Annotated in this window: 106 protein-coding genes, 1 tRNA gene, 1 rRNA gene, 2 pseudogenes and 2 riboswitches (2 of these 112 running past the window's edge); of the genes and pseudogenes, 39 read left to right on the top strand and 71 right to left on the bottom strand. The window is 44.2% G+C overall.

What is annotated here, in order from left to right; translation table 11 throughout:
* Positions 1-628: ribosomal RNA gene (locus MKY10_RS16445) — 16S ribosomal RNA — on the bottom strand (it extends 922 nt beyond the left edge of the window).
* A gap of 399 nt (positions 629-1,027) precedes the next feature.
* A riboswitch (TPP riboswitch) is annotated at positions 1,028-1,129 on the top strand.
* A gap of 99 nt (positions 1,130-1,228) precedes the next feature.
* Between MKY10_RS16445 and thiT the strand changes: the two genes are divergently transcribed.
* Complete coding sequence (gene thiT, locus MKY10_RS16450) at positions 1,229-1,807, top strand: energy-coupled thiamine transporter ThiT (RefSeq protein WP_003228966.1); 579 nt, start codon at positions 1,229-1,231, stop codon at positions 1,805-1,807.
* A 41-nt stretch (positions 1,808-1,848) separates the two neighbouring features.
* Here thiT and MKY10_RS16455 read toward each other — a convergent pair whose 3' ends face one another.
* The 3 genes from MKY10_RS16455 to MKY10_RS16465 are packed head-to-tail and all read right to left on the bottom strand — an operon-like array spanning position 1,849 to position 4,462.
* Positions 1,849-2,370 carry a GNAT family N-acetyltransferase gene (locus tag MKY10_RS16455; RefSeq protein WP_003228963.1) on the bottom strand — a complete coding sequence of 174 codons (522 nt, stop codon included), beginning with the start codon at positions 2,368-2,370 and terminating at the stop codon, positions 1,849-1,851.
* A gap of 17 nt (positions 2,371-2,387) precedes the next feature.
* Positions 2,388-3,917: a flotillin lipid rafts scaffold protein FloT gene (gene floT, locus MKY10_RS16460; protein ID WP_014480656.1), complete on the bottom strand. Its 1,530-nt coding sequence runs from the start codon at positions 3,915-3,917 to the stop codon at positions 2,388-2,390.
* Positions 3,918-3,937: 20 nt separating this feature from the next.
* Complete coding sequence (locus tag MKY10_RS16465) at positions 3,938-4,462, bottom strand: NfeD family protein (RefSeq protein WP_015251368.1); 525 nt, start codon at positions 4,460-4,462, stop codon at positions 3,938-3,940.
* Positions 4,463-4,629: 167 nt separating this feature from the next.
* Between MKY10_RS16465 and MKY10_RS16470 the strand changes: the two genes are divergently transcribed.
* A complete protein-coding gene (locus tag MKY10_RS16470; protein ID WP_003242867.1) occupies positions 4,630-5,118 on the top strand; it encodes a DinB family protein in 489 nt (162 codons plus the stop codon).
* Between the two features lie 5 nt (positions 5,119-5,123).
* On the opposite strand, the gene MKY10_RS16475 is transcribed toward MKY10_RS16470, so the two are convergent.
* The 3 genes from MKY10_RS16475 to betB all read right to left on the bottom strand — a co-directional run bounded on the left by MKY10_RS16475 (position 5,124) and on the right by betB (position 8,487).
* Complete coding sequence (locus MKY10_RS16475; RefSeq protein WP_015251367.1) at positions 5,124-5,702, bottom strand: MOSC domain-containing protein; 579 nt, start codon at positions 5,700-5,702, stop codon at positions 5,124-5,126.
* 87 nt (positions 5,703-5,789) lie between these two features.
* Positions 5,790-6,998, bottom strand: a complete 1,209-nt coding sequence (gene gbsB / locus MKY10_RS16480) for a choline dehydrogenase (RefSeq protein WP_003243227.1) — start codon at positions 6,996-6,998, stop codon at positions 5,790-5,792.
* Between the two features lie 16 nt (positions 6,999-7,014).
* On the bottom strand, positions 7,015-8,487 hold the full coding sequence (gene betB / locus MKY10_RS16485) for a betaine-aldehyde dehydrogenase (RefSeq protein ID WP_003243430.1): 1,473 nt from the start codon (positions 8,485-8,487) through the stop codon (positions 7,015-7,017).
* 198 nt (positions 8,488-8,685) lie between these two features.
* Between betB and gbsR the strand changes: the two genes are divergently transcribed.
* From gbsR to ktrB, 4 genes are all read left to right on the top strand, one after another.
* Positions 8,686-9,228, top strand: coding sequence for a transcriptional regulator GbsR (gene gbsR / locus MKY10_RS16490; RefSeq protein WP_015251366.1), 543 nt, complete (start codon positions 8,686-8,688; stop codon positions 9,226-9,228).
* Positions 9,229-9,424: 196 nt separating this feature from the next.
* Positions 9,425-9,970, top strand: a complete 546-nt coding sequence (gene bslA / locus MKY10_RS16495; protein ID WP_015251365.1) for a biofilm surface layer hydrophobin BslA — start codon at positions 9,425-9,427, stop codon at positions 9,968-9,970.
* Positions 9,971-10,114: 144 nt separating this feature from the next.
* Positions 10,115-10,263, top strand: a riboswitch (cyclic di-AMP (ydaO/yuaA leader).
* Positions 10,264-10,335: 72 nt separating this feature from the next.
* Entirely contained in the window at positions 10,336-11,004 is a 669-nt protein-coding gene (ktrA, locus tag MKY10_RS16500; protein WP_003228942.1) for a potassium uptake protein KtrA, read from the top strand.
* Positions 11,005-11,010: 6 nt separating this feature from the next.
* Positions 11,011-12,348: a Ktr system potassium transporter KtrB gene (gene ktrB, locus MKY10_RS16505; RefSeq protein WP_003228940.1), complete on the top strand. Its 1,338-nt coding sequence runs from the start codon at positions 11,011-11,013 to the stop codon at positions 12,346-12,348.
* Positions 12,349-12,383: 35 nt separating this feature from the next.
* Here the strand turns inward: ktrB and MKY10_RS16510 are convergent, their stop codons facing one another.
* From MKY10_RS16510 to MKY10_RS16520, 3 genes are all read right to left on the bottom strand, one after another.
* Entirely contained in the window at positions 12,384-12,647 is a 264-nt protein-coding gene (locus tag MKY10_RS16510) for a YiaA/YiaB family protein (RefSeq protein ID WP_003222348.1), read from the bottom strand.
* 108 nt (positions 12,648-12,755) lie between these two features.
* Complete coding sequence (lytG, locus tag MKY10_RS16515; RefSeq protein ID WP_003228938.1) at positions 12,756-13,604, bottom strand: exo-glucosaminidase LytG; 849 nt, start codon at positions 13,602-13,604, stop codon at positions 12,756-12,758.
* A 160-nt stretch (positions 13,605-13,764) separates the two neighbouring features.
* The gene (locus MKY10_RS16520) at positions 13,765-15,300 is read right to left on the bottom strand and encodes an MFS transporter (RefSeq protein ID WP_015251364.1); all 1,536 of its coding nucleotides are present in this window, start codon (positions 15,298-15,300) and stop codon (positions 13,765-13,767) included.
* A 518-nt stretch (positions 15,301-15,818) separates the two neighbouring features.
* On the opposite strand from MKY10_RS16520, the gene cdoA reads away from it, so the two are divergent.
* Positions 15,819-16,304, top strand: a complete 486-nt coding sequence (gene cdoA / locus MKY10_RS16525; RefSeq protein WP_015251362.1) for a cysteine dioxygenase — start codon at positions 15,819-15,821, stop codon at positions 16,302-16,304.
* A gap of 105 nt (positions 16,305-16,409) precedes the next feature.
* Here cdoA and MKY10_RS16530 read toward each other — a convergent pair.
* From MKY10_RS16530 to MKY10_RS16540, 3 genes are all read right to left on the bottom strand, one after another.
* Positions 16,410-16,482, bottom strand: a tRNA-Ala gene (locus MKY10_RS16530).
* Positions 16,483-16,588: 106 nt separating this feature from the next.
* Positions 16,589-17,419 (bottom strand): undecaprenyl-diphosphate phosphatase, encoded by an 831-nt coding sequence (locus tag MKY10_RS16535; protein ID WP_014477785.1) that lies wholly within the window; start codon positions 17,417-17,419, stop codon positions 16,589-16,591.
* Positions 17,420-17,511: 92 nt separating this feature from the next.
* Complete coding sequence (locus tag MKY10_RS16540) at positions 17,512-18,678, bottom strand: AI-2E family transporter (RefSeq protein ID WP_014480665.1); 1,167 nt, start codon at positions 18,676-18,678, stop codon at positions 17,512-17,514.
* A gap of 181 nt (positions 18,679-18,859) precedes the next feature.
* Between MKY10_RS16540 and iolU the strand changes: the two genes are divergently transcribed.
* Positions 18,860-19,846 carry a scyllo-inositol 2-dehydrogenase gene (gene iolU, locus MKY10_RS16545; protein WP_003228926.1) on the top strand — a complete coding sequence of 329 codons (987 nt, stop codon included), beginning with the start codon at positions 18,860-18,862 and terminating at the stop codon, positions 19,844-19,846.
* Between the two features lie 40 nt (positions 19,847-19,886).
* Here the strand turns inward: iolU and rhaA are convergent, their stop codons facing one another.
* The 9 genes and pseudogenes from rhaA to mcpB form a co-directional block, all read right to left on the bottom strand.
* Positions 19,887-21,161 (bottom strand): L-rhamnose isomerase, encoded by a 1,275-nt coding sequence (gene rhaA, locus MKY10_RS16550; RefSeq protein WP_015251361.1) that lies wholly within the window; start codon positions 21,159-21,161, stop codon positions 19,887-19,889.
* Positions 21,162-21,186: 25 nt separating this feature from the next.
* Complete coding sequence (gene rhaM, locus MKY10_RS16555; protein ID WP_014480666.1) at positions 21,187-21,501, bottom strand: L-rhamnose mutarotase; 315 nt, start codon at positions 21,499-21,501, stop codon at positions 21,187-21,189.
* Between the two features lie 17 nt (positions 21,502-21,518).
* Positions 21,519-22,976, bottom strand: coding sequence for a rhamnulokinase (rhaB, locus tag MKY10_RS16560; RefSeq protein ID WP_015251360.1), 1,458 nt, complete (start codon positions 22,974-22,976; stop codon positions 21,519-21,521).
* 4 nt (positions 22,977-22,980) lie between these two features.
* A complete protein-coding gene (gene rhaR, locus MKY10_RS16565; protein ID WP_015251359.1) occupies positions 22,981-23,757 on the bottom strand; it encodes a rhamnose catabolism operon transcriptional regulator RhaR in 777 nt (258 codons plus the stop codon).
* Positions 23,758-23,814: 57 nt separating this feature from the next.
* A complete protein-coding gene (locus tag MKY10_RS16570) occupies positions 23,815-25,884 on the bottom strand; it encodes a bifunctional rhamnulose-1-phosphate aldolase/short-chain dehydrogenase (protein ID WP_015251358.1) in 2,070 nt (689 codons plus the stop codon).
* 135 nt (positions 25,885-26,019) lie between these two features.
* Positions 26,020-28,008 (bottom strand): methyl-accepting chemotaxis protein TlpB, encoded by a 1,989-nt coding sequence (gene tlpB, locus MKY10_RS16575; RefSeq protein ID WP_015251357.1) that lies wholly within the window; start codon positions 28,006-28,008, stop codon positions 26,020-26,022.
* Between the two features lie 113 nt (positions 28,009-28,121).
* Positions 28,122-30,108, bottom strand: a pseudogene (gene mcpA, locus MKY10_RS16580) (methyl-accepting chemotaxis protein).
* 125 nt (positions 30,109-30,233) lie between these two features.
* Positions 30,234-32,222, bottom strand: a complete 1,989-nt coding sequence (gene tlpA / locus MKY10_RS16585; RefSeq protein ID WP_015251355.1) for a methyl-accepting chemotaxis protein TlpA — start codon at positions 32,220-32,222, stop codon at positions 30,234-30,236.
* 176 nt (positions 32,223-32,398) lie between these two features.
* Positions 32,399-34,387: a methyl-accepting chemotaxis protein McpB gene (mcpB, locus tag MKY10_RS16590; protein WP_015251354.1), complete on the bottom strand. Its 1,989-nt coding sequence runs from the start codon at positions 34,385-34,387 to the stop codon at positions 32,399-32,401.
* 158 nt (positions 34,388-34,545) lie between these two features.
* Here mcpB and MKY10_RS16595 point away from each other — a divergent pair, with 158 nt between their 5' ends.
* Entirely contained in the window at positions 34,546-35,283 is a 738-nt protein-coding gene (locus MKY10_RS16595; RefSeq protein ID WP_003228904.1) for a protein-glutamine gamma-glutamyltransferase, read from the top strand.
* A 13-nt stretch (positions 35,284-35,296) separates the two neighbouring features.
* Here MKY10_RS16595 and MKY10_RS16600 read toward each other — a convergent pair whose 3' ends face one another.
* The 7 genes from MKY10_RS16600 to MKY10_RS16630 all read right to left on the bottom strand — a co-directional run bounded on the left by MKY10_RS16600 (position 35,297) and on the right by MKY10_RS16630 (position 40,433).
* Positions 35,297-35,551 (bottom strand): hypothetical protein, encoded by a 255-nt coding sequence (locus MKY10_RS16600; protein ID WP_015714605.1) that lies wholly within the window; start codon positions 35,549-35,551, stop codon positions 35,297-35,299.
* Positions 35,552-35,808: 257 nt separating this feature from the next.
* Positions 35,809-36,207, bottom strand: coding sequence for a secondary thiamine-phosphate synthase enzyme YjbQ (locus MKY10_RS16605; RefSeq protein WP_044052472.1), 399 nt, complete (start codon positions 36,205-36,207; stop codon positions 35,809-35,811).
* Complete coding sequence (locus MKY10_RS16610) at positions 36,167-36,301, bottom strand: hypothetical protein (RefSeq protein WP_003243642.1); 135 nt, start codon at positions 36,299-36,301, stop codon at positions 36,167-36,169. Before MKY10_RS16610 ends, MKY10_RS16605 begins: the two co-directional genes overlap by 41 nt.
* A gap of 25 nt (positions 36,302-36,326) precedes the next feature.
* Positions 36,327-37,991: an alpha-glucosidase gene (locus tag MKY10_RS16615; RefSeq protein ID WP_015251351.1), complete on the bottom strand. Its 1,665-nt coding sequence runs from the start codon at positions 37,989-37,991 to the stop codon at positions 36,327-36,329.
* Between the two features lie 126 nt (positions 37,992-38,117).
* Positions 38,118-39,407 carry a hemolysin family protein gene (locus tag MKY10_RS16620; protein ID WP_014665156.1) on the bottom strand — a complete coding sequence of 430 codons (1,290 nt, stop codon included), beginning with the start codon at positions 39,405-39,407 and terminating at the stop codon, positions 38,118-38,120.
* A 43-nt stretch (positions 39,408-39,450) separates the two neighbouring features.
* Positions 39,451-40,128 (bottom strand): zinc metallopeptidase, encoded by a 678-nt coding sequence (locus tag MKY10_RS16625; RefSeq protein WP_003228889.1) that lies wholly within the window; start codon positions 40,126-40,128, stop codon positions 39,451-39,453.
* A 41-nt stretch (positions 40,129-40,169) separates the two neighbouring features.
* Positions 40,170-40,433, bottom strand: a complete 264-nt coding sequence (locus tag MKY10_RS16630) for a membrane protein (protein ID WP_015483620.1) — start codon at positions 40,431-40,433, stop codon at positions 40,170-40,172.
* Positions 40,434-40,479: 46 nt separating this feature from the next.
* Between MKY10_RS16630 and mstX the strand changes: the two genes are divergently transcribed.
* Together mstX and kbfO are read left to right on the top strand one after the other, a co-directional pair.
* Positions 40,480-40,812 (top strand): biofilm formation protein MstX, encoded by a 333-nt coding sequence (gene mstX, locus MKY10_RS16635; RefSeq protein ID WP_021480479.1) that lies wholly within the window; start codon positions 40,480-40,482, stop codon positions 40,810-40,812.
* Complete coding sequence (gene kbfO, locus MKY10_RS16640) at positions 40,809-41,795, top strand: potassium channel protein KbfO (protein ID WP_044052672.1); 987 nt, start codon at positions 40,809-40,811, stop codon at positions 41,793-41,795. The genes mstX and kbfO overlap by 4 nt, the downstream gene beginning before the upstream one ends.
* Here kbfO and MKY10_RS16645 read toward each other — a convergent pair.
* The 5 genes from MKY10_RS16645 to MKY10_RS16665 form a co-directional block, all read right to left on the bottom strand.
* On the bottom strand, positions 41,792-42,196 hold the full coding sequence (locus tag MKY10_RS16645) for a YugN-like family protein (protein WP_003228878.1): 405 nt from the start codon (positions 42,194-42,196) through the stop codon (positions 41,792-41,794). The two genes, kbfO and MKY10_RS16645, sit on opposite strands and share 4 nt — an antisense overlap.
* Before the next feature lie 59 nt (positions 42,197-42,255).
* Positions 42,256-42,627 carry a hypothetical protein gene (locus MKY10_RS16650; RefSeq protein WP_015251349.1) on the bottom strand — a complete coding sequence of 124 codons (372 nt, stop codon included), beginning with the start codon at positions 42,625-42,627 and terminating at the stop codon, positions 42,256-42,258.
* A gap of 59 nt (positions 42,628-42,686) precedes the next feature.
* Positions 42,687-44,039, bottom strand: coding sequence for a glucose-6-phosphate isomerase (locus tag MKY10_RS16655; protein ID WP_003243401.1), 1,353 nt, complete (start codon positions 44,037-44,039; stop codon positions 42,687-42,689).
* A gap of 111 nt (positions 44,040-44,150) precedes the next feature.
* Positions 44,151-45,323 (bottom strand): iron-containing alcohol dehydrogenase, encoded by a 1,173-nt coding sequence (locus MKY10_RS16660; RefSeq protein WP_044052471.1) that lies wholly within the window; start codon positions 45,321-45,323, stop codon positions 44,151-44,153.
* A gap of 101 nt (positions 45,324-45,424) precedes the next feature.
* Positions 45,425-46,588, bottom strand: a complete 1,164-nt coding sequence (locus MKY10_RS16665) for an iron-containing alcohol dehydrogenase (protein WP_003228869.1) — start codon at positions 46,586-46,588, stop codon at positions 45,425-45,427.
* A gap of 229 nt (positions 46,589-46,817) precedes the next feature.
* On the opposite strand from MKY10_RS16665, the gene MKY10_RS16670 reads away from it, so the two are divergent.
* The gene (locus MKY10_RS16670; protein WP_003220771.1) at positions 46,818-47,054 is read left to right on the top strand and encodes a DUF378 domain-containing protein; all 237 of its coding nucleotides are present in this window, start codon (positions 46,818-46,820) and stop codon (positions 47,052-47,054) included.
* A gap of 78 nt (positions 47,055-47,132) precedes the next feature.
* Here the strand turns inward: MKY10_RS16670 and yugI are convergent, their stop codons facing one another.
* The 3 genes from yugI to MKY10_RS16685 all read right to left on the bottom strand — a co-directional run bounded on the left by yugI (position 47,133) and on the right by MKY10_RS16685 (position 49,387).
* Positions 47,133-47,525 (bottom strand): S1 domain-containing post-transcriptional regulator GSP13, encoded by a 393-nt coding sequence (gene yugI / locus MKY10_RS16675; RefSeq protein WP_003228864.1) that lies wholly within the window; start codon positions 47,523-47,525, stop codon positions 47,133-47,135.
* A gap of 200 nt (positions 47,526-47,725) precedes the next feature.
* Positions 47,726-48,886 (bottom strand): aminotransferase, encoded by a 1,161-nt coding sequence (locus MKY10_RS16680; protein ID WP_015251346.1) that lies wholly within the window; start codon positions 48,884-48,886, stop codon positions 47,726-47,728.
* Positions 48,887-49,387 carry an Lrp/AsnC family transcriptional regulator gene (locus tag MKY10_RS16685; RefSeq protein WP_009968070.1) on the bottom strand — a complete coding sequence of 167 codons (501 nt, stop codon included), beginning with the start codon at positions 49,385-49,387 and terminating at the stop codon, positions 48,887-48,889. It abuts the gene before it with no gap.
* 147 nt (positions 49,388-49,534) lie between these two features.
* On the opposite strand from MKY10_RS16685, the gene MKY10_RS16690 reads away from it, so the two are divergent.
* Complete coding sequence (locus tag MKY10_RS16690) at positions 49,535-50,356, top strand: alpha/beta hydrolase (protein ID WP_014480683.1); 822 nt, start codon at positions 49,535-49,537, stop codon at positions 50,354-50,356.
* 25 nt (positions 50,357-50,381) lie between these two features.
* Here the strand turns inward: MKY10_RS16690 and MKY10_RS16695 are convergent, their stop codons facing one another.
* On the bottom strand, positions 50,382-50,642 hold the full coding sequence (locus MKY10_RS16695) for a YugE family protein (RefSeq protein WP_032722422.1): 261 nt from the start codon (positions 50,640-50,642) through the stop codon (positions 50,382-50,384).
* An 86-nt stretch (positions 50,643-50,728) separates the two neighbouring features.
* Between MKY10_RS16695 and patB the strand changes: the two genes are divergently transcribed.
* The 3 genes from patB (at position 50,729) to kapB (ending at position 53,737) form a co-directional block, all read left to right on the top strand.
* Entirely contained in the window at positions 50,729-51,892 is a 1,164-nt protein-coding gene (gene patB / locus MKY10_RS16700; protein ID WP_029725858.1) for a cystathionine beta-lyase PatB, read from the top strand.
* 126 nt (positions 51,893-52,018) lie between these two features.
* On the top strand, positions 52,019-53,305 hold the full coding sequence (gene kinB, locus MKY10_RS16705; protein WP_003228853.1) for a sporulation sensor histidine kinase KinB: 1,287 nt from the start codon (positions 52,019-52,021) through the stop codon (positions 53,303-53,305).
* A 45-nt stretch (positions 53,306-53,350) separates the two neighbouring features.
* Positions 53,351-53,737, top strand: coding sequence for a kinase-associated lipoprotein KapB (gene kapB / locus MKY10_RS16710; RefSeq protein WP_048654907.1), 387 nt, complete (start codon positions 53,351-53,353; stop codon positions 53,735-53,737).
* A 26-nt stretch (positions 53,738-53,763) separates the two neighbouring features.
* On the opposite strand, the gene kapD is transcribed toward kapB, so the two are convergent.
* Positions 53,764-54,381, bottom strand: coding sequence for a 3'-5' exonuclease KapD (gene kapD / locus MKY10_RS16715; protein WP_003228846.1), 618 nt, complete (start codon positions 54,379-54,381; stop codon positions 53,764-53,766).
* Positions 54,382-54,456: 75 nt separating this feature from the next.
* Positions 54,457-54,660 carry a hypothetical protein gene (locus tag MKY10_RS16720; RefSeq protein WP_003243502.1) on the bottom strand — a complete coding sequence of 68 codons (204 nt, stop codon included), beginning with the start codon at positions 54,658-54,660 and terminating at the stop codon, positions 54,457-54,459.
* On the opposite strand from MKY10_RS16720, the gene MKY10_RS16725 reads away from it, so the two are divergent.
* The 3 genes from MKY10_RS16725 (at position 54,593) to MKY10_RS16735 (ending at position 58,172) form a co-directional block, all read left to right on the top strand.
* Complete coding sequence (locus MKY10_RS16725) at positions 54,593-55,771, top strand: multidrug efflux MFS transporter (RefSeq protein WP_015251341.1); 1,179 nt, start codon at positions 54,593-54,595, stop codon at positions 55,769-55,771. The two genes, MKY10_RS16720 and MKY10_RS16725, sit on opposite strands and share 68 nt — an antisense overlap.
* 92 nt (positions 55,772-55,863) lie before the next feature.
* Positions 55,864-57,738, top strand: coding sequence for a transglycosylase domain-containing protein (locus tag MKY10_RS16730; RefSeq protein WP_080481001.1), 1,875 nt, complete (start codon positions 55,864-55,866; stop codon positions 57,736-57,738).
* A gap of 20 nt (positions 57,739-57,758) precedes the next feature.
* Complete coding sequence (locus MKY10_RS16735; RefSeq protein ID WP_015384506.1) at positions 57,759-58,172, top strand: thiol-disulfide oxidoreductase DCC family protein; 414 nt, start codon at positions 57,759-57,761, stop codon at positions 58,170-58,172.
* Positions 58,173-58,373: 201 nt separating this feature from the next.
* On the opposite strand, the gene MKY10_RS16740 is transcribed toward MKY10_RS16735, so the two are convergent.
* Positions 58,374-58,931, bottom strand: coding sequence for a YufK family protein (locus MKY10_RS16740; protein WP_003228837.1), 558 nt, complete (start codon positions 58,929-58,931; stop codon positions 58,374-58,376).
* A 177-nt stretch (positions 58,932-59,108) separates the two neighbouring features.
* Between MKY10_RS16740 and maeL the strand changes: the two genes are divergently transcribed.
* The 7 genes from maeL to maeN all read left to right on the top strand — a co-directional run bounded on the left by maeL (position 59,109) and on the right by maeN (position 68,069).
* Positions 59,109-60,710, top strand: coding sequence for a two-component system sensor histidine kinase MaeL (gene maeL / locus MKY10_RS16745; protein WP_339225956.1), 1,602 nt, complete (start codon positions 59,109-59,111; stop codon positions 60,708-60,710).
* A complete protein-coding gene (maeM, locus tag MKY10_RS16750) occupies positions 60,703-61,410 on the top strand; it encodes a two-component system response regulator MaeM (protein ID WP_014477821.1) in 708 nt (235 codons plus the stop codon). The genes maeL and maeM overlap by 8 nt, the downstream gene beginning before the upstream one ends.
* A gap of 472 nt (positions 61,411-61,882) precedes the next feature.
* Complete coding sequence (gene nupN / locus MKY10_RS16755; protein WP_069704007.1) at positions 61,883-62,962, top strand: guanosine ABC transporter substrate-binding protein NupN; 1,080 nt, start codon at positions 61,883-61,885, stop codon at positions 62,960-62,962.
* Positions 62,963-63,037: 75 nt separating this feature from the next.
* A complete protein-coding gene (nupO, locus tag MKY10_RS16760) occupies positions 63,038-64,570 on the top strand; it encodes a guanosine ABC transporter ATP-binding protein NupO (RefSeq protein WP_014480695.1) in 1,533 nt (510 codons plus the stop codon).
* Positions 64,563-65,609 (top strand): guanosine ABC transporter permease NupP, encoded by a 1,047-nt coding sequence (gene nupP / locus MKY10_RS16765; protein ID WP_014480696.1) that lies wholly within the window; start codon positions 64,563-64,565, stop codon positions 65,607-65,609. The genes nupO and nupP overlap by 8 nt, the downstream gene beginning before the upstream one ends.
* Entirely contained in the window at positions 65,610-66,569 is a 960-nt protein-coding gene (nupQ, locus tag MKY10_RS16770; protein WP_014480697.1) for a guanosine ABC transporter permease NupQ, read from the top strand.
* 153 nt (positions 66,570-66,722) lie between these two features.
* A complete protein-coding gene (gene maeN, locus MKY10_RS16775) occupies positions 66,723-68,069 on the top strand; it encodes a sodium/malate symporter MaeN (RefSeq protein ID WP_003244241.1) in 1,347 nt (448 codons plus the stop codon).
* A 35-nt stretch (positions 68,070-68,104) separates the two neighbouring features.
* Here the strand turns inward: maeN and MKY10_RS16780 are convergent, their stop codons facing one another.
* A complete protein-coding gene (locus MKY10_RS16780) occupies positions 68,105-68,320 on the bottom strand; it encodes a hypothetical protein (protein ID WP_015251336.1) in 216 nt (71 codons plus the stop codon).
* Between the two features lie 230 nt (positions 68,321-68,550).
* Between MKY10_RS16780 and MKY10_RS16785 the strand changes: the two genes are divergently transcribed.
* From MKY10_RS16785 to mnhG, 7 genes are read left to right on the top strand one after another with little or no spacing between them, the layout of a single operon-like run.
* Complete coding sequence (locus MKY10_RS16785; RefSeq protein WP_046381298.1) at positions 68,551-70,956, top strand: Na+/H+ antiporter subunit A; 2,406 nt, start codon at positions 68,551-68,553, stop codon at positions 70,954-70,956.
* Positions 70,949-71,380 (top strand): Na(+)/H(+) antiporter subunit B, encoded by a 432-nt coding sequence (locus tag MKY10_RS16790; RefSeq protein ID WP_038429537.1) that lies wholly within the window; start codon positions 70,949-70,951, stop codon positions 71,378-71,380. The genes MKY10_RS16785 and MKY10_RS16790 overlap by 8 nt, the downstream gene beginning before the upstream one ends.
* Positions 71,380-71,721 carry a Na(+)/H(+) antiporter subunit C gene (locus MKY10_RS16795; protein WP_003220730.1) on the top strand — a complete coding sequence of 114 codons (342 nt, stop codon included), beginning with the start codon at positions 71,380-71,382 and terminating at the stop codon, positions 71,719-71,721. Before MKY10_RS16790 ends, MKY10_RS16795 begins: the two co-directional genes overlap by 1 nt.
* The gene (locus MKY10_RS16800) at positions 71,714-73,195 is read left to right on the top strand and encodes a Na+/H+ antiporter subunit D (protein ID WP_046381299.1); all 1,482 of its coding nucleotides are present in this window, start codon (positions 71,714-71,716) and stop codon (positions 73,193-73,195) included. Before MKY10_RS16795 ends, MKY10_RS16800 begins: the two co-directional genes overlap by 8 nt.
* Before the next feature lie 5 nt (positions 73,196-73,200).
* On the top strand, positions 73,201-73,677 hold the full coding sequence (locus tag MKY10_RS16805; RefSeq protein WP_003228815.1) for a Na+/H+ antiporter subunit E: 477 nt from the start codon (positions 73,201-73,203) through the stop codon (positions 73,675-73,677).
* Positions 73,677-73,961, top strand: a complete 285-nt coding sequence (locus tag MKY10_RS16810) for a Na(+)/H(+) antiporter subunit F1 (protein WP_003228814.1) — start codon at positions 73,677-73,679, stop codon at positions 73,959-73,961. The genes MKY10_RS16805 and MKY10_RS16810 overlap by 1 nt, the downstream gene beginning before the upstream one ends.
* Complete coding sequence (mnhG, locus tag MKY10_RS16815) at positions 73,945-74,319, top strand: monovalent cation/H(+) antiporter subunit G (RefSeq protein ID WP_003244302.1); 375 nt, start codon at positions 73,945-73,947, stop codon at positions 74,317-74,319. The genes MKY10_RS16810 and mnhG overlap by 17 nt, the downstream gene beginning before the upstream one ends.
* Positions 74,320-74,359: 40 nt before the next feature.
* On the opposite strand, the gene MKY10_RS16820 is transcribed toward mnhG, so the two are convergent.
* The 6 genes from MKY10_RS16820 to degQ form a co-directional block, all read right to left on the bottom strand.
* The gene (locus MKY10_RS16820; protein ID WP_014477831.1) at positions 74,360-74,740 is read right to left on the bottom strand and encodes a hotdog fold thioesterase; all 381 of its coding nucleotides are present in this window, start codon (positions 74,738-74,740) and stop codon (positions 74,360-74,362) included.
* Between the two features lie 18 nt (positions 74,741-74,758).
* Positions 74,759-75,403 (bottom strand): two-component system response regulator ComA, encoded by a 645-nt coding sequence (gene comA / locus MKY10_RS16825; protein WP_003220716.1) that lies wholly within the window; start codon positions 75,401-75,403, stop codon positions 74,759-74,761.
* Between the two features lie 80 nt (positions 75,404-75,483).
* The gene (locus MKY10_RS16830) at positions 75,484-77,796 is read right to left on the bottom strand and encodes a sensor histidine kinase (RefSeq protein WP_041332996.1); all 2,313 of its coding nucleotides are present in this window, start codon (positions 77,794-77,796) and stop codon (positions 75,484-75,486) included.
* A 15-nt stretch (positions 77,797-77,811) separates the two neighbouring features.
* Positions 77,812-78,033, bottom strand: coding sequence for a competence pheromone ComX (gene comX, locus MKY10_RS16835; RefSeq protein WP_014480704.1), 222 nt, complete (start codon positions 78,031-78,033; stop codon positions 77,812-77,814).
* 1 nt (position 78,034) lies between these two features.
* Positions 78,035-78,898 (bottom strand): polyprenyl synthetase family protein, encoded by an 864-nt coding sequence (locus MKY10_RS16840; RefSeq protein WP_014480705.1) that lies wholly within the window; start codon positions 78,896-78,898, stop codon positions 78,035-78,037.
* Between the two features lie 184 nt (positions 78,899-79,082).
* The gene (gene degQ, locus MKY10_RS16845; protein WP_003220708.1) at positions 79,083-79,223 is read right to left on the bottom strand and encodes a degradation enzyme regulation protein DegQ; all 141 of its coding nucleotides are present in this window, start codon (positions 79,221-79,223) and stop codon (positions 79,083-79,085) included.
* Between the two features lie 221 nt (positions 79,224-79,444).
* Here degQ and MKY10_RS16850 point away from each other — a divergent pair, with 221 nt between their 5' ends.
* Both MKY10_RS16850 and MKY10_RS16855 read left to right on the top strand, forming a co-directional pair.
* Positions 79,445-79,570, top strand: coding sequence for a hypothetical protein (locus tag MKY10_RS16850; protein WP_003228793.1), 126 nt, complete (start codon positions 79,445-79,447; stop codon positions 79,568-79,570).
* Positions 79,571-79,684: 114 nt separating this feature from the next.
* Entirely contained in the window at positions 79,685-80,053 is a 369-nt protein-coding gene (locus MKY10_RS16855; RefSeq protein WP_046381300.1) for a hypothetical protein, read from the top strand.
* On the opposite strand, the gene pdeH is transcribed toward MKY10_RS16855, so the two are convergent.
* The 7 genes from pdeH to MKY10_RS16890 all read right to left on the bottom strand — a co-directional run bounded on the left by pdeH (position 80,029) and on the right by MKY10_RS16890 (position 85,712).
* Complete coding sequence (gene pdeH / locus MKY10_RS16860) at positions 80,029-81,258, bottom strand: cyclic di-GMP phosphodiesterase (RefSeq protein ID WP_046381301.1); 1,230 nt, start codon at positions 81,256-81,258, stop codon at positions 80,029-80,031. The genes MKY10_RS16855 and pdeH overlap by 25 nt on opposite strands.
* Before the next feature lie 136 nt (positions 81,259-81,394).
* Entirely contained in the window at positions 81,395-82,867 is a 1,473-nt protein-coding gene (locus tag MKY10_RS16865; protein WP_003228788.1) for a nicotinate phosphoribosyltransferase, read from the bottom strand.
* Positions 82,868-82,882: 15 nt separating this feature from the next.
* Positions 82,883-83,434, bottom strand: coding sequence for an isochorismatase family cysteine hydrolase (locus MKY10_RS16870; protein ID WP_014477836.1), 552 nt, complete (start codon positions 83,432-83,434; stop codon positions 82,883-82,885).
* Between the two features lie 96 nt (positions 83,435-83,530).
* Entirely contained in the window at positions 83,531-83,929 is a 399-nt protein-coding gene (locus MKY10_RS16875) for a YueI family protein (protein WP_015251331.1), read from the bottom strand.
* Between the two features lie 71 nt (positions 83,930-84,000).
* Positions 84,001-84,249, bottom strand: coding sequence for a YueH family protein (locus tag MKY10_RS16880; protein ID WP_021480501.1), 249 nt, complete (start codon positions 84,247-84,249; stop codon positions 84,001-84,003).
* A gap of 72 nt (positions 84,250-84,321) precedes the next feature.
* On the bottom strand, positions 84,322-84,543 hold the full coding sequence (locus tag MKY10_RS16885; protein ID WP_003242933.1) for a spore germination protein: 222 nt from the start codon (positions 84,541-84,543) through the stop codon (positions 84,322-84,324).
* Between the two features lie 59 nt (positions 84,544-84,602).
* On the bottom strand, positions 84,603-85,712 hold the full coding sequence (locus MKY10_RS16890) for an AI-2E family transporter (protein WP_003243652.1): 1,110 nt from the start codon (positions 85,710-85,712) through the stop codon (positions 84,603-84,605).
* Between the two features lie 114 nt (positions 85,713-85,826).
* Here MKY10_RS16890 and MKY10_RS16895 point away from each other — a divergent pair, with 114 nt between their 5' ends.
* On the top strand, positions 85,827-86,216 hold the full coding sequence (locus MKY10_RS16895) for a DUF2283 domain-containing protein (RefSeq protein WP_230488100.1): 390 nt from the start codon (positions 85,827-85,829) through the stop codon (positions 86,214-86,216).
* Positions 86,217-86,256: 40 nt separating this feature from the next.
* Here the strand turns inward: MKY10_RS16895 and MKY10_RS16900 are convergent, their stop codons facing one another.
* From MKY10_RS16900 to MKY10_RS16940, 9 genes and pseudogenes are all read right to left on the bottom strand, one after another.
* Complete coding sequence (locus MKY10_RS16900) at positions 86,257-86,493, bottom strand: YuzF family protein (protein ID WP_003220677.1); 237 nt, start codon at positions 86,491-86,493, stop codon at positions 86,257-86,259.
* 176 nt (positions 86,494-86,669) lie between these two features.
* On the bottom strand, positions 86,670-87,200 hold the full coding sequence (locus MKY10_RS16905) for an HD domain-containing protein (RefSeq protein WP_230488099.1): 531 nt from the start codon (positions 87,198-87,200) through the stop codon (positions 86,670-86,672).
* Positions 87,201-87,397: 197 nt separating this feature from the next.
* Positions 87,398-88,129, bottom strand: a complete 732-nt coding sequence (locus MKY10_RS16910) for a (S)-benzoin forming benzil reductase (RefSeq protein ID WP_003244421.1) — start codon at positions 88,127-88,129, stop codon at positions 87,398-87,400.
* A 62-nt stretch (positions 88,130-88,191) separates the two neighbouring features.
* Positions 88,192-88,647: a type VII secretion protein EssA gene (essA, locus tag MKY10_RS16915; protein ID WP_015251327.1), complete on the bottom strand. Its 456-nt coding sequence runs from the start codon at positions 88,645-88,647 to the stop codon at positions 88,192-88,194.
* A gap of 31 nt (positions 88,648-88,678) precedes the next feature.
* Positions 88,679-91,903 (bottom strand): annotated as a pseudogene (gene esaA, locus MKY10_RS16920) (type VII secretion protein EsaA).
* Entirely contained in the window at positions 91,900-96,387 is a 4,488-nt protein-coding gene (gene essC / locus MKY10_RS16925; RefSeq protein WP_153952150.1) for a type VII secretion protein EssC, read from the bottom strand. Before essC ends, esaA begins: the two are co-directional and overlap by 4 nt.
* A 60-nt stretch (positions 96,388-96,447) precedes the next feature.
* Positions 96,448-97,806, bottom strand: coding sequence for a type VII secretion protein EssB (gene essB / locus MKY10_RS16930; RefSeq protein ID WP_015251323.1), 1,359 nt, complete (start codon positions 97,804-97,806; stop codon positions 96,448-96,450).
* Between the two features lie 14 nt (positions 97,807-97,820).
* Positions 97,821-98,060, bottom strand: a complete 240-nt coding sequence (gene yukD / locus MKY10_RS16935; RefSeq protein ID WP_003228763.1) for an ESX secretion system protein YukD — start codon at positions 98,058-98,060, stop codon at positions 97,821-97,823.
* A gap of 69 nt (positions 98,061-98,129) precedes the next feature.
* Positions 98,130-98,423 (bottom strand): WXG100 family type VII secretion target, encoded by a 294-nt coding sequence (locus MKY10_RS16940; protein WP_003220661.1) that lies wholly within the window; start codon positions 98,421-98,423, stop codon positions 98,130-98,132.
* 521 nt (positions 98,424-98,944) lie between these two features.
* On the opposite strand from MKY10_RS16940, the gene adeR reads away from it, so the two are divergent.
* The 3 genes from adeR (at position 98,945) to MKY10_RS16955 (ending at position 102,240) form a co-directional block, all read left to right on the top strand.
* On the top strand, positions 98,945-100,213 hold the full coding sequence (adeR, locus tag MKY10_RS16945) for a sporulation transcriptional activator AdeR (protein WP_010886604.1): 1,269 nt from the start codon (positions 98,945-98,947) through the stop codon (positions 100,211-100,213).
* Positions 100,214-100,314: 101 nt separating this feature from the next.
* Positions 100,315-101,451, top strand: a complete 1,137-nt coding sequence (gene ald / locus MKY10_RS16950; protein ID WP_014480718.1) for an alanine dehydrogenase — start codon at positions 100,315-100,317, stop codon at positions 101,449-101,451.
* Positions 101,452-101,562: 111 nt separating this feature from the next.
* Positions 101,563-102,240 carry a YukJ family protein gene (locus MKY10_RS16955; protein ID WP_014480719.1) on the top strand — a complete coding sequence of 226 codons (678 nt, stop codon included), beginning with the start codon at positions 101,563-101,565 and terminating at the stop codon, positions 102,238-102,240.
* Between the two features lie 43 nt (positions 102,241-102,283).
* Here the strand turns inward: MKY10_RS16955 and MKY10_RS16960 are convergent, their stop codons facing one another.
* From MKY10_RS16960 to besA, 7 genes are all read right to left on the bottom strand, one after another.
* A complete protein-coding gene (locus MKY10_RS16960; protein WP_014480720.1) occupies positions 102,284-102,493 on the bottom strand; it encodes an MbtH family protein in 210 nt (69 codons plus the stop codon).
* Positions 102,494-102,508: 15 nt separating this feature from the next.
* Positions 102,509-109,645, bottom strand: a complete 7,137-nt coding sequence (gene dhbF / locus MKY10_RS16965) for a non-ribosomal peptide synthetase DhbF (protein WP_015251319.1) — start codon at positions 109,643-109,645, stop codon at positions 102,509-102,511.
* A gap of 19 nt (positions 109,646-109,664) precedes the next feature.
* On the bottom strand, positions 109,665-110,603 hold the full coding sequence (locus MKY10_RS16970; protein ID WP_003228749.1) for an isochorismatase: 939 nt from the start codon (positions 110,601-110,603) through the stop codon (positions 109,665-109,667).
* A gap of 27 nt (positions 110,604-110,630) precedes the next feature.
* A complete protein-coding gene (locus tag MKY10_RS16975; RefSeq protein ID WP_044052466.1) occupies positions 110,631-112,250 on the bottom strand; it encodes a (2,3-dihydroxybenzoyl)adenylate synthase in 1,620 nt (539 codons plus the stop codon).
* A 28-nt stretch (positions 112,251-112,278) separates the two neighbouring features.
* Positions 112,279-113,475 carry an isochorismate synthase DhbC gene (gene dhbC, locus MKY10_RS16980; protein ID WP_015251317.1) on the bottom strand — a complete coding sequence of 399 codons (1,197 nt, stop codon included), beginning with the start codon at positions 113,473-113,475 and terminating at the stop codon, positions 112,279-112,281.
* A gap of 25 nt (positions 113,476-113,500) precedes the next feature.
* Entirely contained in the window at positions 113,501-114,286 is a 786-nt protein-coding gene (locus MKY10_RS16985; RefSeq protein WP_014480725.1) for a 2,3-dihydro-2,3-dihydroxybenzoate dehydrogenase, read from the bottom strand.
* A 192-nt stretch (positions 114,287-114,478) separates the two neighbouring features.
* Positions 114,479-115,343, bottom strand: partial view of a ferri-bacillibactin esterase BesA gene (gene besA, locus MKY10_RS16990; protein ID WP_032722448.1) — the 3' portion only. Its footprint extends 5 nt past the window's final position; only the last 865 of its 870 coding nucleotides appear in the window; its start codon lies off the right edge, out of view — the gene reads right to left on this strand; it ends in the stop codon at positions 114,479-114,481.

Consider the following 115,343-nt stretch of genomic DNA (forward strand, 5'->3'; position numbering starts at 1 on the left):
TGAGCCGGGGGCTTTCACATCAGACTTAAGAAACCGCCTGCGAGCCCTTTACGCCCAATAATTCCGGACAACGCTTGCCACCTACGTATTACCGCGGCTGCTGGCACGTAGTTAGCCGTGGCTTTCTGGTTAGGTACCGTCAAGGTACCGCCCTATTCGAACGGTACTTGTTCTTCCCTAACAACAGAGCTTTACGATCCGAAAACCTTCATCACTCACGCGGCGTTGCTCCGTCAGACTTTCGTCCATTGCGGAAGATTCCCTACTGCTGCCTCCCGTAGGAGTCTGGGCCGTGTCTCAGTCCCAGTGTGGCCGATCACCCTCTCAGGTCGGCTACGCATCGTTGCCTTGGTGAGCCATTACCTCACCAACTAGCTAATGCGCCGCGGGTCCATCTGTAAGTGGTAGCCGAAGCCACCTTTTATGTTTGAACCATGCGGTTCAAACAACCATCCGGTATTAGCCCCGGTTTCCCGGAGTTATCCCAGTCTTACAGGCAGGTTACCCACGTGTTACTCACCCGTCCGCCGCTAACATCAGGGAGCAAGCTCCCATCTGTCCGCTCGACTTGCATGTATTAGGCACGCCGCCAGCGTTCGTCCTGAGCCAGGATCAAACTCTCCGATAAAGTAGTTTGACTGACTACGCACATCGCTGTGCGATTTATAAAAATGAATTAACAGGTACGTTTTGTCTTGTTTAGTTTTCAAAGATCATTACTGCCGCTTAACGAAGCAGCTTTATTAATATAACATTTAGCTTCTTTTAAGTCAACAACTTTTTTCAAGTTGTTTTGAAGCATCTAGTTTGTGTCCGCTGTGCATCAGCGACGTTTAATAATATAACACCTGTATTTATTTATTGCAATAGTTTTTTTGAAAAAATCTATAAAACAAATAAACTATAATCCTCGCCATGATTTCTAAAGCGTGTGTATCATATAACTTTCTTAAAAGAACATATACATCAGTCATGTGATCTTGTTGTTTTTTTCGTTTTCTTGTATAGTAGAAACGAACTAAATACTGATGACCACAAGGGGAGCATTAAAGCTGAGAGTGAGCGGTATCGTTCTGACCCTTTGAACCTGTTAGTTAACGCTGGCGTAGGGATGTGGCAAAGTCAAATGAATTGCAGATCGTAAAGCAGTGCGTGGAACTTTTCTCATCCTTCCGCGTGCTGCTTTTTTGTTGTCCTTTTGGTTGTCTGTCAATGGAAGGAGATAGATATGAATCAATCTAAGCAACTGGTTCGCCTTATTGAAATTGCCATTATGACAGCGGCAGCCGTTATTTTAGACATTGTCTCAGGAATGTTTCTTAGCATGCCTCAAGGAGGCTCGGTCTCCATCATGATGATTCCGATCTTTTTAATTTCGTTTCGCTGGGGTGTCAAAGCAGGTCTTACTACAGGTTTGTTGACAGGTCTAGTACAAATAGCAATCGGAAACTTGTTTGCTCAACATCCTGTACAGCTATTGTTAGATTACATTGTCGCTTTCGCAGCAATCGGCATAAGCGGCTGTTTCGCTTCTTCTGTCCGTAAAGCCGCTGTATCAAAAACAAAAGGGAAATTGATTGTTTCAGTGGTCAGCGCAGTTTTTATCGGCAGTTTGCTGCGCTATGCCGCGCATGTCATTTCAGGAGCTGTGTTTTTCGGCAGCTTTGCTCCAAAAGGAACACCGGTATGGATTTATTCTTTAACTTATAATGCGACTTACATGGTTCCTTCATTCATTATTTGTGCAATTGTCCTATGTTTATTATTTATGACAGCACCCCGTCTGCTTAAAAGTGACAAAGCGTAAAAGTAACAATCCCCCAGCGAATTCCGCTGGGGGATTGTTCGTTATCTGTTAAGAAGTGTTTTTAAAGCTGAAAGATCCGGCCAGCCAAGACCTACTTCTTTCAGCCTTACTCCGGCAATTTCAAAGTTGTCCTCCGCTACTCTTTCAGGTGAATAGGCCTGATAAAATATAATCGAGGGATTCTGCTCAATAACCCAAACAAACATACTTGAAAAACCATGTTGAAGCAAAAACTCCGCTCCTTTTGCTAAGAGCGCCCTGCCTGCACCTTGCCGCTGGCGCTCTTCCAGAAGATAAATAGCGTATAACTCGCCGTCATAGCCTTCTTGTTCAGAGCGAATAGGTCCAAATGAAGCAAAGCCGAATACTGAACCCTTTTCGTCCTGAGCAACAAATACTCCTTTTAACGAGCGACTTTTCCATTTGTCTTCAAATTCCTTATAGTTCAGGCTGTTTAAATAATCAATCGGGATAATTTCGTGGTATGTTGTCCTCCAGCTGTCTACATGCACTTTTGCAATGTCCTTTATATCCTCTAACTTCGCTTCACGTACAGTTACCATACGGTTCTGCCCTTTCCTTACTCTGATTTTTGGACCGTTTTGGCTTCTTTGATTTCATTTGTTAATTCATTAATGCTTTGTTTTACGTTTCCTTTTCCTGAAAAGTTCTCAAGCATTTCTTTTACATCAATTCCTGAGGATGCTTTTAAACTTTCTTGCAGACTTGACATTAAGTTCGTCGCATAGCTGGTTACTTTGTTTGCTCCGCTTGATTCACCGCTTCCTCCTGTATCGACAACGGTGATTTTATCAATATTTGAAAGAGGTGCCGCTGCTTGTTTCGCGTATTCCGGAAGCATTTTGACAATCATATCGAAAATCGCCGCCTGCCCGTACTGTTCAAAGGCGGCCGCAATTTTCTCTTTTGCTTCCGCTTCTGCAAGACCTTTCAGGCGGATAACCTCTGCTTCTGTCTCTCCTTTCGCTTTTTCCGCTTCTGCTTTTGCTAGCCCGTCAATTCTTACTTTTTCCGCCTCAGCCTTTGCCATTGCTTCTATACTGTACTTCTTGGCATCGGCTTCCGCGAGCTGTTTGGCTTTCTCAGCTGCTGCGGACTGCTCAACAGAATAACGGTCTGCATCGGCTTTTTTCTTTACCTCTGAGTCGTATTGACGTTCACGGCGAAGAATTTCTTTTTCTTCTAGTTCTATTTGTTTTTGGCGTTCGATAATTTTAACCTGCATTTCCTGCTCTGTGACTTGCTGGCGCGCTCTGGCAGTCTCTAAATCATATGCTTGGTCGGCATTCGCTTTTGCCGTATCTTGTTCTCTGCGGAATTCAGCCATTTTGAGCTGATTGAGTTTTTCAGCTTCAGCGATTTCCGTCGCCCGTTCAAGTTCTGATTTTTTTGCGTCTTTATCGGCTTCTGCCCGCTTAATTCGGGTTTCTTTATCAGCCTCTGCTGTTGCGATATCAGCATCGCGTTTTACTTGGGCAATTCTCGGTTTCCCTAATGATTCAAGATAACCGTTTTTATCACGCACATCTTTAATGGTAAAGGAAACAATCACAAGCCCCATTTTCGCGAGGTCCTGTGAAGCGACACGCTGCACCTCTTGAGAAAATTTCTCCCTGTTTTTATAGATTTCTTCAACTGTCATTGAGCCGAGAATGGAACGAAGGTGGCCTTCTAAAACCTCCCGCGCTTCCTGCTCACGGTCGTCTTTTGATTTCCCTAAAAATTGTTCGGCCGCTGTAGCGATTTCTCCTATAGAACCGCCGATTTTAATAATCGCAGTTCCATCGGCCATTACTGGCACTCCTTGTTCTGTATAGACTTCAGGTGTCGAAACATCGAGTTTGCTTGATAATAAGCTTAGCGGCTCTGCCTGCTGGAAGACGGGAAGGACAAAGGTTCCTCCGCCGCGGACGATTTTAATACGGTTGCCGCCTTCATCGACATGAACATTTTTATTACCCAGATAGCTCCCTGTTACAATTAACGCTTCATCAGGCCCTGCTGTACGATACTTCGTAATAAACACAGCTATTAGTGCAATTAATAAAAAGAATACAACTCCAATGATCATTATAATCGGCATTGTCATATCAAATTCCTCCTTGTATGTTAAATGGGTTCATGCGGAGTAACAGAAAGAACTCCGTTGTTAATATCTACGACTAACACCGTTGTCCCGTAACTGATCTGCTGATTATCAAAACTGACCGCTGACTTTGAAATGGTCCCGCCTATCCCTTCTATGACCACTTCACCAAACCCGTCAACCGGAACAGCTGTAATCACTTTACCGAGTCTTCCTCTGAGATCATCTTCTCTATATGCCAATGATTCTTCTGCAGATGATAATGGTACCAGTACAAAGATGTGAAGCAATACCACCAGCATGATCGAAAGGATGCAAGATAAAAGCGCAATCAGCAAGCTTGACAGAGGCAATACGAGTTCACCTATATATCCGCCCGCTGAAAAACATGTGAAAAATGAGAGCACTAATGTCGGATTAAGAAACGGAATGCCTTCTGGCAGCCCTGCAAATACATCTCCGAAAAACAGAAATAACAGCGTAAGGCTGCCCGCAATAATAAGCGTATAAAGATAAATTGTTTGTATAGGTACTCCAAATAACTCCAATTTCCTCATCCTTTCTTCATCAATGCATTGATGAACGGCTGCCGTTACCATTTATACGAGACACCCCAGGAAAAGTTTCAAAATTTTAAGACAAGTAACCCATTTGAAGTGCTTTATAAATGATAATTGCCTATATATATGGTAATGTCATTTTAGGAGGAGATATGATGAGTATCTTTAATGAAGCCAGATTAGAAACGTGGAACGAATTGAAAGGACTTTCTGACGAAAAGCTGAATCAAAAGCCTTCTGCTGAAGAATGGAGCATACGGGAAGTTCTTGACCATTTGAAAAAAATCGATATGACCGCACAAAAAATGTTGAAGGAACGTGTAAAGGACGCTCCGATTAAAGAAATTGAAGAAAAACCGCTTGAGGTAGCACAGGACAGAAATAATAAACGGAAAGCCCCGAGTCATCTTGAGCCTGCGCATGATTTTATTTCAGGCAGCCAAATGAAACGTGAGCTTGATGTGGTAAGAGAGCAGCTGACTGCTGCGATTGCCTCTCTGAAAGAAGAAGATTTTGAAAGAGTGCTTCCGCATCCTGTGTTTCAAGAGCTGACTGTCAGACAGTGGATCGATTTTATCGGCCATCATGAAAAACGGCACCTCAGCCAAATGAAAGAAATTAAAGAAAAGATAGAAAGGGCCTGATTTAATCAGACCCTTTCTGCTTTTCGTTTGACTTTTCGCTGATAGGAATGAACTTCTATTTCATCACCTGTGTAAACAGCACCAGGTCTCTCCACAATACAGACAATCCCTCTAATGCCCAGTGCGTGGCGGACGAAAGCCGACGCCAGCTTCGGTTGGTCCGGATAATAAGACTGAATGACTTCTCCCGGCTGGATACAAGGATCATTTTCGCCCTCACACAGCAGAGCCGCTCCGCTCGGAAAAATAATCCGGCTTCCTTCTTTTAATGAAGTAAGATCTGGCATACCGCTGACTGCCACATTCGCCCCGAGCCATTCCGGCAAAATTCTCGGCACTCCCATTTTTAAAGCGATTTCGTTGCATTCCTCTATTGAAACAATTGAAATTTGTCTGCGGTTGAAAATTTCAGTCCCTCTTGAAAACATTGGTTCTCTGGCTCCCGCTTTTTTGGTCAGGCCAAAATGCAAGTCGCCGGGGATGCCGCCATAATCAAAATCAAGCTTGTCCATTTGCTTTGTTACGAAGCTTTCTGTATCTGCGATATATAAGCCTTCCGCTTTTGCAGTCATCCGCTTCCACATCAGCTGGCACCTTCTTTCTTATCTAAAATTTCCACCTATGCTTCATTATCCCAAAAAATCCCGCTCTGTAAAGGAGCGGGATTTTGATTATACCGTTTTAGGCGTAAGGTTAAAGCAGCGCTTGTAGATCCAGTTGTATGCTTTTTCATTTAAATCTCTAGGGTTTCCGAAGGTTTGCGGATCTTTCATTGCTTCTTTAGACAAGCGTTCGATCATATCAGGTGATACTCCCTGCTCTTCTAAAGTCGGCACTTCTAAATCTTCGACCAGATCATACATCCAATTGACAGATGCTTTCGCAGCTTCTTCTGTTGTCATCTTGCTTGTATCAATACCGAACGCTTTCGCAATACGCGCAAACTTCTCAGGATAGCCCTTCCAGTTGTATTCCATGACAGGGCCCATCATCGCCGCTACACATTGGCCGTGAGCGACTGGGATAATACCGCCAAGCGTTTGGCTCATCGCATGAGCCGCGCCCGCTGATTCACTTCCGTAAGAAAGGCCGGCAAGCATCGCAGCCTGCGCCATTCCGTACCTTGCTTCCAGATCCTCTCCGTCAGCAAATGCCCTCTTAATGTAATGAGCGGCATACTCAATCGCCATTAAGGCAACCGCATCCGTGATTGGCTGTGCAAATTTCATTGTATAGCACTCAATGGCATGGGCGAGCGCATCAATTCCCGTCATAGCTGTTACATGCGGAGGCATTGAAACATGAAGCTCAGGATCAATGATGGTCAAGTGCGCTGCAATCAGCGGACCGCCCGTGTTGAATTTGAATTCTCTTTCTTCATCTGTGATAACCGCCCATTGGGTTACTTCTGATCCTGTTCCAGCTGTAGTGGGAATTGTCGTCAGCGGAGGAATGCGGTTTTCCAGCGGTTTTTTCCCATCTGCCGCTTCATAATCAAGCACGCTTCCTTCGTGAGTCGCTTCTACTCCGATTGCTTTTGCTGTATCCATGGAGCTTCCGCCTCCGACTGCCACCAAACCATTACAGTTCTCTTTTTTGTAAAGCTCAGATCCTTCATTCACCAGACGGACAGGCGGGTTTGGCTCAACTTTATTAAAGAGCACCACTTCAATGCCTGCTTCTTTAAGTGATTCGATTACAGGATCAGCAACACCGGCTTTATAAATCCCTGGGTCTGTGACAAGGAGCGCTTTTGAAACGCCCAGTGCAGCTACTTCCTCACCCGTATGCTTGATGGCTCCGATTCCATGCTTAATCACAGTCGGAATTTCAAATGTGTGGAATTTCTGCATGCTTTCTACCTTCATATTTAATGTCATCATCAATCTCCCCCTCTTATGAATTAAACCAGTTAACCGCTGCCGGTTTTGTATTGCGGTATACATGTTTGACTTCTGTGTATTCTTCAAGGCCTATTTTTCCAAGCTCGCGTCCGAACCCGGATTGCTTATATCCGCCCCATGGCGCTTGTGCAAAGTACGGATGAAAATCGTTGATCCAAACGGTTCCCATTCTCAAGCGGGCTGCTACCCGTTCGCACTTTTCAATGTCTTTTGACCATACCGCTCCAGCCAAGCCATAGATGGTATCATTCGCAAGCTCGATTACCTCTTCTTCAGAGCTGAAGGTTTCGACTGTCAATACAGGACCGAAAACCTCTTCCTGAACGATTCTCATGTCAGAATTACAGTTTGAGAAAATAGTAGGTTCATAGAAAAAGCCGTTTTGAAGCTCAGGATCTTCCGGGCGTTTGCCTCCTGTCTCCAGCTTCGCGCCTTCCTCTATTCCGATCTCTACATATTTTTCTACCTTTGCCCTGTGCTCCGCCGAAATAAGCGGACCGCTTTCTGTCTCAGCATGAAAACCGTTTCCGAGTTTTATGCGTTTTGCCCGTTTGACCAGCTCCGCCAAAAATTGATCATGAATGGCATCCTCAACAAGCAAGCGGGAACCTGCAGAGCATACTTGGCCGGCGTGGAAAAATACAGCGTTTAAGGCCTGATCAACCGCAACTTCTAAATCCGCGTCCTTGAAAACAATATTTGGGTTTTTCCCGCCAAGTTCAAGGGCGATTTTTTTGACGTTTCCGCTTGCCGCCCGCATGATTTTTTTGCCTGTTTCAATTCCGCCCGTAAATGAAATCAAATCGACGTCTTTGTTTACGGCAAGCTCGTCGCCCACTGTGGCTCCCGGTCCAAGAACAAGATTTGCGACACCTTTTGGAACACCGGCTTCTTCCATCAGCTTAAAGACTTTGATTGTCGTCAGCGGCGTAATCTCACTCGGCTTCATGACGATTGTGTTTCCTGCGGCCAGTGCAGGGGCGATTTTCCAGCTCGCTTGAAGGAGCGGATAATTCCATGGAGTGATCTGGCCGCAAACCCCGATTGGCTCCCTAATAATTTTGCTTTCTGAATCAGGAATCGGAGATGAAATGATCTCTCCGCCATCTTTGTCTGCCAAGCCGGCGTAATATTGAAAAACATTGGCGATATCGTCCATATCGGCCTTGCTTTCTTCGAGTGTTTTTCCTGTATCAAGAGATTCAAGCTCAGCCAGCTCCTCAAGATCGCGTCTGATTAATTCCGCAATTTTCAGAACAATTTTTCCGCGTTCAAGCCCGGATAGCGATGACCATTCTCCTTTGTCAAATGCTCTGCGTGCGGCTGCGATTGCTTTGATGGCGTCCTCTCGCCCTCCCTCGCTTACAGTTGCAATTTCTTCTTGATTAAATGGGTTGATAATACTGCGGATCTGTTCTTTTTCGGCACTGATCCATTCTCCGTCAATGAATAATGTTTGACTCATATAAGCCTCCTTGACGTAAATAAAGTTTGTTAAATAAAAATTTAATGTTTTTAACAACCTTAATCTAACATATGGTTTTTAAACTGTCAAAGTCCCATTTTGATTTTTCTTTTTGACTTTTCCTCATGTTTCGTTAAGATAAAGAACATAAAGAAATAACTTAACGAATTTAATTTTCTAAAGGAAAAGAGGGTCAGTATGGATGAAAATCCAGAATTTGCAGCTATAGAACAGGCTCGGGATCTTGTTATTGACTCCATTGCTGAAACGATGGATCTTTACGGAATTACCCGCAGTGTCGGGATTTTATATGGGACGATGTATATGAGGGATGAGATGACGCTTGACGAAATGCGTGAGGAGTTGCAAATGAGCAAACCAAGCATGAGCACTGGCGTCAAAAAGCTTCAAGACTTAAATGTAGTGAAAAAAACATTTCACCGGGGCATCCGCAAGCATACATTTGTGGCTGAGAAGGATTTCTTTAAATTTTTCACAAATTTCTTTCCACCTAAATGGGAGCGGGAGGTTCAAGTGAATGTAACAGCGATCGAGGAAGCACAAGCTGATTTACAAAAGGTTTTAAGCAAGGAAGATCTCGATGAGGATATCAAAAATGAAGCACTGCAGTTATATGATCAGCTGGAAAGCTCTAAAGCTTACTATGACTGGCTGAAACGGCTTGCTGAATCGGTGCAGACCGGAGAAATTTTTAAATTTATACCGATCGAAACAAAGTAAAGCAGAAAGCGCCTGGGAAACCAGGCGTTTTTTTGATGTAACTACTACAAATTTGAAAAATACGGGAAAAACACCCCATTTACTTCCAAAATATTTGATGGTAATTTTATGTAGGTAAAATTTGTATTTGGCCTTCAGAGGAGGTGAAAAGCGGGCAGGCCTGTTTAATTTATCATTTTTTAGGGGGAATTTTGTTATGAAACGCAAATTATTATCTTCTTTGGCAATTAGTGCATTAAGTCTCGGGTTACTCGTTTCTGCACCTACAGCTTCTTTCGCGGCTGAATCTACATCAACTAAAGCTCATACTGAATCTACTATGAGAACACAGTCTACAGCTTCATTGTTCGCAACAATCACTGGCGCCAGCAAAACGGAATGGTCTTTCTCAGATGTCGAATTGACTTACCGTCCAAACACGCTTCTCAGCCTTGGCGTTATGGAGTTTACATTGCCAAGCGGATTTACTGCAAACACGAAAGACACATTGAACGGAAATGCCTTGCGTACAACACAGATCCTCAATAACGGGAAAACAGTAAGAGTTCCTTTGGCACTTGATTTGTTAGGAGCTGGCGAATTTAAATTAAAACTGAATAACAAAACACTTCCTGCCGCAGGTACATATACTTTCCGTGCAGAGAATAAATCATTAAGCATTGGAAATAAATTTTACGCAGAAGCCAGCATTGACGTGGCTAAGCGCAGCACTCCTCCGACTCAGCCTTGCGGTTGCAACTAATGTAAAAGACCGGTTAACGCCGGTCTTTTTTGCGTTTTACCCTCCCCTTTTTCTCCAATTCCCGTTATCTTTTTTCTGGTTTAAAATTTAAATTGACAAACACTAGAAACAGGAGTAAATTCTTGAGTGTTCAATTTCATACAGTCTCTTTTACCGCTTAATCAAACACGAACGGGGGAACCAACGATTGGCTGTTTTTTTAACAGCCTTGGGGTGAATCTTACTAAGTAAGAGGGGGTACTCTGAATCCCTAATCCGACAGCTAACCTCGTAGGCGTATACAGAGAGGAGGTCTATTATCGGCCATTCTTTGCAATGGTCTTTTTTGCTTCAAAAACGTTAATTCACTAAGGGAGATATGAACATTGGGAAGAATTAAAAATAAGCAATTTGCCGTGATCGGGCTGGGCCGGTTTGGCGGCAGCATTTGTAAAGAACTTCATAGAATGGGGCATGAGGTCCTTGCGGTTGATATCAACGAAGAAAAGGTCAATGCATATGCTTCTTACGCCACTCATGCGGTAATTGCCAACGCCACCGAAGAAAACGAATTGCTTTCATTAGGAATACGCAATTTTGAATATGTGATTGTTGCCATCGGAGCAAATATTCAAGCGAGTACGCTGACCACCCTATTATTAAAGGAGCTTGATATTCCAAATATTTGGGTAAAGGCTCAAAACTATTATCATCACAAGGTGCTTGAAAAAATCGGCGCTGACCGCATTATTCATCCTGAAAAAGATATGGGGGTTAAAATCGCACAAAGCCTTTCAGACGAAAATGTTTTGAATTACATTGATCTATCTGATGAATACAGTATTGTCGAGCTGCTGGCTACGCGCAAGCTTGATTCAAAATCGATTATTGACCTGAATGTAAGAGCAAAGTACGGCTGCACGATCCTGGCCATTAAACATCATGGAGATATCTGTCTTTCCCCCGCGCCTGAAGACATCATTCACGAGCAAGATTGCCTGGTGATCATGGGCCACAAAAAGGATATTAAACGTTTTGAAAACGAAGGGATGTAGACAAAGGTGACACTTCAAAAGGATAAAGTGATCAAATGGGTTCGGTTTACACCGCCTCAAGTGCTTGCCATTGGTTTTTTCCTTACCATTATCATCGGGGCTGTCCTATTAATGCTTCCGATTTCCACTACGAAGCCATTGTCATGGATAGATGCTCTTTTTACTGCGGCTTCCGCTACAACTGTTACAGGGCTTGCTGTTGTCGATACCGGTACTCAATTTACGGTATTCGGGCAAACAGTTATTATGGGGCTGATTCAGATTGGCGGGCTTGGATTTATGACATTTGCGGTCTTGATCGTCATGATATTAGGAAAAAAAATCGGCTTAAAAGAACGAATGCTCGTCCAGGAAGCCTTAAACCAGCCGACAATCGGCGGTGTCATTGGCCTTGTCAAAGTCCTGTTTCTGTTTTCGATCAGTATTGAATTGATAGCAGCACTCATTTTATCCATCCGGCTTGTACCTCAGTACGGCTGGTCATCCGGCTTGTTTGCAAGTTTGTTTCACGCAATTTCTGCTTTTAACAATGCCGGGTTTTCGCTGTGGCCTGATAATTTGATGAGCTACGTTGGCGATCCTACAGTAAACCTCGTGATTACTTTCTTATTTATTACAGGAGGGATCGGATTTACGGTTCTGTTTGATGTGATGAAAAATCGGCGTTTTAAAGCTTTTTCTTTACATACAAAGCTCATGCTTACAGGAACGCTGATGTTGAATGCGATTGCTATGCTAACGGTCTTTATTTTAGAATACAGCAACCCCGGCACGCTCGGCCACCTGCATATAGTGGATAAACTGTGGGCGTCCTATTTTCAGGCAGTGACGCCGAGAACCGCAGGCTTCAATTCTCTAGATTTTGGAAGCATGAGAGAAGGAACAATTGTATTTACTTTATTATTGATGTTTATCGGAGCAGGAAGCGCATCAACGGCGAGCGGCATTAAGCTGACTACGTTCATCGTGATTTTAACATCTGTTATTGCTTACTTGAGAGGTAAAAAAGAAACGGTTATTTTCCGCCGTTCCATCAAATATCCGATTATCATTAAAGCTTTAGCTGTGAGCGTCACCAGTTTGTTCATCGTGTTTTTAGGGATTTTCGCCCTGACGATCACAGAACAAGCGCCATTTCTTCAAATTGTGTTTGAAACCTTTTCCGCATTCGGAACTGTTGGCCTTACGATGGGGCTTACTCCTGAACTGACAACAGCTGGCAAGTGTATCATTATTGTCATCATGTTTATCGGAAGAATTGGTCCTTTAACGTTCGTGTTTTCATTCGCAAAAACAGAGCAATCAAATATCCGTTACCCTGATGGCGAAGTGTTTACAGGGTGATATCAAAAAATCCGGCGTACAGTCGCCGGATTTTTTTATGATTCGATATGAGATTGATTTTGTCTTTTTTCCTGTTCCGCGATGATTTCGTTATCCTCCGCGTTATCACGGGTTACTTTTTGTGTAAGAATCGCACCAACTGCTACAAGTATCATAACAGCGATGTAATAACCTTTTTCATTGAGTTCCAGATTATCAGCATTATAGAGTCCGATACTAAACAAAAATACTCCCGCAAAAAAAGTAAAATAAGCTAATACTGTAAAGGCAACCGTGTTTCTGCGTCTATATTTCTGCACCTTTGTTCCCTCCCGAAAGCATAGTTAAAAAGTGATAACTTCCGTGGAATATTATACCTCAAATTCCCCGGAATGGAACAAAGAATTAAAAATACCAGTAAAAAGGGCTTAGGTTGCCTCCTTTATTTCAACAGCTGAATCATCAATCCAGCCAATAAGTTTATCATTGATTTGGAATTGGTACCAAACAGACTGGCCTTTCTGTTTTTTAGACACAACCTTTATGTCTTTGCCGACGTAAGATTGGGCAGAGGTAAGCCTTATGGACCGATCATCAGTAGAGGGCTTGGACCATACGTCTTGAACGGCACTGTCTTTAATAGAGGCGTTTAAATCCACAGATTTGAGGGATGGATTTACCTCATCGTACTCATCTAAATCGTATTTTTCCACAATAGCGCTGATTTTGTCAGCGTAGTCAGGATCTGTAGCATATCCTGATGTTTGCAGGGCGGTTGCCGCTTCCTTATAATTCCCTGCCTCAAGCACCGGTTTATACTTCTTTTTATTCCACGATGTGCCACGGACGAACAATTGGGCGTGATCATCCATAGATTCAAAAAACGTGCTGTATTTTCGAAACTTCGCGCGAATGGTTTTTCTTTTCCCTTTTTCAACTTCGTCCGTTTCCATCGTGACATGATGGCCTTTATAATTCCCTTTTACGCCAAAAAGGTTGTTGGCCTTAGCAGCCAGTTCACTGTTCCCCCAGTCCGATTCGAGAATGGCCTGAGCAATTGTGATGCTGGGGAGAACATGGTATTTTTCATACAAAATTTGGGCATGTCCGGACAGACTGTCTATAAATACTTGCTGTTCATCGATTTCTTCAGTTTCTTTGGATATTTCAATCGGTTTTGATAAAGTTGTCGCTAAAACAAACAGAGCTAGCGGAATCGATACAAGGAAAAATAGTGAAATCAAGAGTTTACGTTTTTTAAGTTTTTTACGGGCCATGAAAACCTTCCTTCGAATTAAAAGATTACGAATGTAAAAGAATCTACCTTTTAGAATTTTACTTGCACTTCTAATATTTTTCAATTCTTTAGGGATAAAGTTGGGAAAAGATTGCAAAATAAAAACCTTTTCGCTCAATGAAAAGGTTTTTACCATGTTTCTATTTTTGTAAATTTCTGAGTGCATTCCGATATTCCGTATCATTTATTACTTTATATGATTTGACAGTTGCCTTCGACAAACCTTCTGCTGAAACGGCCGGTTTTTCCGGAGCTGTTTTCGCTTTATCATGTGGTTTATGTGCCAGTTTGTGCCCCATTCCAGTGGCATTCATACAAAATGACAGGCAGACGAGCAGCACGCTAAGGATAAAAGAAATGAAGAAGAGATCATGATAAGCAGTCATCATAGAATCCTGTACCGAACCGCTTTGTCTGGCAGCATCTTTTTTCGTGAAAAAGCCGATGAGAATAGGAACTCCCATATAGACAAACAATCTTAAAAACTGAACAGCTGTCATTCTCTTGACCAAATCAGGCAGCGGGCCTCCCATGGCAGCTCCCATCAGCCCTGCGGCGACTGTCAGGCCTGTTCCCGCTGCAAGCATGATAAACAGTGCCGCGAACATATAAAGAGATGATCGATCCTGCATATGCAGCCATTGAAAATTCACAAAGACGAGAATGAGTCCGCCGATAATACCGAGCATCCCTGGTCCGACTTTATCATAAAACAGAGCGCTCAAAATGGCCGCGATCGCCACTCCGATTAAAAGAGTCAAGTTTAAAAGAATGAGATGCTCCTGAGAAATATCATACATTTGACGGAGCAAGCCTTGAAAAGCAGACAGGCTGACAGCTACCGTTATCGTCCCTGCAGCTATGATCAATAAGCCAAGCACCGGTTTTGGCAGCAGCATCAGTTTAATAGATATGAATGGGTTTTTCACTTTATATTCCACAATCAATAGACCAATGAGCAAACATAACGTCACCCCGAAACCAATCCATACATAACCCGATGACAGCCCCCATTTTTGCAGAAAAATGAATGAAACCGCTGAGGCTGCGGCAAGGAAAACAGATAAAAGAATTCCCGCACGATCAAGCGGCTGTTCTTGATCCGCCGCTCCGTGATGTTCGTCATGGAGAAAGAAATAGCTCACCGCGACACCGATCAGGGACAAGGTGCCAAAGATGAAAAACAGCCATCTCCAATGCCCGCAGCTTGTTGCAATGGTTCCCAGGATTGTGCCGATGATAACAGAACCATAGAATCCCCCGATCAGCACAAGCAGTGCATAATTCCTGCGTTCAATCGGGAATGACAGTACAAGCATTGGAATCATAATCATCAGCATGACACCTGTTGCCGCTCCCTGTAAAAAGCGTCCTGCCGCCATCCATGCAACATCGCTTGAACATGCGATGAGCAGTGAACCTAGTATAAAGACAGGTAATGAAGCCAGATAGACGGGACGAGCACCGAATTTTTTCCTCAGCAGCGGTCCTGCCGGAACTAATAAGGCAAAGGCCATATTGCCGATCAATATTGGATTTACTGATGTGAAGCCACTTGTTCCAACCGCTTTCTGAACAAGGCCTTGAACTGACGACAATGCCGTGTTAGACATCAATCCCGGCCCGACCGCTAAGACGGCGAGCAAAGAAATCACCCAATAGTGTTTTGTCTTCATGTTGTCATTCCTTCCTATATGAATACATGCGAAACACATCATTTTTTGAAACCAAAAGAAGCTAATAGATTTTGCATACCATTAGCTTTCAGTCTAATATTCTCCCTTTCAGGGGAAATGATATTATTTTATTATAATTATGTGAATGAATGAGCATATAATCAAATATTATTTCAAATCGATTGTGTTTTGTCAATGGAGTAAATTTCAAGCACAACATAAAAAGTCTGAAAGCTTTTCCCCGATATTGTGTTTTGGAGCCAAGGGGCCTAGAACTGCACTTATGGAGCCCTGCTCGTTCCCTCAAGCGAATTAAAGCAGGCCGTTTTAACCCTTTCAATCCACTATTCCAACTAATAAACTCGAATAAGTTGGTGATAAGACAACATTTTGGCCGCACATTTTTTTGTGTTCACTGGGCGTTTGCCGCCTCTAAATTGTATATGGGTAAATACCATGAATTAACCTATGAAATACCAATGTAAGGAAATTTTAAATATTCCGGGAGGCAAAAACGAATGGAACTGTATGAGTGTATCCAAGACATTTTTGGCGGCTTGAAAAATCCATCGGTTAAAGATTTAGCAACGTCTTTAAAACAAATTCCAAACGCAGCAAAATTGAGTCAACCGTATATTAAGGAACCAGACCAGTACGCTTACGGCCGAAATGCCATCTATCGAAATAATGAATTGGAAATTATCGTGATTAACATTCCGCCAAACAAGGAGACAACAGTCCACGATCATGGTCAATCCATTGGTTGTGCAATGGTGTTAGAAGGAAAGCTTCTTAATTCTATTTATCGCTCAGCCGGCGAACACGCAGAACTCTCCAATTCATACTTTGTCCACGAAGGAGAATGCCTTATTTCAACCAAAGGTTTAATTCACAAAATGTCTAATCCCACATCCGAACGAATGGTGTCTCTTCATGTCTACTCCCCTCCTTTGGAAGACATGACGGTCTTTGAGGAACAAAAGGAGGTATTGGAAAATTCATGATTGACAGATAAACTGCTCACTTTGACTTCGCTCAACTGGAGGATTCAGAGAATGAATCTTTTCCTCAAAACAAAAAAACCCTTATAGAATAAGGGTTTACAGGTATGGAGCCAAGGGGGCTCGAACCCCTGACCTCTACGCTGCCAGCGTAGCGCTCTCCCAGCTGAGCTATGGCCCCGTATGTAATGTCATGTTTATTATAGATGATTTTATTTTGAAAAACAAGCTGTTTCCTCTTGAATTGACAGAAAAAATAAGGCTCGTAAAAGAGCCTTATTTTCGACTTACATCATGATCAAAAGTAAAATCACACCGAGAATAATTCGATAGATTGCAAATGGGACAAGTTTGATTTTGTTAATCAGCCTTAAGAAGAAACGGACGACAAACAGTGCGACAACAAAGGCACAGATAAAGCCGACGATGAAAAATGGCATCAGATCCGAGCTTAAGCTGTCCCAATGCTTCACGAGGCTTAGAAAGCTGGCTCCCATCATGATCGGCATCGCCATAATAAACGTAAAGTCGGCTGCAGCTCGGTGGTTTAATCCGAGAATAACACCGCCGGAAATGGTTGAACCCGAACGCGAGAAACCCGGCCAAAGGGCAAGACATTGGAATAAGCCGACGGCTATCGCCTGTTTATAGGAAATGCGGTCGAGTGTGTCTGTCGCTGTTTTCCGTTTATTGACCCAGTCAGCAAAAAGCATGAGGATTGCCCCGGCAATTAAACCGATGGCCACAGTTTTAACGGAAAATAAATATTCATCAATGTAATCTTCAAACAAAAAGCCGAGAACAGCTGCAGGCACGAGTCCGACGGCAATTTGGGCAATGCTTAATTTATGTCCCTGCTCCTGGTCGCTTGTAATATTTTTTTTCAAGCCCAGTAAATTTAAAATTCGGTCTTTAAACACGATAGCTACTGCTAAAATGGAGCCTAGCTGAATAACCACCTTGAATGAGTTAGCAGCTTCTTCTGACATCAGATTACTTGATTTAAGCCAGATGTCGTCTACTATAATCATATGTCCTGTCGAAGAAACCGGCGCGTACTCTGTTAATCCTTCTACGATTCCTAAAATGGCGGCTACAAACAATTCCCATAGAGTCATGATTTTGATTCTCCCCATTAGACATTTATTTTTTTACATAACGGGAGCTTCCCATAAATGGAAAGCCCGTCTTATATAACTATAAACGAAAATCACACTTTATGCCCCGGCGTATTTTCATTTTTTTCTTCATCGTATAAATGTGACCGCATTTTAAACCAGTCAAATAAATGTGTCGTAATGACTTTGGCAACCGCATAGCCGGGAATCGCAAGAATGATTCCAACAACGCCGAACAGCTTGCCGGCTGTTAACAGCAGAAAAATAATCGTAATCGGATGGATGTGAAGGTTTTTTCCCATAATTTGCGGAGAGATCAGCTTCCCTTCAATCAGCTGAACAATCGTCCAAACGATCACCAGCTTAAGCAGCATGAGCGGCGATGTCACTATGGCAATGATAATCGCAGGCGTAATGGCAATCGTTGGCCCTAAATATGGAACGATGCTTGTGCAAGCCGCAATGACTGCAAGCAATGAAGCATAATCCAGCCCGATAATCAAATAACCGATAAACAGCAAAAACCCGATACAGAAGCTGACAATGATCTGGCCTCTGATATAAGAGCTTAACCGATGATTCATTTCGCTTAAGACTGTGTATGTCTGTTCTTTCAATTGCGTCGGAACAAACTTCAGTATGTAGACCGGCAATTTTTTTCCGTCCTTTAACAAATAGAAAAGGATAAACGGAACCGTAACGATTGAAATGATAATCTCAGTCAGGGCGCCGATAAAATTCCCAACGCCGGTAAAGGTACTGTTCACAATTGTCGCTGCCTGATCTGAAACCTTTGTTGCGAGATCAGATATATTGATGTTCGTCGTTTGCTGGGCCTGATTGACGAAGTTGCTGCCGATCAGCTGTTTCGTCTGATTTTCAACGATATCCACATATCTTGGGATGTTGTCGATTAAACTCATAATTTGTTCTTTTAAGAAGGGAATGATCGACACGATTGTGATCGTGATCAGCCCGATAACCAATAGATATAGCAGCAATATAGAATAGATTCTTCTTATTCTTCTTCTCTCAAGGAAATCGACGACCGGGTTTAACAGATAAAAAACAATGCCTGTCAAAATAATCGGAAGTGATATCGTTTTGAGCAAAACAATAATCGGGGTGAAAATAAATGATGTTTTTGTAAATACTAGAATATTTAAACCAATCAGCAGCAGCACAAGCAAAAATAAAACAAACTTATTATCCAAGAAGAATCGCTTGAATCTGCCGCTCCATGTTTGCAACGTCTCCACTATCGTTCCTCCGTCATACATAGTTTAATTAAATTGTACACTATCGTCCCTATAATGAAAAATAAAAACCGTTAATTGCTGGAAAAGCTTTCACGGTTTTAACATTCTATTTATATCTATCATGTGATTTTGTTCTTTTTAAGCTATAATTTAGCTATATCATACAAAAGGAGCGATACGAGTGATACGTTTTGCAATAATAGGAACCAACTGGATTACAGACCGCTTTCTTGAGTCAGCAGCGGATATCGAAGATTTTCAGCTGACTGCTGTTTATTCAAGATCGGCTGAACGCGCTGGCGAGTTTGCTGCTAAACACAACGCTGCGCATGCCTTCTCAGACCTTCAGGAAATGGCGGCGAGCGATTGCTTTGATGCCGTATACATAGCGAGCCCGAACGCTCTTCACAAGGAACAAGCCGTTCTCTTTATGAACCATGGCAAGCATGTGCTTTGTGAGAAGCCATTTGCTTCGAATACAAAAGAAACAGAAGAGATGATCTCAGCGGCTAAGGCAAACGGCGTTGTTCTCATGGAAGCAATGAAGACCACTTTCCTGCCGAATTTCAAAGAGCTGAAAAAACACCTGCATAAAATCGGCACTGTCCGCAGATTTACCGCAAGCTACTGCCAGTATTCCTCACGGTATGACGCGTTCAGAAGCGGAACTGTTTTGAATGCGTTTCAGCCTGAGCTTTCCAATGGGTCATTAATGGATATTGGCGTCTATTGTATTTATCCGGCTGTTGTGTTGTTTGGCGCGCCGAAGGATGTAAAAGCAAACGGATATGCTTTATCCTCCGGAGTGGACGGAGAAGGAACTGTCATTCTGTCTTACGACGGGTTCGAAGCTGTTCTGATGCATTCCAAAATCTCTACTTCCTATGCCCCGGCTGAAATCCAGGGTGAAGACGGGACGATTGTAATCGATACGATTCACCGGCCTGAACGTGTTGAAATCCGCTACCGGGACGGCCGCCTTGAAAACATCGCGATCCCTGATCCTAAACCAGCGATGTTCTATGAAGCAGAAGAATTTGTCACGCTCATAAAAGAGAATAAGCTGGAATCTGAAGAAAATACATTTGAACGGTCTTTGACCACCGCGAAAATTATGGAAGAAGCAAGAAAGCAAATGGGGATTGTATACCCTGCTGATCAAGCTTAAAAAAATCCGCACGCGCGCAAATGCCGCGGCGGATTTTTTATTAGACAATCGGAGAAGATGCCTTCCTTTTTAAAAGCACCTGTTGTTCATATTCTTTGATGTCATGAAGCCATGCTTCTTTTACCGGAACGCCCATTTGCTCACAGTAGGAATCCCAGATGGCTCCGAAAGGATATGTTTTGAATTCCTCCATCAGGGCCAGCCTTTCTGTATAGCGGCCCTCTTCCTGCAATTGTTTTAAATATCCGTTCGGGAGAAGCAGGGCATACAATAAAGCTTTGATCATATTTCTCGTTCCGATAGTCCAGGCGGCTACACGGTTAATGCTGGCATCGAAAAAATCCAGACCGATGGCGACCTTCTCAAGAGCATGATTTCGTACAATTTCAAGAGCGATTTCTCTCAATTCATCATCCAAAACCACTACATGGTCGCTATCCCAACGAACAGGCCGCGATACGTGCAAGGCAAGCTTGTCTGTGTAAAGCAGCATGGACGAGATTTTGTTCGATACCGTCTCAGTCGGATGGAAATGGCCTGTATCAAGTAAACAAAGCTTATGGTTCGTCAAAGCATAAGCTAAATAAAATTCATGAGATCCGACAACATATGATTCGGAGCCAAGCCCGAACAGCTTGCTCTCGATTGAATCAAGATTGTGTTGTTCACTGATCTCCTCTGCGAAGATCCGATCCAGTGATTCTTTTAGTCTTTTACGCGGTGTCAGCCTATCACTCGGGATATCCTTATAGCCGTCGGGAATCCAAATATTCGTCAAGCAAGGTGTTCCTAATTCTTTCCCGAAGTATTCCCCGATACGGCGGCAAGCGATGCAATGCCTGATCCAAAATTCTCTGATATCCGGATCAGGGTGTGAAAGGGTGAGTCCGTCAGCCGCTTTCTCATGCGAAAACAAGGTTGGATTAAAATCTAAACCGAGACCAAGGTTTTTTGCCCATTTCACCCAGTTTTCAAAATGCTGCGGCTTCAATTCGTCACGTTCTACCGCTTCCCTGTTTGTTTCTGCGTATATCGCATGCAGGTTTACGCGGTGCTTTCCAGGAATGAGAGAAAGAGCCTTCTCCAAATCTCTTCTTAATTCTTCAGGAGTTTGCGCTTTTCCGGGATAATTGCCAGTCACGTCAATTCCGCCTGAAAGCTCGCCCTTATTTACTTCAAAGCCTTCAATGTCGTCACCCTGCCAGCAATGGATCGAAATGGGCACTTGCTCTAATTGCCGAAGCGCCTCTTCAACATCAATTCCCCATTTTTCATATGCCTGTTTTGCACTGTCATAATTGGCTTTTATGGTCATACGGCTCTCTCCCTTTATCAGTTTTTTAATCCAAATAAAAAACTTCCTTTAGATCTATCGAAACAGGACTGAAATCCGAATTTGTTTTCATTAATGGCGCCATCGATTTCCACCATCTTCGGCAAACTTCCGTGTCCGCCATCTTTCTCCATTTCTCTTCATCCTCTATTTCTAAATATGCAAAAAGCCTGCCTGTTTCCTCGTCTAGAAAAATGGAATAATGGTGTGCTCCATGAGCTTTGAGTGCTTCTGCCATCTCAGGCCAAATGTCATCATGCCGCTGTTTGTATTCTTCGTACTTGTCTTGATGGACAAACATGATACTGGCTTTTCTTTTCAAACCTTTTCACCTCTTCATCATTTAGATAGCGCTTTCAAAACAGTTTGCTGAAATGACTGAATGATCGTGCTTCTGTCAATGTCTTTAGGTGTAAACACTTTGATCGGAAAGGAATTTCTGACGACTTGCCGGGCTTCTTTTATGTCTTTGACTTCTTTGGCAGCAATCATTTGCATCAAAAGATTTCCGGTGGCAGTTGCCTCTATCGGCCCTGCATATACCGCTTTTCCACTCATGTCTGCCGTTAATTGATTTAAGAAATCATTCCGGGCTCCGCCGCCGATGATATGAAATTGCTCGATCGGTTTTTCTGTGATTGTTTCGAGCTCTTTGATGGCTATCGCATAGATGATGGCTAAATTGCTGTAGATGCAGCAGGCAAGTTCGCCTGCAGTGCGAGGAGTCTTTTGGCGGGTTTGTCTGCAATAATGTTGTATTTCCTTTATCATGTTTTCTGGATTCAGGAAACGTTTATCATTTAAGTTTATAAATTGCTGGAATGGTTCTGTTTTTTTGGCTTCTTCTGCAAGCTGCTGGAAAGAGTAATCTGCTTGTAACTGTTGTCTGACTTCTTGTATCACCCACATGCCGATAATGTTTTTGAGAAAGCGAATGGTGTTGTTTGCGCCGCGTTCATTTGTATAGTTGTTTTCTAAAGCAAGATCAGTTATTATCGGTGTTTTGTTTTCAACCCCGATTAACGACCATGTTCCGCTGCTGATATACGCCCAGCCATCATTTATTCCTGGCGTTGCAATGACGGCCGAGGCCGTATCATGTGTTGCGACTGTCATCACCTTGCACGCCGGGAGATCATAATCCGGGAACCACTCATTTCTTAGCTTCCCGAGTTCACACCCCGGTTCAGTCAGCGGGGCAAATTGCTGTTCCTGAACGGACACGGCTTCAAGCAATTCAGGATCAAGATTTCCCGTTGAGGCGTTTAAAAGCTGTGTTGTGGACGCATTTGTGATTTCCGTTACAGCTTTTCCGGTTAAACAATAGCCTAAATAATCAGGAATCATCATAATTTTGTCTGTCTTTATCAGCAGCTCACGGTCTTCCTCATACAATTGATAGATCGTGTTGAAAGGCTGAAATTGTATTCCTGTTTTTTGATAAATTGCGGCTTTTGAGAGGGTATGTTCCAGTTTGTCTATTGTGTGATCTGTTCTTCTATCACGGTAGGAGATTGCTTCCCGCAACCGATCGCCTTTTTCGTCCAGTAAGACATAATCAACTGCCCATGTATCAATGCCTACGGTGCAGTGTTCATACCCAAGCGTCTTTACTTTTTGCAGTCCTTGCAGGATTTGTTTTAGCAAATGATCAATATCCCAAAAGCAATGCCCGTCTCTTTGACTGAAACCGTTAGCGAACCTGTGAATCTCTTGTATGTCAAGCTTCCCTTCATTCAGTTCACCTACCATGATTCTCCCGCTTGATGCGCCTATATCAATGGCAGTATAAATCATCCTTTCACCCTCTCTTCGAAAGAGGAACAGCTGTCACCTTCACCTTTTTGTCCTCAAGAGCTTTTACCGATGCCGGATCAAGTCCAGAATCCGTAATAAGGCAGCTGACATCTTGCAGCGAGGCAATATGTGAAAACTCGCGGTTCCCCCATTTGCTTGAATCGGCCATCAAAATGGTCTGGTCCGACCTTTCGATCATCCGTTTTTTGAGCAGCGCCTGCCACTCATTTGAATCACTCATCCCGTTGTGTACGTCAAATCCCTTACATGACAGAAAGGTTTTATTGACATGATAGGTCTCAAGTGAACGCTCTGCTAACGGGCCGGCAAACGATAATGATTTTTCCAGCAAAATGCCGCCTGTTGAAATGACTGATATGTTTTCTTTATTGCTGAGTTCAATAGCTGCTTTCATTGAGTTTGTAATCACGGTGAGCTCAATGTCAGGGAGTATTTTTGCCATGTACCAAGCGGTTGTGCTTGCATCGAGAATGATTCGGTCTCCGCTTTTTACATATTTGGCCGCTTCGTGAGCGATGGCTTTTTTTTCGATGACATTCGTGATTTCCCGTTCAGAAAAATGAATTTCTGATTCCTTCTGCTGAATACTGACCGCTCCTCCGTGGCTCCGGCTCAGTTTATGTTCTTTTTCAAGCTTTTCAAGATCACGCCGAATGGTTTCCTCTGTGACTGAAAATATGTCACTTAATTCGGAAACGCGGATGCTTGAACGCATATTTACTATTTCCACTATTTTTTGCTGCCGTTCTGCTACTAGCATCGGTAACGCCCTTCCTCATATCGTAGTCCTTCTTATATTTTTTATCATAGCATATTTCTAACGCGTAAAAGCAGCAGGGACGCCGCCGTCTACCGTGATCATGCAGCCCGTTGTTTTTTCGGCTTTGGAAGAAGCGAAGAATGCAATGGCTTCGGCAATATCCTCCGGGTAAATATTGACGAGCAATGCTGTCCGTTTCCGGTAATGTTCCTCCAGCTGATCCGGTTCAATCCCGTACGCCGCGGCTCGTTCCTCCCGCCAGCTTGAACCCCAGATTGCCGATCCTTGAAGAACCGCATCAGGCAAAACAGAGTTGACCCTAATGCCGAATTCTCCGCCTTCTGCAGCAATGCATCTTGCTAAATGGGTTTCAAGCGCCTTAACCGAGCTGTAGGCAGAGGCGTTTTTGCCCGCATAAACCGAATTTTTCGATCCGACAAATACCATGCTTCCGCCTCTATTTTGGTGTTTCATCTGTTTAAACGCTTCACGGGCTACAAGGAAATAGCCTGTTCCTAAAACATTCATATTAAGATTCCATTCTTTTAGACTTGTTTCGTCAAATGGGCTTGATGTGGCCAGCCCGGCATTATTGACGACGATATCAATGCCGCCGTAAGCAAGCGCCGCTCGTTCAAAAGCTGATTGTACGTCTTCCTCCTTTGTCACATCCATTTTGACAGCCATTGCCCGTCCTTCTCCGTATGCATCGTTTATTTCCCCGGCAATTTTCTGTGCACCTTCTATATTCAGATCAGCTACGATCACGTGCCCTCCCTCAGCTGCAAATCGGCGGCATGCTGCACTGCCGATTCCGCCGGCTCCTCCAGTTATCAACGCTACTTTTCGGGAAAATTCTGCTTCCGGCGGGGCCAGCGTGAGTTTATATAGTTCGAGCGGCCAATATTCGACATGGTAGGATTCATTTTCATGTAAAGAAACAAATTGCCCCAGAGCGGTTGCTCCTTTCATCACGGCGATGGCCCTCCGATATAAAGCCCCGCTTACTTTAGACATGGCATAACTTTTTCCTGTATTCACCATTCCGATTCCCGGAATCAATATCACCCGTGGGGAGGATTCAAAGATTTGATCCCCATCCTGCTGATTTCGTGTAAAGTAAGCCTGATACTCTGATGTAAAGGTCTCGACTCCTGACTTGATCAGATCTGCAAGCTTGTGCACATCTTGAGTTTCCGGATTCCAATCAATGTACAGCGGAACCCGTTTTGTGTGAACAAGGTGATCCGGGCATGCCGCACCGATTTGCGAAAGTGCTGGCGCTTGGACACTGTTTACAAATTCCAAGACATCGTCATGATCATCATAGGAAAGGATCATTTTCTTTTCTTCACTTACTGCTCCTCTGATCACAGGCATGATGCCTGCCAAGATTTGTTTTCTTTTATCCTCCGGCAGCGGCTGATACCTTTTGCCTCCGAATACCTCATGCTGATTGATACGATCGTTAACATACTGCTCGGCTTCTTGAATGATGGATATCGTTTTTTGATAACATGTTTCAGACGTCTCTCCCCAAGTGACTAAGCCGTGTTTCTCCATTAATATAAGCTCGGCGTGGGGATTGTTTGCTACGCCTTCAGCGATCATTTTAGACAAAGTAAATCCAGGACGGACGTATGGCACCCATACAAACCGATTTCCGTAAATGTCTTCAGCGATTTGTTTTCCATTATCCGCACAGCATATGCTGATAATCGCATCTGGATGGGTATGGTCAACATGTTTGTATGGCAGAAAAGCGTGTAATAGCGTTTCAATTGAAGGGCGGGGATGTTTGCTGTCTATCATACAATGAGACAGGTAGTCTACCATTTCTTCATCGGGCATTTGGTCCCTTTTAATCAGCGGGCGGATATCATCTAATTTCAAACCGGTAAAGTTATGCGCTTTCATTGTTGCCAAATCCGAACCGCTTCCTTTTACCCACATGACTTCTATTTCACGGCCTCTAAAATCCTTTTCCGTTGTTTTCATAGATGTATTCCCCCCGCCCCAGTTGCAGACAGTGCGGTCTGACCCGATCAGATTGGACCTGTACACCAATTCCTCTACACCTTTAGGCAGCTGTGCAGCTCGCTCTGAATCCCATATATGTTTCACCATATTTGATATTCCTCCATCTCCTTTTATTTGTATCCGTTTTCATTATATATGATTTCCGTTTGTTTTTGAATTGTTTTTGTTTATTTTTGTTTTTAATAAAAAAGAAAGCAGCAGATATGCCGCTTTCTCGTTTCATTATGATTCAATTTTAAATTTCTTCGTAATGTCCTGAAGTTCTTCCGCCATGTTTGCCAACGTTTCCGCTGAAGAGCTGATTTCTTCCATAGACGCAAGCTGTTCTTCAGCCGAAGCTGCGATATCCTGAATGCCTGCTGAGCTTTCTTTCGCCACTGCAGAAATATCTTCAACAGCACTTGACACTTCCTGTGATCCGGCTGACAGTTGTTCAACCGTCGCGTTCAAGTTTTGCAATTCGCCGGAAATTTGGGTTGTCATCTCATAGATTTGTTTAAAGCTTTCCGCTGTTTGATCCGTAATCTGCAAGCCTTCTTTCACTTCATGATTCACGGATTGGAACATTGAAAGTGAGGTACTGATTTCCCTGACAATCTCTTGAATTAATCCTTCAATTTCCTTGGCGGAGTCTGCTGATTGTACAGCAAGTTTTCTAACCTCTTCCGCAACTACTGAGAAACCTCTTCCGTACTCTCCCGCTCTTGCCGCCTCAATCGCAGCATTTAATGCAAGCAGGTTGGTTTGATCAGCAATGCCATTAATCACATTCAAGATGCTTGTGATGTCTTGCGATTTTGTTTCAAGACCCTTCACAACCGCTTCCGCTTTTTGAACGGATTGGTCAATTGTTTTCATCTGGCCGACTGTATGCTCCACCAGCTTTTCTCCGCTGCCCGCTGCCTCAGAGGACTGAATCGATGATTTCGTAATGGTTGAAGAGGCCTGAGCCACTTTTGAAATCCCCTCGTTCATTTGAGAAAGATGATTTGAGCTTGTTTCCAGTTTCTCGCTTTGTGCCTCGTTGCCATCTGAGAACTGTTCGATGGCAAGTGTAATATGCTCAGTTGCCTTGCTCGTTTGGGCTGCGCTTGCCGTCAGCTCCTCAGAAGATGAAGCAACGTTTTCTACAGACGTTTGAATAACGCCGATTACAGAACGCAATGATGCAGACATTTCATTAAAGCTTTCGCCAAGCTGGCCAAACTCGTTTTTCGAGTGAATGTCAATGACTTCTGTGAGATCTCCGCTGCTGATTTTTGCAGACGTTGAGACAAGTTTTCTTAACGGCTTGGTGATGGCACGGATAATATAGAGAATGAGTATGCCGCCGATTACAATTGACACGCATAGAATGATAACCGCAGTGTTCAGCACCGGGCTTGAAGCATCTTGCAATTCACTGACAAAATATGTGCCTGCGATTTTCCAGCCAGTCAATTTATTTGTCGTAAAGGCCATTTTCTTTTCTTTGCCTTCGAATGTATATTCAAATGAGCCTTCTTTTTTGGAATATACTTGGTTTGTCCAATCGCCGGAACCGGTTGTCCCCGGCTTAATTGTCGGATGGGCGATATATTTTTTGTTGCCAGTCGTAATAAATGCAAAGCCTTCTTTACCGATTTTGATTCTTTGTGATGCAGTAAGCACTTCATCCAGGTTTAAATCAAGCGCTATAACCCCTGAACCGTCTTTTAATTGTTTTGAAATTGTGACAACGATATCTCCTGTCGCTTCATCAGTATACGGTTCTGAGAAAACAGCTTGTCCTTTTTCCGCAACCGCCTGTTTGTACCAGTCACGTCCTGTCGGATCGAAACCTTTCGGAACACCGCTATCCGGATATTTATAAAGCTTCTTATCTTCTGAAGCAGCATAGATTGCGCCTACATCGTCGTTAAGTGTCGTGTACTGCTTAAATTTCTCTTTCAGTAATGTTTTGTTTTTGCCTAGCAATATGTCTTTATCGACTGTCTCACTATAATAATCTATTGCTTTTACTTTATCTTCTAATTTATTTTGCAGCGTACTGTTTAGTTCTTCAACATTTCCCTTCGCACTGTTTATGAGCTCTCTGTCTAACGCGTTCCAAGCTGATTGATAACTGAAATATGCTAAAACCCCAACCGGCAAAATAAGCACTGCCAGAAACGCAGCGATTAGCGGTTTGCTGATCGATGGCTGTTTGATCCAATGTATGAATTTTCCCATTCTTGTTGACTCCTCCTTTAAGATAAATCTAATATCGTCAAACTAGGATAAAAGGTTTAATAAAAAAACTAAAAAAAACACCCAAGCGCAACAAGCTTGGGTGTTAAGGCTTATTATTCGATTTTGAATCGTTTGGTCATATCGCGAAGCTCTTCCGCCATAGACGAAAGGGTCTCTGCAGACGAGCTGATTTCTTCCATGGAAGCAAGCTGCTCTTCGGCTGACGCCGCGATATCTTGTATATGCGCTGAGCTTTCTTTTGAAATCGATGCAATGTGCTCAGACGCTCCCGAAACTTCTTCGGAGCTGGCAGAAAGCTGCTGAACCGTCGCACTCATATTTTGCAGTTCGCCGGCGATTTGGTTCGTCATTTCAGAAATGCGTTTGAAGCTCATTTCTGTTTCATCTGTGATGTCAAGGCCTGTCTGCACCTCTTGATTGACAGATTGGAACATGCCGAGAGATGTATTGATTTCCTTCACAATTTCGATGATTAATCCTTCAATCTCTTTTGCTGAATCTGCTGACTGTACTGCCAGTTTTCTTACTTCTTCCGCTACAACGGAGAAGCCGCGGCCGTACTCGCCTGCGCGCGCTGCTTCAATTGCTGCGTTTAAGGCAAGCAGGTTCGTCTGGTCTGCGATGCCGTTGATCACACGCAAAATGTTTGTAATGTCTTTCGATTTCGTTTCCAATCCGCGTACAACTTGCTCCGCTTCTTTAACGGACTTGTCAATGACGTTCATTTGGGCCGACGGTTTGGTGAACAAGCTTGCCGCCTTCACTTGCAATTTCTGTCGATTGAACAGATGAATCAGTGATCACTTCAGAAGCTTGAGCCATATTCGTCAACCCGTCATTCATTTGATAAATGTGCTCTGCTGCCGTTTCAATGTTTTCGTTTTGTTTTTCATTGCCGTTAGAAAATTGTTCAATCGCCAATGTAATGTGCTCTGTTGCCTTGCTCGTTTGCGCAGCTGATGCAGTGAGCTCCTCAGAGGAAGCGGCAACATTATCTACCGAATCCTGGATGGCGTGTATGAGAGAACGAAGTGACGACGCCATATTGTTAAAGCTTTTGCCGAGCTCGCCCAATTCATCTTTTGAACGGATATCAATGGTTTCCGTCAAATCTCCCTCGCTGATCCGCTTAGAGGAACCGACAAGCTGTTTCAGCGGTGTTGTAATCGACCGAATGATCAAAGTCATGACGATAATCCCTATGATAATAGCTGCGGCCAAGACAATTAAAGCAAGGTGAAGGACAGGCTGGGCTGCCTCATGGATTTCATCCAAATACATGGTGCCGCCGATCTTCCATCCCGTCAACTTGTTTGTGTCAAAGGCCATTTTTTTCTTATCGCCGTCCATGGTGTATTGAAAATCGCCTTTATCAGCGTTCAGCATCTTATCGAGCCAGTCGCCTTTTAATTCAGTTCCTGATTTTTCATTAGGATGAGCGACAACTTTTTTGTCCTTCGTCATGATAAATGCGTAGCCTTGTGTGCCGATGTTGACTTTTTTGGTTGTTTTCAACAGATTTTCAATCGTCATGTTGATTGCGATAACGCCTGAACCATCTTTTGTCTGCTGGGCGATTGTCACAACCATCGTATTTGTAGAAGCAGTTTTATAAGGATCTGTCACAACGACTTTTCCTTTATTTGCAACCGCTTTTTTGTACCAGTCGCGTTCAACCGGATTATAGCCGCTTGGCATCGGAAGATCCGGATAGCGGGTAAAGTGCCCTTTTGTGTCGCTTGTATAAATGGATTCTACATCCTTGTTAAGGCTGATATATTGTGAGAATTTCTCTGCAATGCTTGCATTGCTTTTTGCATTGTATTTCTCTTTTGTCAGCCATTCGCTGAAATAATCAGCACTGTTTTCTTTTTCGCCGATGCTGGTGTTAATGATTTCGTTTAATTGCTGTACATTTTCCAATGCGCTCCCCATCATCTGTCTGTCGAGTGAGCTGCTAGCCGATTGATACGCAAAGATCGCCAATATGACAACCGGTATGATGAGGATCGACAGAAAGGAAACGAGAAGCTTCCGTGTAATTGATCTTTGTTTTATGAGTTGGAGTATTTTTTTCATCATTCATTTCTCCTTTTTTATGCTACCCTTCATATCGGCTGGAAATGGGTAAATATATACAGCAAAAAAGAAGAAATTTAACAAAAGTAACTAATTTCCCATAAATAAATAGTATTTTAGACCTATTATTTATCTACTTTAAATTGTTTTGTCAGATCACGGAGTTCTTCAGACATTCTTTCAAGCGTCAGTGCAGATGAACTAATCTCCTCCATGGATGCCAGCTGTTCCTCAGCTGAAGCAGCGATATCTTGGATGCCATCCGAGCTTTCCTTAGAAATGGCTGTGATATCATTTGAAGCTGCGGAAATTTCTTGAGCTCCCGCTGACAGCTCCTCAACCGTCGCATTCATGTTTTGCAGCTCGGAAGCAATTTGATTGGTCATTTGCGATATATGTTTGAAGCTCTGTTTAGTTTCATCCGTCATGACAAGCCCTGTTTCAACTTCTTTGTTTACGGACTGAAGCACATTCAGTGATGTGTGAATTTCTTTTACTATTTCACTGATCAGCGATTCAATTTCTTTTGCCGAGTCAGCCGACTGTACCGCGAGCTTTCTCACTTCCTCAGCGACGACTGAGAAGCCCCGTCCGTATTCACCCGCTCTGGCCGCTTCAATGGCGGCATTTAAAGCCAAAAGATTGGTTTGATCCGCAATGCCGTTGATGACACGCAAAATATTCGTGATATCCTTTGATTTGATCTCCAGCCCTTTCACCACTTGTTCCGCTGCTTTTACAGAATGGTCAATTGTGTTCATTTGGCCGGCTGTTTTCTGGACGAGTGTCTCCCCTTTACTTGACACTTCTGTTGAATCTGCGGATGTTTCTGTAATCACTGCTGCAGCCCGCGCCAGCTCTGCCAATCCGTCATTCATTTCATTAATTTGTTCGGTTGTCGTTTCTATTTTCTCGCTTTGGCTTTCGCTGCCGTTTGAAAATTGCTCGATAGCCATTGTAATGTGTTCAGTGGCTCTGCTTGTCTGGTCTGCCGATGCAGTCAGCTCTTCGGACGATGAGGCAACGTGTTCTACTGAGTCTTTGATCCCCTGAATGAGCGAGCGAAGCGAGTGTGCCATATGATTGAAGCTCTCGCTCAGAACGCCGAGTTCATCTTTTGAATTGATTTCAATCGTTTCGGTTAGATCGCCTTCACTAATTTTTTCAGCGGATGCGACAATGCGTCTCAATGGCTTTGTGATGGATCGAATCACAAAATAAATCGCCGTCATTCCAGCTGCGATGGCAATCGCCAGAACGATTGAAGCCATGATCAGAACCCTGCTTGCAGCATCGTGAATCTCGTTTGCATACATCGTGCCGCTGATTTTCCAGCCTGTTGTTTCGCTTGTTGCAAATGCCATTTTTTTCTTTTTGCCTTTGTACGTATATTCAAAGTCCCCGCTTTTATCCTTGTAGAGCTTATCAACCCAGTCCCCTTTTAGCTCTGTTCCCGCTTTTTCTCCGGAGTAGGCGATGACTTTCTTGTTTTGGCTCAAAATAAAAGCATAGCCTTCTTTTCCGATATTGATTCCTTTCGCGGTAGTGACTAAGTCATCAATTTTCATATCAATGGCGACAACGCCTGACCCATCCACCGTTTGACGGGCGATGGTGACGACCATTTTTCCTGATGAAATCGATTCATAAGGCTCAGTGACAATTGTTTTGCCTTTATTGGCCATTGCTTCTTTGTACCAATCTCGTTCCAAAGCATTAAAGTCGCTTGGCATGTCAGCGTACGGATAACGTGTGAAGTCCCCGTCTTTGCCGCTTGAAAATACCGCAGCGACATTATCATTCATTTGGATAAATTGTTTAAATTCCTGTTTCAGCTCTGTTTTCTTTTTATCCTGAAACTTTTCTTCTGTAGCCCAATCGCTGAAATATGCGAGGCTTTTTTCAGTCGTGCTGATTTTATCATCAATGATGTGATCTAATATCTGAACATTTTCCTTTGCGCTTTGCGTCATCTGTACATCAAGTGAGGCAACTGCTGATTGATAAGCGCTAACCGAAAGGGCGGTTATCGGAACAATTAAGATCAGCAGGAAAGAAATAATAAGTCTCCTTGCAATTGATGATCTGCGAATAGTGGTGAGTGTTTTTTTCATTTCCTTTTGAACCTTCTTTCAATAATTTACAAATTATATCGGCGAATCTTCCTTTAAATTACATTGAAAATGGAGGAAAAAATGAAAAATAGTTCTAAATTCACCGTTTAAACTAGGACTTTATTATTGTTTACCATATAAAAAAACAGCGCTTTGATAGCGCTGTTTTTCGGCTTTTACTCGATTTTAAATTGTTTCGTCAGATCACGAAGCTCTTCTGCCATCTGCGCAAGAGTGGTCGCTGAGGAACTGATTTCTTCCATGGAAGCAAGCTGTTCTTCAGCTGATGCGGCAATGTCCTGGATGCTTGCCGAGCTTTCTTTCGACACGTCTGCAATGCCGCTGACTGATGCTGAAACATGCTGTGAACGATCTGACAGCTGCTCGACGGTGGAGTTCATCGTCTGCAGCTTGCCCGCGATTTCGTTTGTCATGCTGAAAATGCTCTGGAAGCTTTCTTTTGTATTGTCTGTGACAACAAGTCCGGACTGTACTTCCTGATTGACCTCTTTAAACATGTGAAGAGAGGTTTCGATTTCTGCAACGATTTCTTGGATCAGCTTTTCGATTTCTTTTGCTGAATCGGCTGATTGGACAGCCAGCTTGCGCACTTCCTCCGCTACGACAGAGAAGCCGCGTCCTGATTCTCCGGCACGCGCCGCTTCAATGGCTGCATTTAGTGCAAGCAGATTTGTTTGGTCAGCGATTCCGTTGATGACTCTCAAAATGCTTGTGATGTCTTTTGATTTTCCTTCTAAGCCTTTGACAACAGCTTCAGCCTGCTGAACAGATTGATTAATCGAGTTCATTTGTCCGACTGTCTGCTGCACAAACTTCTCACCCGTTCCGGCGATTTCCGTTGATTGGATAGATGCCTTTGTAATATCTGACGATGTTTGTGAGACTTGCTGGAGTCCTTCATTCATTAAGTTCAGCTGATGAGAGCTGGATTCAACCTTTTCGCTTTGCTCCTCGTTTCCGTTTGAGAACTGCTCAATCGCCATCGTAATATGCTCGGTGGCTTTACTCGTCTGCCCGGCAGATGCGGTAAGCTGTTCGGAAGATGCGGCCACATTGTTCACCGAGTCCTGAATAGCGCTGATCAGCGAGCGGAGAGATTGTCCCATTTCATTGAAGCTTTCCCCAAGCTCCCCAAGCTCATCCTTTGAATGGATTTCGATCGTTTCGGTCAGATCCCCCCTGCTGATCGTTTTCGATGATTGAACAAGACGTTTTAACGGTTTTGTAATCGAACGAACGATAAACAGAATTAAAATTCCGCCTGCCACAATGGAAGCAATCAGCACAATCATTCCTGTAGTCAGCACAGACTTTGAGGCATCCTTAATTTCATCCATATACATTGTGCCGGCTATTTTCCAACCAGTCAGTTCGTTTGTAGTATAGGTCATCTTTTTATCTTCGTTATTAAGAGTATACTGGAGTTCACCGCTGTCATTCGCATACATTTTGGCTACCCAGTCGCCTGAAAGCTTTTCTCCAGCCTTATGGTTCTTGTGGGCGACATAGGTTTTGTTTTTTGTTGCAATGAAAGCATAACCTTCTTTTCCGACCTTGATTTGTTTCATTTGTTCTAACAATTTATCAATGGTAATATCCATGGCGACAACGCCAGATCCGTCCTTCAGCTCCTGTGCAATGGTAATGACCATGCTTCCGTCACTCGCAGCCACGTAAGGATCTGTCACGACAATTTCACCGCCGGCCTTCATCGCATCTTGGTACCAAGGCCGTTGTCTCGGGTCGTATCCTTCCGGCAATTTTTCTTTTGGCGCTTGTACGTAAGTGCCGTTATCTGCGCCCCCATAAATTCTGGCTACTCCTTGATTAATAGATACATATTGTGAAAATTTAGCTTTGATCTCTTCTTGATTCGATTTCCCTTTGAATGCGGATCTTTTAAGAGATTCACTGAAAAAGGTGACTGCTTTCGCTTTTTCTCCCAGATCATTTGTAACAGTTGTATTAAATGTATCGACACTGTTTTTCGCATTTCCCATAATTTCCTGATCCAGCTTTCCGCTGGCGCTTCGGTAAGAGCTAAATTCTAATATAAGAATAGGGATAATGAGAATCGCAATAAATGAGACGATTAATTTCTTTGAAATAGACGGTTTCTTAAGCCAATTGATAAAAGTCTTCATGTCCACTTGCTCCTTCAGGTTTGATACAGTATATATCGGCTGCTTAAAAAAGTTTTAAAATAAAAAATGGAAGAAGTTCTTTTTGGCAGTCTTCTGTCTTTTTAGCTTTCATTGCCCAAGCTCTTTGCATATCTTATAAAAAACAAGGGGGGCTAAACATGATTATTGTATCAGGACAATTGCTCCGTCCCCAGGATATTGAAAATTGGCAGATTGATCAAAATCTGAACCCGCTGTTAAAAGAGATGATTGAGACGCCTGTTCAGTTTGATTATCATTCAATTGCTGAACTGATGTTTGAGCTTAAACTGCGGATGAATATTGTAGCAGCGGCAAAGACGCTGCACAAAAGCGGGGCGAAGTTTGCCACTTTTTTAAAAACATACGGGAATACAACGTATTGGAGGGTTTCACCGGAGGGCGCCTTGGAGCTGAAATACAGAATGCCGCCTTCAAAAGCGATTCGGGACATTGCAGAGAACGGCCCGTTTTATGCGTTTGAATGCGCAACCGCAATCGTTATCATTTATTACTTGGCCTTAATCGATACAATCGGAGAAGATAAATTCAATGCCAGCTTTGACAGAATTATTTTATATGACTGGCATTATGAGAAATTGCCGATCTATACGGAAACAGGACACCACTTTTTCCTTGGAGATTGTTTGTATTTTAAGAATCCTGAATTTGATCCGCAAAAAGCACAATGGAGAGGCGAAAATGTGATTTTACTGGGGGAAGATAAATATTTTGCCCATGGTCTTGGAATCTTAAACGGAAAGCAAATTATAGATAAGCTGAATTCTTTTAGGAAAAAAGGAGCCTTACAGTCAGCCTACCTTCTGTCTCAGGCGACCAGACTGGATGTTCCGTCTCTTTTCCGCATCGTCCGCTAAAAAGCCCCATCGCCTATTTTCCGGACGATGGGGTTTCAAATGCCTTTCGTTTTCGATAGAAGGGGGCTGTGCCGAAATATTGGTTCGCAGCCCACTCCATTTTTTCAAGGTCATTTCTTGTCACGATTGGATCCAGGCTGCTCCATTTGATAAAGCGGACAAAATAGTAGCCTTTGATAGGAACCATTGTAACTTTTGAGTGAGGCCAGCCTTCAAATACAAACTCAATTTTCCCTCTTTTTTTATAAGAGTATTGAAGAATGTTCATATCTGTCACCTCAGTTTATCAAGTTACGTTCGGCAAAGCTCGGTACGTTCACATCCATTGATTGACTATCCCTCATGCAGGCTTTCCTGAAAACAAAGGATGAGGCGCGTGTCTCTTTCCCGCGCTTTTTATTTCGCATATGGACGAATGCCAAGCGCGCCTTCATTCGATAAAGCCGCAGCGTGGGCGGGTGTGACAGGCCCTCCGGCTATCGGCGCTTGTTCAGCGATCATGCTTTTGTCATAAAAAACAGCCTATTATCCCATCATTTTGATATAGCATGTCCGGGTGCGAGGGCCGTCAAATTCGCAGAAATAAATGCCCTGCCACGTTCCAAGAATGAGCCGGCCGTTTTCCACAATGACATGCTGTGAAGCTCCGACTGTACTCGACTTCATGTGTGCAGCTGTATTGCCCTCCATATGGCGGTCCAGCTCATGTTCCCACGGATATACCTCATCAAACCTTCTGAGCATATCTTTTTTGACGGCCGGATCGGCATTTTCATTAATTGTAATGCCCGCAGTCGTATGCGGACAGTAAATCAGCGCTGCGCCGCTCGTTATACCTGTTTCTTGAAGAAACGCTTCCACCTCCCGGGTGATATCAATCATTTCATCTCGTTTGGTTGTTTTGATTTGCAGTGTTTTCAGCATTTGTTTCTCCTTTCGTTTGTCCGCTCTCATCGCTTAATTCGTTCTGTGTTCTTTTTTTTCCTGTTAAACCGCTCTCATAAACCCGATAAAACAAAAAAACTCCAGTCTAAGGCTGGAGTTTAGCACCATAGATATATTCTTGCTTCATACGGCTTTAAGAGTACTGATGTCATATGCTTGTGCGGCTCTGTTTCAATATTTGACAAGACGAGTGCATCTGATGACAATGGCAATCCAGAGTGCCTGAACAACGCCGGTGTTCCTGTCAGATTGGCCGCAATCAGTGCAGTATGGCTCTCGTTTTTCCGAAGATATGCAAAGATTTGCTGATCTTCCGGTAAAATGAGCTCGTATGTCCCGTTAATAAAAACATCATATGTTTGGCGCAGCTTGATCAAGCTTTTGTAAAAATGGTAAACGGATGTTTTATCGTTTTTTTGCGCCTCGGCATTCAGCCATTTGTAATTGTCATTGATTCCGATCCACGGTTTGGCCTCAGAAAATCCGGCGTATGGACCAGCATTCCATTGCATCGGCGTTCGCGAATTGTCTCTTCCCTTTTTCCAGACAATCTTCATCACATCCTCGTGTGATGTGCCTTTCGCTGTTTTTGTTTCATACAGGCGTTTCATTGCGACATCATCATAGTCCTCAATAGATGGAAAAGCCACGTTCGTCATCCCGAGTTCCTGTCCCTGATAAATAAACGGTGTGCCTTTCATGAGAAAATAAACAGCGGAAAGCGCTTTTGCACTTTCTTTCAGGTACACTCCGTCGTCTCCCCACACAGAAACTGAACGGGGCTGGTCGTGATTCTCCATAAACAAAGCATTCCAGCCGATCCCTTCCAAACTGTCCTGCCAGTCAGTTAAAATTCGTTTAAATGCAACGATATCAATACTTTCATTGATCTCTACATCCCACAGGCCGAGATGCTCAAATTGAAAAATCATGCTGAATATGCCGTTTTTTTCTCCAGCCCAATCAGCTGCTTCTTTTGCAGCGACGCCGTTTGCTTCACCAACTGTCATAATCGGATAGCGGGAAAATGTGTTTTCCTTCAGCTCTGTTAACAAATCCATAATGCCGTCAGCATTCATATGATAAGGAAAGGAAGGGACATAGTCCAGCCCCTTTGGATTCGGCATGTCGGGAAGCCCTTCTTTTTTCTTAATATGCGTAATGGCATCCACCCGAAATCCGTCAATTCCTTTATCAAGCCACCAATTGATCATGTCATAAACGGCATTCCTCACCTTTTCATTTTCCCAATTCAAATCAGGCTGTTTTTTATCAAAAAGGTGCAGATAATACTGGCTTGTCTTTTGATCATACTCCCAAACCGGCCCGCCGAAAATGCTTTCCCAATTGTTGGGCGCTTTTCCGTTTTTGCCGTCTTTCCAAATATACCAGTCGCGCTTTTCCGAGTGTATGGATGAACGGGATTCTATGAACCATGGATGTTCGTCGCTTGTGTGGTTCACAACGAGATCCATAATCAGCTTCATCCCCAGATCATGAATGTCACCAAGCAGTTCATCAAAATCTTCCATCGTGCCAAACTCGCTTAATATGTTTTGATAATCCCGGATATCATAGCCATTATCAGCATTCGGTGAGTCATACAGCGGGCAAATCCATATGACGTCAGCGCCCAGCTCTTTTATGTAAGAAAGCTTGGATCTGATTCCTTGAATATCCCCAATTCCGTCGCCATTTGAATCTTTAAAACTGCGGGGGTAAATTTGGTAAACAACGGCTTCCTTCCACCAAGCCTTTTTCATACAGCCACTCCTTCCCAGTGTACCGGTCTTATATATCCTATGTAGAAAAAAGGCTTCACAGCATTGCTTTTTAAGAAATGACTTGATGACACAAAAAACAGCCGTTCGTTCCCCGGCTGTTTTTTATTAAAAATCAGTTTTTTTAATTTCTACAAAACGGATGTGATGATCTTCGGCGTCGAGGATTTTAAATTCACAGCCCTCCGCGTGTATCACATCTCCTGCTTTCAGCTCCATTTTTTGCGTTAGAAGCCAGCCTGCAATCGTATCAATTTCTTCATTTTCAATCGCAATGTCGAGAAGGTCATTCACTTCGTCTATTAGCGCTTTTCCATCCATCACATAATGGTGCTCGCCCTTTTTCAGGATGTGCGGTGTTTCATCTTGATCATACTCATCGCGGATTTCCCCGACGATTTCCTCTATAATATCCTCTACAGTGACAAGCCCCGCCGTTCCCCCGTATTCATCGACGAGAATCGCCATGTGAATCCGCTCCTTCTGCATGCGGATTAAAAGCTGTTGAACAGGAATGCTTTCAATGACCCTGATAACGGGCCTCATGATTTGCTCCAGCTTTATCGGCTGGCCGAGAAAATAAGCTTTAAACATATCTTTGCTGTTGATGATCCCTAAAATATGATCCTTGTCATCTTTGATGACAGGGTAGCGTGTATACCGTTCATTAATGATGTGATGAATTGCCTCTTCAAGCGACTGCTCCAGAGAGATAACCGCAATTTCTGTCCGCGGAATCATAATCTCTCTCGCTACCCGGTTGTCAAATTCAAAAATCTTATTTACATAGCGGAATTCAGACTGATTGATTTCTCCCTTTTCATAGCTTTCAGAAAGGATCAGCCTTAGTTCCTCTTCACTGATGACAACCTCATGCTCCTTTACTGAATGAAAGCCAAACAATTTCACAAGAAAGCTTGCAGAGCCGTTTAATGCCTTAATAAACGGGTACGTGATTTTATAAAACCAGATCAGCGGCTTTGCAATCCATAAGCTTACAGCTTCAGCTTTTTGAATAGAAACCGTTTTCGGGGCAAGCTCCCCCATCACCACATGCAAAAAAGTGACGATGATAAATGCAACTACAAATGTGACAATGTGGTTAAACGGTTCCGGCATGCCTGTCATTGTAAATAAGGGATGAAGAAAACGTTCAAATGTAGGTTCACCAAGCCATCCAAGGCCGAGGGCTGTAATCGTAATCCCAAGCTGGCAGGCTGATAAATACTCGTCAAGATTGGAGATGATTTTATGTGCGGCTAGCGCCCGGCTGTCACCGCTTTCGATGAGCTGATTGATTTTTGAACCTCTGATTTTGACGATCGCAAATTCCGCTGCAACGAAAACAGCCGTAATGCCAATCAAAACAAAAATGGCGATCAATTGTAAAATAAGCAAAAAAAGCCCTTACCATAAATGGTAAGGGGCCACCTCCTTAACGTTAATTCTCATCACGACCGTTTAAGAAGATCATCACAAAACGAAGTAGTTCAAACAGGGAAACCAGGGCGGCGGCCACATACGTTAAGGCAGCAGCGCTCAGCACTTTATTTACCCCATTTTCTTCATTGTTTCGGATGAATCCTTCTGACACAATAATCTGCTTCGCGCGTGAGCTTGCATTGAATTCGACAGGCAATGTAATCAGCTGGAAAAAGACTGCCGCTGAAAACAGTATGATGCCAAGCCCGATCAAATTCAGGCTGCCGAGAAGCATGCCCCCTAAGAAAAGCAAAGGAGCTACACCGGATGCAAAATTCACGACTGGGAAGATTTTATGTCTCAGCACAAGCGCACCATATGACTCCTGATGCTGCAAGGCATGTCCGACTTCATGGGAAGCTACGGATATGGCGGAAATTGAGCGGCCGTAATAGACCGGCTCAGATAAACGCACCACCCGTCTTGTCGGGTCGTAATGGTCTGTTAAAGTGCCTCTTACCGGTTCGACCGGCACGTCGTAAAGACCGTTTATATCTAAAATCCGTCTTGCCGTTTCTGCCCCTGTACGTCCGCTTGAGGCTTCCACTTTTGAATATTTTTCAAAGTTGCTCTTTACTTTAAATTGTGCCCAAAACGACAATCCCAATGCGGCTATTGTTAAAAATATAAACAGCATTTTTTCATCATCCTTTTTCCATGATCATTTCTCTATTACGATTATTTTAATGAGTTTTCTTTCCCGTGTACAGAAATGCGCTTTTTCTTCCGGCTTGGAGCACACAATCCAATCAGCAAAAAGAACAGGCCTGCTGAAAACAAATAAAAGGCGAAACTGCCGGCCAGTTCTTTCAGAAAATGAAGCCAGGAGAAGCTGCCGGAAAAGTGATTATATGAATTCAAATCAAAAATAAACAAAATCACCGCGGATGCCGCCAGCTGCGTACCGATCAAAACCACGATCGTTCTTTGAAAGATCGTCATCTTTTTCATCCTTTTTGTTTTAGTTTATGGAGAAATCCGGTTTTATATGTTTTGTACATTTTTTGAAAAACATCACCGGAAGTGGGACATACTGTTAGAAAAAAGCACGGGTGTGATGGAAGCTATGAAAGTGACGAGTGAGGAAAAGGAACAGCTGAGCACAGCAATCGACCGAATGAATGAAGGACTGGACGCGTTTATCCAGCTGTATAATGAATCGGAAATTGATGAACCGCTTATTCAGCTTGATGATGATACAGCCGAGTTAATGAAGCAGGCCCGAGATAAGTACGGCCAGGAAAAGCTAAATGAGAAATTAAATACAATTATTAAACAGATTTTATCCATCTCAGTATCTGAAGAAGGAGAAAAAGAATGAAATCAAATCGGATATTTATTTCATGGCTCAGGTGGCCGTTATTTATCCGAATCGGGGTTATTATTTTATGTCTGATTCTTTTGTTCGGCCAAATCATTTATATACTTGAGCCTAAGCAGTTCACTTCGGTATTCGAAGGTATTTGGTGGGCTGTCGTTACGGTTTCTACAGTCGGTTATGGAGACTATGTGCCGCACACGCCGCTGGGACAGGCAGCCGGAATACTGCTGATTTTGAGCGGAGCAAGCTTTGTCACAGCGTATTTCGCTACGTTATCAGCGGCCGCATTCAGCAGACAGCATCGCTACATCGAAGGAAAAGTTGCTTACAAAGGCCGGGACCACATCATTCTGATCGGGTGGAATGAAAAAACAAACCGGCTTTTGAAGGAGCTTCAGCTTGCCGCCCCTTCCAAAACAGTCGTACTAATCGATGAATCCTTAACGGAAGGCCCGCTTATTGAAAACGTTCATTTCATACGCGGGCACGCTGCCGATGATGGGACACTGAAACGGGCCAATATTACTGAAGCGGAATCAGTGATGATTACTGCCGATCAGTATAAAAGTGAAACTGATGCTGATATGCTGTCAGTGCTGACTCTTTTATCTGTTAAAGGGCTTAATCCCCTTGCTTACTGCATCGTCGAAATTTTGACTGACCGTTTTGTCACCAATGCGGAGCGGGCAGGCGCAAACCAAATCATCGGAACTTCAGAATTTATCAGCCGGGCGATGCTGCAGCATTACCAAGTCAAGTTACGGCCGTCTAAACAGCAGAACGGAATCAAGCTGACACTTGATCAGCATGTGGAGCTTCTTGCTGTTCCTGACGAACTAAAGGGAGCGGCTTACAAAACCTGTGTTCTCTATTTCCTTGATCACAACACAACAATTATAGGCGTACAAAAAAAGGAGGGACCGATGCTTTCCCCTCCTCTTACATACAAGGTGCTCGAAACAGATCAATTCCTTGCCATCTAGTGTAACAGAACATCCTCCAATTCTTTCACGAGAGAGGCGCCGATATCCAAAAATGCCGGATCAATTTCCGCGTCCCGCCTTTCCGGTTCGGAAAATTGATTAAACAGTGATTGGAAAGGCCCTCCCTCGGCGTGATCGTCAACATCCGCCTGAAACACCTGTCTCAGCATAAACGGCGTTCCGATCCGGACGGCCGCCCCTCGTTCATCGAGACTGCCCTGTACCGCATTGACGGGAATTCTTAAAAATAAATAGCCGTCTCTATCATCAATTTTATAATCAAAGTAGCCATGATCGTATTCCCAGCCGCCGTTTATCACATAACCGAGCGGCTTCATCACTTGTTCCAGTTCTTGAAGCAGAAAAGACTGCCCATCTATCGCGGAAGGTATTGGTATCATCAGAATGCCCCTTTTTTCACTTATCCTGTCCTGCCGAACAAGACTTCATTCAGAGGCGCCTACATGGAAATCGTTGTTTCTTTCGCGCGGCCAACAGAAAAGAAAGCGCATTCAATTAAGAAGTAAACAGCCATTGCCGCTGCAAGCCATACAGCTGAATCCCAAGACACATAAACAACCGTTGCATAGAGTCCTAATTTAGTGAAAAGAGTATGGGTTCGTTTTAAATGCAAAATCCGATGTACTGCATCGGTAAAAAGGGCAAGCGGCAAACCAATGAGAAGAAAGGCGTGGATGAAAAAATGTGAAAGCGTGCCGCCAAAGCTTGAAGAAAACTCTGTATACACGGCATCAAAGGAGATAAGGAAACTTAAAATAGCTGCAGAAAAACCGGCAATGATGAGATGTTTAACCAATTGTTTCATGAACATCAGCACCCTTTCTGATTTTATAAAAAGCCGACCGGCAAATGCCAGTCAGCTTTCTCACATTAATCTTCCAGACGTTTTTCAAGCTCTGCTTTTTTCTCTTCAAAGCCAGGTTTGCCGAGTAACGCAAACATATTGACTTTATACGCTTCTACACCAGGCTGGTCAAACGGATTGACGCCAAGGAGGTAACCGCTCATCGCGCAGGCTTTTTCGAAGAAATATACAAGGTATCCAAAAGTATATGCATTCAGCTCAGGAATGTTAACGATTAAGTTCGGAACATTTCCGTCTGTATGGGCAAGCATTGTACCTTGGAATGCTTTTTTGTTAACGAAATCAACAGTTTTACCGGCTAAATAGTTCAAGCCGTCAAGATCGTTATCCGCTTCCTCAATTGTCAGTTCATGTTTAGGTTTCTCTACGTTCAGGACCGTTTCGAATAAATCTCTGCGGCCTTCTTGTACATACTGGCCTAAAGAATGAAGGTCTGTTGAATAGTTCGCTGAAGAAGGATAAATGCCCTTCTCATCTTTCCCTTCGCTTTCTCCGAACAGCTGCTTCCACCATTCCGCAAAGTATTGAAGCGCCGGTTCGTAGTTGATGAGCATTTCAATTGTTTTGCCCTTATTATAAAGGACATTGCGAACAACCGCATATTGGTATGCTGGGTTATCTTCCAGTTCAGATGTTGCAAAATCTTTGCTCGCATCCAGGGCGCCTTTCATCATGTCATCAATGTTGACGCCGCTGACAGCAATCGGCAAGAGACCTACAGCTGTTAAAACTGAATAACGGCCGCCGACATCGTCAGGAATAACAAATGATTCGAAGCCTTCTTCGTTAGAAAGCGTTTTTAATGCGCCGCGCTCTTTATCAGTTGTTGCATAAATCCGCGCTTTCGCTTCTTCTTTACCGTATTTCTCTTCAAGAAGCTTGCGGAAAATACGGAAAGCGATTGCAGGTTCAGTTGTCGTACCTGATTTAGAAATCACATTAATAGAGAAGTCAACATCTTCAAGAAGATCCATGACGTCTCTCATATAAGATGAACTGATGTTGTTCCCGATAAAAATGACTTGCGGATTGCCGCGTTTTGCTTTTGGCAAAGTGTTATAAAACGCGTGATTCAGCGCTTCAATCGCTGCCCGCGCTCCTAGATAAGAACCGCCAATGCCGACAACAAGCAAGACATCAGAGTCAGATTTGATTTTTTCCGCGCTTTTTTTGATGCGCGCGAATTCTTCTTTATCATAATGTTCAGGGAGGTCCACCCAGCCTAGAAAATCGCTGCCCGCGCCTGTTTTTTCATGGATATTATGGTGTGCTGTTTTTACAAAGTCCCGCAGGTATGTAAGTTCATGTTCGTTGAAGAAAGTCAACGCTTTTGAGTAGTCAAAGCGTACATGCGTCATTGCTTGTCCCTCCATAACGGTATAATGTTTTCATCTTTCACTTTATATGAACTTATCTGTGAAATCAAGTCAAGAAGAAAGGGCGGAATGACTGGATTCCGCCCTTTGGGTTTATAGAGACGCGCGAAGGATGGCAAGCACGTCATCTTTGTTCAGTTTTTGGAAGTTGCCGAAGCCCCCGTGTTCCATTTCCTTGGCTGCGATATCAGCAATCAGTTCAAGCTTTTCTTCTCCAATATTGTAATCAGCAAGACGAGAAGGTGCACCGAGGCTTGTCCAGAACGCAGACAGTTTATCGATTCCTTCAAGCGCAATTTCTTTATCTGTTTTGCCTTCAGTATCAATGTCAAACATGTTGAGCATAAGGTTTTTAAAACGGCCTACATTTGTATCAAGCGTGTATCTCATCCAGTTTGGGAACAGTATCGCCAAACCGCCCGCGTGCGGAATATCATATACAGCTGAAACAGCGTGTTCCATTGTATGAGAAGCCCAGTCACCAAAGTAGCCCATTTGGAGCGTGCCGTTTAAAGCAATAGTACCAGCGTACAAAATCGTTTCACGAAGTTTGTAGTTTTCCAGATCTTCAAGAAGCTTAGGAGCTGTTTCGATGACCGTCTGCAAAACAGCAAAGCACATTCTATCCTGAAGCGGCGTGTTTTCAACATTATGGAAATATTGTTCGAATACGTGGCTCATCATGTCAACCATGCCGTATACTGTTTGATTTTCTGGAACGGTGAACGTATTTTCAGGGTCTAAAATAGAGAAACGCGGATGAGTGACATTGCTGCCCCATACAAATTTCTCGTTTGTTTCCCAGTTTGTAATCACGGAATCTGGGTTCATTTCAGACCCTGTTGCAGCAAGAGTTAAAACAGTGCCAAACGGCAGCGCATCCTCCGCTGTTACTTTTTTGCTGAAAATATCCCAAGCGTCGCCATCGTATTTGACGCCAGCTGCGATTGCCTTTGTACAGTCAATCACACTGCCTCCGCCGACAGCAAGCAGAAAATCAATGTCATGCTCTCTGCAAAGTCCTATGCCTTTTTCCACTGTTGCAAGACGCGGGTTCGGCTCTACACCTGACAGCTCATGAACAACAGCGCCCTCTTCTTTTAAAATGCCTGTGACTTGATCATAAAGGCCGTTGCGTTTAATGCTGCCGCCCCCGTAAACAAGCAGTACATTCTTGCCGTATCGTTTGAATTCTTTTCTTAATTGATCAAGCTGACCTTTTCCAAAAATCAGCTTTGTCGGATTATAATAAGTGAAATTTTCCATAGTAAAACCTCCAAATGATGCTGGTAAAAAACAGATTTTCCATTGTAACATAAGTTGACAAAAAGAAAAAGGGAAGCAGCCAAACGGCTATTTCCCCTTTTTTATAGTGATGCTTTCAAAATTGACAGCACATCTTCTTTGTTGAGTGATTTAAATTGGCCGAATGTACCGTTAGCCATTGCCTTGTCAGCAATTGTGTCAAGCTGCTCATCATTAATATCATAATCAGCAAGACGGTTCGGAGCGCCAAGGCTTGTCCAGAATGCGGACAGCTTATCGATACCTTCAAGGGCAATTTCTTCATCCGTTTTACCTGCTTCTTCAACATCAAACACGCGAACTGCAAGCTGTTTCATGCGGGCAGGGTTTTCAGACAATGTGTGTCTCATCCAGTTCGGGAACAAAATTGCCAGTCCGCCGGCATGCGGAATATCATAAACGGCTGATACTGCATGTTCAATATTATGAGTAGCCCAATCCCCTCTTGCCCCCATAGAAAGCATGCCGTTTAATGCGATTGTTCCTGTGTACAGGATCGTCTCACGCAATTCGTAATTTTCGAGATCATTAATCAGCTTAGGCGCTGTTTCAATGACTGTACGCAGAAGTGATTCACACATGCGGTCCTGATACGGCGTGTTTGATACATGATGGAAGTATTGTTCGAATACGTGGCTCATCATGTCAACCATCCCGTAGATCGTGTGGTTTTTAGGTACGGTGAATGTATTCACCGGATCAAGAATCGAGAATTTAGGGAATACGAGCGGGCTGCCCCAGCCGTATTTTTCTTTTGTTTCCCAGTTTGTAATAACAGATCCTGAGTTCATTTCTGAACCAGTCGCAGCGAGAGTCAATACCGTTCCGAATGGCAAAGCATCTTTTGGCTGATGCTTTTTCGTAACGATATCCCACGCATCACCATCATACTTTGCTCCTGCGGCAATCGCTTTTGTACAGTCGATTACGCTTCCGCCTCCGACAGCCAGCAAGAAATCAATGTTTTGTTCTTTACAGATGGCAACACCTTTATTAACAGTCGACACACGAGGATTCGGTTCCACACCTGCTAATTCATGCACGGTCGCTCCGGCTTTATTCAGCTGTTCAATCACTTGATCATACAGGCCGCTGCGTTTAATGCTGCCGCCTCCGTACACAAGCAATACGTTTTTTCCGTAAGGTTTGAGTTCCTCCGGAAGTCTTTCCACTTCGCCGCGCCCGAAAATTAATTTGGTCGGATTCCAGTATGTAAAGTTTTGCATGACATCTCCTCCTTAGATTTTTTATTATGCAGAATGTCCTCACCACATGTAAAGCAATCAGCTCTCACCGATCAGCATACCAGATGGTTTTATTTTGCAAGATGCTGGGAAAGAAGCTGATATAAGCGAGGGCAGGCCAGCTTCCCTCATATGGAGAATGCATGTATAGATTCTCCAATATGTCACAATCTATAACTGTTTTAATAATTCATGGAGGAGGTTGCAAAACATGAGTACCATTCAAAGAATTTGTCTTGTATTAACCATCATTGGCGCCATTAACTGGGGACTGATCGGATTTTTCCAATTTGACTTAGTAGCGGCTATCTTCGGCGGCCAAGGGTCAGCTCTTTCCCGAATCATTTACGGACTTGTCGGAATCGCCGGCTTAATCAACCTCGGTCTGCTATTTAAGCCAAACGAGGAAAGATCACGTGAAGAAGCAGCAAATCCTGAAATGCGATAGGATATCAATCACGCTGAAATAGGATTTTGCATGAAATCAAAAGCACCGAACATTCCTGTCCGGTGCTTTTTTTCATGCTTATTTTTTGATAAGGTCTTTGCGGTTGGACATTTCGATCCACTCTTCAAGCTTATCTTTTAATGTGTTGAAACCTTGTGGTGTAGAAGCTTCTTCGCTTACTTGAGCAGCTTTAGGTTTTCTTGGTTTGCTTTCTTTTTTCTCAGGCGCAGCTTGTGTCGCACGAATTGAAAGGCTGATTTTGCCTTTTTCTTCATCAACAGCAAGTACTTTTACTTGTACTTCGTCGCCAACTGAAAGGTGCTCGTTGATATCTTTTACGAAACCGTGAGTCACTTCAGAAATGTGTACTAAACCTTGAGTTTCTTCATCTAATGCAACAAACGCACCATACGCTTGTAATCCTGTAACTTTACCAGTGTAAACACTGCCCACTTCAAATTTTGCTGCCATTCATAACAACTCCTAAGTTAAATTAAATATCTGTTTATACGCAATTTAAAATTATATCACACATGTCTTATTTCCGCAAAGAAAACTTTTTATAAAAAATCAGGTTTATGCACAGCAAAAAGGGGGTAAACTGAAAATACCAAAGGCTTTCTAGTATTCCCCCCTTTTATTGGATGCGAACAAAAGGTTCGTATCTTTTTTTATGTTGTTTTTTGCAGGAAGCGTTTCATTCTGACTAACGCTTCTTGAAGCTGTTCAATCGAGGTTGCGTATGAACAACGGATATATCCCTCACCGCTCGGACCAAACACACTTCCAGGAACAACTGCCACTTTTTCCTGCGTAAGAAGCTCCTCGGCAAACTGTTCTGAACTCATTCCCGTGCTTTTAATAGATGGAAAAGCATAGAAAGCGCCGCCCGGATGATGACAGCTGAGACCGATTTCATTGAGCGATTCTACAAACAGATTCCGTCTTCTTCGATAGCTTTTTTTCATTTTTTCTACGTCTTCCATGCCGTTCTTCAGGCCTTCAAGGGCGGCAAACTGCGCCATTGCGGGCGCACACATCATCGCATATTGATGAATTTTAAGCATGGCATCCCGAAGCAAGGATGGTGCCGCGGCAAAACCGAGCCTCCAGCCCGTCATTGCAAATGCTTTTGAAAAGCCTGAGATGACTACCGTCCGTTCCTTCATTCCCGGTAATGCCGCTATACTTGTAAATTCCTCATCATATGTCAGCTCCGCGTAGATCTCGTCGGCTAAAACGATGACATCATGTTTTTTGGCAAACTTAGCAATCTCATTCAGCTCTTCCTTCGAATAAACCGAACCTGTCGGATTCGATGGTGAGCAGATGAGAATGGCCTTTGTTTTTTCAGTGACTGCCGCTTCAAAATCAGCAGCCGTTGCTTTAAATCCTTTGTCTGCCGTTGTATGAACGTGAACCGGGATACCGCCTGCCAAAGAAACAAGCGCATCGTAAGCCACAAAACACGGCTCAGGGATGATGACTTCCTCACCTGGATTCACAATGGCGCGGATCGCAATATCTAAAGCCTGACTTGCCCCCACTGTCACAATCAGCTCATTATCTGGCGAGTAGCTAAGGTCAAACCTGTTGCTCAAATAACGGCTGATTTCCTCCCGCAATGAGTATAAACCCGCATTGGCCGTGTATGACGTATATCCTTGTTCAAGAGAGAGAATGCTTGCTTCGCGGACATTCCACGCGGTAACAAAATCAGGCTCGCCGACGCCTAAAGAAATGACGCCTTCCATCGTTGCCGCCAAATCAAAGAATTTGCGGATGCCGGATGGTTTTATTTGTTGTACATAGTCTGATAAATACGAAGTCATTTACGGTGACACCACGATTCTTTTGTCGTCGTCTCCTGTTTCAAACACTTTGCCGTCATGCTTGTATTTTTTCAGGATAAAATGGGTTGTCGTAGATACAACTGAATCAAGCGTTGAGAGTTTATCCGAAACAAAACGCGCTACGTCAGACATCGAATTGCCGCGAATCACGACAGACAAATCGTATACGCCTGACATCAGGTAAACTGATTCAACCTCTTGGAATCGGTAAATCCGTTCCGCCACTTCATCGAAACCGACGCCCCGCTTCGGCGTTACTTTGACGTCGATCATGGCCGTAACGCCCTCATGTCCGTCTACTTTTCGCCAATCAATCATAGCGGAATAATCGATAATAACCTTTTCTTTCTCCAGTTTGTCAATAATTGTTTTTACTTCATTTACAGGGATGCCTGCCATCTTTGCAATTGTTTCTAAATCGGCGCGGCTGTTTTCGTCTAAAATTTCTAATATTTCTGTTTCTTTTTCTGTCAATTTCATTTGATTCACACCTTTGCAATGTCAAGAAATCTCATGACATTATATCACGTTTTTTGACGAATGCTAAGAAAAAACGAGGAGAAACTTCCGCTAGAATTTACAATTTCAGGGCATAATACAACCATCAAAAAAAGGGAGTGACACAGAATGGAGGCGGTTTCACCAATAAGGCGGTTTACGGTCGATGGAGTCAATGTATACTACGAACATTATCAAAATCCCGGCAGGCAAACGCTGGTCTGCGTACACGGTTTTTTATCATCTGCATTCAGCTTCAGAAAAGTAATTCCTCTCCTTCGGGACAAGTACGACATCATCGCGCTTGATTTGCCTCCTTTCGGCCAATCTGAAAAATCAAGAACGTTTATCTATACCTATCAAAACCTTGCTAAGCTTGTCATTGGGATTTTGGAGCACTTGCAAGTGAAACAGGCTGTGCTTGTCGGGCATTCTATGGGCGGGCAGATATCGCTGTCTGCTGCTCTCCAAAAACCTGAGCTTTTTTCAAAGGTTGTGCTGCTTTGCAGTTCAGGGTATTTAAAACGTTCACACCCGACGATCATTTTCGGGACCCATATCCCGTATTTTCATCTTTACATCAAACGCTGGCTCTCGAAAGAAGGCGTGATGAAAAATTTATTAAATGTGGTGCATGACAAATCGCTGATTGATGAGGAGATGATCGACGGCTATGGCAGACCGTTTCAGGACGAGCAGATTTTCAAAGCCATGACAAGGTTTATCCGCCACAGAGAAGGAGATTTAGAACCCGAGCAATTGAAGAAAATGAACAAGCCTGCTCTATTGATTTGGGGCGAGGAGGATCGAATTGTCCCAATGGAGATCGGTAAACGGCTGCACGCAGATTTGCCTAATTCCGTGCTGTACTCACTTGGCCAGACCGGACATCTGGTGCCTGAAGAACGGCCTGAACTTGTTTCTGAACACATTGCTGATTTTATCAATTAAAAAAACCGGTGCTGAACCGGTTTTTTTAAGGCGTGCAGGAGCTGCTGTTTTTAATGAATAAAAGCTGGCCAGCCACTTCCCGGCAGCTGGCGATCGGCAGCGTTTGTTCAAAAGAAGTTTCAAATATTTGCTGAATGCTTTTCGCCAGCACGTCGGGATCGTCTTCATCATAGACTGCCTGCACGACATCAACAGCCTCCGTTTCGTAAAACTCTTCTCCATATTTAAACGGGTCCCATTTGGCAATGATCTTAATCATTTCCCTGACCGCTTGACTTTCTTCCATATTCATCACCGCTTATAATAAAATTTGCAGTTCTATCTTATCATAGTGAAGCTTAGAAGAATAAACATACATGAGGGGGTAACAGAATGAACTTTGATAAACGAGAAGAACGCCTTGGCACCCAATCGGTCAAATGGGACAAAACAGGCGAATTATTTGGCGTGACAGACGCACTCCCGATGTGGGTGGCGGATATGGATTTTCGCGCGCCAGAAGCGATAACTGAAGCTTTAAAAGAGCGTCTTGACCACGGTATTTTTGGTTATACAACTCCAGATCAAAAAACGAGGGATGCTGTGTGCGGATGGATGCAAAACAGGCACGGCTGGAAGGTGAATCCGGAAAGCATCACATTCAGCCCCGGCGTTGTAACGGCTTTGAGCATGGCGGTACAAGCTTTTACGGAGCCGGGCGATCAAGTAGTTGTTCAGCCTCCAGTTTATACGCCTTTTTACCATATGGTGGAGAAAAACGGCCGGCACATTTTACATAATCCGCTGCTAGAAAAAGACGGCGCATATGCAATGGATTTTGAAGATTTGGAGACGAAGCTTAGTGACCCAAGTGTTACATTGTTTATTTTATGCAATCCTCATAACCCTTCTGGGCGTTCATGGGGCCGGGAAGACTTACTGAAGCTAGGCGAATTGTGCCTTGAGCATGGCGTCACAGTTGTATCGGATGAAATCCATTCTGATTTAATGCTGTACGGACACATACACACGCCGTTCGCTTCGCTCTCTGACGATTTCGCTGATATTTCTGTGACATGTGCTGCTCCAAGCAAAACATTTAATATCGCCGGATTGCAGGCTTCAGCAATCATTATTCCGGATCGCCTGAAGCGCGCCAAGTTTTCCGCAAGCCTTCAGCGCAATGGTTTAGGCGGACTGAACGCGTTTGCCGTCACTGCAATCGAAGCCGCGTATTCAAAAGGGGGACCGTGGCTTGATGGATTGATCTCTTACATTGAGAGAAACATGAACGAAGCGGAAGCCTTTTTGAGCACCGAGCTGCCAAAGGTCAAAATGATGAAGCCGGATGCATCATACTTGATTTGGCTCGACTTCAGCGCTTACGGCTTGTCCGATGCAGAGCTTCAGCAAAGAATGCTAAAAAAAGGAAAAGTTATTTTAGAGCCCGGGACGAAATACGGGCCTGGCGGAGAAGGATTTATGCGCCTGAACGCAGGATGCTCTCTTGCAACCCTGCAGGACGGCCTGCGCCGCATCAAAGCCGCATTATCGTAAATATAGCTGTTAAACGCCTTTACGTCTTCATTTGTAAAGGCGTTCTTAATAAAGGAATTTTATATTTTACTTCTAATATTTAGTGTTATAATAGATTCATATTTTATACGAAAGGATTTCACACGAATGGAAATTCTAAAAGACTATCTTCTGCACATCTGCTTTATTTTGTTTCCTATTCTTCTTTACCAAGTGTTTTGGCTTGGAAAACCTGCGATTCTTGTGCCAAAAATAAACAGCGGTTTGGTCACGCTCTTCGCCTGCGGCGCCTCCGTTTTATGCATTATTTTCCCGATTCATGAAATGGACTACATACAATACGGCCTTCAGATGATTCCCGTTATCATTTGTTTATTTTACATTAGTACCGCTTCCGGACTTACAGTCGCCGCATCTGTCCTATGTTTTGAACTGCTTTTTTACGAACCTTCCGCAATGTTTGTTTTCACTTTGCTGCCTTTTCTTATCATTATCCCAATCTTATTTCAGAAAAAATGGCCATTCATGTCCAAAGCGAAAAAACTGCTGCTGTCTTTATTGATCAGCTGCGTGGAGATTTTCCTATTTTTCGCCTCAAGCTGGATTCTTTCCGCCTTGAATATTTTAAATTTTCAAAAATCAGGAATTTTCGTTTACGAGGCGGCAGTCTCAGGGCTTTTCCGCTCCAGTGTTCTTCTATTAAGCATCTATATTATCGAAAGCATCGCCGAAAATATCGCCCTGCGCTCACAGCTTATCCATTCTGAAAAAATGACGATTGTGAGTGAACTGGCAGCGAGCGTCGCTCATGAGGTCAGGAATCCGCTGACAGTTGTCCGCGGGTTTGTCCAGCTGCTTTTTAATGATGAAACCTTACAAAACAAGTCGAGTGCAGATTACAAAAAGCTTGTACTGTCAGAGCTTGACCGGGCGCAAGGCATTATTACAAACTATCTCGATATGGCCAAACAGCAATTATACGAAAAAGAGGTTTTTGACCTATCTGCCCTTATCAAAGAGACAAGCTCCCTTATGGTGTCGTACGCCAATTACAAGTCAGTAACCGTCGAGGCTGAAACAGAACCGGACCTTTTGATATACGGAGACGCAACAAAGCTGAAGCAGGCTGTCATCAACCTGATGAAAAACAGCATTGAAGCGGTTCCTCACGGGAAGGGGATGATCCACATATCAGCCAAAAGAAACGGCCATACGATCATGATTAACATCACAGACAATGGGGTCGGGATGACAGACCATCAAATGCAAAAACTCGGCGAACCTTATTATTCCTTAAAAACGAACGGAACGGGACTCGGCCTCACCGTAACCTTTTCCATTATTGAACATCATCACGGGACCATTTCATTTAACAGCAGCTTCCAAAAAGGCACTACGGTGACCATTAAGCTTCCCGCTGATCTTCCTCACTAGCAAATCGATTGGAACTTTAATAGAATAAATGCGAGGTGATGACAGATGAGCACGTTTGAGACAGGCTCTATCGTTAAAGGATTTTACAAAACAGGTGTATACATAGGAGAAATTACGGCTTGCAGGCCGCAGCATTATTTAGTGAAAGTGAAAGCGGTTCTTACCCATCCCGCTCAAGGAGACCTTCATCATCCAAAACAGGCGGATGTGCCATTTTTTCATGAGAGAAAAGCGCTCGCACATGGTGAACAGACCAATATCCCCCACCATATGGTGAAGCCTTATGACGGTGAAGTGCCGGATTATACCGAATCTCTGCGGGAGGCGACAGCACAGCTGAGATCCAAATTGAATGAGGATGGTTCGGAGTGGGCAAAGCGCTCCCTTCATAATCTGGACATTTTAGAAAAAGAATATTTTAACCTGCCATAACCCAGTCTGACAAAAGATTGGGTTTTTCACGTCGCGCGCTTCAACAGTTCGGTTAAATCGATTCTTTCACCGATTGTGGGCGGTTTTGGCTTTTCGAGATACTGCTTATCCTGCTCAACAAGCTTAAAAAGTTTATATGCTGTAAGGGCATCATCAAGCGCTTTATGATGGGTGCCGGTTCCGGAATCTCCATACTCTTCGGCAGCTTTCCATAAACCCGTCAATGTCCGGTCTCCAAAAAAGTTTTTGTATTCAAGCGATAAATCTCTCATTTCTCCCTTAAACGGGAAAGGGATATGGTTAAACATACAGTTTTGCTTCAGCACTTTCATATCCATGTTTCCCCACGTAATAATTGTGCTGTTTTTCTCAGGATCCAGCTCGTTTAGTTTACGGATGAAATCCTCGAATCTCATTCCTTCGTCTACCTGTTTTTGGGTTATTTTTAAAAATGATTTGCAGCGTTTCGTAAGCTTCGGGAACTTTTTCGGTCTAACATAGCTAGAAAACGTCTCAACCACTTCATCATCAATCGACTTTACAATTCCGGCTTCAATGATTTCCGGGAAGAAGTTTTGAGGACTGTACTTTCCATCAGGCATTGTAAATTCGAAATCAATAATGAGTAAGCTGTTTGTCGTCACCTTTTTACACCTGCCTTTCCTCCGATCAGAAAATGCTATCTTTATAGTATATCAATTCCCCTTCTCGACATTTCTTCATTTTCTAAAAATAATGAATTTTCCCAGCCGCTTCGTTTCTTTTAAATTGTGAATCGTTTCTTTATAATTAGTAAGGAACCCGAAATAATAAGAAGGTGATGTTATTTCTATCCGTAAGAAAAACTTTGTCATTGTGTGGCTGGCGAACTTTTTTGTCTCCGCTAGCACAACGATGATCGTTCCTTTTCTCTCCTTATACATTGAGACGCTCAGCTCTTTTTCAAACGGCTTTGTGCAAAGGTGGAGCGGCTATGTGTTCGGCATTACATTTCTCATGGCGTTTTTGGTATCCCCGTTTTGGGGACGGTTCGGAGACAAACGCGGATACAAGAAAATCCTTATGGCAACCGGAACAGGCATTGCCCTCAGCATTTTCTTCATGGGCTTTGTTACATCGGTGTACCAATTGTTTTTTCTGCGTATGGCAATGGGTCTTGTAACCGGATTCATCCCGACATCTCTTGCGATGATTTCGGCACAGACTCCGAAGAGCTCAGCTGGCAAAACACTCGGCACGCTGCAAATGGGGCAAGTGTCCGGAAGCTTGTTCGGCCCGCTTTTGGGAGGCATGCTTGCTGATCGTTTCGGCTTTACGTATACCTTTTTTATCACATCCTTTGTGATTTTCTCGTCTGTTCTTCTCGTGTTATTTGGTGTCAAAGAAAAGCCTCTTGCAGAGAAAACAGCCAAACGTACGTCTTACTCGAGAAAAGAAGTGCTCTCCTATATTTTTCACCATCCGGCGCTGTGGGTCATGATGCTGTTAACCATGCTGATTCAAACAGGCAATTTCAGTATCCAGCCCCTGCTCGCTTTATATGTAAATGAGCTGCACGGACCTGTCAATCTTGCCTTTTTCTCCGGCATGGCATTTTCAGCAACGGGGCTCGGAAGTTTGCTGCTGGCTAGAAAATGGGGTGATCTGGGCGACCGCTACGGCCACCGCCGCATTTTAATCGGACTTTTGCTCGCCGCCTCTTTCTTTTTTATTCCGCAGGCGCTCGCGTCCTCACTCAGCGTGCTCCTTGTTTTCAGATTTTTATTCGGAATGGCGATGGGCGGTTTGCTGCCATGCATTACGGCAGCGATCCGCGTTCAGGCTCCCGGCAGCATTCAAGGTGAAGTTCTCGGCTACAATGTCAGCTTTCGCTTTTTAGGAAACGTGCTCGGGCCTCTGCTCGGCGGAATCATATCGAGCCATTTTACCATTTCGGCCACCTTTTACGTCACGGCGTTTCTCTTTTTCGCCGGCGCCTGCATGCTTTGGATCATGCAGAAACTTCGGAAAGATTCTTATGCCAAAGCAAGCTGATTCCGAGAAAAAACTGAGGAATCTTCTAAATTTAACCTTCTCGTAATCTCAAAAGAATGGTACGATATGGCTAGAATTTAGGAGAAAAGAGAGTGACCATGTTACGAAAAATAATCGGATGGATTTTGCTCCTTTGCATAATCCCATTGTTTGCATTTACAGTTATCGCTTCCGGAAAAGAAGTAAAACAAATGAAGTCCCTGGATCAGGTGCTTGATAAAAATATTAATCTGAAAGATATCAGCCTTGTTCAGAACAGCTACATGTATGACAGGGACGGCTCCCTTGTCTCGGAAATCGTCAGCGACCACGAAAACCGTGTGCTCGTTCCATTTAACAAGATTCCCGAGGAAGTCAAACAGATTTTCTTAACATCTGAGGACCGCCATTTTTACGAGCATAAAGGCTTTGACTTTATGGGAATGGTGCGGGCTACTGCTTCTAACGTAAAAGACAAGAAAATTGACCAGGGTGCCAGCACCATCACACAGCAGCTTTCAAGAAACTTATATTTGAGTCACGAACGCTCCTTCAGCCGCAAGCTGACAGAGCTCGCGTATTCCTATCAGCTGGAGAAAAAATATACGAAAAATGAAATTCTTGAAGCTTACTTAAATACCATTTATTTTAACAATGGTGTTTATGGCGTCGGTTCAGCGGCTCAATTCTATTTCAGCAAACCGCTGAAATCTCTCACAGTGGGAGAAATGGCTTTTATCTGTGCTATACCTAATAACCCTACATTATATGATCCTCTCAAGCATTTTGACTACACGAAAAGCCGTCAAGAACGTTTGCTTAAAGGGCTAAAAGATGCCGGGGTCATTACGGACAAAGAGCTGAAAAAAGCCGTAAAACAAAAAATCAAACTGGATGTTGAAAAAAGAGAAGACAAATATCCTGACTACGTTTCCTACGTCAATGATGAATTCACTCAGCTGGTGTCTGAATCAGAAGGCTTTGATAAACGCCTTCAAAAAGCATCAGGAAAACAAAAAGAAAAGATCGAAAACGAGCTGTCCGCAAGAGTCAGCACGCTGATGAAAGACGGTGTGAAAATTTATACTGCACTTGATCCGTATATGCAAAATCAAGTTGTGGCACAAATGAATTCCAAGCTCCCGTATGCGGACGTACAGGGCGGAGCGGCTGTGATTAATCACCAGACGCATCAAATCATCGCTCTATCCGGCGGGAAAAACTATCAAAAATATGACTTTAACCGCGCCTACCAGGCGTACAGGCAGCCGGGTTCATCCATTAAGCCGCTTCTTGATTACGGCCCTTATATTGAACAGACCGGCGCGACAACAAGCAGCACCATTGATGCCAGCAAGTTTTGCAGCAAAGACTACTGTCCGCAAAACTACAATAACCGCACTTACGGCACAGTGACGCTTGATACGGCGTTTAAAAATTCATATAATACACCGGCTATTAGAATGCTCGACCGCGTCGGCATCCAAAAGGCATTCAGTTATATTGAGCCGTATCATTTTGCCAAACTTGTCGACAGTGACTATCTTCTTCCGGCGGCGCTTGGCGGATTTACAAACGGCATGACGCCTCTTGAGATGACAAAGGCTTATACGACATTCGGCAACAGCGGAAGCTATACGCCGAGCCATGCGATTACAAAGGTGACAGACCTTAAAGGAGAAACACTTTATAAATGGAATGATAAAGCGACTCAAATATTCAGCGTCCGCACGAACATGCAGCTGAAAAAACTGATGTCTTCCGTTGTGAAAAGCGGAACAGGGAAAAAAGCATATTTCAATGCGCCTTACATCGGCGGTAAAACCGGAACATCAAATGATTATCACGATATGTGGTTTGTCGGCCTGACTGATACGTATACAATGGGTGTCTGGGTCGGAAAGGATACACCGACCAGCGTTGAATATCTTCACAGCATCAGCCCTCAGCTTTCCATCTGGAAAGGAACGCTGCAAGCTGCTTATTAAAGGATCGGAGGGGATATGGGGTGACTTCAGAACAAATTCCAAATCGCGTTTTGCTGTTTGACGGTGTCTGCAATTTATGCAATGGCGCCGTGCAATTTATCATTAAACGTGATCCGGACGGATTGATTTCTTTCACATCGCTGCAGTCGGAAACAGGACAGAGCCTGCTGAAAAAAAGCGGGCTTCCGACTGATCGGTTTGACAGCTTTGTCTTTATTGAAGACGGCCAAGTGTACACAAAGTCAACTGCAGCCATTAAGGTTTTCAGGCATCTGCGAGGCCCATGGCGGCTCTTCGTCCTTTTTTTCGCAGTGCCGAAGCCTGTCAGAGATATGGTCTATTCTTTCATTGCCAACAACCGCTATAAGTGGTTTGGCAAAAAAAATGAATGTATGCTCCCCTCCCCTTCTATTAAAAAAAGATTTTTACCGTAAATAAAAAATGGCTAGGACGCTAGCCATCACAGATTGTTGACAAAATCCTAAAACGGCTTCGTTTTAGGATTTTGTCATCTATTCAGCGTGATTGAAAACTTTTGAAGTTGTGAAACGGCGGAAACCTGAGAATCTACCGCCGTTTCATTGCGTACAGAGCACGAAGCGCAAATCTGACCACCAAACGCTGAAATGGCTAGCTTACACAGGTAAGCTAGCCATTATGCTATTATAAAGCTTGATAAATATGAACAGAATACCGATAACAAAGGTAAACCAAAACAGCAGTTCCAATAGAATGAATCCGACTAATGACATGAGAGAAAGCGTCGAATAAATCCGGTACACGGTAAACACAAAGTAAGCGAGCGTGACGACCGCAAACCAGATCACAATCCAAATGACATTTTGCAAAAGCACAAAGGATAAAATCCCGCCGCCCAAATAAATCATGGAACCCATTCTGAGTTTTTTCAGGTTGTTCCCTTCCGGATCATTAGCAAAAAACAGCAATGACAGCTCGGTCACGGTATTTGCAATTAATTTCAGAGCGGACAGAACCATAAAATATAAAAGTGCAAAGGCAGCAAATAACGCAAGCCTGATTCCTTTCTCTGAAAAATAATCGAGCATTCCATCATACATTCCAAATGAAGACAGCATCTTCAACGCATAAAGTGAAGTTGAGATGGATAAGGACGAACTAAAAAGCAGGATCGCAATCAGCGGAAAATATCCTGTCAAATAAGTATTTTTCATATAAAAAAGTCCCTTTCTATAATCTACCTCATTTATTATGGAGGACTTAAAACACATTGACAAGATAAATTATTCCATTTTTTCTCCTTTTTACGAATTACGGTCCCAAATCTTCACAAAGCAGCATTTTGAGAGTAAAGTAGTACGCAGGAATCATAAAACGTAAGGAAGTTTTATATGAAAAAAACATTAAAACTGCAAACCAGACTCACCATATTTGTTTGTATCGTTGTATTAATCGCATTGCTCATTACGTTTTTTACAGTCGGTGCCCAAACCACCAAACGAATTAGAGATCAGGAAAAGGCCACTGCGCTGCAGACTGCTGAAATGGTAGCTGAAGCGCCGATGACAGCCGCTGCTTTAGAAAGCGGAAAAAAACAAAAGGAACTGCAGAGCTACACAAAGCGGGTTCAGAAAATTACCGGCACGGAATTTGTTGTCGTCATGGATATGAACGGTATCCGCAAAACTCATCCTGACCCGAGCAAAATCGGAAAAAAATTCAGGGGCGGTGATGAGTCCGAGGTATTAAAAGGGCATGTCCATATCAGCACAGCCTCTGGCACGCTCGGGAAATCGCAGAGAGCGTTCGTCCCTGTCTACGCAGAGAATGGAAAACAGGTCGGTGCAGTCGCGGTCGGCATCACCGTAAATGAAATTGATGAAGTGATCAGCCATAGCTTACGGCCGCTTTACTTTATTATTTGCGTCAGCATCTTCGTCGGTGTGATCGGAGCCGTTATCGTCGCCCGTACAGTGAAAAATATCATGTACGGACTTGAACCTTATGAAATTGCGACTCTGCTTGAAGAACGGAGCGCGATGCTGGAATCGACGAAGGAAGGAATACTCGCTGTCGATGAACATGGCAAAATTAAACTTGCCAACGCGGAAGCAAAACGCCTATTCGTCAAAATGGGCATCAACACAAATCCCATTGATCAGGATGTAGATGAAATCTTGCCGAAAAGCCGCTTGAAAAAGGTCATTGAGACAAAAAAACCTCTTCAAGACAGAGACGTCCGCATTAACGGGCTGGAGCTTGTGTTTAATGAAGTTCCTATCCAGCTGAAAGGACAAACTGTCGGAGCGATTGCAACATTCCGCGACAAGACCGAGGTAAAACATTTAGCTGAACAGCTTTCCGGTGTTAAAATGTATGCAAACGCACTGAGAGCGCAGTCTCATGAATTTATGAACAAACTGCATGTGATATTAGGTCTCGTCCAGCTGAAAGAGTATGATGATCTTGGAGATTATATTAAAGATATAGCCATACAGCAAAAATCAGAAACAAGTGAAATTATAAATGATGTCAAAAGCTCCGTACTGGCCGGTTTTCTGCTCGGAAAGCAAAGCTTTATACGTGAGCAGGGCGCAAATCTTGATATTGAATGCAACGGTGTCATCCCGAACGCGGCAGACCCTTCTGTCATCCATGAACTTATTACAATCATCGGAAATCTCATCAACAATGGCTTAGACGCCGTTGCCGATATGCCGAAAAAACAAATCACCATGTCCATGCGCTTCCATAACAGCATACTTGATATTGAAATTACCGATACTGGAGCAGGCATGTCTGAAGAAGACCAAGCCAAAGTATTTGAACAAGGCTATTCAACAAAGGGCAAAAACCGGGGATTCGGCCTTTATTTCACACAGCAAAGCATCGAAAATTTAAAAGGCCAAATGATCCTCACAAGCGAAAAGAATGAAGGAACGACATTCAGTATTCGCATCCCGTACGAACCGAAGGAGGAAAATCATGATTAATGTACTAATAGTTGAAGATGACCCCATGGTGGGTGAATTAAATAAACGATACTTAAGCCAAATAGATGGCTTTCAGCTGAAAGGCATCGCTTCTTCCTTTCAAAGCGCTCTGCATATTTTAGGCGAGCACCATATCGACCTCATTTTGCTTGATATTTATATGCCGGGAAAAAACGGGCTGGAACTGCTGACGGAATTGAGAGCCCAAAATGAAGCGGTTGACGTGATTGTCATCTCAGCGGCCAGCGAGCTTGACGTAATCAAGAAAACACTTCGGTACGGAGCTGTTGATTATTTAATCAAACCGTTTGAATTTGAACGTTTCCAAACGGCTCTGTCTGATTACAGACGAAAACAAAAGGTGTATTCAACCCATCGCAACATGAGCCAAAAAGAACTGGACGCCGAGCTTTTTCAAAAGAAAGAAGCAACAGAAAAAGTGCAGCTTCCTAAAGGCCTGACAAAAAGCACGCTGAAGCTGATCTGGTCCAGTATCCAGTCATTTGAAAATGAATCTTTTACGACAGAAGACTTGGCAAAGCACACAGAAATCTCTCAAGTATCCATACGAAAATACTTAAAGTTTCTTGAAGATATACAGGTTCTGAATGTAGAAATGGCGTACGGAACGATCGGAAGACCTGTGTTTCAGTACAACGTCAACAACAGTAACCTTAACGGAATAAAGCAATATCTATAAGAAAACGCACTGCTTGCTTTGAGCAGTGCGTTTTTCTGTCATATCTCTTGCCAAGATGCTTGATTCTATTGTTGATAAGTTATACAAGAATAACAAAGGGCCTTTCACATTTTTAAGCAAACAATTCTAAAAATAGATACTTTTTAAAAAATTATGCGAAATTCTATTTATTTCTTATTAGTTAAATGATAAATTATGATTGGTAAGTTGATCCCGAAAAACTAAGTCATAAGTCTTACTTCAGAAAACGATGTCACGGTTTTCCGCCCGGAACGCCTTCCGCATCCTTCTCTTCCCCGCCTTTCGAAGGAAATACTCACACCACGCTTATTCAGGGAAGAATAGAACTGTCTCAGCGCATTCCATTTGTTATTATCAGAAAATTTTATCGATTCTAAGAAATTGTTCAGGACAGCCCATCACATGACTGGCCGGATCAGCTTTGAACCAAATTTTTCTGGGGGGTTATATCTTGAATAAACGAAAAATCGGATTGGCGATGTCACTTGTGATCGCAGCAGGCACCATATTAGGAGCATGCGGAAACAGCGAAAAAAGCAGCGGCTCAGGCGAAGGCAAAAACAAATTCAGTGTGGCGATGGTTACTGACGTAGGCGGAGTGGATGACAAATCCTTCAACCAATCAGCCTGGGAAGGCATCCAAGCCTTTGGGAAAGAGAATGGGCTGAAAAAAGGCAAAAACGGTTACGACTATCTTCAATCCAAATCTGATGCAGACTATACAACGAACTTAAATAAATTGGCGCGTGAGAATTTTGACTTAATTTACGGCGTCGGCTACTTAATGGAGGATTCAATCAGCGAAATTGCTGACCAGCGTAAAAATACAAACTTTGCGATTATAGATGCTGTTGTCGATAAAGACAACGTCGCAAGTATTACGTTTAAAGAGCAGGAAGGCTCATTTCTCGTCGGAGTGGCCGCAGCCCTATCAAGCAAATCAGGAAAAATCGGCTTTGTAGGCGGCATGGAATCAGAGTTAATCAAAAAATTCGAGGTCGGCTTCCGTGCCGGCGTGCAAGCAATTAACCCTAAAGCCGTTGTAGAAGTGAAATACGCAGGGGGTTTCGATAAAGCCGATGTCGGTAAAGCAACCGCCGAAAGCATGTATAAATCAGGCGTAGATGTTATTTATCACTCTGCGGGCGCCACTGGCACAGGCGTCTTTACTGAAGCGAAAAACCTGAAAAAAGAAGATCCAAAACGCGATGTCTGGGTCATCGGTGTCGATAAAGACCAATACGCAGAAGGCCAGGTAGAAGGAACAGATGATAACGTCACCCTCACTTCCATGGTGAAAAAAGTAGATACAGTCGTTGAAGATGTAACGAAAAAAGCGAGTGACGGAAAGTTCCCGGGCGGCGAAACACTTACCTACGGGCTTGATCAAGACGGAGTCGGCATTTCTCCATCTAAACAAAATCTATCGGATGATGTGATCAAAGCGGTCGATAAATGGAAGAAAAAAATCATCGACGGATTGGAAATCCCGGCAACTGAGAAAGAGCTGAAAACCTTCAAAGCTGAATAAGAATCGCAGGGATAAGGAGGTCGAGCCCTTATCCCTTGTTTTTCTTTTATTTTGAAATAAAGGAGCGGTCAATCAATGGAATATGTCATTGAAATGCTCAATATCCGCAAGGCGTTTCCAGGTATCGTCGCCAATGACAATATCAATCTTCAAGTCAAAAAAGGCGAAATACACGCGTTGCTCGGTGAAAACGGAGCGGGGAAATCAACGTTGATGAATGTCCTTTTCGGGCTGTATCAGCCGGAGCGGGGTGAAATTCGGGTGCGCGGCGAGAAGGTGCACATCAACAGCCCGAACAAAGCGAATGACCTTGGAATTGGAATGGTGCACCAGCACTTTATGCTTGTTGACACCTTTACAGTTGCTGAAAATATTATTCTCGGGAAGGAGCCAAAGAAGTTTGGCAGAATTGACCGGAAGCGTGCTGGCCAAGAGGTGCAGGACATTTCCGATCGATACGGCCTGCAGATCCATCCTGAAGCAAAAGCAGCTGACATATCAGTCGGTATGCAGCAGCGCGCAGAAATATTAAAAACCCTCTACCGCGGTGCCGACATTCTGATTTTTGATGAACCGACGGCTGTTTTGACGCCTCATGAAATTAAGGAACTGATGCAAATTATGAAGAACCTGGTCAAAGAAGGGAAGTCCATCATCTTAATCACCCATAAGCTGAAAGAGATTATGGAGATTTGTGACCGCGTTACGGTTATCCGTAAAGGAAAAGGCATCAAAACCCTTGATGTCCGTGATACAAACCAAGACGAACTCGCCAGTCTAATGGTCGGCCGCGAGGTATCGTTCAAAACTGAAAAGAGAGCTGCTCAGCCGGGAGCGGAAGTGCTTGCGATTGACGGCATAACTGTAAAGGATACCCGCGGAATAGAGACAGTCAGAGATTTGTCTCTTTCTGTCAAAGCGGGAGAAATAGTCGGCTTAGCAGGCGTCGACGGAAACGGGCAATCAGAGCTGATCGAAGCGGTGACAGGACTCCGCAAAACAGATTCAGGAACAATCACCTTAAACGGAAAACAGATCCAAAACCTGACGCCAAGAAAAATCACTGAATCCGGGATCGGGCATATTCCTCAGGATCGCCATAAACACGGTCTCGTCCTTGATTTTCCAATCGGAGAGAATATCCTGCTGCAAAGCTATTACAAAAAGCCGTATTCAGCATTGGGCGTTTTACATAAAGGCGAAATGTACAAAAAAGCACGCAGCCTGATCAGCGAGTACGACGTCAGAACGCCGGATGAATATACACACGCTCGGGCATTGTCAGGCGGAAACCAGCAAAAAGCGATTATCGGGCGGGAAATAGACCGAAATCCTGATTTATTAATTGCCGCCCAGCCGACTCGCGGCCTTGATGTCGGAGCGATTGAATTTGTCCATAAAAAGCTCATTGAGCAGCGTGATGCCGGGAAAGCCGTTCTTCTCCTCTCGTTTGAGCTTGAAGAAATTATGAATCTCAGTGACAGAATCGCCGTTATTTTTGAAGGACGCATTATCGCCAGCGTTAATCCGCAGGAAACCACTGAACAGGAGCTTGGTCTCTTGATGGCAGGAAGCACGCAAAAGGAAGCGGGGAAAGCAAATGGTTAAACGACTCTCTCATTTACTCGTGCCGCTCATCGCAATCATACTTGGTCTTGCGGCCGGCGCGTTGATTATGCTTGTGAGCGGCTACAGTGTGGCTAGCGGATATTCGGCTTTGTGGAATGGGATATTCGGAGAAATCTATTATGTCGGAGAAACAATCCGGCAAATTACGCCTTATATTTTATCCGGATTGGCTGTCGCCTTTGCATTCCGAACCGGACTCTTTAATATCGGCGTCGAGGGACAGCTGCTCGTCGGCTGGACAGCAGCGGTTTGGGTCGGTACGGCGTTTGACGGACCGGCATATATTCACTTGCCGCTCGCATTGATTACAGCGGCAGCTGCAGGAGGATTATGGGGGTTTATTCCCGGCATTTTGAAAGCGCGATTTTACGTTCATGAAGTCATTGTCACCATTATGATGAATTATATCGCGCTGCACATGACCAATTACATCATTTCAAACGTCTTGACAGATCATCAGGACAAGACGGGGAAAATTCACGAATCCGCCTCCCTCCGCTCTCCTTTTCTTGAACAGATCACCGATTACTCACGGCTGCATTTGGGAATCATCGTTGCCCTTCTCGCAGCAGTTATCATGTGGTTTATCATCAACAAAACTACAAAAGGATTTGAGCTCCGGGCGGTCGGGTTTAACCAGCACGCTTCCCAGTATGCCGGCATGAGCGTGCGGAAGAATATCATGACCTCCATGCTTATCTCCGGCGCTTTTGCAGGCCTTGCCGGAGCCATGGAGGGGCTAGGAACATTCGAATACGCAGCAGTGAAAGGCGCATTTACCGGCGTAGGCTTTGACGGTATCGCTGTCGCTCTTCTCGGGGGAAACACAGCCATCGGGGTTATACTGGCAGCATGCCTGCTTGGCGGGCTGAAAATCGGCGCATTAAATATGCCGATTGAATCAGGCGTTCCATCAGAGGTCGTTGATATTGTGATTGCTATTATTATTCTGTTTGTGGCTTCAAGCTATGCGATTCGTTTCGTCATGGGCAAATTGAAGAAAAAGGGGGCGAACTAAGTGGACATTGTGCAGATTTTATCTATCATTGTCCCTGCAACACTCGTCTATGCGGCCCCGCTTATTTTAACTGCTCTCGGCGGCGTGTTTTCCGAGAGATCAGGTGTGGTGAATATCGGCCTAGAAGGCCTCATGATTATCGGGGCGTTCACCAGCGTGTTATTTAATTTATTTTTTGGTCCGGAATTAGGTGCCGCCGCACCTTGGCTTTCGCTCCTTGCCGCCATGGCAGCAGGCGCCCTGTTTTCACTGATTCACGCGGCAGCGGCGATTTCGTTTCGCGCCGACCAGACAGTCAGCGGTGTCGCCATTAACATGCTGGCGCTTGGGGCAACTTTATTTATCGTCAAACTGATCTACGGCAAAGCGCAGACAGACAAAATTCCAGAGCCTTTTTATAAGACGAAAATCCCCGGTTTGGGCGATATTCCCGTCTTGGGAAAGATCTTCTTTTCGGATGTCTATTATACGTCTATTCTTGCAATAGCACTTGCCTTTATTTCCTGGTTTATCTTGTTCAAAACGCCGTTCGGCCTTCGTATCCGTTCTGTCGGAGAGCATCCGATGGCGGCCGATACGATGGGAATCAACGTATATAAAATGCGCTACATCGGTGTGATGATCAGCGGATTGTTCGGCGGTCTCGGCGGCGGCGTATATGCCTCCACAATTGCGCTTGATTTCACGCACTCTACCATCTCCGGGCAAGGCTTTATCGCCCTGGCAGCGCTTGTATTCGGAAAATGGCATCCGATCGGAGCACTGGGGGCCGCCCTGTTTTTCGGATTCGCCCAAAGCTTAAGCATCATTGGATCGCTGCTCCCTCTTTTTAAAGACATACCAAATGTGTATATGCTGATGGCTCCTTATGTCTTAACGATTCTCGCTTTAACCGGCTTTATCGGGCGGGCAGATGCGCCAAAAGCCAATGGCGTGCCTTATATTAAAGGAAAAAGATAAACATTCTCCCCTGGGAAGACGATTCTCAGGGGTTTTTTTCTAATTCAAAAGACCCTCTTAATTTAATTGTTTATTAGTTTTTTAACTTAAAAAAATATGAAGTGTTAACGCTTTCTTGTAGACTGTAACAAACAATACATGGGGGTGTATGACATGGGAGCAATTCCAAAAACGGGGACAATTTCACCTGAGCAAAAAGACTCACAGGAGAAAAACCTGTTTCAAAAAATTTGGTCTTGGGAAATCGGTGTGATTCCTTTGCCATTATACACAGTATTAGCTGTTATTATTATTCTTGCAGCCTATTACAATGAGCTGCCGGCAAATATGCTTGGCGGGTTTGCCATCATTATGATTCTTGGTGTGTTTCTCGGAGACATAGGCCAACGCATACCGATATTGAAGGATATTGGCGGCCCTGCTATTTTATCTTTGTTTGTTCCTTCATTTTTAGTCTTTTACAATGTACTGAATTCAACATCTTTAGACGCTGTAACCAACTTGATGAAAACGTCTAACTTCCTTTATTTCTATATCGCTTGCCTTGTTGTGGGAAGTATCCTCGGTATGAACAGAATTGTTTTAATACAGGGGTTTATCAGAATGTTCGTTCCACTGGTTGCAGGAACGATCGCGGCCGTTGCAGCCGGCATCCTTGTCGGATTTATTTTTGGCTATAGTGCCTATGATTCCTTTTTCTTTGTTGTTGTCCCGATTATTGCCGGGGGAATAGGCGAAGGAATTTTGCCGCTTTCAATCGCCTACTCACAAATACTGGGCTCATCTGCTGATGTATTTGTGTCTCAGCTGGTTCCAGCAGCAATTATAGGAAATGTTTTTGCTATCATATGTGCAGCCTTAATGAAAAAGCTTGGCGATAAGCGTCCAGATCTAAACGGGAACGGACGTCTCGTAAAATCTAAAAAAGCAAATGAGATTTTCAATCAAAAAGAAGCCGAAGCAAAAATTGATTTCAAATTAATGGGAGCAGGAGTTCTGCTCGCGTGTACATTCTTTATTTTTGGCGGGTTATTGGAGAAATTCATCTTCATCCCGGGCGCGATCTTAATGATTATTTCAGCTGCGGCTGTCAAGTATGCAAATATTCTTCCGAAAAAAATGGAAGAAGGCGCTTACCAGCTTTATAAGTTTATTTCTTCAAGCTTTACATGGCCGCTGATGGTCGGTCTCGGCATCCTCTTTATTCCGTTGGATGACGTAGCGTCTGTGATTTCTATACCGTTTGTCATCATCTGTATTTCAGTTGTTATCGCGATGATTGGTTCTGGATATTTCGTAGGCAAGCTTATGAACATGTATCCGGTTGAATCCGCAATCGTTACCTGCTGCCACAGCGGCCTCGGCGGAACGGGTGATGTTGCCATTTTATCGGCATCAGGAAGAATGGGCCTTATGCCGTTTGCCCAAATTTCAACCCGTCTCGGCGGTGCAGGCACAGTTATTTGCGCGACAGTGCTGCTTCGTTTTTTCACTTCATAAACAGAAAGAGTTCCGTTTTATGCGGAACTCTTTTTTTATTTATTCACAATCCGAATATACTCTCGGGGACCAAACGGCAGATCCTTTGATTCCATCTCACTCATTCTGGCTGACAGATGGTGCTCCAGTAAATACAGCTCCCACTCATCACTAGCCGCCACACCGCTGCGCCCGTCATATTGATTCAACATGAATGCCCCTGCAAATACTGAGCAGAATAAACCTGAGCACATCACGACTTTTCTTTTCACATGACCAGCTCCTTTCCTTCAGCTTGATCAGGATTGATTTTAAATATACAAATAACCTCTTTTTTGTTAGACTTATTTTGAGGTCAAAAGAACTCATAAAAACCCATTACAGCAGTTCGAAGCGTGGCAGCTTGCAGAAAAGTGCGATATAATTTGGACTAGGTCGTTTGACCGTATATTTCATACATAGCGCATTTTTCAATTGAGAACGAGAAAAGGAGGTCTTATCTTTGCAGCTCTTACATCTTGCTATTTTATCGCCTTTTTTATTTGCTTTTATCATTCCCTTCTTGGCAAAATACGCAAAAAGAGTGCATACGGGCTGGTTTGTGTTGATCCTGCCCGTCTTGCTGTTTATATACTTTCTCCCAATGATCAGGATGACACAGTCTGGAGAAACACTTCGATCGGTATTAGAGTGGATTCCGTCACTCGGCATTAACTTTACCGTTTATATAGACGGCCTCGGGTTATTATTCGCTTTACTGATCACAGGCATTGGCTCTTTGGTCACTCTTTACAGCATTTTTTATTTATCGAAAGAAAAAGAACAGCTTGGGCCCTTTTATGTCTACTTATTGATGTTCATGGGCGCCATGCTCGGTGTCGTTCTAGTAGACAATGTCATGGTTCTCTACATGTTCTGGGAGCTTACAAGCCTTTCATCCTTTTTGCTGATCGGCTATTGGTATAAGCGGGAAAAGTCGCGCTATGGCGCAGCCAAATCACTTTTGATTACGGTCAGCGGCGGGCTGTGCATGCTCGGCGGATTTATTCTCCTTTATTTGATAACGGATTCCTTCAGTATTCGAGAGATGGTTCATCAGGTTCAATTAATTGCCGGCCACGAATTGTTTATCCCGGCTATGATTCTCATTTTATTAGGGGCTTTTACGAAATCAGCGCAATTTCCTTTTTACATCTGGCTCCCTGACGCGATGGAAGCTCCGACGCCTGTCAGCGCTTATCTCCATTCAGCTACTATGGTAAAAGCCGGCATTTATGTGATTGCGAGATTCAGTCCTATTTTCGCCTTTTCAGCTCAGTGGTTTTGGATCGTGTCCCTCGTTGGCCTCTTTACGATGGTTTGGGGTTCATTCCATGCCGTGAAACAAACTGATTTAAAATCGATTTTGGCGTTTTCAACCGTCAGCCAGCTCGGCATGATCATCTCCATGCTCGGAGTCAGTGCTGCGGCCCTTCATTACGGCCATACAGAATATTATACAGTTGCCGCTATGGCTGCCATTTTCCATTTAATCAACCACGCAACCTTTAAAGGAAGCTTGTTTATGGCAGTCGGGATTATCGATCACGAAACAGGCACACGGGATATCCGGAAGCTAGGCGGCCTGATGGCGATTATGCCGATTACATTTACCATTTCCTTAATCGGGACATTTTCAATGGCCGGCTTACCGCCGTTTAACGGATTTTTGAGTAAAGAAATGTTTTTCACAAGCATGCTTCGCGTGACACATTTTGACCTGTTCAACGTGCAGACATGGGGCGTTCTGTTCCCTCTTTTCGCCTGGATCGGAAGTGTATTTACGTTTATCTACAGCATGAAATTGCTGTTTAAAACATTCAGAGGAAATTACCAGCCTGAACAGCTTGAAAAACAGGCTCACGAAGCGCCTGTCGGCATGCTCGTACCACCGGTCATTCTTGTCGCTTTGGCTGTCAGTCTCTTCTTTTTCCCGAATATATTGTCGTACAGCCTGATAGAGCCTGCGATGAACTCAATCTATCCGACACTGCTTGCCGGCCATGAGAAATTCCACGTTCACATTTCACAGTGGCATGGGGTTACAACGGAATTGCTCATGACTGCGGGTATTGTTGTGATCGGAACAATTGGTTATTTGTCGCTGAATAAGTGGAAAGGAATCTATAAACTGTTTCCTTCGAAACTCACACTCAACCGGTTATACGATAAGCTTTTGACTCTGATGGAGAAAGGCTCTTACCGGGTCACAAAACAATATATGACCGGGTTTTTAAGAGATTATTTGCTGTATATCTTCGCTGGTTTCATCATTCTGATAGGCGGAGCTTTTGCCATTAAAGGCGGATTTTCATTTAAAACGGAAGGCATGGCTAAAATCGGTGTATACGAAATCATTTTGACGCTTGTCATGATCAGCGCCACAGTGGCGACTGTTTTTGCTAGGTCAAGACTGACGGCGATCATTGCACTCGGTGTTGTCGGTTATACGCTTGCATTGTTTTTTGTCATTTTCAGAGCGCCGGACTTGGCATTGACTCAGCTCGTCATTGAAACGATTTCTGTGGCACTGTTTCTGCTTTGCTTCTACCATTTGCCGAAACTGAGGCTGAAAACAAAAACGAGAACGTTCCGGATGACGAATTTTATCATTTCTTTAGGCGTCGGTGTTATCGTTACTCTGCTCGGTATCGCATCCTCAAGCCAGCGGACAAAAGACAGCATTGCGTCCTTCTTTGTCAAACATAGCCACGATCTCGGCGGAGGGGATAATGTCGTCAATGTCATTCTTGTTGATTTCAGGGGATTTGATACAATGTTTGAAATTACGGTATTAACAATAGCCGCTCTCGGCATTTACAGCATGATTAAAACAAAAGTAAAAGAGGAGGGGAAAAGCGGTGAATGAACAAAAAACAAATGACTTGATTCTTCAAACCGCGACAAAGCTTGTATCCTTTATCATTTTGCTTTTCTCTTTCTATTTATTTTTATCAGGGCATAACGCGCCCGGAGGAGGCTTTGTCGGCGGACTGATCACGTCCTCTTCCATCGTTCTCTTGCTTCTGGCATATGATTTAAAAACCGTGCGTTCCCTTTTGCCTGTCAATTTCATTTATGTCGCGGGAGCCGGCCTTCTGCTCGCTGTATTAACAGGCGTTGGCTCCTTTGTCTTTGGGTTTCCTTTTTTAACCCACACATTCGGATACTTTCAGCTGCCGATCCTTGGGAAAACGGAGCTCGCCACAGCGACGATATTTGATTTAGGCGTTTATCTTGTTGTCGTAGGCATAACGATGACCATTATTCAAACGATTGGAGAGGAAGAATAATGGAAATCTTAATGGCTGTATTAGCCGGTATTATTTTTATGGCTGCCACGTATTTGCTGCTGTCTAAAAGCCTGCTTCGCGTCATTATCGGAACAGCACTGTTAAGCCATGGCGTTCATTTAATGCTTTTAACTATGGGAGGATTAAAGAAAGGCGCTGCTCCGATTTTGAGCGAGCATGCCAAATCATTTGTCGATCCGCTTCCGCAAGCCCTGATTTTGACCGCAATTGTCATTTCTTTTGGCGTTACGTCATTCATACTCGTCATGGCCTTTCGCGCTTATCAGGAATTGAAATCGGACGATATGGATCAAATGAGGGGAAATGATCAACATGAATAATTTTGTTATTTTGCCAATCCTGATCCCGCTTTTGTCGGCTATTCTTCTGATTTTCATGACGAAGAATCTTATGCTCATGAGAATCTTCAGCACGGCGGCATCGGCCATCGGGATTGTGATTAGCGGCATACTTGTACAGACTGTCTTCACAAAAGGTATCCAGACACTCAGCCTAGGCGGATGGAAAGCGCCGTACGGCATTGTGCTTGCCGCAGACCAATTCGCCAGCCTTCTCGTTCTCACAACAGCGGTCATCGGTTTATTGGTTGGGCTTTATTCCTTCCGTTCTGTCGGTGAAAAACGGGAGCGCTCCTTTTACTACTCCGGCGTTCAGTTCTTGCTTGCCGGCGTCAGCGGAGCGTTTTTAACAGGCGATTTATTTAATATGTACGTATTTTTTGAGCTTCTGCTTATTGCTTCCTATATGCTGATTGTATTAGGCGGCACAAAAATTCAGCTGCGGGAATCCCTTAAATATATTGTGTTTAATATTGTATCGTCTGCCCTGTTTGTCATAGGGGTCGGCTTTTTATACGCTGTAACCGGTACGTTAAACATGGCGGATCTTAGCGTGAAAATCAGCGAATCAGGACAAACCGGGCTGATCACTGTGATTGGTGTCCTGCTGCTTTTGGTATTTGGCATGAAGGGCGGAATCTTCCCCCTCTACTTTTGGCTTCCAGGCTCTTATTACGCGCCACCGGCGGCAATCTCCGCGTTGTTCGGCGCTTTGCTGACAAAAGTCGGGTTATATGCGATTACGAGGGTTTTCACATTGATTTTTATTCACGATACTGCCTTTACCCATCAGCTGATGATTTGGCTGGCGGCGCTGACTGTGATTTTCGGTGTGATCGGTTCACTCGCTTATTCGAATGTCATGAAAATTGTGATCTATAACATTATTACCGCTGTCGGCGTGATTTTGTTCGGTGTGGCAGTACACACCCCCGCATCCATTCAGGGCGCGATCTACTATCTAATTCACGATATGCTGATTAAGGGCGCTTTGTTTATGCTGGCGGGTACGCTGATCGCATTGACTGGAACCGCGAGCCTGCATAAAATGGGCGGGCTGATCAAACGCTATCCTGTTCTTGGATGGATGTTTTTCATTTCCGCTATTTCTCTTGCAGGCATTCCGCCACTGAGCGGATTTGTCGGCAAATTTAAAATTGCGGAGGGCGGCTTCGCAGAAGGTGAATTTACGATATCCATGCTGATTCTGCTTTCGAGTCTGCTCGTACTGTACTCTGTGCTGAGGGTCTTTATACATGCGTTTTGGGGCGAAGAAAAAGAAACGCCAAAACCAAATCATCGAACAGCTAAAGGACTTCTTTATCCGGCAGCTATTTTTCTCTTGCTGTCTCTTCTCTTCGGGTTGGGTACAGAATGGGTGTCGCCTTACGTTGATCAAGCGGCCGAGACGCTGCTGAATCCGGAAAAATATATCGAAGCTGTTCTGAAGGAGTAGATCGCATGGCATTTCAAATTTTATTAAATGTGTTTCTCGCTTTTTGCTGGATGTTCTTGAGCAACAGTCCAAGCGCCGCAGGATTCATTACAGGCTATATTCTGGGAATGCTCTCTCTCTTTTTCTTCCGGCGCTTTTTCACTCGCCAGTTTTATCTATGGAAATTGATTTCTATCATCAAGCTCTGTTTCATTTTTATAAAGGAACTGTACCTTGCCAATGTCAGTGTGATGAAATCAGTCTTATCTCCAAAACTGAATATCAGACCGGGTATTTTTGCTTTTAAAACTGAACTGACGAAGGACTGGGAAATCACCCTGCTTTCTCTGCTCATTACATTAACGCCGGGAACCTTGGTGATGGATATTTCAGATGACAGAACAATACTTTATATTCATGCAATGGATATCGAGGATGCGGAAAAAGCGATTTTTGATATTCGGGAGTCATTTGAAAAAGCCATACAGGAGGTGAGCCGGTGATGTTTACGCTGATCCTGCAAATCGCGCTCGGCATTATGGCAGTGTCTACCTTTTTGTATGTCATTCGTGTCATTAAAGGGCCGACTGTGCCTGACCGGGTCGTGGCTCTGGATGCAATCGGCATCAATCTGATCGCAATCACGGCGCTTGTCTCCATTTTGCTGAAAACAAGTGCGTTTTTGGATATTATTTTGTTGCTGGGGATTTTATCGTTTATCGGAACGATCGCATTTTCCAAGTTCCTGGAGAAAGGAGAGATTATCGAAAATGATCGAAACCGCTAAGGTCGTTGTGGCTGTATTCATTTTGCTGGGTGCTCTAATATGCCTCATTGCTTCATTTGGCGTACTTCGCCTTCCCGATGTGTTTACACGCGCTCATGCTGCTTCTAAAGGCTCAACATTAGGTGTCAATATGATTCTGCTCGGTGTCTTCTTCTATTTGTGGTTTGTGACGGGGGAGCTCTCCGCTAAAATCCTGCTTGGGATTCTCTTTATCTTTATTACGTCGCCTATCGGCGGGCACTTGATCTGCCGTGCTGCGTATAACTCCGGCGTCAAGCTTGATGAGAGAAGCGTACAGGATGACTATAACGGAATCAGAAACTTTGTGATTAAACGAAAAGAGGATTCTTATCTATAAAAATAATAGCAGCCGGACAGGCAGAGTTCCGGCTGTTTTTTTATTTCTTGATGACAGCCAGCGTGCATCTGGATATACAGATCAGCCTCTCTTGCTCGTCATATATGTGAATGTGATAGACAATCGTCGTTCTGCCGATATGAACGGGCTCGGCTACCGCCTTTACCGTTCCTTCCTTTACAGATTTTAAATGGTTGGCGTTAATCTCCAAACCGACACAAGCCTGTGTTGAATGATCAATCAGGTTCTGTGCACCTGCGCTCGCCGCTGTTTCCGCCAGGGCCACTGAAGCGCCCCCATGCAAATATCCGAACGGCTGAACCGTCCGATGATCCACCGGCATGACCGCAACGCATCGTTCCGCTGTGTTTTCAACAATCTCTATACCAAGCGCTTCAAGCAATGTGTGTTTCGTATCCATCATCTACACCCCCAACATTTAAAGTACACCGTCTGATTTCGCAATCAAAACCGCTTCCGTCCGTGAACCGACATTCAGCTTATTGAAAATCGATGTCAAGCTGTATTCAATGGACCGCTTGCTTAAATGAAGGGCATCTGCGATTTCTTGGTTTGTAAATCCCTTTTCAACTTCTTGAAGAATCAGGCATTCTCTAGGTGTGAGCACATCTTGTTCTTTTTGAGAGGAAGGAGCCGGCTTTGTTTTTTGCTGAGTCATCAGCTGTTTAAAGTAAGCAAAATCGACTAAAATTTCTCCGTTGAGTACGTGGTATATGTATTGGGTGATCTTTTCTTTAGATTCCGTTTTGCTGATGGCACCGTGCAGACCCGCACGAATCGCTTCCTCGAAATAATCCTCGACCTCATAACCGGTATACACGATAATTTTACAATGAGGATTCTCTTGTAAAATCTGTTTAGAAAGCTCCATCCCATTGACCTCGCCGCCTAGATTCAGATCCATTAAAATGAGATCATATGACGAGAAATCATGCTGCTTGATAAACTGTTCGCTCGGTTCAGGACTGAGACAATCAACAGACAAATTCGAATCCGTTTCCAAAATTGTCTTGGTGCCTTCCATGACAGCCGGATGGTCATCAATCACTAGTATCTTTTTCATGTTTTCCTCCCTTTTACTCACTCTTTTCCATTTTATAAAAAAGACTTGGCCTGTGCCAAGTCGTTTCCGTTATAAATCCATTACAATTCGATTTCAATATCAGCCTTAAAGCCCTTTCCTTCACTTGTTTCAATCCGAAGGCGCCCATCTAAAGCCCTGACTCTCTCCTTAATGCCAGAAAGCCCCATGCTCATGGAATGCTCAGTATTCTTTTCCTGATCAAACCCTACGCCATCATCCTCATAATGAAGAACGATTTTGTTTTGAATACTGATGAGCATAATCAGCACATCCGTCGCCTGAGAGTGCTTGACCGCATTAGACAGAAACTCTTGAATGATCCGGTACAAATTCAGCTGCGAATCCAGATCAAGGGAAGCCGTAAATCTCCCGGTATTTAAACGAATATGAAACGGAACCCGCTCCTGCTGCTGCGCCACCAGCTTCGACAGCGCCTTGACCAGCCCAAGATCATACAGAAGCTGCGGCCGCAGCTCATGACACGTCTCCCTCGTCATCGAAATCACATCAGACATCTGCTCATTCATCTGTACAAGCTTGTCCTGCACCTCTTCACGGCACGGATTATCATCCTTCTTGAAATCACCCAAAAACAGCTCACACTGGCGTTTTAAGGAAATCAAATCCTGAAGAACCGAATCGTGGAGATCGCGGGCGAGATCCGAGCGTTGTTTTTCCTCGATCGTGTACATGAGTTTTTTGAGCCATACGGGGTTGGATTCTTGTTGTTTTAAATCCTCAAGATGCACCATCAATTCTTCGATTTTCATAACGTTTTCCAATGAGACATTTGTATAAAATGCTAATGTTTGAAGCCATGCAATTTCATCCCTTGTTAACTTAAAAGTATTATAACTTGAGAAACAGAGTACTAAAAATGATCTGTCTCCTCGTTCACCTATTTTAATAATAAAACCTTGTTTAAACTCTTTAATTTTACCGATATCACCAGAAAAATTTTTCACATATTGCTCATGATTTTTATAAGTCAGATCTTTAAAGTTGTTCTTACTAAGAAGGGTGATTTCCCCTTTAGAATTATCATACACGCAAGCATTATCTATGTTTAATACTTCTAGGATTGTATTTTTAAAGTGATTAAGTACTTGATCTACTGATGATGCTTGCTTAATCAACTGAGTAAATTTAAAAATCCCATCTTGATAATTAAATTTCTCTGTAAATCTTTTCAACTTGAAACGAAAATCAATGATTTCTTTAAAGTAAAAAACGGCAAACATAAGAACATATATTGCAATTGTTAGTTTAACTAAATAAAAGATATCCTTTGGTTGCTGAATGTAATTAAAGATGGTCACTACGATAATAGTAGGTGTAATGGCTAAAAAACCGTAGTACTTAAGCCGCCCCACAACAAAGTCGATATTATAAAGTCTATTAGTCATAAATTGATATACTAAAGAAAAAGGTATAACAAGTGTAAAAGCAGCCAAACTAAAAGGTGAGACATACTTCTCGAAAAACACATATGGAACAGCAAAAAAGACAATAAACGGACTGAAAGAAAAGATATTTGTATAAGCAAGGACTTTCAAAATTGACTTTTGCTCTTTTTGTTTAAATTTTCTTATCCCTTTATGGATAAGAATCGATACAGTAAGAACTAGGACAAAAAATGAAATCAAATTCAGATTAGACAAAAAAGCCGAAGATTTTAATCTATTACTCAGAACGTCCTCTAATAAAAGATTTATTAGCGGGAGCATATACATAATGATTAAAATCTTCTTTTCGAATAACTTTGTTCCTAATTCTATAAAGTATTTATATATAAAATGAATATATAACACCGGACAACTGACTAAAGTAAGAACAAGCAGATAAGTGCTTATCTCTTCACCTCTTCTTGCTCCACATGCACTTACATACGCTACTGATACAAATAACAAAAATAAAATTAAAATATAAGCAGAAGTTGATTTTCTTACTTTATTTATTCTATAAATAAAAAATATACAAAATAAACAGATTGAATAAGATATTACAGGAATGAGATACATAAATAAATTTTCTTCACTGATTAGGCTTACATTTTGTAAATGAAATGATTTATTATCTCTCTCAACAATTAAACTTTCTACATTGACCAATCTTCCACTTTTTAATTGAATATCACTGCCTTTCTCCCCATTTACTTCAAGAATGATATCTCCCTTTTTCACACATGAATAATATTCATCTGTATAATCTAAAACATTGGTGACCTCTAACTTACCCTGTTCATTTATCTTTACATCCGCACCTACGAAGATGTTAAAAGCAAAGCTATACGAGAGGTATATAACATAAATAAAACTTAAAATGATAAAAACTAGAGACAAATATTTATAGACGTTAATATATCTGTACATCACATCATCCCGTAATTAAATCAAACTTTTTCTTTTATCATCCTCAAAAAAATTACTAATAGCTTCTATTGGAGGCCACTTGCTTGTTCTTGGCACCTCTCCTTGTTCAAACGCGTATAATATTGCTTTCTTTTCTTTTTCATTTATATTTAGCAAGGTTAAGTTCCCATTCTTAAATTGATCAAACGCTTCCGGGTTGTTTACTAGATGGCTAATGATTTTATCAATATGTTTCAAATTAAATCCCCCTTAATAATTGAATAAGTAATTTATTTTTTCTTTGTTCATCTAATCTCAGTTTTTTGAATGATTCCTTAAAATTTTCCACTGCTAAATTTTTTATAACATTCAAATATTGTATTACACCTGATTCTCTTAACTTTCCCTTCAAATCTTCCAAATTATTTATCATATGATTTTCTTGCGCATAAAAATTTAATAAGTCAATTGATGATTGGTTAAATTTATTTTTAAGATAATTGAAGGCAAGCGTATGTCTAGTTTTGAAGTCATTATAGTTAGGGTAATAAAGTCCATAGTGATCATTTGCAATTTGCTCGACTATACCTAAATAACGTGAATACTCCTCAACTGTTTCATTATATTCTCCAGTTGCCAGATATACACCAAGAATACTGGGCAATGTTACCAGAGAACCCGACTTAAGTTTAATCATTTCAATATACTCTGATTCTGATGAGGCTGTTAAATTCAAATCTACATGTTGTCCTTGTAAAGATTGGAGTGAATATTGCAAAGTAAGGCTTAAAAGTTTTGGATGATTTGAGACTGAACCTATTACTTGCAGACTTAATGTATAAAGTGCGGTAGCTGCGTTAGTTGCTATAGAAGGATCTAATTTCATCCAAGAAGCCTGAAGATTGTCCTTATCCTCAATATCGTCAAAAATGTCCGCAGATAAAATTAAAAGTTCTATACCTGACGCCAATAACTCAATTGCTTTGTCGTTTTTTCCATCAAATGCTATGTAATGGTAATAAGCCAGTTCTGCAAATGAAAATTGTTTTTTTTCTTTGATAAAAGAAATGAGCTTCACTTTTAAGTCCTCATTTAAAATATTTTCATCCACAATCTCCTTCATTTTCTCCTTGATCCGGACAGAATCTAAACATATCTGCTCAATAACGACTTCCCCCCTCCCATTCCATTTTACTAAATGGGACATTTAAAGGACAGCAGGTTTTTCGTTTTTTAACAATCATATAATACTTTATCCATTTATTGTATCGGTAGAACGAAAAAAAAGACTTGTTTCCAAGTCTTTTTCACGAAATTTTCATTGCATAATTGTATTTATCGAGTTGATCAATGCTTTTGTTAATGTTTCGTAATGAATCTGTCGTTTCTTTAATATCAAGTTCGAGTCGGAATAACAATTGTTTTACTTCTTCAAGTTTCTTTTCCATCGTTTCCACACTCCTTTTTTTGAAAGATCAATGAATTGTGTATGGTGAACGAGTCCTAGGTATTTGATCTGTTACTAATAGTGTATCTGCTTTCGGCTCATTTTTCACCGAAAAGTATGCAAAAAAGTCCTGCGTGACACCGCAAATCTCAATAGGTCCTTATACTCAAAGGAATCACAACAAGAACAGGACTATCTTTCTATGTGAAAGAGCGTTTATATGTGCTGAAATTGAGAAAGATTCTTAATCTCCTTGATTTTAACGGGTTTCGCATTTTCACTAAGCAAGACTATAGTCCTTCATACCGTATTTTCAAAATTGAATATGCGATTCTTGGCGTTTCCTGACCGACAAACACCGAAAAAGACCGCAACGCTAAAGTTGTGGCCTTTTCGCTTTGTCATATTCGGCAATTAGGGATCTATACATATAGAAACATCCTTTTTTTGTGAGGTGCTCCCATGAGATATCGTTATCCCTGGTTTTACGTGTATCCGTATGAGGTACGCCGTCTGCCCGCTCCTGCCAACAATATTGATACCTTTATCCGTTCAGCGAAGCAGGCCGCAGGGATATTTGCGGATGCCCAGCTCGTTCTCGGCCGCATTGCGGGCTCGCGGGAGCTCTCGCGCCGCATTCTGACGGCAGCCGAGCAGTCCGATAAACAAACCATCAAGCGCCTGATCAAACAAATGGGCGTCCGGCATGAAGTGGATACGGTCTTTAATCCCGACGGCATCTATATCAGCCTTATCGGAACGCAAAGCCGAATCATTCTTGCTTTGCGGTGGTCAGAGGACCGCAATCATTTTGCGTCCATAAGATTATGACACCATTCCAGAGCCTCAAGATAACATTCATACGCTTCTTCTTTGTCGAGTTGATTGCCTAATTCTGAGCAAGTGTCCCAGTTGTTGCTTTCAATTAATTTCACAAGCTCAAGCATTTGGTAGTAGTCGTTTTGATGGCCTAATAATGCTTGCCCGACTTCATCTTTTAAAGGCAATTCTTGAACAATTTCCTCTATTTCTCTATGCAGGAGGGTGTCTATGAGAGAAAACATTCCGATCAGCATATAAGAAGCAGGCTGCGGCCGGGATGTCTTTCTCGCCAGCAGTTCGCAAAGCTTTGCTCTTATCAAAGAAATCTTAATGATTTCGTGCTTGCTGGAATGCCCTTTCCTGCTTAAATCCTTAAAGGAAAGAATATATATCCACCGTTTGATTTCATTAAATCCCAGCAGCATAATGGCCTGTTGAATGCTTTCAATTTTCTGGCTCAAACGGCTGTGGGATGAGTTTAAAAATTTTAAAATTTGATAGGACAGTGATAAATCCCGCTCTATGTACTCTGTCACACGCTTTATGTTAGGCTGCTCTTTGCTCAGTTCGTTAAGCAGTTCATAGTAAGAATAGAAATGAGTCGATAGGTCATGCCCGCTGATGATGCGCGGCTCGCTGAAAAAGTAGCCTTGGAATAATTGAAAGCCGTCTTGGACCGCCTGTTTATATTCTTTTCGGGTCTCTACTTTTTCCGCTAAAAAAATCAGGCTGCGGCAGCCGTAGGTTTGCAAAATTGTTCTGCGTTCCATTCGTGTTGTTTTGAGAAAATCAATTTTCAATATATCAATATAGCTCATGAGTTTTTCCAGTAAGTCCTCATCTTGCGGGTTTATTGCATAAAAATCATCAAGCGCCAGCATATACCCCATTTTTTTCAATTCTTTGCATCTAGAAATGAGGGCCGGCGTGATCGGTATATCTTCAAGGATTTCAATGACAAGCTGTTTCGGATTGAAGGAGGTGGGAAGATTCGAAAACATCAGGCTTTCCGTAAAATTAACAAAACAGCGTTTCCCTTCCGTCAGCTTCTCAATTCCGATGTTTAAAAAGCTGTTGATCACCAAATCTGTTGTTGCCTGATCGCCGTCTTTAGCACTATACACGTTCTCTTCGCTTTCTCTATACAGCAGTTCATAAGCAACAACCTGTTCTTTTCTATTAAAAATAGGCTGTCTTGCAACAAACACCCTCATTGATTTATCCCCCTTACAATACGCGCGGCTTTCACCCCTAAGTATATCAAATAATTTGACGAAAATTGTCTAAACATGAAAAATAATATATACATAAAGAAAACTGGCCCTTCGCGAACGAAAGGCCAGTTTTTCTTTATTCTTCCTCAAGCTCTTCTTCAATTCTGCTTTTCACTTCGTGGATCCGCTGCATTTTATTGCTCCAGCAGTCCTCGCTTAAATCAACCGGGTATTCCTCCGGCTTGCTGATTCTCTTATATTCCTCCCAAAGCAGGCTGAGGTTATCCTGCACATACTGCTGTATGTCTGAAATCTCAGGATTTTGGTAGCAAAGAATACCCTTCTCAAAAATCAGCTCATGAAGATCCTTCGCATAAAAATTCGTGACAAATTTGCTGATGAATGTATGAACCGGGTGGAACATTCTGAGCCGCTTCTGATCATTCACCTGCTCATCATAAAGCGCAATATAGTCGCCTTCAGAATGATGGTTGGACTGATTAATAATGCGGTAGACTTTCTTTCTGCCCGGTGTCGTCACTTTTTCAGGATTGGACGAAATTTTGATCGTGTCGACCATTTTCCCGTCTTCTTCAATGGCAACGAGTTTATAAACTGCGCCGAGAGCCGGCTGGTCATAGGCAGTGATCAGCTTCGTACCGACACCCCAGACATCAATGCGCGCTCCCTGAGCCTTTAAATTCATAATGGTGTGCTCATCCAAATCGCTTGAAGCAATCACCTTCGCATCTGTAAATCCTGCTTCATCAAGCATTTTCCGGGCTTTTTTTGACAGGTACGCCAAATCGCCGCTGTCCAGACGGATGCCAATGAAATTAATGCGGTCGCCGAATTCCTTGGCAACCCTAATCGCGTTTGGCATGCCTGAACGAAGCGTGTCATACGTGTCAACTAAGAAGACGCAGTCCTTATGTGTTTCCGCGTATTTTTTGAAAGCTGTATATTCATCGCGGTAAGCCTGCACAAGCGCATGCGCATGTGTGCCGGAAACCGGGATATTAAAGCGCTTTCCGGCTCTTACATTGCTTGTCGCGCTAAAGCCGCCGATTAAGGCTGCTCTTGCTCCCCACATGGCCGCATCCATTTCGTGCGCCCGTCTTGTTCCGAATTCAAGCGCAACTTCATCACCAATGACGCCTTTAATCCGGGCAGCCTTTGTTGCGATTAATGTTTGATAGTTCACAATGTTGAGCAAAGCTGTTTCAATCAGCTGCGCTTCTACCAGGGGTGCCTCCACCCTCATAATCGGCTCATTGTTAAAAACGAGCTCTCCTTCTTTCATGGAGTAAAGTGAACCTGTAAAAGATAAGCCGCGCAAATATTCAATAAAATCTTCATGATACCCGAGTTCATCCTGTAAATAACTCAAATCGCTATCCGTAAACTTGAAATTTTCCAAGTATTCAATGGCTTTTTCCAAGCCCGCAAATACGGCATAGCCATTTTCAAACGGAAGCCTTCTGAAAAACAGCTCAAAAATCGCTTTCTTTTCATGAATGCCGTCTCTCCAGTACGTTTCCGCCATATTGATCTGATAAAGGTCTGTATGTAATGACAGGCTGTCATCTTTAAATCCGTACTCTAACACTGTTTTTCCCCTTCCTTACTCTGCCACTTGCGCTCCGATGCTGTTTGCAAAATGGGAAAGAGCCCATGCGTGCCCCTCCTGATTAAAGCTGGCGACAGCTTGTTTATGCACAACAATCCGAAAACCTTTGTTGTATGCGTCAACAGCTGTATGCAACACACAAATATCTGTGCAGACACCGGCAAGGTGCAGTTCGCCAATCTGCCGCTCTCTGAGTTTGAGCTCTAAATCAGTTCCCGCAAAAGCAGAATATCTCGTTTTTTCCATGTAGTAAACATTAGGCTCATGTTCATGTTTCTGATATAGAGGCAAAAGCTTTCCGTACAGATCTTTTCCTTCCGTGCCTTTTATATTATGCGGAGGAAAAAGACGGGTTTCAGGGTGATATTGATCCCCTTCATCATGAGAATCTACTGCTAATACGACGTAATCACCGTTTGTGATGAATTCTTCAGTTAAATTGACGATCGCCTCTTCAATCATTCTGCCGGGCTCCCCGCAGGTCAATTTTCCGTCACTCGCCACAAAATCATTCGTATAATCAATACAAATAAGTGCTTTTTTCATAGCCGGCCTCCCCGCCATCAGTATGAGAACATTATATCTTATCTCCAGTTGTAAGTGAAATGCCATGAACAAAAAGACAAACGGTCCGTTTGTCTCTTAAGATTTCAGCACTGACCGATTATAAATGTCGTCCTGAATATATATCAATTCACGATTCACAGCGATGTCAGCCGCAATGACGATGCCTAAAGGCGTATGAAACTGAAGATCAGATACAATCTTGAAGGGCACTCCGTACCGGTTCGCCATTTGGATATAAGGAGAGTAAGACTGATACTGAAGCTCTCCATTAATCAAAAGGGTGACGTTATGGCTGTTTTTCAGCTCGTGCTCCGCCTCTTTATACGGTTTGCTTCTAAGCACCTGTCCTTTCGTCAGTGCCAAAACGACTCTTTCTCTTAGAGAACCTAAAAACAAGTGGCGCTCGTCAGGCTTTGTCTCCAAAGGCCCATACATTCCTTGCTGCAAATAGAGATCCATTTTATCTTCACTCAAAAGCCTGTCCTCCCGTCTTGTTTGTCTTCATTATCACCTGATCAGGCAGGAGCTAAACTTTCAAGCGCCGTTTACATTTCTGTTACCCAATGAATGATTTTTTTGGCCAGCTCACCAGCAGGGATTTCCTCTGTATGCCGGCGCAACGACGCTTCCAGCCGTTCAGGCAGAGTTGCTTTATCTTCTTCATAGGAAATGATCGTGCTCCACTCCAGCTGCGGTACCGCTACAAGCGTGCGCAGTTCTTTTCTGTTTTCATGCAGATACACGTCCGTGATCATTCCGGTTTGCGTATTGATATTTGCTTTTCTGATTTTCATAACATGACCTCTCTATTCAAAGACTACCCATATTATACAATAAAAAAGCAACAGCCTCTTGTGAAAAGGCTGTTACCCGTTAAACGAAACTGTTTCATCAGTGATATCGGCATCTTTGAAGAGAGTTTTACTCGTTTGGTTGTTAATCTTCACAAAATCACCAAGCTGAAATGTGCCTGACCCCGCCCCTGAATGAGCGACGCTTTTGGGCGAAATCGCAAATACGTCTCCAAAGCTTGCCGCGGCATTATCCGTAACTGACATGATATAAATCGGCCCCACAATTGCAGGCATTTCCCCACCTCCGCATTGATTTACAGCATCATATGCAAGGAGCCGATAATGGTGCCCGCCTATTCAGCTGGCTTTGCGTTTTCCTCGAGTCGTGACCGCTGGCGCAGCTTGATCAAGCGGACAATATTCAGGAAGAACGCCTTCACTACCGCATAAACCGGCACCGCTAAAATCATGCCGAGAATTCCGCCGAAGCTTCCCGCTCCGATTAATAGCAAAATAATCGTAAGCGGATGGGTATTCAGCCGCTTTCCGATCACAAGAGGAGACAGCAGGTTTCCGTCCAGCTGCTGAACGATGACGACCACAATAATCGCAAACAGCGCTTTGGCCGGCGAGTCCATAAAACCGACAATGACAGCCGGCGCGGCACCGAGAAAAGGCCCGACATAGGGAATGATATTGGTAATCGCCATGACAATCCCAAGAATCAGGGCATACGGCAGTCCGGCAATTAAATAGCCGATAAAACACGCTGTTCCGACAAAAAGACAGATTAACAGCTGCCCCTGGAAATATGCCGCAAGCGTATCGGATAAATCTTTAAAAATCTTTAAGCCTTCTGTCCGATAAGAAGCCGGTAGAATTTTTACTGCCAAATGCGGAAAGCGGTGTCCGTCTTTCAGCATGTAAAAAAGGATAAATGGAACAGTAATAATAACAAGCGTGATGTTTGTCACGACACCAAACACCGCAGATAAACTGGACGTGATATTTTGCGGCAGGTTTTGGAGAAAACTTGTCAATGACTGTTCAATTTTTGATATCGATACATAATCCTGGTTCATCATCCAGGTAAACCATTGAGAATGGGACAAATCCTTTGTCAGCGCCTGAATCTGTTTTATATAATCAGGAAGGTTGTTAAACAGCCCTGTCACCTGTGCGGTGATGATAGGTCCGACTGACGCTGAAATAAAGGCAAGCAAACCGATAAACAGTAAATAGATCAATAGAATGGATAATGTCCGCGGAATTTTTTTCTCAAGCAGGCGGACGACCGGATTAAATATGAAATACAAAATTCCCGCAATTAGCATCGGGAAAAACAATGTCGAGATAAAAACAATAAACGGCTGAAATACAAATGAAACTTTTGTTGCTACAAAAATAATCAGCAAAACAAATAAAATCTGCAATGTCCAAAAATGGACTTTTGATTTCAACAAGCTTTGTTCCTCCTAGTTTTTCTTTGTCTGTCAGATAAAAGAACTTATACCCCATCATTGTAACAAAAATGAACTCATATCAGAACTCTTAATATAATGAAAGGAGTGTTGGTGATGAAGGCCGTGACATACGATACAGATTCAGAACTGGCTTATATCTATGTTCTTCCTCCGAAAAAGAACAGGAATGTACGGACTGAGGAGCTCAGAGTCAATGATTGTCTCCTGCTGGATATCAGCCAAGATGGCAAAATCGCCGGATTCGAATGTTTTGGTGAGGCAGCACACCTCTGTGCCCCATTTGCCGGGAAATCCCGGCTGTATGTAAAAGATTCAGACGGTTATCATTTTCGTGTCCGCCAGCATGCTTTAGTCCGTTCCTGCTATACGGTGTACGGTGTCACTTTCTGTTTTTCAGATGGTGACGATCAGGAATTTGCCGGCTTTGACCTTGATGGAACAATGTATCATAGTGCGTTTTTACAGCGCTTAACTGAAAAATAGGACGTCCCGGTGTACGCCTATTTTTCATGCGCAAGCACTGTTAGACCCGCTCACTGTAATCTGGGGTGACGGAAATCATGTGCTGGATTCTGATCAAACAAACAGAATTTCGGGCTCCTTCAATTGTGATATGGTCAGGTTTTACATCGATCAGTCTGCCTCTGACCGTATCTCGTACTGTCTGTATAACGAACCTTGAGCCGATGAGCTTTTTAATGGTCTGATAGACATAAGGATCGACTAAAGAGACCAGTTGCGGACTACCTTGGTTGACCATATTTTTATCCCCTTTGTGTGTTTTATCTCAGCTTATGCCGCGCTTATGGATAATGACACAGGCTTACCTGATAAAACAAAGGGGTGCGGAGGTTTTAGGAGAATACGTTTGGGAGCGGGTCTAAAGGAAGTATCGATGAAGCGGAGACAGCGAAGAAAGCTGGCGCTGTTCCGTACTTATACAGGCTTTATCACGGATGTCTGGGCTTGGTCGATTAATTGGTCCAGCTTTTCTATTTTTTTTCGTGCGGTTGAAGGATCAATTTGGCGGTAATGATGGTGGCCGCCCGGCTCTTCATCCAGTTCGTCCGTTTTTTTGACAATCTGCTGCAGTGTGTTTTTATCTAATTCGCCTTCAGGCAAATAGGAATCTGTATGAAGCAAAATGGCTAGTGCAATCTCTTTTGCTGCTTTCGGTTCCTCGCCAAGCCGAATCAGAAGTTTATGCGCCCGTTCCGCCCCTTTAATGGCATGGATGTCATTTCTTTTGTATTTCTCATAATCCCACTTTCCGTCTGTATACCATTCATAATGGCCAATGTCATGAAGCAGTGCCGCTTTTGCTGCTAAATCAGGATTAATGTCAGCCTTCACAGACAGCCTGTATGCATGATAAGCGCAGGCAATCGCATGTGCCACGCCGGAACGCTGAAGATATTTTTGTGCAATTGGATGGGTGAAAACATCCATTAATGTAACCTTTCTCATGGAAACCCCTCCTTTAGATATTTTTAGAATCCTAACATAATTTGCAGAGAAACTCAATTCTTATGTCACATCATTTTGATCTTCTTATCATCATTGTTATACCCTAAAAGCAACGTTTCAGTCAGTATATGCGGCTGTTCAATAAAATGCGCTGGCTGTAGCCTTTTGTATAAAAAAAAGAGCAGAAAATATCTGCTCTACAAAAACTCTTTAATATCATAAATGCGGCCGTTTTCCGTCCCTTTTTCTAATAAAGAAAGCAGCGTGCCGGCAATAAAGTCCGGACTGCGAAGGCTTCCTGTTTCATTTAATTTCCGGAATCGTTCAATGTGGTGGAAATCCTTTTTCGATGAAGAACGGATGACTGCCTGCATCTCAGTGTCCATCACTCCAGGTGAGAACGAAATCATGTTCACCGGCAGCTCTTCATCCTCCTGTTCAAATCCGAATGTCCTCGTAAACATGTCGAGCCCGGCTTTTGAACTGCAATACGCGCTCCATCCCTTATATGGATTTTTGGCGGCTCCTGAAGTAATGTTGACAACCGTCTTTTTGCCGCTGTATGAAGCAAACCGTTTTGTAAACAGCTGACTCAAAAGCACGGGCGCAGTCAGGTTCAGCTGATAATGGCGCTGAAGCTCGTCAAGAGACGCTTCGCCGGCACGTTTGATCGGCGTTACCATTCCGGCGTTATTAATAAGGGTAATACCAGAATAACGATCTGAATCGATGGATGAGAGCAATGTTTCAAATTGCTGTTCAGCTTCTTCGAGATTGATGAGGTCTATTTGATGCTGCGTTAGTTTTTTGTGAGAGACATCCGTTTTCGTTCTGGATAAGGCATGGACTTCATGCCCCTTTTCTAAAGCCTGTAATGCAATGGCTTGACCCAGCCCTTTTGACGCTCCGGTGATGATATAAAGTTCCATTGGAAACCTCCTTTTCCGTTATTATTGTACGGCACCGCTTTTACACAACACAAGCACGCGGCCTACGCCTTCTTGTTTTCCTGCGCTGTGACTTTTGGGATGAGGAACACGATGCCTGCAATTCCGAGCAGGATCAGTACGACATAGATCATCGGCAGCAGCAATGATGATGTTTCTTGTTCATCTTCTGTTTCCGTTGATGATGTCTTTGTTATTGGTTTTTCTGCAAATGTAATTCCAAGCTGTTTCGACTGGGCTGCAATCGTGTTGGAATCCTCGGCATTTGTTGATGTAAACAAATCTTTTATCAGCTCGGCGTCCTTGTCCTTCGGTTTATCAAAAGTGATATCCTTTTGTTCCTCAGGCAGTTCTGTTTTTTCTTCATAGTAGGTATCTTCATGCAAATAATTCGTATCGATTTCGATGTCTTTTTTCTCATACTGGTTTGGCGCGACATCTGTATTTTCTTCAGTTTGGGCAGCAGCTGCAGAGGGTATGAAAAGGGAAAAGGAGAGCATACAAATCATGATCCCCTTTTCCATGCTGCGATCACGCTTCATACGTTTCATCGCTTTCTGCTGTGTGTTCAGCCATCAGCCGGATAATCAGCGGCAGAGCCGCGGCAATCACCGTAATGATCAGCAGAACTGTTATTCCCATTGTAAACAAGTGCCCAGTACCGTACTGGATGTCGATATATACTTTCGAAACCGGATCTTCAAATGTAAAGTTCGGCATGATCAAATCAATAAGCGGTGCGACATAGAATAGAATCATTGCCGCTGAAGCAACCCAGCCAGGGATTGATCCGAATCTGAATGCCGTCCGGATGAAGGCAGAGCTTGCGACCAGCAATAGAATCGTAAACACCGACCACTTAATCGTCTGATCGTCCGGCAGTGAATAAATATTCAAACCGAACAAGCTGATCATAAGTCCGACAAGGATATTCAGAATTCCGAATAACGCTCCTTTGACGAGAAGCGGTGCGTTTTGGTAATACGAGCTGAAATAGCCGATTAACAGACTGCTGATCAACACAATGACAAGGATGACAACCGGAGGTACCGTCTGAATTTTTTCTTCCGGAACCTCTCCGCTGATTTTAAGCGGATTCGCTAAGTAATCATATACATAGCCATTGTTTTGCCCGTCTACTAATGTATTTCCGAGTATGCCGTATACGTCATTTCGCACGAGTTTCGTGGAGGCGACATTTTTCCCCCAGTTGTTGTTTAAGGTGTCGGCTTTCGCTTGAACATCATTGACGCTTTGCTGCATGTTGGTTGTGTAATCAATGATGCCTGACTGGCGATCAGACAATGAACCCATCATGTCTGACATTTGCAGCACTTCCTGGCCGACCGTATCTTGGACACTCAGTGCCATGGTGCCAGACAGCCCATCGTTGCTGAACGTCGCAGATTCCTGTGTTGCGCCCGTTACAAGCTGTTCTGACGCTTTTGCGGCACTTTCAGAGATTTTCGTCAGTTCGTCGAGAACACCTGCTTGAGAGTCACGGATATAGCCGCTGTAGTCGTCCGCAAATTTGGTCATGCCGTCGATGAAGCTGTTAATATCCTCATCTGTTTGCATCGTGTTGTTTTTGAGAGCTTCCCAGCTGGCTGATTCTTCAGGTGTGAGAGCCAGGACTGATTTGACGTTGCCCTGCTGGCCGTCAATAGCGCCGGCTTTTGCAGCACTGTCAATCGTACCGGATAATACAGAGTCATAAACAGACAAATATTTATAGTATCTCATTAAAGCGGAGATGCTTTCTGTATTGATTTCTCCTGAAAATTGAAGCTGATCTTTATTTTCAAGCTCGCGAATCGCACTGTAAATCCCTTCAAACTCCCGCTTCCGTTTCGCTTCGAGTCTTTTGAGATTATCATCGAGTGTTTTCACTTGGTCTTTGAGATCATCTATTTCATCATTAAGACCGTCCATTTGCTCTTTCAATTCTTGAAGCTTCTTCTTCAGTGCTTCATTATGTGTATTTTCTTTTTCCTTCAGTTCTTCTTCAATTTGCTTGATTCGCTCAGATGCTTTGCTGAGCTGTTCCTTTGCTTTGGCGATATCAGAAATGTCGCCGTTTACTGGTTGATCTTGGTCCCCAGGCTCCGTCGTATCTCCGCCGCTGCCGGTATCTCCTGAATCTCCGGTACCGTCTTCATTTGCCAGCTTGATAAATTGAAGGGCTGAGTCAGATGAAGCAGTCTGTTCGGCAGATGTGCCCGTTTCAGTTTTTCCGCTGTCTGACGCATCGCCGTTCTGCTCCTGACCGTCTGTTCCCTTCTGCTGGTCTTGATCCTGAGTACTGCCGTCCGTTTGTCCGTCATTACCGGTATCACTGCTGTTATTGTCGTTCCCTGTGTCGCCCTGTGTATCATCGGGCTTTGTACTGCCCCCGTCATCAGGTTTTTCTGGATTATCAGTGGACGGATCGTCTGGTTCAGTACCCGGGTCCTCCGGTGTTGGGTCCTCTTTTTCAGGCTCCTTCAGATTGTCTGAAATATCCTGAATATCAGCAGCGATATTTTTCAGTTCTTCACGCTGTTTTTCAAGATCAATTTTGAGTTCTTCAGGATCTTCTTCTTTAGGGTCTTTATCTTTATCATTGTTGTCAGAACCATCGTCTATGACTGGGTCGTCCCCTTTCGCAACTGTCAATGCCTGACGTGCCGGGACAAGCAATTGGTACACCTGATTTAGTGCAGCCTGTCTTGATGCGGCCTGATATTGTTCGATTAAATTACTTTGGATTTTTGCCATGCCAAGTTCCTGCTGGGACACTTGCCCTTCCCTAATTTCCTGGGCGTTTGCCAGCACATTACTGGTTTGTCCGAGCTGTGTCTTCGCTTGGCCGATCCCGGTTGCCAATCCGCTCATGCGTTCACTGAACTGATTCGCCTTTTGCTGTGCCTGGATGGCATCCAGACCTGTCCGGATTTGCTGCTGTGTTGAATCCTGGGCTGCCAAAAGCAGCTTTTTCTGATTCTCTTGATATTCTTTGTACCTTTCAACTGTATCAATGAATTCTTTCAGCGTGTTTTTGGCTTCCTCCGCCGTAGAAGCTTTTTCTTTTGTCGTGCCTTGCGCTTCATTCATTGATTTCTTCAGCTCATCGATTAAGTCTTTTTGCTGTTTGATTTCACCTGCTAAATCATTAGAGCTTGGTTTGTAAAAGTTGTACATGACATTCTGGAATTCAGATTCTTTATTGACGATCTTGTCAAATTCTCCTCTGATGTTGTCCACTTTTTGCGAAACAAAGTTCCAGTATAAGGCCGACATTTTTTTGTTCATTGTCTTTTGGGCATCCTCAAGCTCCCGCTGAACTTTTTCTTTGTTAACCGCATTCAGGTTATCTTGAATGCTGAATTCGAGCGTTGCTTTTTGAGGATGGTCTTTGTCATAGCTCAAAATGTTTTTTGAGAAGTCTGAGGGAATGTAGACGATCGCATCATATTTCTTTGAAGCGAGACCGGTCTCGGCCGCGCTTCGGTTTACGACCGTTCACGAATAATCAGGACGTTCACCCAGAACGGCCGCTACTTCCTTGCCGAACTGGGCGGATTTGTCCTCTTCATCAGACTTTACCTCATCACTCAATACGCCTGTGTCTTCATTCACCACCGCGATTTGCCGGGTGGAATTGACTGCTTTTTTCGTTGGGTCGTCTCCGATAAATCGGAAAAACAACACCGGCAGCAGCAAAATGATGATGACGGCGGATATTAACTTGATCAAGCTTTTTCGTTGTTCTGTCATCTAGCACTCTCCCTTTCAGCAGAACATAAAGGAATTTGAACTTTTTGCTCCTTCCCGTTTTCCACAACATATCCGAAGCCCGGCTGAATCTCAGGCTCCTGTCTTTGGTACGGGAGAGGAATGACATTTTGCTCAGACTTTTTCATCAGCAGAATCGCGTGGCGGATTTGCTTCATCTCAGTCGTCAAGGAGTCATAGCCTTTTGAGAATTCGCTGTGGTTTCCGCCCGGGATAAAGCTGAACCCAAGATGAGCGTATGATTTCATGAAGTTAGCGAGACGATCTTGTATTCTCGTATCAATCGTCTGCTGGAATCTCGTTATCCCGTCAATCATCAGCACCACTTGTGAGAATCGCAGATTTTGCGCGTCTCCTTGGCGGACGGCTTCTACATACATGGCCTCTCTTGTTTTGAAAATGTCTTCTGCTGTTTCAATCCACTGCTCAATATCTTCTTTCGTTTCCAAGTATGAAACAGCTGATTCCTTCGCATAATGAGATAAGCCGCGGTCAATCGAGTCAAACAGGCCGATCATTTCAGTTTCATCATCAATCAGATGTTCGAGCATGACTTTTAAGACGTTTGTTTTCCCGCGCTGAGTCTGGCCTAAAATCAGGCAGTGCTTATGCTTGCCTAAATCAAAATAGACTGGGCTGACTGTTTCTTCATGAAGCCCGATCGGTACAGATAAAGGCTTGCGTTCCAGCTTGAAGCGGAGAGAAAATTCTCTCGTAGACAAGCTCTCAGGCAGCATCGGAATCGGTGTCGGCTGCTCCATTGAAGCAAATCGCCCTTGAAGTTTCTGTACGTCTGATTTCAGCTCGTTGAACATGCCGATATCATCATCGGCGTCAACAGGCAGGAACATTTGCGCGAAATAAAGCTCTTCCTTTTGAATGATGACGCGTCCCGGAATCGGCTCAAGATTGAATTTCGGACGGCCGTAAATGGAATATCCTTCTGATTGATCCATGAGATAATGGACAACCTTTGTTTTCAAGTTATTTAACAATGACTGGCGGACAGCATTCACCCGCGTTGCTGTCAGCATAAAGTAGATACCCAAGCTTTGTCCGTCTCTGGAAAGCTGGACAAATTCCGATTCAAGCTCATGCATCTCATCCTTGACAATGTCAAAGTTGTCAATGGTGATAAAAATGAATGGAAGCTCTTCTTCGCTCAGCGCATTGTACATTTTGATGTGGCTGATTTCTTTTTCCCGGAACAAACGTTTACGGCGGTCAATTTCTTCTTTGATGCGAATCATGAACTTTTCAATTTTCCTTGACTGGTCCATCAGGAAGTAATCCGCGGTATGCGGGAGCTTCGCTAATGGCAGCAGCGTTCCGTTTCCGAAATCAAAGATATAGACATGAAGCTCTTCAGGTGTGTATACGTCCGCAAAACTCATCAGGAACGTTGCGGCTGCAATCGATTTTCCGTAGCCCGAAGAGCCGAAGATGCCGATATTTCCATCTTCCATCATCTTATAAGCAATTGGCGCCTGTCTTTGCAGATCAGGTTCATCGACATACGCAAAGTGGAAATGGTCTTTTTCGTTTGAAGGGAAAAGAGTGCGCGGAATACGTTCCGCAAGCGGCGGCAGCCAAGGGCTTGGCAGCTTCTCGATTCCCATTTCATCTTGGATGCGTTCAATTTCGTCAACTACAGCTTCGATTTCGGTTTGAACGTCTTTTTTCGCGTTATCTTCGGTATCAACCTCAGAAAGCGGGATCAGACCCGTATCTGTGACGATCGCGATTTCATCCTCGGTACCGTAGACTTCCTCTAAGTAAGGCGCCCCGCTCCATGCAGATTGGAACAGCTCATACACTTCATTGTTTCCGACCTGCAAATAGCCGCGGCCTGTTACGGTAATGTTTGCGGCATCGCTGTTTTTCAAAATTTCTTTACTGTCGGTGGCATCCTGGACCTTGAGCGCTACTTTAAAGCGCGAGTTACTCCAGATCTGGTCGTCGATGATGCCGCCTGGCTTCTGTGTCGCCAAAATCAAATGAACGCCGAGGCTTCGTCCGATACGCGCGGCGCTGACAAGCTCCCTGATAAAATCAGGCTCCTCGCTTTTCAGCTCGGCAAACTCATCAGAAATTAAGAACAAGTGAGGCATCGCCACTTCTGCTTTCCCTTGCTTGTATAGCTTTGTATAGTCATTGATGTGATTGACTTGATACTGGTCAAACAGGCGCTGCCTTTTTTTCAGCTCGCTTTTAATGGAAGCAAGCGCACGCATACTGAAGTTTTTGCTTCCTTCAATATTTGTGATCGTGCCGAGGAGGTGGGGAATGTTGCGGAACGGCTGCGCCATTCCTCCGCCTTTATAGTCAATTAGTAAGAAAGCCGCTTCATGCGGATGAAAATGCACTGCAAGTGACAAGATGTAGGTCTGGAGAAATTCACTTTTCCCTGATCCCGTTGTCCCCGCAAGCAAGCCGTGCGGACCGTGTGCTTTTTCGTGAAGGTTCAGATACACAATGTCATCTTTCCCTTTATAGCCGATCGGCACTGACAGCGACTTCGACGATTCACTTGTCAGCCATCTTTGCTGAATGCCGATTTCTTTTACTTCCTTCGCATGAAAAAGCTCCAGGAACGATACCGTTTCCGGAATGGAATTCGTAATGCCGACCTGGTGGTTCAGCGTCCGCAGCGTGCGTGAGAACCGTTCGTTGTCCTCACGCTGATGATGATCGAGACGGAACGGAATTCTTACCGCTTTTTTCTTTTGTATTAAAATGTCGCCTTCATGCTCATTAATGTAGCGGACAAGAGTTGTAATGTTTTCCGACAAGCTTTCCTTTGTTTCCGCCGCGACAATTGTCGAGATGCCCAGATGCTCATGCTGTCCTTCTAAATATTCGAGAATGACATGCTCAGAGATCAGCTGCTGATTCGTGATGACAAATACAAAATGCGGTTTGAACTGCAGTTTTTCTTTGTCATCTTCGAGATCACGCTCTCTGATCAATTCGTAAAGTGAAGACAAGAGCTGATCTCGGGTTTGCTCATTATAAATAAATCCTTTTGCATAAATATGGGGCATTTGAAATTGCGGAAGCCACTTCATCCACTCCCAGTCTTTATACTCTTCTTCATGAAAAATAAATACAAAACGCAAATCGTGATAGCTGTTAAAGAACGACAGCTGTCCGATCAGCTGGTGAATCTCATTTTTCACAATTTGCGATTTACCGACAAGCCCCATCGGACCTTCTGCCAAATCGACCGTCACCGGCGCATTGCGGATATCTTTATAGACGCGCTGCATGTGCTGCGATTTCTCCATGAGGTCATCGATATCACGATTCGCCAAGTCTCCGCCGCTCATATTGATTTCATAGCTTGACGGAACTGTTCCCGTCCCAAGCCGCAGCTGGAGATAATCCTTGCTTTCAAGTGATTTTTCCCAGATCCGGTCACTGATTTCACTTGTTAGGTATTTCATTTGTTCAAATGAAGGAAAGTGAAATTCAAGAACCTGCTTTTGCTTTTCAGCAAGTGCCTGAAGCTCTTTCCGCTTATTGTCTAAGTAAAGCTTATATACACGCTCCCGTTTTTCCTCGCGTTTTTTCCGCTGGTTTTTATCCCGGAAATATTGCACTGTCGAGGTAATGAGAGTCATCATAAACATCGCCAAAGAAACGAGTATAAATATGCCGCGCGGCTGGATGATGGCAACTACGCCCATCACGATCAGCATCACAAGCGGAGGCAGGATGACGAGCCACAGCCCTCTGTTGGTTTGATCGCTCTCCTGAGAGGGAAAACTGAAAGAAACGCGGTCATCCGGCAGATCGTATACCATCCGCGGCGTTCTTCTGTACTGCGGATATTTTTTCTGCATCTCTGTACTCGGTTTGACCGTTTCTGTTAACGCTGTTTCAAACTGGGCATAATGAACAATTTCTAAAAGGTCTTGTTCCGTCACCCTCATTTGCGTGAAGTTCCAGAATATTTCATCCCCCGGCTTGAGCGGCGTATTGGCGTTGATTTTCTCTCCGTTCAAGAAGATCGTTCCGCTTTCAGGGCGGACCGACCAGCTGCCGCCTGCACGAAGCAAAGAAAACGTGCTTTGTTCTGCAAATGCAAAATCTTGCGGATTCAGATAAATATCTGCATTCGTTTTTTCTGAGGAACATACAATTTCATCCCGATTTCCCGTAAAATAAACGGATTTCTCAGGTTCACTGCCCGTCAATATCAAGCGTATATCCTGCTGATCCGTTTGGAGAGTAAATGATATATCCGTCTCAATCGTGCCGAGACAATCATTTCCCAGGAAAACTTCGTATTGGCCGCCGGATTCCTTTCTTTTAAGAGAAACCACGCCGCTATTAAATGGAATGGTGCTGATCGTAACAGAATCCTTCACATCAGGCCCTATGGTCACCGGATGAGACGACGGGAGGTTAGACAGATTTAATTTTTGAACGTTATTTTGGTAAAAAACCCATAATAGACTCAAATGGCGAACCCCCTTACGGCCGAATGGCAGCATGCGATGACCTGTGCTTCATGTCTCACGTTATTTGTCATCTTTTTTCTCATCTTTCTTTTCTGTTTCTTTTTTCTCGTCTTCTTTTTTCTTCTGTTCTTCTTTTTTCGCTTTTTCCTCGGCTGCGGCTTTTTCTTCTGCCGCTTTCTCTTCTGCTTGTTGTTTTTCTTCGTCTGTTTGTGTCTGTTCTTCGCTTGTATCGACTAACGATGTTTCAGAATTAGACTGTTTATTTTCTTGACGTTCTTTTTGCGCTTTTTCAAGCTCACTATTTACTGAGTCAAGTTCTTTTTGTATGTCTTCATCATTTGTATCCTCAGATAAAAGCTGCTGTTTATATTTAGCTAGGGCAAAGTAAATATAATCATTGTATTCAAGCTTACGGCCGATACTGATCGCTTCTTTGTATTCTCCTCTACCATAATCAATCCAATATAAGAAATGCTGAGGGTCTGATTGAAGAGTAACTAAATTATTTTCTATATTTTTGGTTTTTGCACTCCCCAGGTTTTCGACCTCAACATAGGACGTCGCCAGCTGATACTGCACCGATTCAGGCAGGCTTTCCGCATCGTACTTGGACAGTGTGCTGATGACTTCACTGTACTGCTTGTTTAAGAACGCACGGTTGCTGTCCACTATCGCCTGGTGCTTTGGCTGCGCGAAAAATAAGGCGTACATCGAATAAATAAGTGCCGGTACAAGCAAAACAATGAGCCCCAGGCCGATATATCGCTGGATGTTCCACTTCTTTCTCGGGATATGTATGTATGTTTTTGCTTTGGCTTCGAGCTCATCAATATGGGTTTGAATCAGCTCGAGCAAATCATCATAGGATTCAGCATCTAATATCGCCTTTGCCTCTGCGGAGAACGTCAGCGTTTCATTGAATTTCAGGTAGTCTTCAAACGCAAAAGCACCGTCAACTGCCAAAGCCGCTGCCGCTTTCAGCTCCTGCCATACTCTTTCCTCATCACGCTCGTAAGGAGGAATGCTTTCTTTTACTCCATAATGGAGAAAATAAGGCGTAAGCCCTTTATCGAATACAATGTTTTCAGGAGCGACAATCAAATTCAGCCTCGACAGATTGTGCTGCTGTACGGCTTGAACAAGCTGATAGGCAAACTGCCATTTACTTTTTTTATCCTTAGCTTTCATGAAGCGGAATGCTTTATAGGAGGAGGGAGGTTGGATTGTGATGATTACTTCATCATCCGTCACATCGATTTCTTTATGAAAAAATGGATTTATATCTTTGATCACATTAGCTTCAAGACCGTCGAGAAGCTTTATTTTTTCCCGTTGAAAGGTAAATGTATAGCCGGCATCTGTTTTCTCGGCAACAGCTTCTAATTGGTTTTCTAAATATGATTTTTGTTCACCTGACATTCAACCAGATCCTTTCATAATATTTCAAGCCGGTCTCCGTTTGTAATGCCGCAATCAGACAGCTTGCATTCTCCGGAAAACACCTTATCCTTGTTCACCACTCTGATCCAGTGCCCTTCGCGCGGAGGCATAGATACGCTTTGGGCCTGCCAAGCAATATCAATTACTTTTTTCACCGGGTGGTAATCTGACAATCTGAGATCAAAGACACTGCCGTTATAATGTTTCAAATCTATTGTAATATCAATATACATTTAGGATCACCCTTACATAGAAAGAGCGCCGTCTTCTTTTGAATCAGGCGCTCCTTCCCTTTCATACTGTTATCCGCGGATTTGATTTGCGATGTCTTGGTCAGTAGACTCAAGTGTATTTGCTGTTTGATCAAGCTGCTGATTCACATCTTGAAGCAAATCTGACATTTTGATAAATGAAGGTTTGAGCTGCTCGTATTGATCTGCGAACGCTTCGCTTGAAGCACCTTCCCACATGCTTTTCAAATCAGAGATCATTCGGTTTAAACGATCAACCTGATTTAATACTTCTTGGCTTTCAACGCCGTATTGCTTCGCCATCGCTCTTAGCTCTTCGGGTGTGACACGAATTAATCCTGCCATATTCCTCATTACCTCCTGTGCCATCAGCCTAAATATGGGCTAATTCACTTATTTTTAGAACGTCATTATTATAAAAACAGTTTTTCGGCATAGTCAAACAAATATGTTTTAATTTTACAAAATGAGTCCAATGGTTTACCCCGAATCACTTAAAAATGACATATAATGTAAAGTAAATAGGTTTATTTTCTTAATCTTCTCTTCATTCTCCGAATAATCCAAAAGACCCAAATAACTCTCCAACTCCCAAAAAAACCTTTCAGAAAATTTGATGCTACAGCACCATTTCTGAAAGGTTCAGTTTTTTCTTTCCTTAATTAGTCTTGCCTCCGATGACTTTCTTAGAAGATTAATAGGATAAGCTGTCGTATTATATGAGGCATACAACTGTCCTGCAAAAAGGCGATTACACCGCCAAATGTATATAGAACGTTTCTCTCATGAAATTGTTTTTTTTGCTTCTGTTCTTTGTTGTTGATTTTCACAAACAACAACAATCATAATAAAAGGAAGGGGATGAGATGTCAAAGAGAAATCAAGCACGAAAAGTAGGGAGATTTATGACCATGCCGAATGATCCGTTTAAATATAGTTTTGACAGACTTGAAGATGTGGCTGATCATATCAGCGACGTTCTGCGGTGCCCGATCACCATAGAGGATGTTAACCACAAGCTGCTTGCCTACAGTACACACAGCGACTGCACAGACCCTGCCCGGACGTCTACCATTATTGGCAGAAGGGTACCGGAGAAGGTGATTAACAAGCTGTGGAAAGACGGGACAATTCCTGCTCTCTTAAAAACGGACCAGCCGATCAGAGTCAAGCAAATCGATGAAGTCGGGCTGAGCAATCGCGTCGCTATTTCGATTTGGAAAAACAAGCAAGTACTTGGCTTCATATGGGCGCTTGAGATCCAAAAAACATTGTCCGATGAAGATCTGCTGACATTGCAAATGGCAGCAAAAGCAGTGAAAAACAAGCTTCTCAAACTTCAAATCAGAAAAACGAAAAATGAAGAACGCAGCCAAGAATTTTTCTGGAAAATGCTGACCGGACACATCCATCAGGAGGATGATATGGCGGATGGGTTCCATAAGCTTGGAATGGCCGCTCCTTCAGAGTTCTCCGTTATGATCATCCGCATAAATGGCGAGCTGACTGAAAAAATCGAACAGCAGCTGCAATATTTACAGGAAACGACCCAGCAGGTTTACGTGCTGCTGGCGACCGTAGATTCCAATGAACTTATTATATTAACCTCACCCAAAACAGATCATCCTTTTCAAGATTTAAAACAGTTTGCTTTAAGTACGCAAAAACAGCTGAAGGAGCGGTATAAAATAGAAGACGTTTCTATCGCTTTTGGCGGAATATACAACTCTATTTCTTTTGTCTCCCGCTCCTATCAGGAAGCATTGTCCGTCTTAAAAACGAAGGAACGGTTCGCTGAAGAGACCAAACATCTTTTCAGCTTTTCTGAGTTAGGCATTTATCAATACTTAGATGTTTTAAATGAAAAACGGAAACAGGCGGGCCATTATAATTACTCGCTTTCCAAACTGGAACAATATGACCGGGATCACCAGTCAAATATGGTAGAAACACTAGAGCGCTTTATTGAAGCAGACAGCAACGTGAATACGGCTTCCAAGCTGTTAAATATACACGTTAATACGTTGAATTACCGACTCAAGCGGATCAGCCAGATCGCTGAAATTGATTTGAAAAATGTGAATCAAAAATTCACCATCTATTTAGATATCAAACTTCGGCACATGGATTTGTGAAATTTCACAAATCCATGTTTTTTTATTTTCTTAATCAAACAAAGAATTTTCCAAAATATCAAGCTACACTAAAAATATCACAGATACAGGAGGAGACAGATATGATCATAGGGGTTCCTAAAGAGATAAAAAACAATGAAAACCGTGTCGCATTAACACCCGGGGGCGTTTCTCAGCTCATTTCAAACGGCCACCGGGTGCTGGTTGAAACAGGCGCGGGCCTTGGAAGCGGATTTGAAAATGAAGCCTATGAGTCAGCAGGAGCGGAAATCATTGCTGATCCGAAACAGGTCTGGGACGCCGAAATGGTCATGAAGGTAAAAGAACCGCTGCCGGAAGAATATGTTTATTTCCGCAAAGGACTTGTGCTGTTTACGTACCTTCATTTAGCAGCTGAGCCTGAGCTTGCACAGGCCTTGAAGGATAAAGGAGTAACTGCCATCGCATATGAAACGGTCAGTGAAGGCCGGACATTGCCTCTTCTGACGCCAATGTCAGAGGTTGCGGGCAGAATGGCAGCACAAATCGGCGCTCAATTCTTAGAAAAGCCTAAAGGCGGAAAAGGCATTCTGCTTGCCGGGGTGCCGGGCGTTTCTCGCGGAAAAGTAACGATTATCGGAGGAGGCGTTGTCGGGACAAACGCGGCGAAAATGGCTGTCGGACTCGGTGCAGATGTGACGATCATTGACTTAAACGCAGACCGCTTGCGCCAGCTTGATGACATCTTCGGCCATCAGATTAAAACGTTAATTTCTAATCCGGTCAATATTGCTGATGCTGTAGCGGAAGCGGATCTCCTCATTTGCGCGGTATTAATTCCGGGTGCTAAAGCTCCGACTCTTGTCACTGAGGAAATGGTAAAACAAATGAAACCTGGTTCAGTCATTGTTGATGTAGCGATCGACCAAGGCGGCATCGTCGAAACTGTCGACCATATCACAACACATGATCAGCCAACATATGAAAAACACGGGGTTGTGCATTATGCTGTAGCGAACATGCCGGGCGCAGTCCCTCGTACGTCAACAATCGCCCTGACTAACGTTACTGTTCCATACGCGCTGCAAATCGCGAACAAAGGGGCAGTAAAAGCGCTCGCAGACAATGCGGCACTGAGAGCGGGTTTAAACACCGCAAACGGACACGTGACCTATGAAGCTGTAGCAAGAGATCTAGGCTATGAGTATGTTCCTGCCGAGAAAGCTTTACAGGATGAATCATCTGTAGCGGGTGCTTAATTCACAATGAGCTTGCAGAAAGATTTCTGCAGGCTTTTTTATTTTTTAAAAGGAAAAAAGAGACCATTTCACGAATTATGACTATGAAGTTGATCATAAAGGAGGATTCATATGGCTGTTCAGCAATATGGCGTGTTAAAAGGCATAGTCTTAGACATGAAGCGGGAAACAGATGATGACAGTCCTCATTTCCAAGTCAAAATGCTCGGTGAAGAGAATACGTATTACAGGTGCGCCATCAATGTGATGTCCAGTTCTGAGGAATCTGAAGTATTGTATTTGGCTGACGATCAGTTTGATTCGGGCTCAATTACCATCCTTCCGAACATGCCGTATGGATATACAAGGATCAATGAAGCAAACCGTGAAGTGGCACTGGATTATGTGCGGGGCAATTTGTTTGACCCGCGGGAAATGAAGCCTTTGCCTCATGAAATCACAGGACCTGATAATGATTTAAATGATTTTATTGAAACCTATATGAAGAAAGCACAAGATGAGAAAGCGCCGGTTTATATATTCGGTTCAAAATTCGGCCCTGAACAGGCTGCAGATAAAATATTCGGCTTTACCCCGACTAACGGAATGCACAATATCCATATGAATCAAGGGAATGCAATGGATACGCGCTGGAAAAAAGACAACGGCTCTTGGCATGACGGGGGTATTCTGATTCAGTTTGCAGATCAGTGGGCCGCTGTGTTTTTAGCGTTTTTATCCCAATCTTGGTGTAACGATGAAAACGGAAACCCTGTCAGAGATTGTGATCATACCCAAACGTCTGCGTAAGATAGAAAAAGAGACTGCGGCGAGCAGTCTCTTTTTGATACGATTACACATTTTCAACAGCCTTTAGGCTGTTTGGCCTCATATCGCTCCAATGCGATTGGATATAGTCCAAACAAGCTTCACGCCCTTTTTGCTCATGAACGACTGTCCAGCCGCTCGGCACATCTATAAAACCCGGCCATAGGGAATATTGGCCTTCTTCATTGACCAGCACCAAATATGTGCCATCCGCATTTTCAAAAGGATTTGCCATTCTATTTCTCCTCCCTTATTTATTCAACTCTTCCAATTTGACAGCGAGAACCTTGCCGATTTGAGCCAGAGGTTCCGGCTGACATAAATCTTTATGACGGCAGTCGATGTCGATTTGTTCAATCTGTCCGTTAATATAAGGCTTCCACGAGTCAGGTTCAATCGGGTCAAACCATTCAGGAATGATTGTTGATCTGAAAAACAAAACATTTCCACGGAAGGTTTTCGGCTTATAGGAACCTAAAATGCCGACAGAATTGACATACGTATTCTTCAAATTTAAAATGACCGTTTCATCCAGGCTCGCAAGCGCACTGCCGTCACGGCGAAGAATCTCAATCGCCGCTTCAAAATCTAGCGGTTTGTCCCCTAAGCTGTCTGGATCGTACCCGCCTAACGCCAGAAGGGCAATAAGCGCTTCCTCATCATCCGGTGCCTCTTTTATAGGAAGGAAGTGGTTCGGATAGGCGTCCAGCATCACCAACAGGGATACTTCTTCTCCTTGATTTTGCAGCTGGGTAGCCATCGCTTGAACGACATTCCCGCCCAGGGACCAGCCCAGCAGATGGTACGGGCCTTTTGGCTGGACCGTTCGGATTTGTTTAATGTAATCGGCAGCCATGTCATCAAGTGTTTTCGGAAGCTCCTCGCGCTGCCCGATTCCCCGTGCCTGCAAGCCGTAGATTGGATAATCTGTTCCTATATTGGTCATCAAACCGGCATAACACCAGCTGAGCCCCCCTGCCGGATGAACACAGAATAAAGGAGGCTTGTCTCCGCTTGTTCGGAGCGGCAGCAGAACGTCAAGAGCGCTTTGGCTTGATCCCATTTCAAGTCTTTCAGCGAGCCCGGCTACAGTAGGTGCTTCGAACAAGTTGCCGATGCTGAGTTCAACGCCGAGCGCTTCACGAATGCGGCTCATGAGCTGTACAGCAAGCAAGGAATGTCCGCCTAAATCAAAGAAACGGTCATCAATGCCGACACGTGGCAAGTGAAGCACCTCCATAAAGAGGTCACAGAGAATTTCTTCCTGCGGCGTTCTCGGTCCTCGTCCTGTCACTGCCGCTGCGAAATCCGGAGCGGGCAGCGCTTTACGATCAAGCTTTCCATTCGGTGTCAGCGGCAATTCTTTCATCGTCACAAAGGCAGCAGGCACCATGTAATCCGGCAGTCTCTCAGCAGCATATCTGCGCAGTTCCGCCGTATCAAATGTTTCTTCCGAAGGGATGACATAAGCTGCTAACCGTTTATCTCCCGGCTGATCCTCACGAACGATCACTGCCGCATCTTCAAGCTGCGGATGCTGAACAAGCGCGGCTTCAATTTCTCCCAATTCAATCCGGAATCCCCGAATTTTCACTTGATGGTCTGCACGGCCGACATAGTCGAGAGAACCGTCAGCGCGGAGGCGGGCCACATCCCCAGTGCGGTACATCCGGGTGCCTGGAGGACCGAACGGATCAGCTATGAAGCGTTCAGATGTTAAACCAGGCCGGCCTAGATAACCTCGTGCTAACCCCGCTCCTGATACATACAGCTCTCCGGCAACACCCGGCGGGACCGGCTGCAGGCGTTCATCCAGCACGTATACACCAAGATCGGGAATGCCGCAGCCGATCAAGCTGTTTGCCCGTAAAGCTGCCATGCTTCGGTCTAATTCGATATAGCTCACATGCACCGTCGTTTCTGTAATACCATACATATTGATAAGCTGCGGTCTATTTTCAGGGTGGCGGTTGTACCAATCCTCTAAACGGCTGAGTTCAAGCGCTTCTCCGCCAAAAATGACATAGCGCAGACTGAGTGCCTGTCCGAGATCCGGCTGTTCCCGTTCCGCCTGCATAAACTGATAGAAAGCAGACGGTGTCTGGTTCAGAACAGTCACCCCCTCTTTGACAAGCAGGCGCAGAAACGCTTCTGGCGATCTGCTGACGTGGTGAGGCACGATTACAAGACGTCCGCCATGCAGCAGAGGACCCCAGATCTCCCACACCGAAAAATCAAACGCATAGGAATGGAACATGGTCCAGATATCATCTGAGCTGAAACGGAACCAGTGCTCGGTCGCTGCAAATAAACGTGTTACATTTTGGTGAGGAATCATCACACCTTTTGGAACACCTGTTGAGCCGGATGTATAAATGACATATGCCGTATTCAAAGGGGAAAGCGGCTGAGTCCTATCCTTATTTTTTGGATTACCTGCAGGGTACGTGTTTAGTTTCTCTGCCAGCTCGGGATCATCCAGCACGATTTTCGGCACGTTTTCAACTGGCGGAATGTGATTTGCAGCTTTAGTGTTCGTCATGATAAACGCAGGCTGTGCATCTTTTAGCATAAAAGCAATTCGATCAGCCGGATAATCCGGATCAAGAGGGAGATAAGCTGCCCCGGCCTTTAGCACCGCCAATAGGCCGACAGCCATTTCCAACGATCGGGGCAGTGCCAATGCCACAAATTGCTCCGGCCCGACACCTTCACTAATCATCATTCGGGCAAGCCGGTTTGCTCTTTCATTCAGCTCTGCATAGCTCAGTTCCTGATTTTCATATACAACGGCAATGGCATCAGGACGTAAAGCAGCCTGCTTCTCAAATTGCTCTGGCAAACATGCGTGCGGAATCTTTTCAGATACACTTTGCCAATCAGTCACCATGCTGCTGTGTTCCTCTGGCGCAAGAATATCCAGATTTCCGATTTGCTCGTCAGGATCAGACTCGGCAGCCTCCAACAGGCGCATCAATCGGTCAGCAAGAGCCTGAGCAGTTTCTCGCTTGAAAAGATCAGTGCTGTATTCAAGCAGTCCTTCCATTCCGTTTGGTGTCCCGTCAGCAAGGCGATCTTCACTAATTTCCAGCGTCAAATCAAACTTGGCAGAACCGACACTGTTGATTCGCAGGCTGCTCTCCATATCAGGAAGATGCAGTTCAGCGTCCGGTGTGTTTTGGAACGCAAGCATGATTTGGAATAAAGGATGCGTCGCACGCGAACGAGCCGGATTGAGCACCTCTACAAGTCTCTCAAACGGCAGATCCTGATTGTCATAGGCGGCCAGATTCACTTCCCGTACTCTGTCTAGAAGCTCACGAAAGCTTGGGTCACCGGACGTATCAGTTCTGAGCACCAATGTATTAATGAACAGCCCTACAAGATCGCCCAGCGCATCATCATTCCGTCCCGCGATCGGACTGCCGATCGGAATGTCGGTGCCCGCCCCGAGCCTTGTCAATAAAGCGGCGAGACCGGATTGAAGCACCATAAACAGGCTCACCCTATTTGCGCGAGCCAGCTCCTGCAATCGCTTGTGAAACTCGGGCTCAATACGAAAATGAATCGTATCTCCATCATGACTCGGCTCAGCCGGACGTGAATAATCGGTTGGCAGTTCAAGCTGATCAGGCAGGTTTTTCAAGGTTTCTTTCCAGAAAGCAAGCTGTCCGGCAATCAAGCTATTTGGATCATCCTCGTTTCCAAGCAGTTCTTGCTGCCAAAGCGCATAGTCTGCATACTGCACAGCAAGAGGCGCCCATTCGGGAGATCGTCCGTGGCAGCGAGCCGCATAAGCTGTCCCAAGGTCTCTGGTCAGCGGTGTTAAGGACCAGCCGTCCCCGACAATATGATGGACGAGAAGAAGCAGCACGTACTCGTCAGGACCGATCACAAAAAGCTCGGCACGAAAAGCAGGTTCAGCTGCAAGATCAAAGCTGTAGCGTACAGCTTCGGCAAGCCGATCAGAAAGCTCCTTCTCAGCAATTTCAGTAACATGTAACTCGGGACAGGCTCGATCGGCATCTAAAATATGCTGATAGGATGTCCCCTGTGATTCAGGGAAGATCGTCCGAAGACTTTCATGACGGCGGACGAGGTCATAAAGTGCCGCTTTCAGCAATCCTTGATCCAACTCACCTGACAAACGGACAGCAACCGGAATATTATAAGTAGGACTCGGTCCTTCCAGACAATGCAGGAACCATAGCCGGCGCTGGGCAAATGAGAGCGGGATCTTTTCAGGCCGCTCAGCTCTCTGCAAAGCGGGACGTGCACTCTGCGCCAAATCAAGATGGGCAGCGAGTCCGGCTACTGTCGGTTCGTCAAAGAGCTTGGCGATACCAAGTTCGGCTCCCATTACCTCGCGAATGCGGCTCATCAGACGGGCTGCAAGAAGAGAATGGCCCCCAAGCTCGAAGAAACTGTCATCGATACCGACGCGTGCCAAACCGAGAACCTCTGCAAACAAGTCACACAATATCTCTTCCTGAGGAGTCCGCGGGGCCCGATCACTGACAGATGTGCTGAAGTCTGGTGCCGGCAGTGCTTTCCGGTCAAGCTTGCCATTAGGTGTTAACGGCAGCTCGTCCATCTCCACAAACGCCGACGGTACCATATAATCAGGAAGACTAGCCCCCATATAACGACGAAGCTCTGCAGTATCAATAGCAGCATCAGCGACTACATAAGCCGCCAATCGTTTGTCTCCCGGCTGATCTTCCCGTACGACAACCGCGGCCTGTTCAATGTGCGGGTGATTGGCAAGCACGGCATCAATTTCTCCAAGTTCAATTCGGAATCCGCGAATTTTGATTTGATGATCCGCCCGCCCGATATAATCCAAAGACCCATCGGCGCGCCAGCGGGCCTGGTCTCCGGTCCGATACATCCGAGTTCCCGGCGGTCCGTATGGATCTGCAACGAAGCGCTCCGCCGTTAAATCAGGACGATGGAAATAACCTCTGGCCAAGCCGGTTCCTGCAATATAAAGCTCTCCGACAACGCCCGGCGGCACCGGCTGCAATCCATTATCAAGCACATACACCTGCGTGTTCCAAATCGGTTTCCCAATCGGAGGAACGCCCTTCAGCCCTTCTTCAAGAAAAGCTGCGGCAGACCAAATCGTTGTTTCAGTGGGACCGTATAAGTTCGTGACTGAACAATGAAGGTCTTGAAGCGCCTGCAAAAGACCGCTCGGCAGCGCCTCGCCTCCTACAAGCACTCTAAGCCCCCGAAGTTTCTCAGGTTCACTCGTTACCAAAGCGTGCCACAGTGTCGGTGTCGCCTGCATAATGTTAATATCGAAATTTTCAATCATTTGAGCTAATGCCTGCGGCTCACGGATCGTTTCTTTCTTTGCGATCACGATTTGCGCTCCGCTAATCAGCGGAAGATATAACTCCAATGCTGAAATATCAAAAGCGACAGTCGTCACAGCCAACAGCCTGTCTTCTTCTCCTAGAGAAAATGCCTCCTGCATAGACAGCAGAAAATTGCTTAAGCTTTTCTGTGTCACAACGACTCCCTTCGGTCTTCCTGTTGATCCTGAGGTATAGATGATATACGCAGGATGGTCAAGCGAAACCGATACATCCTGATTTTCCGGCGAATAGCGTTTTATAATCTCCTGTGTAACAGCCTGATCAAGCACAAGCTCAGGTACAGCCAGGTCATCAGGCAGACTGGCTGCTATTTCCTCAGTCGTTATGATGCATGAAGGTTTCGCATCCTCCAGCATGTAAGAAATGCGGTCGGCTGGAAACTCCGGATCAAGGGGGAGATACGCCGCACCAGTCTTGAGCACACCAAGCATTGAAGCCACCATCTCAGGGGAACGCGGCAGCGCCAAAGCGACAAATTGCTCCGGACCAATCCCTTTTTCGATCAACAGACGCGCGAGGCGGTTTGCCTCTTCATTGAGCTTTCGATAGTTGACTTGAATGTCATCACACATGAGAGCGATACGTTCTGGCGTAAGAACTGCCTGCTTTTCGAACATGTCCTGAAGGCTGACCAGCTTCTCGGATTTTGCCGTCTCATTCCATTTAGAAATGACTTTTTCTTTCTCCTCTGGCAACAGAAGCTCCATTTGCCCAATCAGCATGTCCTCTCCGGCAGAAGCCGTTTGCAGCAGCTGCAAAATACGCTGCTGATGAAGCTTAATATCAGACTCACTGTATACCTCGGGATTCGCATCAACATCAATTCGCAGCCCGCTGCCGTCTGTTCTGTCATATACATTGATTGATAGATCATCAACAGGACCGGCTGAAAGATTATGCGTTGTGCCCCGGACGCCGGCAAAGTCGAGACCGTAATCAAACGGCATAAGATTGATTTGAGGGCCAAATAATCTATGATTTTCTCCTATCAATTTCAGATCGCGCCTAAGCTCTTCATGGCGATACTTATGATGTCGCCGAATACTGCGGATTTCCCGGGAAATTTGCTGAATCAGTTCAGAAAAGCTCATCGAAGAGCTTACCGTCAGCCGGAGCGGGAGAAGGTTCATCACCATAGCCGGTACATTCAGTGACGCGGACCCTATCCGACCCATCATGGGCAGGCCGAGCACAACATCCTCAGAGCCGGTCATACGGTGCACATAAACAGCTGACACCGCAATCATGACTTCATGCCAGCTTCCTGAGAAATAGCGCGCCGCTTCTTTTAACGCGTTTACATCAGACGGAGGCAGATATGCCGTATGACGAAGAAAACTGTTAGATGTTCTTGGCGCCCGATCAGCCAAGCTCACAACTTCAGGTGCATCTGCAAAACGGTCCAGCCAGAATTGACGATCCTTCTCATACTGCTCTGATCCACGATAATCTGTATCCTCCTCCAAAATGGCCTGGAGAGACCCAAAGGAACGGCTTTTAGCTGTTTGTCCTTTTATAAGGGCAGTATATGTACTTGCCACACGCTGGGCTATCAGGGAAAAACCGAAGCCGTCGATCGCTATATGGTGAATGCGCTGATACCAAAAGAAACGATCAGGCCCGGCAATAAACAGAGCTTCATTGAACAAAGGGGCATACCCTAAATCAACCGGCTTTGCTAAATCAGCTTTCATCCAGTTTAATGCTGTTTTTTCCGGATCAGGCTCAGAGCTGACGTCAATGACGTGCAGCTGTACATCCGGAGACGGGTTTATCATCTGCCAAGGCCCGTCCATATTTTCACCGAAGCGGACATGCAGCGATTCCGCTTCCTTGATCACGTGCCGCAAAGCTTCTTCAAAAAGAGCAATATTGATTGGTCCATTGATTTCTATATATTCCGCTGTATTGTAGATTGGATTGTCCGGATCAAGCTGCTGAGCAAACCATATGCCAGTTTGCGCCCCGGTCAAAGAATATTGAAGATCTTTTGTATCAGGCATCCGTTTGTTTACCCTCCTTTTATAAATAATCCGCGTTTGGCAGCACTTGCTGGCTGCGGGTTGTGAGCAATTTCTGCCATTCTTCGATCGTTGGGCGTTCAGCCAATTCCACGAAAGTCACCTCTGCCCCTTCACGGCGCCATTGTTCCACCAATGTCATGATCCTTACCGAATCAAGACCACGATCGAGCAAATCCTCTTGATCTGTGATGTCTTCCGGTGTTTCTTGTAGAAGCTCAGCAATTTGTTTACGGATATTCTCACATGTAAACACGTTCTTTTTGCCAGTGTTTGCTGACGTTTTTTGAACGTCTGCCGGCGCATTCTGCAGCTGATCAAGAAGACTGTCAGTCATCACGGTAAACGCACAGCGTCCAGCCGCATATTCCAGCGCCATTTGATGTTTTTCTAATGAAAAATCAGCAACTGCATCTCCCACAAAAAAGGCTTTAATATCCTCCATAAATGCTTCACATGCTGTAACAAGACAGCCGATATGGGCGTAAATTCCTGTAATGATCAGCTGATCGCGTCCCTCTTTGCGCATCATTTCAAGCAGATTCGTTCTCTTAAACGCGCTGTATCTCCATTTTGTCAGCACAAGATCATCATCCTCTGGTGCCAGCTCGGTTATAATTTTCTCCTCATAAGGACCGCTGTTTAATCCCGGGCCCCAAAAGTCTGTCAGCAGCGCACGGTCATCCGGATTTTGGCTTCCCGGCTGTGCGGTATAGACAACAGGAATCCCAAGCTGAACACATTGATTCTTCAGCTTTCGTATATTCGCTGAAAGCTCTGTTACCGGAGACGCTCCCGCTGTGAAAGCATCAACAAAATAGTTTTGCATATCGTGTATTAACAAGACAGCCCGATTCGGATCAGGCACCCATGATACTTTGTTTTGCGGCATATCAGATGCTGTCGGCATTTGATACGGCTGAATGGCAGGTATAGCCATATGAACACTTCCTCTCAAATTGTTGTTTTATTTTTTTAATCCTGCAAGAAGCTTCTCGGAAATGGCTTCACGGAGCGCTTTTTTGCTGACTTTTCCTACTCCTGTCTGCGGGAAGGATTCGACAAATTCAACTCGATCAGGGATTTTATATGCCGCCAGTCCGCGCTCTCTCAAAAATGCTTTAAGCTCTGCGGCTTTTGGGGCTTCATCCCGGGGAATAATGAACACACAAGATCTTTCGCCAAGAAATTGATCAGGCATGGAGACCATTGCCGCATCATGGACAGCCGGATGCGCCAGCAGATGATTTTCTACCTCTTCAGCCGCAACCTTTTCTCCTCCACGGTTAATTTGATCCTTCGCCCGGCCTTCAACGACAATATAGCCGTCTCGTGTCAGCCTGACGATATCACCCGTACGGTAAAAACCGTCCTCAGTAAATGAAGCGGCGTTATGCTCTTCTGCCTTATAGTAACCTCGAATTGTATACGGCCCCCGCGTCAGCAGATGGCCTGTTTCACCAGGTTTTACGTCGCGATCATGATCATCCCAAACACGCACTTCATCATATGGAGACATCGGTTTTCCTTGGGTGTTGACAATGATCTCCTCAGGATCATCCAATCTCGTATAATTGACGAGACCCTCTGCCATTCCGAACACCTGCTGCAGCGTGCAGCCGAAAACAGCTTTTACCCTGCGCGCGGCTTCAGCACTAAACTTGGCACCGCCGACCTGCAGCACTTGAAGGCTGGATAAATCATCACGGCGTGAGGATGCCGCATCCATCCATACCATCGCAAGAGGCGGAACAAGAGCGGTTATCGTGACCTTTTCCCGTTCAATTAAAGGAAATGCGTCATCTGGACTTGGAGAAGGAGATAATACCACTCTTCCTCCAGCGTATAATACGCCGAGAACGCCGGGTGAGCTCAGCGGATAATTGTGTGCCATCGGCAGCGCGGCCAAGTACACCGTGCTGTGGTTGAGCCAGCAGACCTCCACACTCCGCTTCAGGCTGTATATGTAGTCATCGTGGGTCCTCGGAATCAGTTTCGATAGCCCGGTGCTCCCGCCAGAAAGCTGGAGGAACGCCACATCCGATGATTTGACTTCAGGCAGTTTTACAGGTTCTGCATGCAAATCCTCCAGCGGTAAAAATTCCTCTGCCTCACCTGCGACAATGATGTTTTTCAAAGTCGGCAGCTTACTTTGAACCTGTCTGGCAAGCGTACGGTAGTCAAAACCGGAATAAGCGTCGGGAATGATATATGCAGCCGCTTCAGCAAACTCGCAAAAATATGTAATTTCACTGCTTCGATGAGAAGGCAGTGCGAAGACTGGAAGCGCCCCCAGACGGAAAAGCGCGAAAATGACTTCAAAAAACTCTTTGATATTTGGCAGCTGCACCACAACACGATCCATCTGTTGAATGCCGAGCTTTTGAAATCCGGCAGCCAGGCGATCAGCTCTTGTGTCAAGCTCTCGATAGCTCCAATGGGTGTTTCCGCATGTAATGGCAATGCGATCACCATATTTGGCTGCCCGGTCCCTTAACAAATCTCCAAACGTCTCACCGGCCCAGCAGCCGTTCTTTCGATAGGTCTCAGCTAACTCATCAGGCCAAGGCGTAAATCCTTTCAGCATGTTGTATCCCTCCAGCAATTCATTCTGTTCATATGTGATCCACGCCCATTGCCCGCAGCATTGTCCGAAACTTTGCGGACGTCTCCTGAAGCTCGTCCTCAGGCTTTGAACCGGCCACAACACCAGCTCCAGCATACAGGCGGAGTGAGCGTTCTTCTGCTTCTGCACAACGGATGGTCACGGTCCATTCTCCGTCACCGGCATCGTCACACCATCCGACCATGCCGGTAAAGAAACCGCGGTCAAATGGTTCAATGCTGAGAATCGCTTCTCTTGCAAGATCAGTCGGTGTTCCGCAGACGGCTGGCGTCGGGTGGAGCGCCGCCGCCAATTCAAGTGCGGTTACAGACGGGTCGGAAAGCTCTCCCTTAATCACGCTGGACAGGTGCCACATCGTTTCCGTTTTGATCAGTGAAGGCTTCTCCGGAACCTCCAGCGTCCGGCAGAAAGGTCTCAGCGCTGCCGCAACCGCGTCAGCGACAACCGCGTGCTCATGAAGATCCTTTGCGGAAGAAAGCAATTCAGCTGCCCGGCGCTGGTCTTCAACAGGATCATTACTGCGCGGCCTTGAGCCGGCTAATGGGTTGGAAACGACCTGTGTTCCCATCCTTGAAACGAGAAGCTCCGGACTTGCTCCGAGCAATGTTCGGTGGGGAGACGTTTCCTCCTGACTGGACACGTCTGCGGCAAACGTGTAGCCATGCGAGTTATGCTGAGCCAGATGGCGAAGCAATTCATCCGTCTGAATCGGTTCAGGCGATGTCAAATGCAGCGACCTGGACAGAACGATTTTGCTGAGTGTTCCATCGGCAATGCGTGCCAGCCCTTGTTCAACACCATTTTTATAATCCTCAGGTTCAGGAACAGGCTTTATGTGGTATGTATGCCCAGCCTGCTGTTCCTCTTCCTCATGATCAAATTGAAGCGGTCCTGACCAGCGCACTTCTTCAGGTACAACGAGCCGCGCTGCTTTTACTTGATCAAAAGGAACGGCCCCGACAACAAGCGGCCGGCTTTGCCCTGATTGTTTTGCCTGACGTAACGCCTCTGCAATTCGGCCAGAAAGGGTTTCCATTTGGTTTTGCCCGTCTGCCTCCGGTACGATTTCACATATACCTTTCGCTAACAGTACACGATGAGGAGACGCTAAGAAAAAGGCGCCCGGCTGATATTCATGAAGCAAATGCTCCGCTTTTGTTTCTGTTATAACGTTTTGATCCAACATTCTCATGAACCTCCTTTAAATTCAGTTACACGCCTAAGGTCGCGCCGCCATCTACGCATAAATTATGCATCGTAATATGCCCTGCCTGGCCAGAAACCAAAAAGAGCACCGCATCCGCAATATCCGAAGGCTTGGCTAGTTTTTTGAGCGGGATCCCTGTTTTAAATGTCTCAAGTGATCCTTTTATGACTTGCTCCGCTCCATTCTCGTCGGCCCATAATGACCACTGCATGTCAGTTTCCGTTGATCCGGGAGATACAATGTTGCAGCGAATATTGTATTCTGCAAGCTCAAGGCCAAGGCATTTCGTAAACATCACAGCCGCAGCCTTTGAAGACGCATATGCCGCCATAGATGTTCTTGGTACACCGGCAGCATTCGATCCGACTGTTACAATCGAACCCGATCTTCGGTCCATCATATATTTGCTGACTGAACGCGAGGCGTTAAATACGCCAGTCGAATTCACTGAGAACGTCGCCTCCCATTCCTCATCGCTAAGCGAATGGATCAGTCCCGGGCGAAGGACACCCGCTACATTCACTAAAATATCAATCGGCCCCATTTCACGTTCGATGCGCGCCGTGATCTCATCAATCGCTGCGCTGTCTCTCACATCCGCAGGAAAAGCTTCTGCATGGCGGCCTTCTGCTTTGAGGCTGCTCACAACCTTTTCCAGCTTTTCAGGATTATAATCAACTGCCGCAATATGTGCGCCTTGACTGGCAAGCGTCCGCGCAACAGCTTCGCCTATTCCTTGGGCAGCCCCTGTTATAAAAGCAATTTTTCCCTCTATACTCTTTGCATTCATATCATCAATTCCTTTCTTCGCTCTAAATGCCGAACAGACATCCAGCGCAAAAGACTGCTGCGCCTTGAAAAACGCAATCTATTGATAATGATTATCATTATCAATTATAAAAATAATCATATCCAAATGTCATGTGACAGTCAAATATAATTTCAGTGACAAATATTTTTTAAAGGCAAGGCTGAGTATGTCTCAGCCCATTGAAAGATGCGGTCCGTCAGGGTGAAGCGCAAAACGCAGCGCCCGGCTGACCAAAACAGGAAGAACTGAAATATGTCCTTCTCCTGAAAACTCGCAAAATTCCGCCCGTATGCCTTGTTCAGATAAAACGGCCAGCCGCTCATAAAGCTCCCTCGCATTGTCGTTCATCCGGCTTTTATGATGCTGCTCCAATTCTCCTGCGGCAAGCAGGATATTGATAGGCTGATTGTTTGTCTTGGTGAGAGAGACGAAATGGTCCGTTTTCTCGAGAATAAACGGTTTATTCCAATGAATGGACGGACTTCCCGCGATATACGTTTGAAACGCATCGGGCTTTGTTAGCAGCACCTGCAGCACGAAAAGCCCTCCGAGCGAATGGCCAAAGATTGTTTGTCTTTTTTTATCAATCTGGTAATCTCGTTCTATCTCCGGTTTTAAATCCTCTTCAATAAATCTGAAAAAGCCCTCCGCTCCGCCATGCTCCGGCCATTCTCTGCCGTCGGGCCTTTCCGGCAGCTTCGATTGGGCTGTTGGCATTGTAAAATCCCGGTGGCGTGCTGAGGAGAACGGCTCCGCTGTCTCATAGCCAATGCCGACGATCACTGCAGGGATCACCCCGGTTTTTTCGGGTCGGCGTCCCTGTATTCGAACGGCTTCCGTCATCGTTCCGAAGACAGAATTGGCATCCAGCAGATAAATCACAGGATAACCAGCGGGTGGCGGCGGCGTACTAGGTTTCGAGATAAAAATGTGATAGGTACGGTTTTCATTGCGTGAAGACATCATACGCACTTCCGTACCAGGAATCGTAAATGCGTTTGATGTCCCGCCATTTGTCCGGTCTGTTGTTTGCTCT

The organism is Bacillus sp. FSL P4-0290 (assembly GCF_037975435.1).
Taxonomy (GTDB): domain Bacteria; phylum Bacillota; class Bacilli; order Bacillales; family Bacillaceae; genus Bacillus; species Bacillus subtilis.

Coding starts and splice junctions, on each gene's coding strand:
- thiT (WP_003228966.1), top strand. CDS start 1,229: ATGAATCAATCTAAGCAACTGGTTCGCCTTATTGAAATTGCCATTATG.
- MKY10_RS16455 (WP_003228963.1), bottom strand. CDS start 2,370: ATGGTAACTGTACGTGAAGCGAAGTTAGAGGATATAAAGGACATTGCA.
- floT (WP_014480656.1), bottom strand. CDS start 3,917: ATGACAATGCCGATTATAATGATCATTGGAGTTGTATTCTTTTTATTA.
- MKY10_RS16470 (WP_003242867.1), top strand. CDS start 4,630: ATGAGTATCTTTAATGAAGCCAGATTAGAAACGTGGAACGAATTGAAA.
- MKY10_RS16475 (WP_015251367.1), bottom strand. CDS start 5,702: ATGTGGAAGCGGATGACTGCAAAAGCGGAAGGCTTATATATCGCAGAT.
- gbsB (WP_003243227.1), bottom strand. CDS start 6,998: ATGACATTAAATATGAAGGTAGAAAGCATGCAGAAATTCCACACATTT.
- betB (WP_003243430.1), bottom strand. CDS start 8,487: ATGAGTCAAACATTATTCATTGACGGAGAATGGATCAGTGCCGAAAAA.
- gbsR (WP_015251366.1), top strand. CDS start 8,686: ATGGATGAAAATCCAGAATTTGCAGCTATAGAACAGGCTCGGGATCTT.
- bslA (WP_015251365.1), top strand. CDS start 9,425: ATGAAACGCAAATTATTATCTTCTTTGGCAATTAGTGCATTAAGTCTC.
- lytG (WP_003228938.1), bottom strand. CDS start 13,604: ATGGCCCGTAAAAAACTTAAAAAACGTAAACTCTTGATTTCACTATTT.
- MKY10_RS16520 (WP_015251364.1), bottom strand. CDS start 15,300: ATGAAGACAAAACACTATTGGGTGATTTCTTTGCTCGCCGTCTTAGCG.
- cdoA (WP_015251362.1), top strand. CDS start 15,819: ATGGAACTGTATGAGTGTATCCAAGACATTTTTGGCGGCTTGAAAAAT.
- MKY10_RS16535 (WP_014477785.1), bottom strand. CDS start 17,419: ATGACTCTATGGGAATTGTTTGTAGCCGCCATTTTAGGAATCGTAGAA.
- rhaA (WP_015251361.1), bottom strand. CDS start 21,161: ATGACCATAAAAGCCAATTATGACAGTGCAAAACAGGCATATGAAAAA.
- rhaB (WP_015251360.1), bottom strand. CDS start 22,976: ATGATTTATACTGCCATTGATATAGGCGCATCAAGCGGGAGAATCATG.
- rhaR (WP_015251359.1), bottom strand. CDS start 23,757: ATGCTAGTAGCAGAACGGCAGCAAAAAATAGTGGAAATAGTAAATATG.
- MKY10_RS16570 (WP_015251358.1), bottom strand. CDS start 25,884: ATGGTGAAACATATATGGGATTCAGAGCGAGCTGCACAGCTGCCTAAA.
- tlpB (WP_015251357.1), bottom strand. CDS start 28,008: ATGGGAAAATTCATACATTGGATCAAACAGCCATCGATCAGCAAACCG.
- tlpA (WP_015251355.1), bottom strand. CDS start 32,222: ATGAAAAAAACACTCACCACTATTCGCAGATCATCAATTGCAAGGAGA.
- mcpB (WP_015251354.1), bottom strand. CDS start 34,387: ATGAAGACTTTTATCAATTGGCTTAAGAAACCGTCTATTTCAAAGAAA.
- MKY10_RS16595 (WP_003228904.1), top strand. CDS start 34,546: ATGATTATTGTATCAGGACAATTGCTCCGTCCCCAGGATATTGAAAAT.
- MKY10_RS16600 (WP_015714605.1), bottom strand. CDS start 35,551: ATGAACATTCTTCAATACTCTTATAAAAAAAGAGGGAAAATTGAGTTT.
- MKY10_RS16605 (WP_044052472.1), bottom strand. CDS start 36,207: ATGCTGAAAACACTGCAAATCAAAACAACCAAACGAGATGAAATGATT.
- MKY10_RS16615 (WP_015251351.1), bottom strand. CDS start 37,991: ATGAAAAAGGCTTGGTGGAAGGAAGCCGTTGTTTACCAAATTTACCCC.
- MKY10_RS16625 (WP_003228889.1), bottom strand. CDS start 40,128: ATGCTGTTTATATTTTTAACAATAGCCGCATTGGGATTGTCGTTTTGG.
- MKY10_RS16630 (WP_015483620.1), bottom strand. CDS start 40,433: ATGACGATCTTTCAAAGAACGATCGTGGTTTTGATCGGTACGCAGCTG.
- mstX (WP_021480479.1), top strand. CDS start 40,480: ATGTTTTGTACATTTTTTGAAAAACATCACCGGAAGTGGGACATACTG.
- kbfO (WP_044052672.1), top strand. CDS start 40,809: ATGAAATCAAATCGGATATTTATTTCATGGCTCAGGTGGCCGTTATTT.
- MKY10_RS16645 (WP_003228878.1), bottom strand. CDS start 42,196: ATGATACCAATACCTTCCGCGATAGATGGGCAGTCTTTTCTGCTTCAA.
- MKY10_RS16650 (WP_015251349.1), bottom strand. CDS start 42,627: ATGTTCATGAAACAATTGGTTAAACATCTCATCATTGCCGGTTTTTCT.
- MKY10_RS16655 (WP_003243401.1), bottom strand. CDS start 44,039: ATGACGCATGTACGCTTTGACTACTCAAAAGCGTTGACTTTCTTCAAC.
- MKY10_RS16660 (WP_044052471.1), bottom strand. CDS start 45,323: ATGGAAAATTTCACTTATTATAATCCGACAAAGCTGATTTTTGGAAAA.
- MKY10_RS16665 (WP_003228869.1), bottom strand. CDS start 46,588: ATGCAAAACTTTACATACTGGAATCCGACCAAATTAATTTTCGGGCGC.
- MKY10_RS16670 (WP_003220771.1), top strand. CDS start 46,818: ATGAGTACCATTCAAAGAATTTGTCTTGTATTAACCATCATTGGCGCC.
- yugI (WP_003228864.1), bottom strand. CDS start 47,525: ATGGCAGCAAAATTTGAAGTGGGCAGTGTTTACACTGGTAAAGTTACA.
- MKY10_RS16680 (WP_015251346.1), bottom strand. CDS start 48,886: ATGACTTCGTATTTATCAGACTATGTACAACAAATAAAACCATCCGGC.
- MKY10_RS16685 (WP_009968070.1), bottom strand. CDS start 49,387: ATGAAATTGACAGAAAAAGAAACAGAAATATTAGAAATTTTAGACGAA.
- MKY10_RS16690 (WP_014480683.1), top strand. CDS start 49,535: ATGGAGGCGGTTTCACCAATAAGGCGGTTTACGGTCGATGGAGTCAAT.
- MKY10_RS16695 (WP_032722422.1), bottom strand. CDS start 50,642: ATGGAAGAAAGTCAAGCGGTCAGGGAAATGATTAAGATCATTGCCAAA.
- patB (WP_029725858.1), top strand. CDS start 50,729: ATGAACTTTGATAAACGAGAAGAACGCCTTGGCACCCAATCGGTCAAA.
- kinB (WP_003228853.1), top strand. CDS start 52,019: ATGGAAATTCTAAAAGACTATCTTCTGCACATCTGCTTTATTTTGTTT.
- kapB (WP_048654907.1), top strand. CDS start 53,351: ATGAGCACGTTTGAGACAGGCTCTATCGTTAAAGGATTTTACAAAACA.
- MKY10_RS16720 (WP_003243502.1), bottom strand. CDS start 54,660: ATGTATAAGGAGAGAAAAGGAACGATCATCGTTGTGCTAGCGGAGACA.
- MKY10_RS16740 (WP_003228837.1), bottom strand. CDS start 58,931: ATGAAAAATACTTATTTGACAGGATATTTTCCGCTGATTGCGATCCTG.
- maeL (WP_339225956.1), top strand. CDS start 59,109: ATGAAAAAAACATTAAAACTGCAAACCAGACTCACCATATTTGTTTGT.
- maeM (WP_014477821.1), top strand. CDS start 60,703: ATGATTAATGTACTAATAGTTGAAGATGACCCCATGGTGGGTGAATTA.
- nupO (WP_014480695.1), top strand. CDS start 63,038: ATGGAATATGTCATTGAAATGCTCAATATCCGCAAGGCGTTTCCAGGT.
- nupP (WP_014480696.1), top strand. CDS start 64,563: ATGGTTAAACGACTCTCTCATTTACTCGTGCCGCTCATCGCAATCATA.
- maeN (WP_003244241.1), top strand. CDS start 66,723: ATGGGAGCAATTCCAAAAACGGGGACAATTTCACCTGAGCAAAAAGAC.
- MKY10_RS16795 (WP_003220730.1), top strand. CDS start 71,380: ATGGAAATCTTAATGGCTGTATTAGCCGGTATTATTTTTATGGCTGCC.
- MKY10_RS16800 (WP_046381299.1), top strand. CDS start 71,714: ATGAATAATTTTGTTATTTTGCCAATCCTGATCCCGCTTTTGTCGGCT.
- MKY10_RS16805 (WP_003228815.1), top strand. CDS start 73,201: ATGGCATTTCAAATTTTATTAAATGTGTTTCTCGCTTTTTGCTGGATG.
- MKY10_RS16810 (WP_003228814.1), top strand. CDS start 73,677: ATGTTTACGCTGATCCTGCAAATCGCGCTCGGCATTATGGCAGTGTCT.
- mnhG (WP_003244302.1), top strand. CDS start 73,945: ATGATCGAAACCGCTAAGGTCGTTGTGGCTGTATTCATTTTGCTGGGT.
- MKY10_RS16820 (WP_014477831.1), bottom strand. CDS start 74,740: ATGGATACGAAACACACATTGCTTGAAGCGCTTGGTATAGAGATTGTT.
- comA (WP_003220716.1), bottom strand. CDS start 75,403: ATGAAAAAGATACTAGTGATTGATGACCATCCGGCTGTCATGGAAGGC.
- MKY10_RS16830 (WP_041332996.1), bottom strand. CDS start 77,796: ATGTACAGATATATTAACGTCTATAAATATTTGTCTCTAGTTTTTATC.
- MKY10_RS16840 (WP_014480705.1), bottom strand. CDS start 78,898: ATGAAGGAGATTGTGGATGAAAATATTTTAAATGAGGACTTAAAAGTG.
- degQ (WP_003220708.1), bottom strand. CDS start 79,223: ATGGAAAAGAAACTTGAAGAAGTAAAACAATTGTTATTCCGACTCGAA.
- MKY10_RS16855 (WP_046381300.1), top strand. CDS start 79,685: ATGAGATATCGTTATCCCTGGTTTTACGTGTATCCGTATGAGGTACGC.
- pdeH (WP_046381301.1), bottom strand. CDS start 81,258: ATGAGGGTGTTTGTTGCAAGACAGCCTATTTTTAATAGAAAAGAACAG.
- MKY10_RS16870 (WP_014477836.1), bottom strand. CDS start 83,434: ATGAAAAAAGCACTTATTTGTATTGATTATACGAATGATTTTGTGGCG.
- MKY10_RS16880 (WP_021480501.1), bottom strand. CDS start 84,249: ATGAAAATCAGAAAAGCAAATATCAATACGCAAACCGGAATGATCACG.
- MKY10_RS16885 (WP_003242933.1), bottom strand. CDS start 84,543: ATGCCTGCAATTGTGGGGCCGATTTATATCATGTCAGTTACGGATAAT.
- MKY10_RS16895 (WP_230488100.1), top strand. CDS start 85,827: ATGAAGGCCGTGACATACGATACAGATTCAGAACTGGCTTATATCTAT.
- MKY10_RS16900 (WP_003220677.1), bottom strand. CDS start 86,493: ATGGTCAACCAAGGTAGTCCGCAACTGGTCTCTTTAGTCGATCCTTAT.
- MKY10_RS16905 (WP_230488099.1), bottom strand. CDS start 87,200: ATGAGAAAGGTTACATTAATGGATGTTTTCACCCATCCAATTGCACAA.
- MKY10_RS16910 (WP_003244421.1), bottom strand. CDS start 88,129: ATGGAACTTTATATCATCACCGGAGCGTCAAAAGGGCTGGGTCAAGCC.
- essA (WP_015251327.1), bottom strand. CDS start 88,647: ATGCTCTCCTTTTCCCTTTTCATACCCTCTGCAGCTGCTGCCCAAACT.
- essB (WP_015251323.1), bottom strand. CDS start 97,806: ATGTCAGGTGAACAAAAATCATATTTAGAAAACCAATTAGAAGCTGTT.
- yukD (WP_003228763.1), bottom strand. CDS start 98,060: ATGTATATTGATATTACAATAGATTTGAAACATTATAACGGCAGTGTC.
- MKY10_RS16940 (WP_003220661.1), bottom strand. CDS start 98,423: ATGGCAGGATTAATTCGTGTCACACCCGAAGAGCTAAGAGCGATGGCG.
- adeR (WP_010886604.1), top strand. CDS start 98,945: ATGTCAAAGAGAAATCAAGCACGAAAAGTAGGGAGATTTATGACCATG.
- ald (WP_014480718.1), top strand. CDS start 100,315: ATGATCATAGGGGTTCCTAAAGAGATAAAAAACAATGAAAACCGTGTC.
- MKY10_RS16955 (WP_014480719.1), top strand. CDS start 101,563: ATGGCTGTTCAGCAATATGGCGTGTTAAAAGGCATAGTCTTAGACATG.
- MKY10_RS16960 (WP_014480720.1), bottom strand. CDS start 102,493: ATGGCAAATCCTTTTGAAAATGCGGATGGCACATATTTGGTGCTGGTC.
- dhbF (WP_015251319.1), bottom strand. CDS start 109,645: ATGCCTGATACAAAAGATCTTCAATATTCTTTGACCGGGGCGCAAACT.
- MKY10_RS16970 (WP_003228749.1), bottom strand. CDS start 110,603: ATGGCTATACCTGCCATTCAGCCGTATCAAATGCCGACAGCATCTGAT.
- MKY10_RS16975 (WP_044052466.1), bottom strand. CDS start 112,250: ATGCTGAAAGGATTTACGCCTTGGCCTGATGAGTTAGCTGAGACCTAT.
- dhbC (WP_015251317.1), bottom strand. CDS start 113,475: ATGTTGGATCAAAACGTTATAACAGAAACAAAAGCGGAGCATTTGCTT.
- MKY10_RS16985 (WP_014480725.1), bottom strand. CDS start 114,286: ATGAATGCAAAGAGTATAGAGGGAAAAATTGCTTTTATAACAGGGGCT.